The 103,081-nt window shown below is 65.4% G+C and carries 74 protein-coding genes and 1 pseudogene (1 of these 75 only partly in view); 48 read left to right on the plus strand and 27 right to left on the minus strand.

Annotated elements, in window-relative coordinates; all coding sequences use genetic code 11:
- Positions 1 to 890, minus strand: partial view of a signal recognition particle protein gene (ffh, locus tag IFT60_RS14190; RefSeq protein ID WP_192052631.1) — the 5' portion only. Its footprint begins 481 nt before the window's first position; 890 of the gene's 1,371 nt are visible here — the first part of the coding sequence; the start codon lies at positions 888 to 890; its stop codon lies off the left edge, out of view.
- Positions 891 to 1,126: 236 nt separating this feature from the next.
- Here ffh and IFT60_RS14195 point away from each other — a divergent pair, with 236 nt between their 5' ends.
- From IFT60_RS14195 to IFT60_RS26815, 13 genes are all read left to right on the plus strand, one after another.
- Entirely contained in the window at positions 1,127 to 2,095 is a 969-nt protein-coding gene (locus IFT60_RS14195; protein ID WP_192052632.1) for an ABC transporter substrate-binding protein, read from the plus strand.
- A 42-nt stretch (positions 2,096 to 2,137) separates the two neighbouring features.
- The gene (locus tag IFT60_RS14200; protein WP_192052633.1) at positions 2,138 to 2,983 is read left to right on the plus strand and encodes an ABC transporter permease; all 846 of its coding nucleotides are present in this window, start codon (positions 2,138 to 2,140) and stop codon (positions 2,981 to 2,983) included.
- An 11-nt stretch (positions 2,984 to 2,994) separates the two neighbouring features.
- Positions 2,995 to 3,789 (plus strand): ABC transporter ATP-binding protein, encoded by a 795-nt coding sequence (locus IFT60_RS14205; protein WP_192052634.1) that lies wholly within the window; start codon positions 2,995 to 2,997, stop codon positions 3,787 to 3,789.
- Between the two features lie 62 nt (positions 3,790 to 3,851).
- A complete protein-coding gene (locus tag IFT60_RS14210; protein WP_192052635.1) occupies positions 3,852 to 4,661 on the plus strand; it encodes a cytochrome C assembly family protein in 810 nt (269 codons plus the stop codon).
- Positions 4,658 to 4,915, plus strand: coding sequence for a PP0621 family protein (locus IFT60_RS14215; protein ID WP_192052636.1), 258 nt, complete (start codon positions 4,658 to 4,660; stop codon positions 4,913 to 4,915). The genes IFT60_RS14210 and IFT60_RS14215 overlap by 4 nt, the downstream gene beginning before the upstream one ends.
- Positions 4,915 to 6,630, plus strand: coding sequence for a sensor histidine kinase (locus IFT60_RS14220; RefSeq protein WP_192052637.1), 1,716 nt, complete (start codon positions 4,915 to 4,917; stop codon positions 6,628 to 6,630). Before IFT60_RS14215 ends, IFT60_RS14220 begins: the two co-directional genes overlap by 1 nt.
- A complete protein-coding gene (locus tag IFT60_RS14225; protein WP_192052638.1) occupies positions 6,627 to 8,084 on the plus strand; it encodes a sigma-54-dependent transcriptional regulator in 1,458 nt (485 codons plus the stop codon). The genes IFT60_RS14220 and IFT60_RS14225 overlap by 4 nt, the downstream gene beginning before the upstream one ends.
- Positions 8,084 to 8,269 (plus strand): hypothetical protein, encoded by a 186-nt coding sequence (locus IFT60_RS14230; RefSeq protein WP_192052639.1) that lies wholly within the window; start codon positions 8,084 to 8,086, stop codon positions 8,267 to 8,269. Before IFT60_RS14225 ends, IFT60_RS14230 begins: the two co-directional genes overlap by 1 nt.
- Positions 8,270 to 8,766: 497 nt before the next feature.
- Positions 8,767 to 11,685 carry a ribonucleoside-diphosphate reductase subunit alpha gene (locus IFT60_RS14235; protein ID WP_192052640.1) on the plus strand — a complete coding sequence of 973 codons (2,919 nt, stop codon included), beginning with the start codon at positions 8,767 to 8,769 and terminating at the stop codon, positions 11,683 to 11,685.
- A gap of 74 nt (positions 11,686 to 11,759) precedes the next feature.
- Positions 11,760 to 12,872: a ribonucleotide-diphosphate reductase subunit beta gene (locus tag IFT60_RS14240; protein ID WP_192052641.1), complete on the plus strand. Its 1,113-nt coding sequence runs from the start codon at positions 11,760 to 11,762 to the stop codon at positions 12,870 to 12,872.
- Positions 12,873 to 13,419: 547 nt separating this feature from the next.
- Complete coding sequence (locus IFT60_RS14245) at positions 13,420 to 15,111, plus strand: ShlB/FhaC/HecB family hemolysin secretion/activation protein (RefSeq protein ID WP_192052642.1); 1,692 nt, start codon at positions 13,420 to 13,422, stop codon at positions 15,109 to 15,111.
- 29 nt (positions 15,112 to 15,140) lie between these two features.
- Positions 15,141 to 15,863, plus strand: coding sequence for a SapC family protein (locus IFT60_RS14250; protein WP_192052643.1), 723 nt, complete (start codon positions 15,141 to 15,143; stop codon positions 15,861 to 15,863).
- Positions 15,864 to 16,024: 161 nt separating this feature from the next.
- Complete coding sequence (locus IFT60_RS26815) at positions 16,025 to 37,243, plus strand: YDG domain-containing protein (protein WP_192052644.1); 21,219 nt, start codon at positions 16,025 to 16,027, stop codon at positions 37,241 to 37,243.
- Positions 37,244 to 38,015: 772 nt separating this feature from the next.
- Here the strand turns inward: IFT60_RS26815 and IFT60_RS26565 are convergent.
- Positions 38,016 to 39,035, minus strand: a complete 1,020-nt coding sequence (locus IFT60_RS26565) for a hypothetical protein (protein WP_229510873.1) — start codon at positions 39,033 to 39,035, stop codon at positions 38,016 to 38,018.
- 199 nt (positions 39,036 to 39,234) lie between these two features.
- Between IFT60_RS26565 and IFT60_RS26570 the strand changes: the two genes are divergently transcribed.
- Complete coding sequence (locus IFT60_RS26570; protein ID WP_229510874.1) at positions 39,235 to 39,588, plus strand: histone; 354 nt, start codon at positions 39,235 to 39,237, stop codon at positions 39,586 to 39,588.
- 81 nt (positions 39,589 to 39,669) lie between these two features.
- Positions 39,670 to 40,194, plus strand: coding sequence for a YggT family protein (locus IFT60_RS14275; protein WP_374001008.1), 525 nt, complete (start codon positions 39,670 to 39,672; stop codon positions 40,192 to 40,194).
- A gap of 159 nt (positions 40,195 to 40,353) precedes the next feature.
- On the opposite strand, the gene IFT60_RS14280 is transcribed toward IFT60_RS14275, so the two are convergent.
- From IFT60_RS14280 to IFT60_RS14315, 8 genes are all read right to left on the minus strand, one after another.
- Positions 40,354 to 41,295, minus strand: coding sequence for a carbohydrate kinase family protein (locus IFT60_RS14280; protein WP_192052646.1), 942 nt, complete (start codon positions 41,293 to 41,295; stop codon positions 40,354 to 40,356).
- Between the two features lie 8 nt (positions 41,296 to 41,303).
- A complete protein-coding gene (locus tag IFT60_RS14285; RefSeq protein WP_192052647.1) occupies positions 41,304 to 42,779 on the minus strand; it encodes a zinc-ribbon and DUF3426 domain-containing protein in 1,476 nt (491 codons plus the stop codon).
- A 10-nt stretch (positions 42,780 to 42,789) separates the two neighbouring features.
- Positions 42,790 to 43,746, minus strand: a complete 957-nt coding sequence (prmA, locus tag IFT60_RS14290; protein WP_192052648.1) for a 50S ribosomal protein L11 methyltransferase — start codon at positions 43,744 to 43,746, stop codon at positions 42,790 to 42,792.
- Positions 43,743 to 45,131, minus strand: a complete 1,389-nt coding sequence (accC, locus tag IFT60_RS14295; RefSeq protein ID WP_192052649.1) for an acetyl-CoA carboxylase biotin carboxylase subunit — start codon at positions 45,129 to 45,131, stop codon at positions 43,743 to 43,745. Before accC ends, prmA begins: the two co-directional genes overlap by 4 nt.
- 91 nt (positions 45,132 to 45,222) lie before the next feature.
- A complete protein-coding gene (gene accB / locus IFT60_RS14300) occupies positions 45,223 to 45,687 on the minus strand; it encodes an acetyl-CoA carboxylase biotin carboxyl carrier protein (protein WP_192052650.1) in 465 nt (154 codons plus the stop codon).
- 99 nt (positions 45,688 to 45,786) lie between these two features.
- Positions 45,787 to 46,218, minus strand: coding sequence for a type II 3-dehydroquinate dehydratase (gene aroQ / locus IFT60_RS14305; RefSeq protein WP_192052651.1), 432 nt, complete (start codon positions 46,216 to 46,218; stop codon positions 45,787 to 45,789).
- A gap of 130 nt (positions 46,219 to 46,348) precedes the next feature.
- Complete coding sequence (locus IFT60_RS14310; protein WP_192052652.1) at positions 46,349 to 46,912, minus strand: TlpA family protein disulfide reductase; 564 nt, start codon at positions 46,910 to 46,912, stop codon at positions 46,349 to 46,351.
- The gene (locus IFT60_RS14315) at positions 46,909 to 47,541 is read right to left on the minus strand and encodes a hypothetical protein (RefSeq protein ID WP_192052653.1); all 633 of its coding nucleotides are present in this window, start codon (positions 47,539 to 47,541) and stop codon (positions 46,909 to 46,911) included. The genes IFT60_RS14310 and IFT60_RS14315 overlap by 4 nt, the downstream gene beginning before the upstream one ends.
- A 76-nt stretch (positions 47,542 to 47,617) precedes the next feature.
- On the opposite strand from IFT60_RS14315, the gene mpl reads away from it, so the two are divergent.
- From mpl to corA, 9 genes are all read left to right on the plus strand, one after another.
- Positions 47,618 to 48,988, plus strand: coding sequence for a UDP-N-acetylmuramate:L-alanyl-gamma-D-glutamyl-meso-diaminopimelate ligase (gene mpl, locus IFT60_RS14320; RefSeq protein ID WP_192052654.1), 1,371 nt, complete (start codon positions 47,618 to 47,620; stop codon positions 48,986 to 48,988).
- The gene (locus IFT60_RS14325) at positions 48,985 to 49,584 is read left to right on the plus strand and encodes a YqiA/YcfP family alpha/beta fold hydrolase (protein ID WP_192052655.1); all 600 of its coding nucleotides are present in this window, start codon (positions 48,985 to 48,987) and stop codon (positions 49,582 to 49,584) included. Before mpl ends, IFT60_RS14325 begins: the two co-directional genes overlap by 4 nt.
- The gene (locus tag IFT60_RS14330) at positions 49,539 to 50,162 is read left to right on the plus strand and encodes a chorismate--pyruvate lyase family protein (protein WP_374001012.1); all 624 of its coding nucleotides are present in this window, start codon (positions 49,539 to 49,541) and stop codon (positions 50,160 to 50,162) included. Before IFT60_RS14325 ends, IFT60_RS14330 begins: the two co-directional genes overlap by 46 nt.
- A gap of 1 nt (position 50,163) precedes the next feature.
- Entirely contained in the window at positions 50,164 to 52,206 is a 2,043-nt protein-coding gene (locus IFT60_RS14335) for a ribonuclease catalytic domain-containing protein (protein ID WP_192052656.1), read from the plus strand.
- 32 nt (positions 52,207 to 52,238) lie between these two features.
- Positions 52,239 to 52,499, plus strand: a complete 261-nt coding sequence (locus IFT60_RS14340; RefSeq protein WP_192052657.1) for a hypothetical protein — start codon at positions 52,239 to 52,241, stop codon at positions 52,497 to 52,499.
- Positions 52,500 to 52,712: 213 nt separating this feature from the next.
- Positions 52,713 to 53,564 carry an energy transducer TonB family protein gene (locus IFT60_RS14345; RefSeq protein WP_192052658.1) on the plus strand — a complete coding sequence of 284 codons (852 nt, stop codon included), beginning with the start codon at positions 52,713 to 52,715 and terminating at the stop codon, positions 53,562 to 53,564.
- Positions 53,561 to 54,370, plus strand: coding sequence for a shikimate dehydrogenase (aroE, locus tag IFT60_RS14350; protein WP_192052659.1), 810 nt, complete (start codon positions 53,561 to 53,563; stop codon positions 54,368 to 54,370). The genes IFT60_RS14345 and aroE overlap by 4 nt, the downstream gene beginning before the upstream one ends.
- A 12-nt stretch (positions 54,371 to 54,382) precedes the next feature.
- Entirely contained in the window at positions 54,383 to 55,111 is a 729-nt protein-coding gene (gene mtgA / locus IFT60_RS14355) for a monofunctional biosynthetic peptidoglycan transglycosylase (protein WP_192052660.1), read from the plus strand.
- A 122-nt stretch (positions 55,112 to 55,233) separates the two neighbouring features.
- A complete protein-coding gene (corA, locus tag IFT60_RS14360) occupies positions 55,234 to 56,208 on the plus strand; it encodes a magnesium/cobalt transporter CorA (RefSeq protein ID WP_192052661.1) in 975 nt (324 codons plus the stop codon).
- 127 nt (positions 56,209 to 56,335) lie between these two features.
- On the opposite strand, the gene IFT60_RS14365 is transcribed toward corA, so the two are convergent.
- From IFT60_RS14365 to thiD, 4 genes are all read right to left on the minus strand, one after another.
- Positions 56,336 to 56,818 (minus strand): hypothetical protein, encoded by a 483-nt coding sequence (locus IFT60_RS14365; RefSeq protein WP_192052662.1) that lies wholly within the window; start codon positions 56,816 to 56,818, stop codon positions 56,336 to 56,338.
- A complete protein-coding gene (locus IFT60_RS14370) occupies positions 56,787 to 57,587 on the minus strand; it encodes a glycoside hydrolase family 19 protein (RefSeq protein ID WP_229510875.1) in 801 nt (266 codons plus the stop codon). Before IFT60_RS14370 ends, IFT60_RS14365 begins: the two co-directional genes overlap by 32 nt.
- A gap of 84 nt (positions 57,588 to 57,671) precedes the next feature.
- Positions 57,672 to 58,982, minus strand: a complete 1,311-nt coding sequence (hemL, locus tag IFT60_RS14375; RefSeq protein ID WP_192052663.1) for a glutamate-1-semialdehyde 2,1-aminomutase — start codon at positions 58,980 to 58,982, stop codon at positions 57,672 to 57,674.
- Positions 58,983 to 58,990: 8 nt separating this feature from the next.
- On the minus strand, positions 58,991 to 59,803 hold the full coding sequence (thiD, locus tag IFT60_RS14380; protein ID WP_374001017.1) for a bifunctional hydroxymethylpyrimidine kinase/phosphomethylpyrimidine kinase: 813 nt from the start codon (positions 59,801 to 59,803) through the stop codon (positions 58,991 to 58,993).
- 134 nt (positions 59,804 to 59,937) lie between these two features.
- Between thiD and IFT60_RS14385 the strand changes: the two genes are divergently transcribed.
- The 6 genes from IFT60_RS14385 to IFT60_RS14410 all read left to right on the plus strand — a co-directional run bounded on the left by IFT60_RS14385 (position 59,938) and on the right by IFT60_RS14410 (position 69,549).
- Positions 59,938 to 60,090: a rubredoxin gene (locus IFT60_RS14385; RefSeq protein WP_192052709.1), complete on the plus strand. Its 153-nt coding sequence runs from the start codon at positions 59,938 to 59,940 to the stop codon at positions 60,088 to 60,090.
- Positions 60,091 to 60,522: 432 nt separating this feature from the next.
- Entirely contained in the window at positions 60,523 to 60,918 is a 396-nt protein-coding gene (locus IFT60_RS14390; RefSeq protein WP_056343748.1) for a response regulator, read from the plus strand.
- Between the two features lie 21 nt (positions 60,919 to 60,939).
- Positions 60,940 to 61,308: a response regulator transcription factor gene (locus tag IFT60_RS14395; protein ID WP_374001019.1), complete on the plus strand. Its 369-nt coding sequence runs from the start codon at positions 60,940 to 60,942 to the stop codon at positions 61,306 to 61,308.
- Positions 61,308 to 61,841: a chemotaxis protein CheW gene (locus IFT60_RS14400; RefSeq protein ID WP_192052665.1), complete on the plus strand. Its 534-nt coding sequence runs from the start codon at positions 61,308 to 61,310 to the stop codon at positions 61,839 to 61,841. The genes IFT60_RS14395 and IFT60_RS14400 overlap by 1 nt, the downstream gene beginning before the upstream one ends.
- A 36-nt stretch (positions 61,842 to 61,877) precedes the next feature.
- A complete protein-coding gene (locus IFT60_RS14405; RefSeq protein WP_192052666.1) occupies positions 61,878 to 64,199 on the plus strand; it encodes a methyl-accepting chemotaxis protein in 2,322 nt (773 codons plus the stop codon).
- 13 nt (positions 64,200 to 64,212) lie between these two features.
- On the plus strand, positions 64,213 to 69,549 hold the full coding sequence (locus IFT60_RS14410) for a hybrid sensor histidine kinase/response regulator (protein WP_192052667.1): 5,337 nt from the start codon (positions 64,213 to 64,215) through the stop codon (positions 69,547 to 69,549).
- A 140-nt stretch (positions 69,550 to 69,689) separates the two neighbouring features.
- On the opposite strand, the gene IFT60_RS14415 is transcribed toward IFT60_RS14410, so the two are convergent.
- A complete protein-coding gene (locus IFT60_RS14415) occupies positions 69,690 to 71,162 on the minus strand; it encodes a cryptochrome/photolyase family protein (protein ID WP_192052668.1) in 1,473 nt (490 codons plus the stop codon).
- A gap of 291 nt (positions 71,163 to 71,453) precedes the next feature.
- Here IFT60_RS14415 and IFT60_RS14420 point away from each other — a divergent pair, with 291 nt between their 5' ends.
- The 6 genes and pseudogenes from IFT60_RS14420 (at position 71,454) to IFT60_RS14445 (ending at position 76,118) form a co-directional block, all read left to right on the plus strand.
- Positions 71,454 to 72,107: a YqgE/AlgH family protein gene (locus IFT60_RS14420; protein WP_192052669.1), complete on the plus strand. Its 654-nt coding sequence runs from the start codon at positions 71,454 to 71,456 to the stop codon at positions 72,105 to 72,107.
- 14 nt (positions 72,108 to 72,121) lie between these two features.
- Complete coding sequence (ruvX, locus tag IFT60_RS14425; RefSeq protein ID WP_192052670.1) at positions 72,122 to 72,514, plus strand: Holliday junction resolvase RuvX; 393 nt, start codon at positions 72,122 to 72,124, stop codon at positions 72,512 to 72,514.
- Positions 72,501 to 73,043 carry a bifunctional pyr operon transcriptional regulator/uracil phosphoribosyltransferase PyrR gene (pyrR, locus tag IFT60_RS14430; protein ID WP_192052671.1) on the plus strand — a complete coding sequence of 181 codons (543 nt, stop codon included), beginning with the start codon at positions 72,501 to 72,503 and terminating at the stop codon, positions 73,041 to 73,043. Before ruvX ends, pyrR begins: the two co-directional genes overlap by 14 nt.
- Positions 73,033 to 74,001 (plus strand): annotated as a pseudogene (locus IFT60_RS14435) (aspartate carbamoyltransferase catalytic subunit); the annotation flags it as partial. The gene pyrR and the pseudogene IFT60_RS14435, both read left to right, overlap by 11 nt.
- An 11-nt stretch (positions 74,002 to 74,012) precedes the next feature.
- Positions 74,013 to 75,293, plus strand: coding sequence for a dihydroorotase (locus IFT60_RS14440; RefSeq protein ID WP_192052673.1), 1,281 nt, complete (start codon positions 74,013 to 74,015; stop codon positions 75,291 to 75,293).
- A 57-nt stretch (positions 75,294 to 75,350) separates the two neighbouring features.
- Positions 75,351 to 76,118, plus strand: a complete 768-nt coding sequence (locus IFT60_RS14445; protein WP_374001027.1) for a lysophospholipid acyltransferase family protein — start codon at positions 75,351 to 75,353, stop codon at positions 76,116 to 76,118.
- Here the strand turns inward: IFT60_RS14445 and IFT60_RS14450 are convergent.
- Positions 76,115 to 76,966, minus strand: a complete 852-nt coding sequence (locus IFT60_RS14450; protein ID WP_192052675.1) for a symmetrical bis(5'-nucleosyl)-tetraphosphatase — start codon at positions 76,964 to 76,966, stop codon at positions 76,115 to 76,117. The genes IFT60_RS14445 and IFT60_RS14450 overlap by 4 nt on opposite strands.
- Positions 76,967 to 77,813: 847 nt before the next feature.
- Between IFT60_RS14450 and IFT60_RS14455 the strand changes: the two genes are divergently transcribed.
- The 6 genes from IFT60_RS14455 to IFT60_RS14480 all read left to right on the plus strand — a co-directional run bounded on the left by IFT60_RS14455 (position 77,814) and on the right by IFT60_RS14480 (position 83,716).
- On the plus strand, positions 77,814 to 78,902 hold the full coding sequence (locus IFT60_RS14455; RefSeq protein ID WP_192052676.1) for a glycosyltransferase family 4 protein: 1,089 nt from the start codon (positions 77,814 to 77,816) through the stop codon (positions 78,900 to 78,902).
- A gap of 88 nt (positions 78,903 to 78,990) precedes the next feature.
- Complete coding sequence (locus IFT60_RS14460) at positions 78,991 to 79,302, plus strand: H-NS histone family protein (protein WP_056343802.1); 312 nt, start codon at positions 78,991 to 78,993, stop codon at positions 79,300 to 79,302.
- Positions 79,303 to 79,486: 184 nt separating this feature from the next.
- A complete protein-coding gene (locus IFT60_RS14465) occupies positions 79,487 to 80,872 on the plus strand; it encodes a phosphomannomutase/phosphoglucomutase (RefSeq protein ID WP_192052677.1) in 1,386 nt (461 codons plus the stop codon).
- Positions 80,873 to 80,884: 12 nt separating this feature from the next.
- Entirely contained in the window at positions 80,885 to 81,865 is a 981-nt protein-coding gene (gene waaC / locus IFT60_RS14470) for a lipopolysaccharide heptosyltransferase I (RefSeq protein ID WP_192052678.1), read from the plus strand.
- A complete protein-coding gene (gene waaA, locus IFT60_RS14475; protein ID WP_229510876.1) occupies positions 81,862 to 83,130 on the plus strand; it encodes a lipid IV(A) 3-deoxy-D-manno-octulosonic acid transferase in 1,269 nt (422 codons plus the stop codon). Before waaC ends, waaA begins: the two co-directional genes overlap by 4 nt.
- Positions 83,131 to 83,176: 46 nt before the next feature.
- Positions 83,177 to 83,716, plus strand: coding sequence for a YcxB family protein (locus IFT60_RS14480; RefSeq protein ID WP_192052679.1), 540 nt, complete (start codon positions 83,177 to 83,179; stop codon positions 83,714 to 83,716).
- A 147-nt stretch (positions 83,717 to 83,863) separates the two neighbouring features.
- Here the strand turns inward: IFT60_RS14480 and IFT60_RS14485 are convergent, their stop codons facing one another.
- From IFT60_RS14485 to IFT60_RS14515, 7 genes are all read right to left on the minus strand, one after another.
- Positions 83,864 to 84,790 (minus strand): YgjP family zinc-dependent metalloprotease, encoded by a 927-nt coding sequence (locus IFT60_RS14485; protein ID WP_192052680.1) that lies wholly within the window; start codon positions 84,788 to 84,790, stop codon positions 83,864 to 83,866.
- A gap of 41 nt (positions 84,791 to 84,831) precedes the next feature.
- Positions 84,832 to 85,524 carry a lysophospholipid acyltransferase family protein gene (locus IFT60_RS14490; protein WP_192052715.1) on the minus strand — a complete coding sequence of 231 codons (693 nt, stop codon included), beginning with the start codon at positions 85,522 to 85,524 and terminating at the stop codon, positions 84,832 to 84,834.
- Between the two features lie 75 nt (positions 85,525 to 85,599).
- Positions 85,600 to 86,151: a D-glycero-beta-D-manno-heptose 1,7-bisphosphate 7-phosphatase gene (gene gmhB, locus IFT60_RS14495; RefSeq protein ID WP_192052681.1), complete on the minus strand. Its 552-nt coding sequence runs from the start codon at positions 86,149 to 86,151 to the stop codon at positions 85,600 to 85,602.
- 7 nt (positions 86,152 to 86,158) lie between these two features.
- On the minus strand, positions 86,159 to 88,255 hold the full coding sequence (glyS, locus tag IFT60_RS14500) for a glycine--tRNA ligase subunit beta (RefSeq protein WP_192052682.1): 2,097 nt from the start codon (positions 88,253 to 88,255) through the stop codon (positions 86,159 to 86,161).
- 27 nt (positions 88,256 to 88,282) lie between these two features.
- Complete coding sequence (gene glyQ, locus IFT60_RS14505) at positions 88,283 to 89,206, minus strand: glycine--tRNA ligase subunit alpha (protein WP_192052683.1); 924 nt, start codon at positions 89,204 to 89,206, stop codon at positions 88,283 to 88,285.
- 99 nt (positions 89,207 to 89,305) lie between these two features.
- Positions 89,306 to 90,880: an apolipoprotein N-acyltransferase gene (lnt, locus tag IFT60_RS14510; protein WP_192052717.1), complete on the minus strand. Its 1,575-nt coding sequence runs from the start codon at positions 90,878 to 90,880 to the stop codon at positions 89,306 to 89,308.
- On the minus strand, positions 90,880 to 91,767 hold the full coding sequence (locus IFT60_RS14515; protein ID WP_192052684.1) for a CorC family transporter: 888 nt from the start codon (positions 91,765 to 91,767) through the stop codon (positions 90,880 to 90,882). The genes lnt and IFT60_RS14515 overlap by 1 nt, the downstream gene beginning before the upstream one ends.
- 148 nt (positions 91,768 to 91,915) lie before the next feature.
- Here IFT60_RS14515 and IFT60_RS14520 point away from each other — a divergent pair, with 148 nt between their 5' ends.
- Both IFT60_RS14520 and IFT60_RS14525 read left to right on the plus strand, forming a co-directional pair.
- A complete protein-coding gene (locus IFT60_RS14520) occupies positions 91,916 to 92,368 on the plus strand; it encodes a (2Fe-2S)-binding protein (protein WP_192052685.1) in 453 nt (150 codons plus the stop codon).
- A 9-nt stretch (positions 92,369 to 92,377) separates the two neighbouring features.
- Complete coding sequence (locus tag IFT60_RS14525) at positions 92,378 to 94,597, plus strand: xanthine dehydrogenase family protein molybdopterin-binding subunit (protein WP_192052686.1); 2,220 nt, start codon at positions 92,378 to 92,380, stop codon at positions 94,595 to 94,597.
- A gap of 67 nt (positions 94,598 to 94,664) precedes the next feature.
- Here IFT60_RS14525 and ybeY read toward each other — a convergent pair whose 3' ends face one another.
- Genes ybeY through miaB form a run of 3 tightly spaced genes read right to left on the minus strand, consistent with a single transcriptional unit; the run spans position 94,665 to position 97,547 of the window.
- Positions 94,665 to 95,135 (minus strand): rRNA maturation RNase YbeY, encoded by a 471-nt coding sequence (gene ybeY, locus IFT60_RS14530; protein WP_192052687.1) that lies wholly within the window; start codon positions 95,133 to 95,135, stop codon positions 94,665 to 94,667.
- Entirely contained in the window at positions 95,110 to 96,189 is a 1,080-nt protein-coding gene (locus IFT60_RS14535) for a PhoH family protein (RefSeq protein WP_192052688.1), read from the minus strand. Before IFT60_RS14535 ends, ybeY begins: the two co-directional genes overlap by 26 nt.
- Positions 96,186 to 97,547, minus strand: coding sequence for a tRNA (N6-isopentenyl adenosine(37)-C2)-methylthiotransferase MiaB (gene miaB, locus IFT60_RS14540; protein WP_192052689.1), 1,362 nt, complete (start codon positions 97,545 to 97,547; stop codon positions 96,186 to 96,188). The genes IFT60_RS14535 and miaB overlap by 4 nt, the downstream gene beginning before the upstream one ends.
- 628 nt (positions 97,548 to 98,175) lie before the next feature.
- Here miaB and IFT60_RS14545 point away from each other — a divergent pair.
- The 3 genes from IFT60_RS14545 to IFT60_RS14555 all read left to right on the plus strand — a co-directional run bounded on the left by IFT60_RS14545 (position 98,176) and on the right by IFT60_RS14555 (position 100,118).
- Entirely contained in the window at positions 98,176 to 98,559 is a 384-nt protein-coding gene (locus IFT60_RS14545) for a hypothetical protein (RefSeq protein ID WP_192052690.1), read from the plus strand.
- A gap of 322 nt (positions 98,560 to 98,881) precedes the next feature.
- Entirely contained in the window at positions 98,882 to 99,487 is a 606-nt protein-coding gene (gstA, locus tag IFT60_RS14550) for a glutathione transferase GstA (protein ID WP_192052691.1), read from the plus strand.
- A gap of 64 nt (positions 99,488 to 99,551) precedes the next feature.
- Entirely contained in the window at positions 99,552 to 100,118 is a 567-nt protein-coding gene (locus IFT60_RS14555; protein WP_192052692.1) for a DUF1697 domain-containing protein, read from the plus strand.
- Between the two features lie 11 nt (positions 100,119 to 100,129).
- On the opposite strand, the gene IFT60_RS14560 is transcribed toward IFT60_RS14555, so the two are convergent.
- Positions 100,130 to 100,405: a PEP-CTERM sorting domain-containing protein gene (locus IFT60_RS14560; protein ID WP_192052693.1), complete on the minus strand. Its 276-nt coding sequence runs from the start codon at positions 100,403 to 100,405 to the stop codon at positions 100,130 to 100,132.
- A 576-nt stretch (positions 100,406 to 100,981) separates the two neighbouring features.
- On the opposite strand from IFT60_RS14560, the gene IFT60_RS14565 reads away from it, so the two are divergent.
- Positions 100,982 to 102,940 carry an AAA family ATPase gene (locus IFT60_RS14565; RefSeq protein ID WP_192052694.1) on the plus strand — a complete coding sequence of 653 codons (1,959 nt, stop codon included), beginning with the start codon at positions 100,982 to 100,984 and terminating at the stop codon, positions 102,938 to 102,940.
- Positions 102,941 to 103,081 lie beyond the last annotated feature (141 nt).

Below are 103,081 nucleotides of genomic sequence, written 5' to 3' on the forward strand. Positions count from 1 at the left end.
CGGCTGGCCATGCGGGTCGGATCGAAGGCTTCCAGGCCATCGAGCTTTTCCGACACGCCGGCAAACTTGATCGGTTTACCGGTCACGTGGCGCACCGACAGGGCGGCGCCGCCGCGCGAATCGCCATCGAGCTTGGTCAGCACGATGCCGGTCAGCGGCAGCGCGTCATTGAAGGCCTTGGCGGTGTTGATCGCATCCTGGCCCAGCATGGCGTCGACCACGAACAGGGTTTCGATCGGTTTCACGGCGCCGTGGACGGCGGCGATTTCCTGCATCATCGCTTCGTCGATACCGAGGCGGCCGGCGGTGTCGATGATCAGGACGTCGTGGTAATGCTTCTTCGCCCAATCGAGCGCGGCCAGCGCGATGTCGACCGGCTTGTCGCTCGACGTCGACGGGAAGAAGTCGGCGCCGACCTGCTTGGTCACCGATTCGAGCTGGGCGATCGCGGCCGGACGGTACACGTCGGCCGACACGGTCAGCACCTTTTTCTTTTTCTGTTCCTTGAGGTACTTGGCCAGCTTGCCGGTGGTGGTCGTCTTGCCGACACCCTGCAGGCCGGCCATCAGGATGATCGCCGGCGGCTGCTGCGCGAACGAGAGTTGCGTCGCTTCGGGACCGAGGTCGGCGCCCATCAGGGCGGCCAGCTCGCGCTGCACCACGCCGACCAGGGCCTGGCCCGGGCTGAGCGAGCCGATGACTTCTTCGCCCAGCGCTTTTTCCTTGACCTTGGCAATGAAGTCGCGCACCGCCGGCAAGGCTACGTCGGCCTCGAGCAGGGCCATGCGCACTTCGCGCAGCATCTCGGAGGTATTCGCTTCGGTCAGACGGGCCTCGCCGCGCATCGTCTTGACGACCTTGGCAAGGCGTTGGGTAAGGTTATCTAGCATGTTCTACCTGACTATATAGAGGGACCGCATTCGGAATCCAGCATTTTACCCTGCGCAAGAAGGCGCCGCCCGGCAATGCGGTTCGGGTGTTGCGAATAATTGCATCCCTCAATGCTTCCCGTCAAAAACGGGGCGCGCTTTCTCCGGCACATTCTGCACTCGCAGATAAAAATTTCCACACGGAATTATTTGACGGTCAAACATTTCGTGTTCAATCGCAGAGCGGAGGAACTGGCATGACGAATCTGGTGGGTAGGACATTGGCGACGGTAGCCCTGGTGCTGGCGGCCAGCGTACAGGCCCAGGAACGGGCCGATGTCGTGCGGCTCGGGAACCTCAAGCTGGCGCATTTCGGCGCGATCTCGTACATCAAGGAGATCGCACCGAAGTGCGGCATCAAGGTCGAGGAAAAAACCTTCGCCAAGGGGCTGGACGTGATGCAGGCCATCATCGCCGGCGAACTCGACGTCGGCGCCACCGCGTCGGAAGCCGCGATTGCCGGCCGCGCCGGCGGCGCACCGATCGTCGTCGTGGCCGGCTTTGCCACGGGCGGCGCGCGCCTGGTGGCGCAGCCGGGATTGAACATTCGGAATGTCGCGCAATTGAAGGGCAAGCGCGTCGGCGTCACCCGCGGCGCGATCCAGGAAGTGCTCCTGATGGCCGAACTGCAGAAACACAAGCTGAGTTCCGGCACCGAGCCGGGCAAGGACGTGCAGCTGGTGTTCCTCTCCTATCCCGACCTGAATGCGGCGCTGGTGGGTAAACAGATCGACGCCATGATGCAGTCCGAACCGCAGGCCTCGCAGGCGCTCAACAAGGGTTTTGGCGCCGAGGTGCTGAAACCCTACGACACCCCGGTGCGCACCATGGTCATGACCGAGCATTTCTACAAGGCGCGCCGCCCGCTGGCGGAAAAGTTCATGCGCTGCTTCGTGCAGGCGACGAAGCGCTTCATCGCCGACCCGGCGCTGGCCTCGAAATACGTGCGCGAGACGGTCTTCAAGGGCCAGATCAGCGCCGAGGATTTCCGCCATGCGACCGGCAACGCGCCGTATTCCTACGACGTCACGGCGGAACACATCCAGGTCACCACCGACACCATGGCGCAGACCGGCGTCGGGCGCATGCGCCGCCCGCCCGTGGCGCGCGACTGGGTGCGCACCGACCTGCTGGCCGCGGCCAAGAAGGATTTGAATGTCAACTGAGGCCTGAGCCCTCACTAAGTCGCGATACGACAAGGAGTGGATATGGAAGAACGCAACTGGCGCAGGCAGTGGCAGCAGTGGGCGGTCGGCATGGTGGTGCCGCTGCTGGCGACCCTGCTCTGGCAGGGCGTGGCCAGCGCCGGCCTGGTCAACCCACAGGTGTTGCCGGCCCCCGTCGACGTGGGGCGCAAATGGGTCGAATACCTGCTGCCGCTGCAGCGCTTCGAAGGGCAGGGCGGCGACTGGTCATGGGCCTGGTGGTCGTGGGCCTTCTCCGGCGAGCTGGTAATCGACACCCTCACCAGCCTGTACCGGGTGGTGGTCGGCTTTGCCATCGGCGCGGCGCTGGCCCTGCCGCTCGGCCTGGCGATGGGCGCGATTCCTGCCGTGTATGCCTGGATGAACCCGCTGGTGCAGATCCTGCGCCCGATCCCGCCGATCGCCTACATTCCGCTGGCGATCCTGTGGTTCGGCCTCGGCAATCCGCCGGCCGTGTTCCTGATCGCGCTGGGCGCCTTTTTCCCGGTGCTGATGAACACTATCGCCGGGGTGCGCCAAGTCGACGGCATTTATTTGCGCGCGGCGCGCAGCCTGGGCGCCAGCCGCGGCACGATCTTCGCCCGCGTGATCCTGCCGGCGGCCGTGCCCTACATCCTGTCCGGGGTGCGGATCGGCATTGGTACCGCCTTCATCGTCGTCATCGTGTCCGAGATGATCGCGGTGAACAACGGCCTGGGCTTCCGGATCCTGGAAGCGCGCGAGTATTTTTGGTCCGACAAGATCATCGCCGGGATGATCACCATCGGCATGCTGGGCCTGGCGATCGACATCGGCATGAACCGCCTGAACAACTACCTGCTGCGCTGGTACCGGGGACTGGAACACTGATGGGAGCACTGATGGAACCGCATATCCGTATTCAGCAAGTCAACAAGGTGTTCATCGGCGGGCGCCGCAGGACGGTGGCGCTGCAGGACATCGATCTCGACATTGCACCCGGCCAGTTCACCTGCCTGCTCGGACCCTCGGGCTGCGGCAAGTCGACCCTGCTCAACGCGGTGGCCGGCTTCGCGCACCCCACCAGCGGCAGCATCACGGTCGACGGCATGCCGGTTGGCGGTCCCGGTCCGGAACGCGGCATGGTCTTTCAGGAGTACGCGCTGTTTCCCTGGATGACGGTCGAGCAGAACATCGCCTTCGGCCTCGAGATCAAGGGGCTGGCCAAGGCGCGCATCGCCGGCACGGTCGAAAAGCTGCTGCACATGCTGTCGCTGTCGGAGTTCAGCACGCGCTATCCGAAGGACCTGTCCGGCGGCATGCGCCAGCGGGTGGCGATCGCGCGCGTGCTGGCGCTCGATTCGCCGATCATGCTGATGGACGAACCGTTTGGTGCGCTCGACGCGCTGACCCGCCGCAACCTGCAGGACGAACTGCTGCGCATCTGGATGGAGACGAAAAAAACCATCCTGTTCGTCACCCACAGCATCGAGGAAGCGATCTATCTCGCCGACCGCATCGTCGTGATGACTTACCGGCCGGGCACGGTCAAGCGCGACATCCTGGTCGACCTGCCGCACCCGCGCGACCCGGCCGCGCCCGCGTTCAACGACCTGAAACGCGAACTCGGCATGCTGGTGATGGAAGAGCAGCAGCGTCACCACCAGGACGAGCGCAGAATGGCGGCGCTCGACTGAACTGACAGCCGGGCAGGGCGGTGGCCTGCCACCGGCGCCTGCCGATGGTGTAGACTCGCACCATGCACAACACCCTGTTTTTTGCCGCGGCTTTCCTGTACGCGGTCTGCGCCCTGCTGCCGTCGCGCCAGGGCGCCGTCATTTCCGGCGTTACCGCACTGGCCTGGGCCGTGCACGGCGCCGCCCTGTGGAGCGACGCGTTCGCGCCGGGCGGCCTGCGCATCGGTTTTGCCATCATGCTCTCGGCGGCATTGTGGGTCTCGGTGGCCGCCTACTGGGTCGAGAACCGCAATTTCGCACTCGATGGCTTGCGCCGCCTGGTCATGCCCTGCGCCTGCGCCGTCGCCTTGCTGCCGATCGTGTTCCCGGGCGCGGTCATGCCGCTGCAAAACCAGTCGAGCGCCTTTGGCTGGCATGTGGCGGTGGCGGTGCTGGCCTACAGCACGCTGACGATTGCCGCCTTCCATGCGGTGCTGATGGCGCTGCAGGAAGCGCGCCTGCATGCGCGCGCGGTGCCGGCCGGCGGTGGCTGGTTCGGCGGCGCGCTCGACCAGCTGCCGGCGCTGCTGACGATGGAAAAGCTGCTGTTTCGCCTGATCTGGATCGGCTTCGTGCTGCTCAGCCTGACCGTGTTGTCGGGCGTGGTGTTCTCGGAACAGCTGTTCGGCCGTGCGCTGCGCTGGGACCACAAGAATGTCTTCGCGCTGCTGTCCTGGCTGCTATTCGCGGCCTTGCTGGCGGGACGCCAGTGGCGCGGCTGGCGCGGCAAGACGGCGCTGCGCTTCACGCTGGCGGGATTTGCCACGCTGGCGCTGGCCTATGTCGGCAGCCGCTTTGTGCTCGAAGTCGTGCTGCACCGGGGGATCGCATGAGCCGCGTCCTGTTCTGGATTTTACTGGCGTTGCTGGTGTATTTCGCGCTGCGCGCCAAGCTGCGCGCCGCCGCCCGCAAGCAAATGCAGCAGCAGACGCACGTGCCGCCGCGCCAGCAGAATGCGCCGCCGCCGGCCGCCATCGAAAACATGACCAGCTGCGCGCACTGCGGCCTGCACTTCCCGGCCTCGGAAGCGCTGCACGCCGACGGGCGCGACTACTGCAGCCCGGCCCATCTGCCGCGCCTGCCTTGATGACCGAGCGGCAGGTGCTGTCCACGCAGGCGCGCGCCACCTTCTGGCGCTCGCTGCAGGCGCTGACCGTCACCCGCATCGTGATCGCGCTGGTGCTGCTGCTGTACCTCGCCTTCGACGTGCGCGAAGGCGGCGTGCGCGCCATGCCGTCCTATGCGCCTACCTGCTTCGCCTACCTCGGCGCCGCCGTCGTCTTCAGCGCGCTGACGGTGTTCTGGCGGCGCCGCTTCACGCTCCAGCTGACCAGCCAGATCGCGCTCGACCTGGCCGTGATCTCGCTGTTGTACCTGGCCGCCGGCGGCGTGCGCAGCGGCCTGGGCATCCTGTACCTGTTCCCGCTGGCCGGGGCCGCGATCCTGGCGCCGCTGGTGCCGGCCCTGTTCTCGGCCGCGCTGGCGACCCTGTTCGTCCTGGTCGACGCTACCTGGCAGCTGTGGACGCGCGACGGCGAGCCGGCCCTGATGCAGGCCGGGATGATCGGCAGCGCCTTCTTTGCCGTGGTCTGGCTGGTGAACCGGCTGGCGGCGCGCCTGATCGACCAGGAAGAACTGGCGGCCCAGCGCGGCATCGACTTGCAGGTACAGCAGGCGATCAACGAGATCGTGGTGGCGGACGTGGGCGACGGCGTGCTGGTGGTCGGCAGCGACGGCCGCATCCACACCGCCAATCCAGCGGCGCGGCGCATGCTCGGCATGGAGACAGTCGCCGGCTTGCAGCTCGACGCCTTGCCGGGACTGGAACCGGTGGCGCATGCGTTCGCCGGCTGGCTGGGCAGCGATGCCGAGGGGCCGGCGACCCTGGCCGCGGTCGAACCAGTGCCAGGCGCAGCCGGGCCGGATACGGCCTATGTCATATTAAAACCCTACCAGGAAGTGGCAGTGGGGGAAACGGGCCTGCGCGCGCGGCGCGACCAGCCGGCGCACATCAAACTGCGCTTTGCGCGGGTGGCGGCCGCCGGCGGGATACTCGGGCGCAGCGTGATCTTCCTGCAAGACGTCAGCGCCATCGAAAACCAGGCGCAGCAACTGAAGCTGGCTTCGATGGGACGCCTGACGGCCAGCATCGCGCACGAGGTAAGGAACCCCCTGTCGGCGATCGGCCACGCCACGGCCCTGCTGGCCGAAGACCTGCACGGCAAGGCCGAGGTGCGGCTGTTGAAGATCATAGGCGACAACGTCGCGCGCGTGAACCGCATGGTGGAAGACATCCTGCAGCTGTCGCGCAAGGCCCAGCCGTATGCCGAGCCGGTGCAGCTGGCGCCGTTCCTGCTCGAGTTGAAAGCCGAGTTCTGCGAAACCCAGGGCCTGCCGGACGAGATGGTGTGGCTGGGCGGCGCCGGTGCGATCGAAGTGCGCTTCGACGCGCTGCACCTGCGCGAAGTGCTGGTCAATTTGCTCGGCAATGCGATCCGCTACGCCAGCCGCCAGCCGTCCAGCATCCGCATCTGGCCGGAACTGGACGCCTTCAGCACGCTGGAGCTGCACGTACAGGACGACGGTCCCGGCATCACGGCCGAAGTGCGCGCGCACCTGTTCGAGCCGTTTTATACCACTTCCAGCAAGGGTACCGGCCTGGGGCTGTACCTGGCGCGCGAGCTGTGCCTGAACAACGGCGCTAAACTCGATTACGAGGCGCGGTTCGACACGGCAGCGCCGGGTGCGCGCCAGACCAGCGGCCGCTTCGTCATCACCTTCGCCCAGGAGAGCAACGTATGAGTTCCCCCCGCAGTTCACCTCGCGTATTGGTCGTCGACGACGAAGCCGACCTGCGCGAACTGCTCGAGATCACGCTGCTGAAAATGGGTCTTGACGTCGACTGCGCGGCCACGCTGCGCGAAGCGCGCCGCTACGTCGCAGACACCAGCTACAACCTGGTGCTGACCGACATGCGCCTGCCCGACGGCCTCGGCCTGGAACTGGTGCGCGAAGTGTCCAGCACCAGCAAAACCCCGATCGCCGTCATCACCGCGTACGGCAGCGCCGACAATGCGGTGGTCGCGTTGAAAGCAGGCGCCTTCGATTATGTGTCCAAGCCGGTGGTGCTCGACGAATTGCGCGTGATGGTGCGGTCGGCATTGAAGCTGTCCGATACCAAGGCGGCCCAGGACGGCACGGCGGGCAGCGGTTCGCGCCTGATCGGCGATTCGCAGGCGATGCAGGCGCTGCGCGCCCAGATCGGGCGCCTGGCGCGCTCGATGGCGCCGATCGCGATTACCGGCGAGTCCGGCGCCGGCAAGGAACTGGCCGCGCGCGAAATCCACGCCCAGAGTTCGCGTGCTGCGAAACCGTTCGTGGCTGTCAACTGCGGCGCGATTCCGGAAAACCTGATGGAGTCGGAATTCTTTGGCCACCGCAAGGGCGCGTTCACCGGGGCAGGGGAGGAGCGCGACGGTTTCTTCCAGGCGGCCAATGGCGGCACCCTGATGCTGGACGAGGTGGCGGACTTGCCGCTGTCGATGCAAGTGAAATTGCTGCGCGCGATCCAGGAGCGGCGCGTGCGCAAGATCGGCGCCACCAACGAGGAGCCGGTCGACGTGCGCATCATCAGCGCCACGCACAAGGATCTGGCGAAATGCGTCGAGACCGGCGTGTTTCGCCAGGATCTGTTTTATCGCCTGAACGTGATCGAACTGGCGCTGCCGCCGCTGCGTGAGCGGCTGGACGACTTGCCAGTGCTGACCGGCGCCATCCTGGCGCGTCTGGCGGGGCCGGGCGGCGCCACGCTCGGGCCGGGCGTGCTGGAGGCGCTGCGCGCGTACTCTTTCCCCGGCAACGTGCGCGAGCTGGAAAACGTACTGGAGCGTGCACTTGCGTTTGCGGACGACGGCGTGATCCAGGTCGACGATCTGTCGCTGAAAGCGGCGCGCCTGGCGGAGGCGGCGCGGCCCGAGGTGGCGCTGGCGGCGCCGGTCGTGGAGACGCCGCCTCCCGCGCTGCCGGTTGCAGAGCAGGCCACCGCGCCGGCCGCGGTTGAACCGGCCGGAGTGGGACCGGCTGCGTTGCCGAGCAACCTGCCTGCCTATCTGGAACAGGTCGAGCGCGACATCATCGGCCGCGCGCTGCAGCAGACCCAGTTCAACCGCACCAAGACCGCCAGCCTGCTCGGCATCAGCGTGCGCCAGTTGCGCTACCAGATGCAGAAACTGGATATCCAGGCGCCGGAGAATTGATGCGCCTTGCCGCACGGATCGCCGTGGCGATTGCCATCCTTGCCGCGGTTCTTGCCATGGTCGATTGTACCGGTCGATTCTTCCGCATCGACAGCTGCCTGGACAGGGGCGGGCGCTGGGATTACGACGAGGATGCGTGCGACCAGGCCCCCACGGTACCCGGGCTTGTGCCGCTTCAACCCTGATCTTGTCAAAAAGCGTTGCCTTTTCGCCAGTGCAAAACGATGCGCGCTGCACTGCGATTGGGCAGCACTGCGGAGCACTGAACAAGCTTTAAGCAGCAGGTTAGTACTCACTTACTGGCGAGCGCCCATTCATCGTCAAACAGCGTGCTGTCAAGAGTCGTTCGCATGAAAAGCGCACAAAACTGGAAATTTAATCTCTTGCGGCTTGCTGCGGCCAAGTACTACAATTAGTCCATTGTCAAACTACGCCACTAGATCTAGTGGTAGCAGACTCAAGCATTAAAGACAATCATTGCAGCACGGCAGCAAAGTCGTCTTTGCTTCAAACCCGGTCAATCCATCGGCAATACCCCTGTCCAGCCTGGAAATCAGCAGTTGGCAGAGGTCCGTTTTGCTTCTTGATTTTTAGTTAATTTACTGACTGCCCGTCCTGCGGGCGCTCGACCAACGTTTCAACCAATTTAGGCGGCAGCCCGACTGCCCTTCCTGGAGGCCCCATGCAGACTTCACAAGACATTTCCATCCACCCGCAAGCGGCACCAGGAGCGGCTGCCGGTACCAATAACGCCGCCGAACTGGCCGCGCGCGCCGACTACCGCATCCTGCGCCGCAACGGCGCGGTGGTGCCGTTCGAGCCGAATAAGATCTCGGTCGCGATGACCAAGGCCTTCCTGGCGGTCGCCGGCGGCCAGGGCGCTGCCTCGGCGCGCATCCGCGAACTGGTGGAAGAGCTGACCAACAACGTGGTCGCCGCCCTGATGCGCCGCCAGCCGACCGGCGGCACCTTCCACATCGAAGATGTGCAGGACCAGGTGGAACTGTCCCTGATGCGCTCGGGCGAACACGACGTCGCGCGCGCTTACGTCCTGTACCGCGCCAAGCAGATGGAAGAGCGCCGCGCCGCCAAAGAGGCTGCGGGTACCTCGGCTCCGCAGGCTCCCCAAATTCATGTGGTCGACAACGGCCAGCGCCTGCCGCTCGACGTCAACGACGTGCACGCGCTGGTGAACGCCGCCTGCGCCGGCCTGGAAAAGCACGTCGACGCCGATGCGATCGTCGCCGAAACCCTGCGCAACCTGTACGACGGCGTGCCGGTCGAAGAACTGCACAAGTCCGCTATCCTGGCCGCGCGCGCGCTGATGGAAACCGACCCGGCCTACAGCCAGGTCACCGCACGCATCCTGCTGCACACGATCCGCAAGGAAGTCTTCGGCAAGGAAGTCCCGCAAGCACGCGCCGCCGCCGAATACGTCACCTATTTCCCGCAATACGTCGCGAAAGGCATCGAGAACGAACTGCTCGACGCCGAACTCGGCAATTATGACCTTGAGCGCCTGGCCAAAGCCATCGTGGCCGACCGCGACCTGCAATTCGGCTACATCGGCCTGCAGACCCTGTACGACCGCTACTTCCTGCACGTGCGCGAAACCCGCATCGAGATGCCGCAGGCCTTCTACATGCGCGTCGCCATGGGCCTGGCCCTGCGCGAAGCGGACCGCGAAGCGCGCGCGATCGAGTTCTACAACCTGCTGTCGTCGTTCGACTTCATGAGCTCGACCCCGACCCTGTTCAACTCGGGCACGCGCCGCTCGCAACTGTCCTCGTGCTACCTCACCACCGTGGGCGACGACCTGGAAGGCATCTACGACGCCATCAAGGAAAACGCGCTGCTGTCGAAGTTCGCCGGCGGCCTCGGTAACGACTGGACCCCGGTGCGTGCGCTCGGTTCGCGCATCAAGGGCACCAACGGCAAGTCGCAAGGCGTGGTGCCGTTCCTGAAAGTGGTCAACGACACGGCCGTGGCCGTGAACCAGGGCGGCAAGCGCAAGGGCGCGGTGTGCGCCTACCTGGAAACCTGGCACATGGACATCGAGGAATTCCTCGACCTGCGCAAGAACACCGGCGACGACCGCCGCCGCACCCACGACATGAACACGGCGAACTGGATTCCCGACCTGTTCATGAAGCGCGTGATGGAAAAAGGCCACTGGACGCTGTTCACCCCGTCGGAAACGCCGGACCTGCACGACCTGGTGGGTAAAGCCTTCGAACAAGCCTACCTGGCGTACGAAGCCAAGGCCGAGCGCGGCGAAATGCTGGTCTTCAAAAAGATCGAAGCGCTCGACCTGTGGCGCAAGATGCTGTCGATGCTGTTCGAAACCGGCCACCCATGGATCACCTTCAAGGATCCATGCAACATCCGTTCGCCGCAGCAGCATATCGGCGTCGTGCACTCGTCGAACCTGTGCACCGAGATCACCCTGAACACCAGCGCCGACGAAATCGCGGTCTGCAACCTGGGTTCGATCAACCTGCCGCAGCACATGAAGGGCGATGGCCTGGACCACGTGAAGCTGCAAAAGACGATCCGCACCGCGATGCGCATGCTGGATAACGTCATCGACATCAACTACTACGCCGTGGACAAGGCGCGCAATTCGAACCTGCGCCACCGTCCAGTCGGCATGGGCATCATGGGTCACCAGGATTGCCTGCACATGATGCGTGTGCCGTTCGCCTCGGAACAGGCAGTGCAGTTCGCCGACCGTTCGATGGAAGCCGTCTGCTACTTCGCCTACCTGGCCTCGACCGAGCTGGCCGAAGAGCGCGGCCGCTACGAGTCGTATGCCGGTTCGCTGTGGGACCGCGGCATCCTGCCGCAGGATTCGATCAAGCTGCTGGCGGAAGAGCGCGGCGGCTACCTCGAGCAGGACACCAGCGAATCGATGGATTGGACCGTGGTGCGCGAGCGCATCAAAGCTTTCGGCATGCGTAACTCGAATTGCGTGGCGATTGCCCCGACCGCGACGATTTCGAACATCATCGGCGTCTCGGCCTGCATCGAACCGACCTTCCAGAACCTGTACGTGAAGTCGAACCTGTCGGGCGAATTCACCGAGATCAACTCGTACCTGGTGCGCGACCTGAAGGCACGCGACCTGTGGGACGAAGTCATGATCGCCGACCTGAAGTATTTCGACGGCTCCCTGTCGAAGATCGACCGCGTGCCGCAAGACCTGCGCGACATCTACGCCACCGCGTTCGAACTCGAGCCGAAGTGGCTGGTCGAGCAGGCATCGCGCCGCCAGAAGTGGATCGACCAGGCGCAGTCGCTGAACATCTACATGGCTGGCGCCTCGGGCAAGAAGCTGGACGAAACCTACAAGCTGGCCTGGCTGCGCGGCCTGAAGACGACCTACTACCTGCGCACCATCGCGGCGACGCACATGGAGAAGTCGACCACCCGTACCGGCGCACTGAACGCGGTGCCGGTCTCGGGCGGCCTGGCGGCGGGTCACGCAGCCCCGGCAGCCCCGGCTGCCGCGCCGGCGGCCAGCGCCCCCGAGGCGGATGGCGCGGCGTGCTACCTGCGTCCGGGCGATGCCGGTTTCGACGAGTGCGAAGCCTGCCAATAAGCTGCCTAGTTAATTAATTTTCGCCCGGCCTGTGTGCCGGGCGCTGCTGTCACAGAATTCAAGAGGAATAAATCATGCTGTCATGGGACGATGAACCAACCAGCGCGCCGGCCGTGAACCCGGCGCTCGCCGCGGGTAACCCGGAAGCTGCACCCGCCGCCGAAGTCGCCAAGCGCGTCAACGCCGACGACAAGCGCATCATCAACGGCAAGACCGACGTCAACCAGCTGGTGCCTTTTAAATACAAGTGGGCCTGGGACAAGTACCTGGCCGGCTGCGCCAACCACTGGATGCCGCAGGAAGTGAACATGCAGCGCGACATCGAGCTGTGGAAGAGCCCGAATGGCCTGTCGGAAGACGAGCGCCGCCTGGTCAAGCGCAACCTCGGCTTCTTCGTCACCGCCGACTCGCTGGCCGCCAACAACATCGTGCTGGGCACCTACCGCCACATCACGGCGCCGGAATGCCGCCAGTACCTGCTGCGCCAGGCCTTCGAAGAGGCGATCCATACCCACGCCTATCAGTACATCGTCGAGTCGCTCGGCCTGGACGAGCGTGAAATCTTCAACGCCTACAACGAGATCCCGTCGATCCACGACAAGGACCAGTTCCTGATCCCGCACATCAACGTCCTGACCGACCCTGACTTCAAGACCGGCACGCTGGAAACCGACCAGACCTTGCTGAAGTCGATTATCGTCTTCGCCTGCCTGATGGAAGGCCTGTTCTTCTACGTCGGCTTCACCCAGATCCTGGCCCTCGGCCGCCAGAACAAGATGACCGGCGCCGCCGAGCAGTACCAGTACATCCTGCGCGACGAGTCGATGCATGTGAACTTCGGCATCGACCTGATCAACACGATCAAGATGGAAAACCCGCTGCTGTGGACGTCGGCCTTCAAGGACGAATTGAAAGCGCTGTTCCTGGAAGCGGTCGAACTTGAATACCGCTACGCCGAAGACACCATGCCACGCGGCGTGCTGGGCCTGAACGCTACCATGTTCAAGGGCTACCTGCGCTTCATCGCCAACCGCCGCGCGGTGCAGATCGGCCTCGATCCGCTGTTCCCGGCCGAAGAAAATCCATTCCCATGGATGAGCGAGATGATCGACCTGAAGAAGGAGCGTAACTTCTTCGAGACGCGCGTGACGGAATACCAGACGGGTGGGGCGTTGAACTGGGATTAAACGCCGCATTACCATGGCGCGTACGCGCACCATTTAACGCAATCAAGCAAAAACGCAATCANCAAATGGCAACTGTTGGTTGCAGACTGTCTCGCTCGCTTCCGCCTCGTTCAAAACTTTGTGGTAGGACAACTCCTACTTCGAAATTCACGCGTTTTGTTTATTCTAAGACAAGAACATAGGCAAAAATTCATGTTGCCACTCCCCAACATGTAAGATGTGTCCTACGGAAAACTTTGTTGCTTCAGGAAGTCGGCTGCTACAATTGCCACCGGGCATCGACGTTCGGTAACTGAAAGTTGACCAAGGCAGGTACAAGCGGAATGCCCGACGCAATAAGCCGGAATATGGAGCACGAACAGGTGCTCCAGGCATGAGCCCCGGCGTCATACTGCCTGCAGCGCGCGAATGGATCGTGCGGGCGGCGAAGAACAAGCCGCGGTGACATGCCGCGTTAGCCACCTAACCCATAGCGATCCTCCTCATGGTTGTTACCAGTGAACGTGCACGTCCGCCCAGCGACGCGCGCCCCCATGCAGTCCTTGTCATGCGCCAGGTCGCCATCGCCGCTATCGCGATCGCTTCGGGCGCCAATGCCGCCTACGCCCAGACCACGCCGCAGCCGGACGCCGGCTCCCTGACCCAGCAGATCGAGCAGGGCAAGGAAATGCGCCTGCCTGCGGTAAAAAAGCCGTCGGCCGTGCCGACCCCGGAAGCCACGCCGGCCGGCGGCCTGCAAGTTACCGTGACGCGCTTTCGCTTCACCGGCACGACCCGCTTGGGCCAGGACATCCTGCAACAGGCCGTCCAGCCCTGGCTGAACCGCCCGGTCGGGTTCGGCGAGCTGCAGAAAGCCGCGGCCGCGGTCGCCGCGGCGTATCGCGACGCCGGCTGGGTGGTGCAGGCCTACCTGCCCAAGCAGGAAATCGATGGTGGCGTCGTTACCATCGAGGTGGTCGAAGCGGTGCTCGGCAAGGTGCAAGTCGAGGCCAATGGCAAGGTGCGCGCCCGCCAGGATGCGGTGCGCGGGATCGCACTGGCGGCGCAGGCCGCCGGGCAGCCGCTGAACGGCGATGCGATCGACCGTTCACTGCTGGTCATCGACGATTTGCCGGGCGTGTCGGCGCAGGGCTTCCTGAAGGCCGGCCAGAACAATGGCGAGACCGACCTGGTCCTGCAACTGGAACCGGAACCCCTGGTCGCCGGCAACCTTGGCGTGGACAACACCGGTTCGCATTCGACCGGCGAGAACCGCGTCACCCTGGCGCTGTACGGCAACAGCCTGCTCGGCATCGGCGACCAGCTGACCGCCAATGCCATCCATACCGAGGGCAGCAACTACGGGCGCCTGGATTTCTCGGCGCCGCTCGGCTACCGCGGCCTGCGCGTCGGCATCAACCATTCGCAGCTGCGCTATCGCGTCACTGCGGACGAGTTCGATACGCTGGGCCTGAAGGGCCGTTCGGCCTCGACCGGCGTCGACGTCAACTATCCGCTGCTGCGCAGCCGCCTGAAGAACCTGTACGCCAGCTTCGACGTCGACCACAAGGCCTATTTCAACCAGTCGAACGGCGTGGCGACCAGCGATTACGACGTCAACGTCGCCAGTGTCGGCCTGTCCGGCAACATGTTCGACGAACTGTGGGGCGGCGGCTCAACCTGGGGCGGCGTGTCGCTGTTCAGCGGCAAGCTGGACCTGGACGGTTCGCCGAACCAGGCATCCGATGCCGCCAGCGTCAATAGTGCCGGCAGCTTCCGGATCCTGCGCTACAACATCCGCCGCCAGCAGGTCATCCTGCCGAAGCTGACCCTGACGGCCGGCTTGACCGGACAGTTTGCCAACCGCAACCTGGATTCGAGCGAAAAGATCTACCTGGGCGGCGTCAGCGACGTGCGTGCCTATCCCGCCAGCGAAGCCGGCGGGTCCGACGGCAACGTCGTCAACCTGGAATTGCGCTACGCCCTGCCGCGCGGCTTTGCCGTGTCGGCGCTGTACGACTGGGGCCGGGTCCGCGTCAATCACGACAACGACATTCCCGGCGCCGCCATCCGCAACGAGCAGGTCATGAAGGGCGCCGGCGTGGCCGCATCGTGGGCCGCCAGGAACGGCGCCAGCGTGCGCCTGACGCTGGCGCACCGCATCGGCGACAACCCGAATGCCAACCCGGCGACCGGCAAGGACCAGGATGGCACGCTCGACCTCAACCGGGTCTGGCTGCAAGCGAACCTGCCTTTTTGATTCATTCATTCAGATAAAGATACCCGTTCATGACTACCCTGCTGTTCTATAAAAACGTCGTTGCCCTCGATCGCGAATTGCACAAGTCGCTCAAGATCAAGCCTGCCCAGCACCTGAAGTTCGCCGCCGACGCCACCGCGCTGCCGATCGTGATGGGCGAGTTCGTCGAAGTGGCGCGCCAGTTCCCGATCGGTTTCCTGCGCGTGGAAGGCGGCGGCATCCTGCCGGTTGCCCTGGTGGGCCTGCCGGACGGGAAGAACCTGTTCCTGACCGAAGACGGTAAATGGGATGCGCCCTACGTCCCGGCCTTCGTGCGCCGCTATCCGTTCGTCTTTGCCGAAACCGGCGACGACCAGCTGACCCTGTGCATCGACCGCGACTACGACGGCTTCGACGAGAACGAAGGCACGCCGCTGTTCGGCGCCGATGGCGAGCCGGATGCCGGCGTCACGGGCGTGATCGAACTGCTGTCCGAGTTCCAGCGCCAGCACACCGCGACCCAGCAATTCGTGCAGCGCCTGGAGCAGGCCGGCGTGCTGATGGAAGCCAACGCCAACGCCACCCTGAACGATGGCCGCAACCTGTCGCTGCAAGGCCTGCTGGTGGTCGACGAGCAGAAGTTCCGCGCGCTGCCGGAAGCGACCGTGAACGAGTGGTTCCGCGCCGGCGATATCGGCCTGGTCTACTCGCACTTGCTGTCGCTTGGCAACCTGCTGGAACTGGTGCGCCGCCAGCCCGCAGCGGCCGAATAAGAACCGACCCCACCCATCCGGCGCGACAGCGCGCGCGCCGGAATACGCCCACGCCCACGCATGCCCCTCTTTTTGCCCGCTGCCGCCGCTGCCTCGACGAGCCAGTATCCGCATTCGCCCCAATTCCCGAACCGAACTGAATTCCTGATGGAGTCCCCGCAATGAACCGACACGCATCCATGAACCGCATCTACCGCCTGGTCTGGAGCGACCGCCTGCAGACCTGGGTCGTCGTCCCCGAATTTGTCCGCGGTCGCGGCAAGTCCAGCGGCGTGGTCGGCGCCGAAATGACCGCCACCGGTCCGGCCGGCGGCAAGCACCATCCGGCGCACGACCCGGGGCCGGGATCGCGCCTCAACTGGCTGGCGCGCCTGGTCGGGGCGACCTTCCTGGCAGCGGCGGGCACCGCATTCGCGGCGCCGGGCGTGAACCAGCTGCCGACTGGCGGCAGCGTGGCGGCGGGGCAGGCGACGATCAGCCAGAACGGCGCGCGCATGGACGTCAACCAGAGCAGCAACCGCGCCGTCGTCAACTGGGACACGTTCAACGTCGGCGCCTCGGCCCAGGTCAACTTCAACCAGCCGTCCGCGTCGTCGGCCACGCTGAACCGCGTGCACGACACCCAGGCGTCGCAGATCCTCGGCCGCGTCACCTCGAACGGCCAGGTGTTCCTGGTCAACCCGAACGGCATCTATTTCGGCAAGACCGCGTCGGTCGACGTCGGCGGCCTGGTCGCGACCACCCATGGCATCGGCGACGCCGACTTCATGGCCGGTAACACCAAGTTCGCGCGCGACGGTTCCACCGGCAGCGTCGTCAACGAAGGCCAGTTGCGCGCCGCCCTCGGCGGCTACATCGCGTTGCTCGCGCCCGAGGTGCGCAACCAGGGCGTGATCGTGGCCAAGCTCGGCACGGTGGCGATGGCCTCCGGCGAAGCCGTGACCCTGCAGTTCGACAGCAACAATACGCTGGCCGGCATCGTGGTCGAGCCGTCGAAGGTCAAGGCGCTGGTCGAAAACAAGGGCGCCGTCGTGGCGCCGGGCGGCGTCATCATCATGTCGGCCAAGGCGCTCGACCGCCTGCAGGGCGGCGTGGTGCGCAACAGCGGCACGCTGGAAGCCCAGGGCATGAGCATGAAGGGCGGCAAGATCGTGCTGGAGGCGTCGGACAGCATCGTCAACACGGGCACGATCAGCGCCAATGCCGGCAGCGACGGCAGCCCGGCGGGTGCAATCACGCTCAGCGCGCCGCACGTCGACAACCAGGGTGTCATTTCGGCCAGCGCGGCGCAGGCCGCGGTCGGCGCAGCGCAGGGCGGCGGCCGCATCGAGATCGCCGCCACCGATGTCGTCCAGTCCGCGCATGCGCGCCTGGACGTGTCCGGCGTCGCCAATGGCGGCGCGGTGACGGTCAAGGCCGCCGACAGCGTCGCGCTGGGCGGCAGCGTGGACGCCAGCGCGGCCGCCGGCAGCGGCGGCGACATCGCCGTCACGGCCGGCAACGACGTCGTCATCGACAGCGGCGTGCTGGACGTCTCGGGCGACACCGGCGGCAAGCTGGTGCTGGCCGCGGGCGAACCGGACGGCCCGGCCCCGGCGCCGGGCGTGCCGCGCGATCCGCCGCTGGTGGCGATCGTGGGCGAATCCTCGCTGCGTTCGCGCGGCCGCCGCGGCAAGGGTGGCGGCGTCACCCTGACCGGCGGCAACGTCGGCCTGTTCGACGACACGAAAATCGACGCGTCCGGCGCCACCGGCGGCGGCACCGTGCTGGTCGGCGGCGACTACCAGGGCAAGAACCCGGACATCGCCAATGCGAGCGCCACCTACGTGGGCGCGAACGTGGCCATCGACGCCGGCGCCAGCGGCAGCGGCGACGGCGGCAAGGTCATCGTCTGGGCCGACGAGACCACCCGCTTCCTCGGCGCAGTCAGCGCCACCGGCGGCAGCGCAGGCGGCGACGGCGGCTTCGTCGAAGTCTCCGGCAAGGGCCAGCTCGACTTCCAAGGCAGCGTCGACACCCGCGCCGCCGCAGGGCAGGCCGGCACGCTGCTGCTCGACCCGTACAACCTGACCATCAGCGCCGGCGCCGATGCCGGCAACACGCCGACCGCCGGTGCCTTCGACGCTTCCGGCAGCGGTTCGGTCCTGAACGTGGGCACGCTGCAGAACGCGCTCGCCTCGGGCAACGTCACGGTCACCACTGGCAGCAGCGGCGCCGAAGCGGGCGACATCACGGTCGCCTCGACCGTCGGCTGGTTCTCGGATTACTCGCTGACCCTGAGCGCGGCCCGCAACATCGCCATCAACAGCGGCGTCAACGTGGTCTCGGCCGGCAACGGCGACATCAACCTGAACGCGGCGGCCGGTTCGATCACCAACGGCGGCACGATCCGCACCTTCACCGGCAACCTGAGCGCGAATGCCGGCACCAGCATCGGCGGCGCCGGCGTCTACAACGTGGCCGGCACGGCGACCATGACCGCCCCGGGCGGCATCACGCTGGCGAACGCGGCCAACACCTTCGCCGGTGCGCTGACCCTGTCCGCCACCAACGGCGCGGTACAGCTCGTCAATAACGTCGCGACCTCCCTGAAGGGCGCGCCCGCCGGCGCCGGCGGCCTCGCCGTCACGTCCAACGGCGGCATCAGCGGCACGGCGTCGCCCAGCGGCATCAGCTCCGGCGGCGCGCTGACGCTGACGACGGCAGCCGGCACCAACGGCTCGATCAACTATGCCGGCGCGGTCGCGGCCGGCGGCGCCATCACGCTGTCGGCGAACGGCACCGGCGCCATTTCGATTGCCGACATCAACGGCAATGCCACCTTCGCCTCGGTCACGGCCGGCGGCGCGGTCACCCTGGGCGACGGCGCGACCGGCGCGCTGACCTTCGATGCGGCCTCGGGCAACGTCATCTCCGGCACCGCCGGCAGCGGCGGCCAGGCCAGCGGCATCGTCACCATCACCGGCGCGTCGATCACGATCAACGATGCGATCCGCACCAAGGGCGGCAACGTCAACCTGACCGCGACCTCGGGCGCGGTCACGGCCAATGCCGGGGCAAGCATCACCACCACCGCCGATAACGACACCGGCACCACCTCGGGCGCGATCACGGTCAATGCGGCCAATGGCGTCACCCTGCAGAACCTGGTGAGCACGGGCGCGTCCAACGCGGTCGGCGTCGGCAGCAACGCGGCGGCGGTCACGCTGAATGCCACCACGGGCGACATCAGCGTGGGCGCGATCGACGCCAGCGGCGGCAACGCCACCGGCACCACGTCCAACCGCAACGGCGGCAATGCCGGCAACATCCTCCTCGGCGCCACCACGGGCACCATGTACCTGGGCGGCGACCTGACCGCGATCGGCGGCAGCCCGGTCGGCTCGGCAACCCAGGGCCTGGGCGGCTACATCGAACTGCAGACCAAGGCAGTGCTGAAGGGCGACCGCCTGGTCTCGAGCGGCAACACCTCGGGCGACGTGATGTTCCTGTCCACCGTCGATTCCGATACCACCGCGCGCAAGCTGACGGTCACCGCCGGCACCGGCGCGGTCACCTTTACCCGCGCGCTGGGCGGCGCGGCGGCGCTGTCCTCGCTGAACGTCACGTCCTCGAGCCTGACCAAGATCCAGGGCAACGTGAGCACCAATGCCGCCGCCGGCGTGGTAGTCACCGCTCTCACCACCCGCCTGGGCGACGACAGCGTCACCAACGGCAGCGGCGCCGTCACGGTCGATACCTTGACCGGCAACGGCATCGTGACCTTCAACACCAGCGGCACCGTTTATCTCGACGATGCGGTGACCTTCAAGCGCGGCAGCGGCGCCATCACCTTCGGCGGCGACCTGTACAGCAAGACGAGCGAGCGCAACGACCTGACCTTCACCGGTACCGGCGGCGGCGCGGTGTCGGTCGCCCGCAGCCTGGGCAACAACGGCATCAATACCAACAGCCTGGGCAACATCCTGTTCGGTTCGGGTACCGATTTCAGCGTCGGCTACTATACGTCGGCCAAGAGCCTGGTCGCGCTGAACAACACCGGCCAGTTCAGGCTCGGCCAGGGCAACTACGCCCAGAACTACGACGGCGCCCTGGGCCTCCAGCTGCGCACCACCGGTGCGGCCAACAACATTCCTGGCGACGAGAACATCACCATCTACGGCAGCGTGACCGTGACCGACCCCGCGGCGCCGATCAGCATCGCGGCGCCGAACGGCAGCATCACGCTCACCAGCGACGTCGGCCTGACGTCCAGCGGCGGCACGATTTCGCTGAGCGGCGTCGGCGTGACCCAGGCCTACACCGAAAACACGCTCAACGCCGGCAGCGGCAAGATCCGCATCGATGGCGGCGGCGCCGCCGTCAGCCTGTACGGCCGCCTGGCCACGACCGACGCCGACAGCGGCGGCAGCGCGGCCATCCTGATCACCAACGCCGGCGGCGGCGGCAACGCGGCAAGGCTGCGTTCCGTGACGGCCACCAGCGGCACGCTGCAGGTCGGCGTCGTGGGCGGCACTGCGGTCGCGGGTTCGCTGTACCAGTACCTGTCCGGATCGGGCAGCGACAGCATCAACATCAAGACGCTGTCGGCCGCGACAACCGGCGCGATCACGCTCACCAGCAGCAGCAACATCATCGACCAGCTCGGCAACTTCGCCGTGGGCAGCAGCCTCGACGTGCGCGCCAAGGGCCGCAGCGCCGGCATGGCGCTGACCGGCGACGTGACGGCCACCGCCGTGACCATCATGACCGGCAACGGCGCGCTGGCGCTGGGCGATCGCAGCATCACCTCGACCAGCGGCAGCGTCCTGCTGCAGGGCACGGGCCTGACCCAGGGCGCGGGCTCCACCATCACGTCCGCCGGCACTACCCAGATCTACGGCAACGACTACCAGGCCGGCACCCGCGGCAACGTGACCATGGCCGGCGCGATCGTGTCGGCAAGCGACGTCAGCATCCTGGCTGCCAACAGCGTCCAGCTGCCGAACATCACCATCGGTTCGGCCGCGTCGCGCGGCATGCTCACGCTGGGCGCGAACTCCACCAACAACTACCCGTACCCGACCTCCAACATCGTCAACGGCGCCATCACCCAGGCCGCGGGCAGCGCGCTCAAGATCGGCACCCTGAGCATGTACCAGCAGGGCGCCGGCAATGTGACGCTGTCGAACGCCGGCAACGAGATCCGCACGCTGAGCGCACTCTACCGTACGGGCGCACTGTCCATCTACGACCAGGACAGCGAAGCCAATGGCCTGGCGGTCAACGGCAGCATCCTCGGCAGCAGCAGCGCCACCACCACCATCGCAACCGAAGGCGCGCTGAGTTTCAGCATGGGCGACTGGCTGAACACCGGCAAGGCGATCCTGTCGGGCAGCGCGATCTCGGGCTCGCTGCTGGTCAATGCCACCGCCAACGCCGACGTGGTCCTGCGCGCCAACGGCGGCAACGTCAGCCTCACCGGCGGCCAGATCCTGACCTCCGGCACCGGCAACATCGTGGTCCAGTCGGCCAACAACGTCGGCCTCGGCGCCTACCTGCAAGGCAACAACACGCTGCAACTCGGCACCGCCGCCAACGGCACCGCCGTGGCGGCCAGCCAGACGGCGTCAGCCGGCAACCTGGCGCTCAACGGCGGCACGGCCACCTTCGGCAGCGGCCAGCGCATCGCCATCGCCAGCAGCGACGCCAATACGGTGTATACGATCACCGGCACCGACGCCTTCGGCCGCGCCCAGAGCGAGACCGTCACCGGAACCGGCAGCGGAACCAGTTACTTCTCGACGGTCACGCGCATTGCGGCCGACCGCGCCGGCGCCACCGTGACGGTGGGCACCGCGGCCGAGACCCTGGCCGGCAACGTGACGCAGTCGAGCTACGTCAACGGCTTCTCGAAGCTGGAGGGCGTGGTCGGCGGCAGCGTCACCCTGACCAACATCAACAACCGATACGCTGCCGTGGGCGACCTTGCCGCGGGCAGCGACATCAGCCTGTACAGCGTCACCAACCCGCTGACGATCAGCGGCGCGGTGGCCTCCAGCGGCGGCAACGTCAACATCAGCAGCGGCTACACCCTGAACGTCGCCGGCACCGGGTCCGTCGCGGCCAACGGCGCGGCCAAGGGCGTGACCCTGACCGCCGGCACCAGCAACGCCTCGAACTACGGCCTCACCGTCCAGGGTGCGATCTCCGCCGGCAGCGGCGGCATCAGCCTGGGCGCCAACCTCGGTACGGTGAGCACGGGCGGCGCCGGCACCTTGAACACGACCGGCAGCGCCACCATCCGTTCGGCCACCGGCTATTCGTCCGGCCAGACCACGGACTACAGCACCACGATCGGCGCCGCCGTCAACGCCAATGCCGGCATCGTCATCGCGTCGGCCGGTTCGTTCAACAACACCGCCACCGGCACCCTGACTTCGTCGGCCGGTTCGGTCGCCATCAAGACCTACTGGGACGGCACCTACGCCCGCAACCTGACCCTGGGCGGCAACGTCACGGCCAGCGCCAACGGCATCCAGCTGACATCGGCCGGTACCATCAACCAGGTCGCCGGCGTCCTGAACACGGCCGGCACCCTGTCCGGCCTGAACCAGACCGGCGGCAGCAACCTGGGCGACAGCAGCCCGTCGGCGCGCGGCGCGATTACCCTGGCCGGCGCCAACCGCATCGGCAGCCTGGGACCGTTCTACGTCTACAACACGACCGCTTCCGCCATCAACATCAACGACGTCGACGGCGGCCTGACCCTGACCGGCTCGATCGAGAGCTCGCACGGCGGCGTGACCCTGGCCACGGCCGGCGGTGCGCTCAACCTGGCGACCTACAACGTCTACGCCGGCGGCCAGGCCACCGGCGGCGCCAACATCAGCCTGACCGGCCAGGGCATCCTGCAGGCGCAGGGCAGCATCAGCGCCACTGGCGGCACCAACGGCAGCGCGCGCACCGGCGCCAGCGGCGGCGGCACGATCACGCTGACCGGCTACGACGGCAGCGCCTACGGCACCATTGCACTGAGCGGCACGCTGGAAACGGCGAGCGCCGACGCCAACGCGGCGATCAAGATCCGCGGCACCAACAACCTGATGCTGCCGAACGTCAACGCACCGAACGGTACGCTGGCGCTGGGCGACGACAGCGGCGCCGCAGGCCTGATCACCGGCAACATCACGCAGGCAGTCAATACCGCGCTGAACGTCAAGACCCTGACCATCGGCACCGCCAACAACGCGGTCGGCGGCTCGGCGGTGCTGGCCAACGCCAACAACAAGATCGCCCAGCTCGGGCTGTCGCGCGTGGGCGACGCCGGCGCCACCCAGTACGACCTGGACATCTTCGATGCCGACGGCGGCCTGAACCTGACCGGCGACCTCGCCAGCGCCGGCGGCCTGCGCATCCGTACCGCCAAGAACGGCGCCACCATCGGCACCCTGGCGCTGGGCAGCAAGAACGTCACCGCCAGCGGCGACATCTTCCTGGGCGGCGACTCCGTGACCCAGACCGTCGGCTCGACCATCAATGCGGATGGCGCCGGCAACAATGCGGTCGGCGGCAGCATCCGCATCGACGGCGGCGGCAGCACCAATTCGATCGACCTCAGCGGTACCGTGACCACCGACAACGCCGGCAGCACGGCGATCGAGATCGTCAACGCCAAGGACGTGACGCTGAACATGGTGTCGGCCATCAAGGGCACGGTGGCGCTGGGCACGCCGGCGCAGGCGTTGACCGGCACGGTCAGCCAGACCACGCCGGGCACCAGCCTGCTGTCGGCCCAGACGCTGGCGATCAAGGCCGGCGTCGTCACCCTGAGCAAGACCACGCTCGACAACCTGGGCACGGTGGCGACCACCGGCGCGCTGACGCTGACCGATACCGGCGGCAGCGCCGGCAGCACCGGCCTGAAGTTCACCGGCAACGCCACGCTCGGCGCGGCGTCGTCGATCACCAGCACCGACGGTGCGCTCGACCTGGGCGGCTACGGCATCGACGCCAGCGGCGTCGACCTGAAGCTGAACGGCACGGGCGTGAAGCAGTCGGCCGGATCGAGCATCAAGTCGACCACCGCGGACATCGCCGGCAACAGCGGCGACATCGACCTGTTCAGCACCCTGAACGACTTCACCGGCCAGGTGACCGTGACCGGTTCCGGGACCTCGGTGCGCCTGCAGGACGCCAACCAGCTCAGCATGAACGTGCTGACCGGCAAACTGGCGAAAACCACCTCGTTCACGGCCTGGGCCGGCACCCAGATCGTGATGACGCCGGAAGACATCACCACCACCAGCGGCAGCATCGAGCTGCGTTCGCTGAACGGCAACCTGCTGACCCCGGGCAAGCTCGCCACCGGCAGCGGCAACATCACGCTGATCGCCTCCGGCACCCTGACCCTGGCCAACAGCCTGCAATCGGACAGCGGCGACATCGCGCTGAGCGGCGCGGCGATCGCCAGCCGTTCCGGCGCGGGTGACTTCATCAAGACCGGCGCCGGCGGCGACATCACCGTCACCGCCACCGCCGGCAACTTCACCCAGGGCCTCGACGTCCTGTACCAGACCGCCAACGGCGACATCACCGTCAACGCCCAGGCCGGCAACGCCAACCTGGCCAACCTGAAGTCCAGCGGCGGCACCGTGCGCATCAACGCCGGCGGCGACATCCTGCAGCAGGGCGGCACCACCATCACCGCCGCCGGCATCGAAGCGGCGACGAAGAAGGACAGCGGCGGCGCGATCAACCTGACCGCGGCCGGCAACCATGCCAACTACGTCACGCTGCGCAGCCTGAAGGCCGACGGCAGCACCACGGTCGCCGGCGCCATCCAGTACCTGGACAACAACAGCGCAGGCTTTGCCGTGCGCCAGATCGACACCACCGGCGCCGCCACCCTGACCGCGTCCGGCGCGATCACCACCGACACCGCCACCGGTCCGGGCACGGTCAAGGCCGGCACGCTGAACGTGAAGACGCTCAACGACAACGGCGCCAGCGTCAGCCTGACGGCGGGCGGCAACGACGTCGGCACCCTCAACGTCAAGGTGCGCAAGGCGGACGATTCGGCCATCGCCGGCAGCACCGCCAACGACGCCACCACCGGCGCCGCCGGCACCGTGCGCTTCACCGACGTCAACGGCTTCGTCGTGGGCGGCATCGAAACCGGCGCCAGCACCATCCTGAACGCCGGCGGCGCGGTCACCCAGACCGGCGCCATCGATTCGGCCAAACTCGGCCTGTCGGGCAGCGGCAGCTTCACCCTGAACGCGGCCGCCAACGGCGTGCCGCTGAACCGCTTCGGCACCATCGCGTCGAATACCACCGGCGCGGTCAACGCGACCTCGCAACTGGCGACCGACATCGGCACCGTGGCCAACATGCCGGCAGGCGTCGCTTCGCAGGGCGCGTCGTTCACCCTGTCCGCAGCCGCGATCAGCGCCAGCGCCGGCATCGACACCCGTAGTGGGTCGGCCGGCACCAGCGGCGGTGCGGTCAACCTGACCACTACCGGCAGCGGCGCGGCCGGTAAGCTGGCGGCCGGCGCCATCAACACCTCCGGCAAGGCGGCGGCGGCGGGCTCCGGCCTGGCCGGCGGCGCGGCCGGCAACGTGACCCTGAGCGCTTCCGGCGACAGCCTGGTCGCGGGCGGCGCCATCGTGGCGCGCGGCGGCGCCGGCGACGGCAGCGGCGCGACCGGCGCCGACGGCACGGCCAAGCTGCTGGCAGCGGCGGGCGCGGTCAGCCAGGCCGCCAACAGCGGCGGCATCGATGCCGGCAAGCTGGACGTGAGCGCGCAGAACGCTTCGGCGCTGCTCGCCACTGGCAACAAATCCAGCCTGCTGGCGGCGCGCATCACGGGCGCCGACCAGGACTTCAGCTACCGCAGCGCGGCCGACTTCACCATCGGCGGCGGCGACGTGGCGATCCCGGGCATCACCACCCAGGGCGGCGACATCATCCTGGACAACAATCAGGTGCGCATCACCGTCAACGAGCCGGTCAGCACCCGCGGCGGCGCCTTCAGCGCCACCAACGTGGGCGGCTTCAACGCGGCCGGCGTCACCATCTCGACCAACGGCGACGTGACCTATGCCGGCGGCGCCTACAAGAACGGCGGCGCGATCCGCATCTCCAGCACCGCGGGCAGCATCGTGACCGGCACCCTGAGCGCCGACGGCGACAGCAACGCCGCCGCGGCGGGCGCAGGCGCGATCACGGTATCGACCGGCGGCACCGCGACGGTGGGCAACATCAGCGCCCGCGGCGTGGGCAGCAGCACCGGCGGCGACGTCGCGCTTACCGGCGCGCTGGTCAACCTGGCCGGCAACATCGACACCAGCGGCGGCGGCGTGGACGCCGGCGCGGCAGCCGGCGGCTTGATCACCGTCACCGGCGCGACGGTCGTGCAGGGCGGGGCGCACAGCCTCAGCACCGGCGCAGGCGCCGGCGACATCCGCTTCACCGGTAGCGTCGACAGCGACGGCACCGCGCGCGACCTGAGCCTGACCGCAGGCACCGGCAACATCGGCTTCGGCGGCACCCTGGGCGGCGTCTCGGCCCTGAACAACGTGCTGCTGGTCTCGGCCAAGGACGTCACTGCCGGCGGCGTCAACGCCGCCGGCCTGACCCAGGTCGCCGGCACCGGCACCACCACGCTGGGCGGCGCCGTGACCCTGGGCGGCAACCTGGCCTTCACCGGCAATCAGCTGGCCGTCAACGCCGCCGTCAACGCGGCCGGCAAGGCAACCATCAGCAACACCGGCCTGTTCTCCACCTCGGCCGCGGGCGACATCGCGGCCGCAGGCGGCTTCATCCAGAACGGCGCCGGCGCCAGCCTGCTGGCGGGCGACATCGCCACCACCGGCACCGGCATCAGCTTCGCCAGCCCGGTTGCATTGAAAGGCAACGTGGTCCTGCGCAGCAACGGCGGCAACATCGCCTTTGCCAACGCGCTGGACAGCGATGGCGCGACGCAGCGCAACCTCGTGCTCGACGCCGGCGCGGGCGACATCGCCCTGGCTGGCAAGGTCGGCGCCAGCGCGGCGCTGGGCGGCTTGACCGTCGCCGCGGCGCACGACGTGAACGCCGCGAACACCGTCAACGCGGCCAGCTTCACCCAGCTGGCGGGCAGCGGCGCCACCACCTTCGCCAAGGCGGTGACCCTGTCCGGCAACCTGGACTTCAGCGGCACGGCCCTGAACGTCAACGATGCCGTCACTACCGGCGGCACCGTCGACATCGGCAACAGCGGCGTGTTCACCCTCGCCGCGGGCGCGTCGATCGCCTCGACCGGCAGCTTCGTGCAGGACGGCACGGGCGCCAGCGCCCTGGCCGGCGGCATCAGCACCGCCGGCGCCGACATCGAGTTCGGCGCGGCCATCGTCCTGACCGGCGATGTGGCCCTGTCGACCGGCAACGCCAGCGGCGCCATCGCCCTGGCGGCGGTCGACGCCGACGGCGTCCAGGCGCGCAAGCTGTCGCTGACCACCGGTACCGGCGGCATCGAACTGGGCGGCAATATCGGCGCGGCCAAGGCCGTCGATACGCTGGTCCTGAAGTCGACCGGCGCCGTCACCCAGGGCGCGGGCAGCGCCGTCAAGGTCGCGAAGCTGGGCATCGAGGCAGCCGCCGACGTGACCCTGAACAATGCCGGCAACGACGTCGGCACGCTCGCGGCCAGCCTGAACGGCAATGCCGGCCTGCAGTATCGCGACGCCAACGGCTTCGTGCTCGGCAGCGTGGGCGGCCTGACCGGCCTGACCGACAACGCGGGCGCTTCGAGCGTCGGCTTCACCGCCGGCGGCCTGGTGGCGCAGGCGCAGGGCGTGGCCATCCTGCTCAACGGTAACCTGAGCATCGATACCAGCACCTACAACGCCGGCAATGTGTCGGTGACCAACACCAACGCCGCCGGCACGGTGCTCGACAACACGCTGATCGGCAACGACTTCACCCTCGACAGCGCCGGTCCGGTCACCCAGAAGGCCAATGCCAACGGCACGGCGCCCAACCAGACCGACGCCTACCTGCGCGTGGGCGGCAACTTCAACACGCCGCATGGCGCGCTGATCGAAGGTACGTCGAGCGACAATTTCTTCCAGGGCGGCGCCGCGTCGGCGTCGGATCCGAACCAGATCCGCCTGAACGGCGTGATCACCCTGAGCCAGAACGGCAACATGCTGTCGGCCTCGTACATCGATGCGAACAGCGTCAGCCATACGGTCAACGTCGATCTGTCCCAGGTCACGGCGCCGCTCAGCATCGTCAGCGATGCGGGCGGCAAGACCATCGTGGCGGTCAACAACACCGACGCGGTGTCGCTGACCGGTGCCAACCGCATTGGCGGCGCGCTGAAGATCACGACTTATGGCGGCTACCAGGACACCGGCATCGCCAACGCGACCGGTATCGTCGCCTCCGGCGCGCTCAATATCGGCAACGACGTGAGCTTCACGGCGCAGCAGAGCAGCGCCAACAGCGCTTCGCTCGTGACCGGGGCCGGTCAAGTCAAACTGTCCGACAGCACCAACGTGTTCGGCGGCACCGTGTCGGCATCGGCGCGCGGTATGGGCATCCAGATCGCCGACAGCACCGACCTGAGCCTGGGCAACGTGCTCGGCAGCCAGCTGTTGCTCGACCTCGGCCAGGGCGCAAGCCAGGCCGGCGGCACCCAGCTCAACGTGTCCAGTCTGGTGATCCGCAGCACCCCGGGCGGCGGCGGCACCGTGACCTTCGACCAGGCCAACCTGATCGACCAGGTGGCGGCCGACGTGAACGGCGCGCTGGCATTGAACATCGCCGGCACCTTCACGCCGGGTAGCACCAGCGTGCAGGTGGCCAGTGCGACGCCGTTCAGCGGCGGCGCAGCGGTCGACGGCATCCATACCGGCAACCACGCACTGATCCTGTCGTCCGCGGTCGACCTCGACATCGTCGCGGCGATCGACAGCGGCAGCGCGGCCACCACCATCAGCGCCAGCGCCAATGGCCAGAACATGGTCCTGGGCGGCGCCGGCAATACCGGCGACCTGGTGCTGGGCACGAGCGACCTGGCCAACATCAACGCCGCCTCGACCAGCTTCACCGTCACCGGCGGCGGCAGCCTGAGCGCCGGCAACGTCGACTTCAATGCGGGCGACGTGACGCTCCAGGCCGATGATATCGCCCTGTCGGGCAGCATCGGCACCGGCGCCGGCGACACCCTGACGGTCGATGGCGCCACCCGCCTGGCGACCGACACCACGGTCGACGGCAACGTGCACTTCGCCGGCACGCTCGACAGCGCGATCGATGCGGCCAACAGCCTGGCCGTGACCGGCAATGCCGTGTTCGGCGCCGCCGTGGGCCAGGATCCGCAGGGCGCCACCACCAAGGGCGCGCTGGGCAGCCTGCGCGTGGACGGCACCACCGTCATCGACGGTGGCGTGGTGATCACCACCGGCACCCAGACCTATGGCGGCGACGTCAAGCTGGGCGCAGGTACGACCCTGACCGGTCCGACCGTCGTCCTGAACGGCGACGTCGACGGCGATGGCCACGACCTGGCCATCGTCGGCAATGCCGTCACCGGCGGCGACGTCACGGATGTTGCCGACCTGAGCGTCACCGGCACGTCCAGCCTCGGCGGCGACGTCAGCACCAGCGGCGACCAGACCTATAGCGGCGCGGTCACGCTGACGGCGGATGCAACGCTGTCCAGCACCGGCGGCGGCGACATCGGCTTCGGCGGCACGCTGGACGGCGCACATGCGCTGACGGTCGCTACCGACGGCACCACCACCTTCGGCGGCGCCGTGGGCGGCACCAGCGCCCTGGCCAGCGTCACCACCAGCGGCAACGGCACCACCGCAATCAACGGCGGCGGCGTCACCACCAGCGGCACCCAGACCTACGGCAACGACGTGGCGCTGGGCGCGGACACCACCCTCACCGGTTCGACCGTCACCCTGGGTGGCGACGTCGACGGCGATGGCCATGACCTGGCCATCGTCGGCAATGCCGTCACCGGCGGCGACGTCAGCGGCGTGGCCGACCTGAGCGTGACCGGCACCACCACCATCGGCGGTGACGTGACCACCAGCGGCGACCAGACCTACACCGGCGCGGCCACCCTGGCGGCGGATGCAACGCTGTCCAGCACCGGCGGCGGCGACATCGGCTTCGGCGGCACGCTGGACGGCGCACATGCGCTGACGGTCGCTACCGACGGCACCACCACCTTCGGCGGCGCCGTGGGCGGCACCAGCGCCCTGGCCAGCGTCACCACCAGCGGCAACGGCACCACCGCAATCAACGGCGGCGGCGTCACCACCAGCGGCACCCAGACCTACGGCAACGACGTGGTGCTGGGCGCGGACACCACCCTTACCGGTTCGACCGTCGTCCTGAACGGCGACGTCGACGGCAACGGCCACGACCTGACCATCGACGGCGCGATCGTGACCAACGGCGACGTCAGGAACGTGGCGGACCTGGGCGTGACCGGCGCCACCACCATCGGCGGCGACATCGTCACCTCCGGCGGCCAGACCTATACCGGTCCGGTGACCGTCGGCGCGGACAGCACGATCACGGCCACCTCGCTCACGACCGGCTCAACCGTCGACGTGGGCGCGCACGGCCTGGACATCCATACCGACACCCTGTCGCTGGGCGGCGACGTGACCGGCAGCGGCACGCTGTCGATCGCGACCCTGACCCAGGGCCGCGCCATCGACATCGCCACCGGCGCCACCGGCACCGGTTCGCTGGTGATCGGCACGGACGACCTGGGCCACATCGGCAAGCAGTTCGCCAACGTCACCTTCGGCGATGCCGACAGCGGCACGATCACCGTCGGCGCCAGCGGCACGCCGCTGTCCCTGGACAATGCCACGACCCTGCATTCGGGCGCCGCTGTCAACATCGAAGGCGACGTCACGATTGCCGACGGCAAGACCGTGACCGTCGATGCCGCCAGCGCCAGCGCCGTGAACGGCAGCCTGGCCGGCGGCGGTGGCCTGGCCACGACCGGTGCGGGCACGCTGACCCTGAATGCCGCCAACACCTACACCGGCGACACCACCATCGGCATGGGCGCGACCCTCGCCGTGGTAGCCGACGATGCGCTCGGCACCACCGGCGCGGTGCGCAACAGCGGCACGCTCGACTTGTCCGGCTCGAACGGCGTGGACACCACGACCGTGACCGGCTCGGGCGACGTCAACCTGGGCGCGCAAACGCTGACCCTGCGCGACGCCGACGGCACGATCTCGGGCACGATCTCGGGCAACGGCGGTGCGCTGGCGATCGAAGGCGGTTCGCTGACGCTGTCCCACGCCAATACCTACACCGGCACGACCGCGATCGGCAACGGCGCAACCCTGACCGTTTCCGACAGCCACGCGCTCGGCACGTCCGGCGGCGGCACCACGGTGGCGGCCGGCGGTACCCTGGTACTGGACAGCGGCAACGGCGGCCTGGACATCGCGGATGCCGTGACCCTGAACGGTACCGGCGCGAACGGCGCCGGCGCACTGGTCAACCTGGCTGGCGACAACACCGTGTCGGGCACCGTCACCCTGGGCAGCGGCACCGTCGGCGTGACCGGCCAGTCCGGCAACCTGACCTTCGGCAACAGCGTGGACGGCCCGGCCGACCTCGTGATCGACAGCCAGGGCACGGTCGGCTTCGGCGGTCCGGTGGGTGGCACCACCGCACTGTCGAGCATCACGACCAATGGCGGCGGCACCACCGCAATCAACGGCGGCAGCGTCACCACCAGCGGCACCCAGACTTACGGCGACGACGTGACGCTGGGCGCGCACACCACGCTCACCGGTTCAACCGTCACCCTGGGTGGCGACGTCGACGGCCATGGCCATGACCTGGCCATCGTCGGCAATGCCGTCACCGGCGGCGACGTCAGCGGCGTGGCCGACCTGAGCGTGACCGGCACCACCACCATCGGCGGTGACGTGACGACCAGCGGCGACCAGACCTACACCGGCGCGGCCACCCTGGCGGCGGATGCAACGCTGTCCAGCACCGGCGGCGGCGACATCGGCTTTGGCGGAACGCTGGACGGCGCGCATGCGCTGACGGTCGCTACCGACGGCACCACCACCTTCGGCGGCGCCGTGGGCGGCACCAGCGCCCTGGCCAGCGTCACCACCAGCGGCAACGGCACCACCGCAATCGACGGCGGCGGCATCACCACCAGCGGCACCCAGACCTACGGCAACGACGTGGCGCTGGGCGCGGACACCACCCTTACCGGTTCGACCGTCACCCTGGGTGGCGACGTCGACGGCGATGGCCACGACCTGGCCATCGTCGGCAATGCCGTCACCGGCGCCGACGTCAGCGGCGTGGCCGACCTGAGCGTGACCGGCACCACCACCATCGGCGGTGACGTGACCACCAGCGGCGACCAGACCTACACCGGCGCGGCCACCCTGGCGGCGGATGCAACGCTGTCCAGCACCGGCGGCGGCGACATCGGCTTCGGCGGCACGCTCGACGGCGCCCATGCGCTGGACATCGACACCACCGGCACCATCCGCTTCGGCGGCGCAGTGGGCGCTGCCACGGCGCTGGACAGCCTGAGCACCGGCACCGGCACCGTCGCGATCGACGGCGGCAGCGTGACCACCACCGGCACCCAGTCCTACCACGGCAACGTGGTCCTGGGCGCGGATACCACCATCGGTAGCGGCAACGGCGCGGTGACCTTCGACGGCACGGTCGACGCGGCCGGCGCCGGCAAGGACTTGACCGTCAATGCCGGCAGCGGCGCGGTCGCCTTCAACGGCGCCGTCGGCGCCGCGGCCAACGGCGCGCTGGGCGATCTGGTCGTCAACAGCAGCACTGCCACCGTGTTCGGCGGCAGCATCAATGCGGCCAGCGTGACCACCGACGCCGGCGGCACGACCAGCCTGAACGGCAATGTGACCACGACCGGCGGCCAGTCCTATGGCGATGCGGTGCAGGTGCAGTCCGACCTCACCTTCAAGTCCGGCGGCGGCAACGTCGCATTCGGCGACGCGCTCGGCCAGCCTGATGGCCAGGGCCGCAACGTGACCGTCGATGCCGGCACGGGCAGCGCGACCTTTACCGGTCCGGTGACGCTCGCTTCGCTCGACATCGCATCGGCTTCCGGTGCGACGCTGGACAACGGCGGCAACGCGATTGGCGCCATCGCCGGCAACCTGGGCCATGGCGGCCTGTCGCTCGACAACACGACCGGTATCACGATCGGCGTCGGCGCCAAGGGCATTTCCAGCGGCGGCGTGGTCACCATCCACGCGCAAAGCGGCGACGTGACGCTCCAGCACGGCATCACCGTGTCGGGCAACGGCAACATCGTGCTCGACGCGGCGGGCGGCAACTTCGTCAACCACGCGGGCACGGCGGCGCTGGCCACCGGCGGCCGTTGGCAGGTCTATTCCACCGATCCGTCCAAGGACGAGCGCGGCGGTTTGACGCCGGACTTCAAGCAGTACAACGCCCGCTTCGGCGACCTGCTGGCATCCGGCGGCAACGGCTTCGTCTACAGCATCGCGCCGGTCATCACCGGCAAGCTGGCCGGCGAAGTACGCAAGGTCTATGACGGCGGCACCACCGCGGTCCTGGCGGCGGGCAATTACGACGCCACCACGGGTGCGATCGACGGCGACGTCGTGACTTTCAACACCCCGGTCTTCGGCAGCTACGACAGCAAGACCGCGGGCAGCGGCAAGACGGTGACCGTGAACGGCGTGCAGATCCTGAACGCCATGGACGGCAACGTCGCGGTGTACGGCTACCAGCTGGCCAGCAGCACGCTGAGCGGCGCGGTGGGCGTAGTCGACAAGGCCATGATCCAGGTCGCCGGCCTGGTCGCCCTGAACAAGGTGTACGACGGTACCGACATGGCTTACCTGAACACCCAGGCGGCCCGGGCCACCGGCGTGATGGCGGGCGACCAGATCAGCCTGGTCGGCGCGACCGGCCACTACGTCGACGGCAAGAATGCCGGCGCAGGCAAGGCGATCATCGCCGACAACATCCAGCTGGCGGGTGCCGACAAGGACAACTACCAGATGGTGCCGAGCACCGGCTTGGCGTCCGACATCACGGCGCGCGCGCTGGCCGTCACCGCCAGCGGCGGCAGCAAGACCTACGACGTGACCACGGTCACGACGGTGGCGCTGGCCGACAACCGCGTGGCAGGCGACGTGCTGGACATCGGCTACCAGGCCAACTACCTGGACAAGAACGCCGGCACCGGCAAGTACATCAGGGTGTCCGATATCGCCATCTCGGGCCAGGATGCGCAGAACTACACGGTGAACTCGACGGCGGCGTCGTTCGGCGACATCGCCAGGGCCGACCTGACGGTCCATGCCACCGGCGTGAGCCGGGTCTACGACGGCACCACCAACGCCAGCGTGGTCCTGTCCGACGACCGTACGGTCGCGGCGATGCAGGGCGACCAGCTGACCCTGTCCTACGAGGCGGCGATGTTCGCATCCAAGGGCGCAGGGCTGGGCAAGACGATCAAGGTCTACGGCGTCAGCGTCGGCGGCGCCGATGCGGGCAACTACAAGGTCAACGTGGCGCCGGCCGGCAGCGCGAGCGCGGACATCAGCGGCATCCACCTGACGCTGAGCGGCGTGCAGGCGCTCGACAAGGTGTATGACGGCTCCACCGGCGCTGTCCTCAACCTGGCCAACGCCTCGCTGAACGGCGTGGTGGCTGGAGACAGCGTGTCCCTCCTCGGCGCGCTGGGCAGCGGCGTGTTCGCCAGCAAGGATGCCGGCGCCAGCCCGATCGCGGTCAGCGTGACGGGTGGCGGCATCCAGCTTGCCGGCAAGGACGCCGACGGCTACTTGATCGACATGCCAACCAGCCTGATCGCCAGCATCACGCCGAAGGCGCTGACGGCCGCCATCACGGCGCCGGGCAAGGTCTATGACGGCAATACGGCGGCGGCGCCGACGGTAACCATCACCGGCGGCCTGGTCGGCAACGAGCGGCTGGGCGCGAGCGGCACCGCGAGCTTCGACTCGAAGAACGTGGGCGCCCGTGTGGTCACGCTCGATAGCGTCGCGCTGCAAGGCGATGCGGCCAGCGGCGGCCTGGCCAGCAACTACGTGCTGGTGGCCGGCCAGACCACCGTGGCCGACATCACCCGCCTGGCTTCCGTCACCTGGACCGGCAATGCGCATGGCGGCAACTGGTTCGACCCGAACAACTGGGAAGGCGGCGCAGTGCCGGACTTCGCCAACGTCAAGGACGTCCTGATTCCGGGCGGTGTCGTTATCGACTTCAACCCGGCGCCGAACGGCGCGCCGGTGTACGTCGACAGCATCGTCGGTAACGGCGGTAACGGCGGTAACGGTGGTAACGGTGGCACCCTGAACATCAGCGGCGGCACCTTGAACACCGGCAGCGGCGGCGTCAAGCTGGGCGGCTTCACGCAGTCGGGCGGCACGCTGACGAGCGGCGGCGACGTGTCGGTCAACGTCTTCGTCCAGACCGGCGGCACCACCGTCGTCGAGGGCGACTTCACGGCGCACGGCGGCTTCAACCAGGGCGGCAGCGGCACCCTGAGCGTCGGCGGCACGACCACCATCGTCTCCGACGGCGACGTGGTGATCGGCAACCTGACGTCGGAAGGCGACCTGGACGTGACCAGCACGGGCGGCCCGATCACGCAGTCCGAGGGCACGACGATCGTGATCGAAGGCGACACCACGCTGACCGCCGGCGCGAACGGCAAGCCGGCGGACATCGTCCTGAATGGCGCGGGCAACGACTTCGGCGGTCCGGTGACGGTCAGCGGCAAGGACGTTCACCTGAGCGACAAGAACGACCTGAGCGTCGGCGGCAAGACCAGCGGCGGGCTGAGCACGCAAGCGGGCGGCGGCACCACCCTGGGCGAGACCACGGTGGGCGGCAAGCTCGACGTGACCGGCAAGGGGCCTGTGAGCCAGACCAGCGGCGCTACGCTGACGGTTGGCGGCGCCACCACGCTGAAGTCCGAGGGCGACATCAACTTGGGCAACGGCGGCAACGACTTCGGCGGTCCGGTGACGGTCAGCGGCAAGGACGTTCACCTGAGCGACAAGAACGACCTGAGCGTCGGCGGCAAGAGCAGCGGCGGGCTGAGCACGCAAGCGGGCGGCGGCACCACCCTGAGCGAGACCACGGTGGGCGGCAAGCTCGACGTGACCGGCAAGGGTCCGGTGAGCCAGACCAGCGGCGCTACGCTGACGGTCGGCGGCGCCACCACGCTGAAGTCCGAGGGCGACATCAACCTGGGCAACGGCGGCAATGACTTCGGCGGTCCGGTGACGGTCAGCGGCAAAGACGTGCGCCTGGGCGACAAGAACGACCTGAGCGTCGGCGGCAAGACTAGCGGCGGGCTGAGCACGCAAGCGGGCGGCAGCACCACCCTGAGCGAGACCACGGTGGGCGGCAAGCTCGACGTGACCGGCAAGGGTCCGGTGAGCCAGACCAGCGGCGCTACGCTGACGGTTGGCGGCACCACCACGCTGAAGTCCGAGGGCGACGTGACCCTGGTCAACGCAGGCAACGACTTCGGCGGTGCGGTGTCGGCGAATGGCCGCAACGTGGCCCTGGCCGACGGTACGGGCGGTCTGACGCTGGGCAAGGTCGATGCCGCGGGCACCTTGTCGGTCAAGGCAAGTGGCGCCATCACGCAAGCGCCGGGGCAGTATCTCGACGTTGCGGGCCTGGCGACCTTCACTTCGGCAACGAATGAGGTCAAGCTTGCCCCGACCGGCAACAACCTGCGCGGCAATCCGAAATCGGATGCGGTGACGGTCCTGACCCCGATCGTGCAGGTGGCCACGGTGCCGGCGCTCGGCACCGGCCCGCAGGTGCAGACGGTCAACCCGGTCGGCGCAGCCGGCACGGGCGGCATCGTCAACCCGGTCGGCTCGGTCAACGCGAGCGGCATGGTCAACGCGAGCGGCATGGTCACCGCGGCTGGCGATGTGAAGAGCGCAAGCAGCGCGAGCGCGTCGAATGCCGCGGGCGGCACGGTCGCACCGGCTTCCGGACCGCTTGCGTCGGGCATCACGGTGCAGACGGTGCAGACCGCCAGCGCCTCGCAGAACGGCCTGATCTCCGTAGGTGTGCCCAAGGCTGTCGGCGCTTTTGCCTTCAACGTGCCGGCGGAAGCCTTCGCGGACCAGGGGCAGGGCGGCATCGTGGTCAGCAGCGTATCGCTGGAAAACGGCGCATCGTTGCCGTCCTGGCTGCAGTTCAACGTCAATGACTTGAGCTTCACCGCGACGAGCGTTCCTGCCAATGGATTGCCGCTGCGGGTTGTCGTGAGCACCGCTGGCAAGCGGGTCGTGGTCGTCATCTCGGAACAGGAGACCAGCAACAAATAAATGATGGATTAATCAGCCCCGCGGGCACGCGGCGACGGAAGTTGCCGCGTGCCCGCTGTCGTTTCGCCGGGCGCGTCGGCTTCATGCCGCGGCAGGTCGGGGCATACGAACGCGTGGTCCGCGATCGCGCCTTGCGGCAAACCATGGGCGAAAACGCGCAACGTGCCGGCGAGGTGCGCGCACGCTTCGACCGGCAACGGCACGTGACGGGATTGCGCAGTCTTGCAATGGCTGTGCAAATGGACCTCGTCCACCATGCGTGAGGAGCCCGATTTTTTGCGCAATTTCGTGATCAAAGCAGGAGAGAGCAGCGTTATGCGTTCACGCAGGCGCCGCACACTATGAATTTAATGTGTGCGGGTTGCGGACTGACAAGGTTTTCGTGTACTTTACGTGATTGAATTTGTCAAAACATGAACACTGAAGTTTGCATGTTTTGGGGCAAACAAAACCGATCGAATTAATGGGACGCCGACTTAATCAGTATGCACATAAAGCGTAATGAAAAGAACAAGCCGCACTGCCTGATCTTTTTCAGGCAAGGCGGCTTTTTCTTTTCGTGCCCGTGAGGGTAGCGATGTGGAAGCGCAACTGAAGCAGTAAGCGGCGTGCCCGACGTCGTTGGCTGAAGCGCTGCAATCGTGAGGAGTTGCAGCAGTTCAGCTGGTGCCGGATTCATTGGCAGTAACCAAACGGTTTATGCCGATGAATAACCCGCCTGTCCATCCGGACGGACGGGTTTCAACCTTGTAGCGTATTTTCTCATCGCAGATTAGGAGAACGAAATGGCAACAGCCGCTAAGAAATCAGCAGTCAAACCGGCAGCCAAGGCTGCCACCAAACCGGCAACCAAGGCTGGCGCAGCAGAGAAACCAGCCGCCAAGTCGGCCACGAAGACGGCGGCCAAGGCGACGCCTGCAAAGACGTCCACCAAGGCCGCCGCCAAGCCGGCCGCGAAACCTGCAGCCAAGACCGCTGCAAAACCGGCAGCGAAGCCAGCTGCAAAACCGGCTGCCAAGGCTGTAGCGAAGTCGCCGGCAAAGGCTGCTGCGAAACCGGCTGCCAAAGCTGCGGCCAAGCCAGCGGCCAAAGCTGCTGCTAAACCGGCGGCGAAGCCGGCTGCCAAAGCCGCTGCAAAACCAGCCGCAAAACCAGCTGCAAAGAAGGCTGCTGCCAAACCAGCCGCCAAGCCAGCAGCGAAAGCCACCGCAACCAAGCCGGCAGCCAAGCCAGCGGCCAAAAAAGCCGCAGCAAAGGCGCCTGCAAAGAGCGCAGCCAAAGCCGCTGCCAAGCCAGCCGCCAAGCAGGCTGCTACGAAAGCTGCAGCCAAGCCGGTAGCGAAAGCGGCCGCCACCAAATCACCAGCCAAGCCAGCGGCAAAGAAAACCGCAGCCGCCAAACCGGCCGCCAAGCCAACGGCAAAGAAGACGGCAAAGAAGACGGCAGCCGCCAAGCCATCCGCTAAATCGGCTGCTAAAGCAGCAGCGAAGCCAGCCGCCAAGAGTGCAGCCAAGTCGGCCGCCAAGCCGGTAGCAAAAGCTGCGGCAACCAAGTCGTCGGCCAAGTCGGCAGCGAAAACCGCAACCAAGTCGCCGGCCAAGTCGGCAGCGAAAACCGCAACCAAGACGCCTGCCAAGTCGGCAGCGAAGGGCGCGGCACAAACGCCGGCAAAGACCGCAGCCAAGGGGGCGTCTGCAAAGACGCCCGCCAAGACTGCAGCCAAGGCACCGGCCAAAGCCGCTGCCAAGAGTGCCACGCCGGCGCCGGCCAAGTCAGCCGCCAAGACTGCCACCCCAGCTCCAGCCAAGGCTGCTGCTACCAAGACCGCCGCCAAGGCGCAAGCCAAGCCGGCAGCGACCAAGAGCACCGCTGCCAAGTCGGCGGCACCTGCCGCAACCAAGGGTACGGCTGCAAAGACGTCCGCTACCAAGGGGACGTCCGCGAAGTCGTCCGCCAAGCCAGCCGCCAAAGCCGAAGCCCAGCCAGAGGCCATGAAAGCCGAAGCCCAGCTGGAAGCGGCGAAGGCGGAAGCGCAGCCGGAAGCCAAGGCTGAGGCCCAGCCGGAAGCGAAGACCGAAGCCCAGCCTGAGGCGCAGCCGGAAGCCGCGGCGGCAAAAGCGGAAGCCCAGCCGGAGGCGCAAGCCAAGCCGGCAGCCAAGTCGGCCAAGCCTGCAGCGAAGAAGGCTGCGGCGAAGAAGCCGGCCGCCAAGGCGGAAGCCAAGGGCGAAGCCCAGGCAGCAGCAGACGCCAAGGCGGAAGCCAAGCCGGCAGCACCCGCACCGGCCGCCAAGACCGTGCTGGCACCGGCGGCCGCATGGCCGTTCCCGACCAGCAGCCGTCCGTAACGCCAGGCCAGGCCCGCTTAGGGCAAAATACCGCTGTGTGAAGCTGTCACACAGCGGTTTTTTTTATCTCAAGGAGTTGTCGTGCCCATTCTTCAGTTGATCGTCGATACCATCGCCACTTTGCTGGGGGCCGCGCTCCTGCTGCGTTTCTGGATGCAGGCCATCCGCGTGCGTCCTCCCGCTTCGGTGGCGCAGTTCACCTTCACGATGAGCGACTGGCTGGTGAAGCCGCTGCGCCGCCTGGTGCCGGGTGCGGGCGGCTACGACTGGGCAAGCCTGATCGGCGCCTTCCTGGTGGTGCTGCTGGCGACCTCGATCCTGTTCATCGTCGGGGCGAGCGCCGAGCAGGTGTTCCTGCTGGCGCTGGGGCGTTTCCTGAAGTGGATCATCTACGGTTTTATCGCGCTGCTGATCATCGAGGCGATCTTCAGCTGGGTCAATCCGCACGCGCCGCTGGCGCCGTTCGTGCATGCTTTGAACGATCCGCTGCTGCGGCCGATCCGCAAGGTGGTGCCGCCGATCGGCGGGCTGGATCTGTCGGTGCTGGTGGCGGTGGTGCTGCTGCAGATTGCGCTGTATTTGTTGAGGATGGTGGTGCCGATCTAGTGTGATCGGAATGGATGTGAAAATGGGCAGCCAGCGGGCTGCCCATTTTGTTTTATGGCTCACGGTGAGGGTGGGAGCGACGTTCTTGAGCCGCCGGCCAGGCTCAACGTGCGTAACGCGTGGGCGGAGCCCACCCTACGGTGCGCGGCTGGCGCGGGTTTACTTAAAACGGTAGCCGAAGGCGGATTCGAACTTGTCGGCGATCTCGGCTGGCGTGAAGCTGTGGTTCTGGCCGCCCTGGTGGGCGATCTTGATCGAGCCGAGCAGGCTGGCGAGGCGGCCGGTAGTCGGCCAGTCGTAGCCCTGGGCGATGCCGTACAGGAGGCCGGCGCGGTAGGCGTCGCCGCAGCCGGTGGGGTCGACGACCGCGGCGGCCGGGACCGGCGGGATGTCGAAGCGTTCGCCGCCGGCGTAGATTTCGGAACCCTTTTCGCCGCGCGTGACGATCAGGGCGTCCAGGCGCGCCGCGATCTGTTCCAGCGACAGGCCGGTGCGGTCCATGACCATTTCGAATTCGTAGTCGTTCGCAGCCAGGTAGGTGGCTTCTTCGATGAAGTTCAGCAGTTCTTCGCCGCTGAACATCGGCAGTTGCTGGCCCGGGTCGAACATGAAGGGCACGCCTCCCGCGGCGCAGTCGCGCGCGTGCTGGAGCATGCCGTCGCGTCCGTCCGGGGCAATGATCGCCACCCGCAGCGGGCCCTGGTCGGCGACCTTGTTCTCGTGCGAGAACTGCATCGCGCCCGGGTGGAAGGCATTGATCTGGTTATTGTCCTGGTCGGCCGTGACGAAGCACTGCGCGGTGTAGGCGTCGCCGATGGTCTTGATGGCGCGCGTCTTGATGCCGAAGTTGCGCAGGCGCTCGAGGTAGTCGGCGCCATCCTGGCCCAGGGTCGCCATGATCAGCGGGTCGCCGCCGAGCAATTTGAGGTTGTAGGCGATGTTCGCCGCGCAGCCGCCGTATTCGGTGCGCAGGGTCGGCACCAGGAACGAGACGTTCACGCGGTGCAGCTGGTCGGCCAGCAGGGTGTCGGCGAAGCGGCCGTGGTACTGCATGATCTTGTCGAAGGCGAGCGATCCGCAGATCAGGGTCGGTTGGGTCATGGGAGGATTCAAGGATAAAAAACGGCGATGTGGTAGCCGGAGGGTTTCAGGTCGTCCACCCGGAAGTGGAGCTTGATCGGTTGTTCGGCGCGCGGGGCGATGCCGTTGGCAGTTGCAGTGGTCGCAGCGGCGGCGAGATAGTCCCTGGGTGCGAATACGCGCCGCACCAGCGGCTTGTCGTCGGCGTCGGTGAGCGCCAGTTCCAGGCTGGGCCAGGCCTGGGCGGTGGCGCCGGTGTTGCGCAGTTCGGTAGTGAACGAATAGGCGCCGCCGCCGAGCGTGGTCAATTCTCCGGTTTCGATGGCGAGGTTATCGGCCTGCATCGGCAGCTCGACGCGGCAGCCGAACACCGCGCAGCCCGACACCAGCGCCGGTTTCGCGGCCGGGAAGCGTGCGGCGAGCGCATTGCGGAAGGTGAAGGCGCCTTGCGCGAACAGCAGCACCAGCATGACGACGGCACCGCCCAGCAGCGCGACCTTGCGCGTGCGGCCGGTCTGCTCTTGCTGGCGGCCGCGCTTGACGAAATCGGGCTCGTCGATCTCGGCCGCGCGCAGCTTCGGCTGCGATTCGATGCGGGTCGGGGTGAGCTTCGAGCGGCGCGCAGCGGCCTTGTCGGCACGCTTGGCACCGGGTGTGCGTGCCACCGGCGGGATGTGCGCCGCGGGCGGGTGGCTGACCGTGCTGGCGGTCGCTTCGCGCATCGGCATCGGCGGCGCGTCGGCGGCAGTGTGCATACGTGCCGCGGCAGGGGCCGTGAACTCGTCCGGCTCATGATCGGGCAGCGGCGCGGCGACCAGTTCCTCGTCGACCGGCAGGCCGAAGGTCGGTTCGATGCGGCCGACGCCTGGCGACGTCAATGGCGCGGCAGGTGCGGGTGCGTCCGCAGGAGGCTCGTCCTCCGCCTGGAGCGCGGCGGGCGCCGGCTCCGGCAGCGGCGCGGCGGCGACAGGCGCGTCGGATGGAATGGGCGCTTCCTGCGGCGTATCGACCTTCGGCAAAATCCCGAACGGATCGAAGGTATGGTCGAAGTCGAGCGTATAGACCGGCTGGTCGTCGAAATTCGGCAGCGCGACTGCCACGTCGAGCGGCGCCAGCGGTTCGTCTTCGGGTACGGTGGGAGCGGGTGGTTCGACCGACGCCTGCGCCACAGGCGCAGGTTCGGAGAAAGAGGCAAGTTCGGGTGCAGGTGCGGGTTCAGCGACCGCTTCAGCGACGACAGGCTCAGGCTCTGGAGCAGGCGCAATCTCCGGAACAAACGCAGGCGCAGACTCTGCAACAGGCGCAGGCGCCGATTCCGCAGGCGCCTCGGCCTTGTCCGCCGCCGGCGCTTTGGCCGGCAGCGCATCGAGGTCGACCAGCGTCGCGCTGCCGTCGAAAATCTCCTGGCAGGAGCCGCAACGCACGATGCCCCCACGCAGCTTGAGTTGGTCCGAGGCGACCCGGAACATCGTGCCGCAATGGGGGCATTGTGTGGCAAGCGCCATGCCGGGCTCCTTAAACGTTCGTTGCGGAGCGCGCGGCCGGTACGGTATCCTGGCCAAGCGTCCCGTGAAGGGCAACCCAGCCGTCCTGCTCGGCCCAGACGCCCAGCTTGATGAAAGGTGCATACGCCGCGGCCACTTCCTCGGCCTGGCGCGCCAGCACGCCCGACAGCACCAGCGAACCGCCCGGCGCCACGCGGCCCGACAGCATCGGCGCCATCAGCTTCAATGGGCTCGACAGGATGTTGGCGACGACGATGTCGAACTTGCCGCTCTTGTGGCGCTCGTTGCCCGAGACAGCCAGTTCGTCCGGCACGTAGAAGGTAATGTCGCAACCGTTGCGCTCGGCGTTGGCGCGTGCCGATTCGATCGCCTGCGGATCGATGTCGACACCGGTGACGTCGGCAGCGTCGAGCTTCTTGGCGACCATCGCCAGGATGCCCGAACCGCAGCCGTAATCCAGTACCGATTTGCCGGGCGCCGGATGGGCCTCTAACCACTCCATGCACAGGCGCGTGGTCGGATGGCTGCCGGTGCCAAAGGCCAGGCCGGGATCGAGTTCGAGAATCAACCCGTTCGGGTCCGGCGCTTCGTGCCAGCTCGGCACGACCCAGATGTTGGTGCCGATGTGGATCGGTTCGAACTGCGATTGCGTCAGGCGTACCCAGTCGGCGTCGGCGACGTCGCGCGTGGTAAACGCCGGGGCCTCGGCCAGGCCGATGGCGGCCGCCGCTTCGGCGATGATCGCGGCCTGGTCGGCATCGACGTCGGTCAGGGCCACGACGCGGCTGTGGTCCCAGGCCGCTTCGGTCGGCTCCATGCCAGGTTCGCCGAACAGCGGCTTTTCCTGGTCGGTACCTTCGTCGGCATCTTCCACCGACACCGACAGCGCACCCGCTTCCATCAAGGCGTCCGATAACGCCTCGGCGTGCTCGCGTGCGATTTCGATGATGACTTCGGTCCAGCTCATGCGTCAGCCTTGTTCTCGGGAGCCACGACCACTTTGGTGTCGGGGCGGTTGGCCAGCTTCTGTTCCAGGTAATGGATGTTGGTGCCGCCTTCGATGAAGCGGGCGTCGACCATCAGTTCGCGGTGCAGCTGGATGTTGGTCAAGATACCCTCGACCACCATTTCCGACAACGCGATTTGCATGCGGCGGATGGCTTGCTCACGCGTAGCACCGTAGGAAATTACCTTGCCGATCATCGAGTCGTAATGAGGTGGCACATAGTAGCCCGCATACGAGTGCGAATCGACACGGATGCCGGGACCGCCCGGCGGATGCCAGCCAGTGATGCGGCCCGGCGACGGCGTAAATTTGAACGGGTCTTCGGCATTGATGCGGCATTCGATCGCGTGGCCGGCCAGCATGATGTCGCGCTGGCGGAAACGCAGTTTCTCGCCGCAGGCGATGCGGATCTGTTCCTGCACGATGTCGATGCCGGTGATCATTTCGGTGACCGGGTGTTCGACCTGCACGCGGGTGTTCATTTCGATGAAATAGAACTCGCCGTTTTCGTACAGGAATTCGAAGGTGCCGGCGCCGCGGTAGCCGATCTTGCGGCACGCTTCGGCGCAACGATCGCCGATCTTTTCGATCAGTTTACGCGGGATGCCCGGTGCCGGCGCTTCCTCGATCACCTTCTGGTGGCGGCGCTGCATCGAGCAGTCGCGCTCGCCCAGCCAGACGGCATTCTTGTGTTCGTCGGCGAGGATCTGGATTTCCACGTGGCGCGGATTTTCCAGGTACTTCTCCATGTACACTTCCGGATTGCCGAAGGCGGTACCGGCTTCGGTCTTGGTCATCGCCACGGCATTGAGCAGCGCCGCTTCGGTGTGGACCACGCGCATGCCGCGCCCGCCGCCGCCGCCGGCCGCCTTGATGATGACCGGATAGCCGACCTTGCGGGCGGTCTGGATGATCTCTTTCGGGTCGTCCGACAGCGCGCCATCCGAACCCGGCACGCAAGGCACGCCGGCGCGGATCATCGCCTGCTTGGCCGACACCTTGTCGCCCATCAAACGGATCGAATCGGAACGCGGGCCGATGAAGACGAAGCCCGATTTTTCCACGCGTTCGGCAAAGTCGGCGTTTTCCGACAGGAAGCCGTAGCCGGGGTGGATCGCTTCGGCGTCGGTCACTTCGGCGGCGCTGATGATGGCCGGCATGTTCAGGTAGCTCAGCGACGATTGCGCCGGGCCGATGCAGACCGATTCGTCGGCCAGCTTGACGTACTTGGCGTCCTTGTCGGCTTCCGAGTGAACGACCACCGTCTTGATGCCCATTTCGCGGCATGCACGCTGGATACGCAGCGCGATTTCACCACGGTTGGCGATAAGAATTTTTTCAAACATGGTTAGCTTGGTCAGGTGAGAGTGCCGGCGTCGTGCGCCGGCCTGGATTCGGGATGGTGCGGCCGGGAAGAGATCACGGCCGGAAGGACAATTAACCGATCACGAACAGTGGCTGGCCGAATTCGACCGGCTGGCCATTTTCCACAAGGATCTTGGTCACCACGCCGGACGCATCGGCGTCGATTTCGTTCAGGAGTTTCATTGCCTCGATGATGCAGAGGGTATCGCCTTCCTTGATGTTGGTGCCGACTTCGACGAAGGCCGCAGCGCCAGGCGCCGACGAGCGATAGAAGGTACCGACCATCGGCGACTTGACGACGTGGCCGGTTTCGGCGGCGGGAACCGGTGCTGCAGGCGCGGCCGGGGCAGGTGCGGCGACAGGGGCGGGCGCCGAATACTGCTGCATGCCGGCAGGCGGCATCATCATCATCTGGCCTTGGGGCGTGGCGGACGACTTGACGATGCGAACCTTGCTCTCGCCTTCGGTCACTTCGAGTTCAGCGATGTCCGATTCGGCGACGAGGTCGATCAAAGTCTTGAGTTTACGTAAATCCATGTGAAACCCCTTGGAATTATTGTGGTATTAGAAGAGTAAAACAGCGCGCAAAAAGACGGCGCAGCCGAGGATGATGCATGAAGTTGTCGTAGATTAACGCTATTTAAGCGCAAAGTCGATGGCAAACCGATACCCGTCGACGCCGAGTCCGCAGATGGTGCCGCGGGCCAGGGCCGACAAATAGGAATGGTGACGGAATTCTTCGCGCTGATAAATATTTGAGATATGGACCTCGATGAACGGAATCGCCACCGCGGCCAGCGCATCGCGCAATGCCACGCTCGTGTGGGTCAGTCCGCCGGGATTGATGACGATCGCGTCGACGCCTTCCTCGCGGGCGGCATGGATGCGGTCGATCAGCGCACCTTCATGGTTGCTCTGAAAGCAGGAAAGCGACCCGCCCGCAGCTTCGGCTTGCGCCTGTGCCGCGCTTTCGATGTCGGCCAGCGTTGCCGCGCCATACACCGCAGGCTCGCGGGTGCCCAATAAATTCAGGTTGGGACCGTTGAGCAGCAGTAGCTTTTTCGCCATTGTATTCTAGAGTCTATGCTCGAAAGTGTCGCATTTTGCCGCTAACGTCAGCTATTGGCAAGCGATAAAATTCTTGGTGGATAGAGGGGGCTGGCGCGCAGATCAGAAACGAACGACCGTGCGCGATGTTTCAGAGTTCCGCCAAGTCGGCCTTCAACACATCGAATTTCAGTTTGCCGAGATAGGTCTTGCGCACTTGCCCGTTGGCGCCGATCAGGACCGTGAAAGGCAGGCCGCCATTGGCGTTGCCGAAATCGCGCGCAATATCGGTGCCGCCCATGCCGCCCACCAGCAGTGGATACTTGATGTTGTGCTTGGCGGCGAATTCGCGCATGGCCGTCGGCGAGTCGATGCCGACACCGATCACGTTGAAGCGCTTGCCATTTTCTTCATTGGCGATGGCCGACAGTTCCGGCATTTCCTGCACGCAGGGAGCGCACCAGGTGGCCCAGAAATTCACCAGCAGCGGTTTGCCCTGCCACTGGCTGAAGGCTTGCTGCTTGCCGTCGAGGTCTTCCAGGGTGCGCGCATAGAGATTGGCAGGGGCGCCGGCCGCAGCCGCCGTCGCTGCCGGCGCGTTGGTGGCGACCGGGGCCGCTGCCGGCACTGGCCTGGTCTTGTTGCCGAACACGACACCCAGGCCCAAAAAAATCGCGGACAAGGCCGCGATGACCGCAAATTTTTTATTCTTCATTCGTCCTGTTCCAGGGATTGGTCGTTGCTCATCAGGGCGCGCAGGCCGGCGGCGTCGACCCGCTGCAGGCGGCCATCGGCGCGCGGTTTCAAGGCCCCGCGTAAATCATGAAAATCGTACAACTCGGCATGCACCGCCTCCTTATGCCACAGGAAGCTCACCGTTTCAACAGGATCGTACCTGGCGCCCTTGAAATGCGGGGTTTCCGAGATATCTATATTGACGTTGCGGTTCAGGAGGAAAATCTCGACCTCTTTCGCGCTGTCGGCAAACAGCTGCAAATGGATGTCGTCGTGTTCGCCCGCGGTGCCATTCAATACCGCACCGGTCAGATAGGGACGAAACTCGGCCAGCGCATCCATCACCTCGAGCGCCTTTTCGCGCAGCAGCTGCAAGCGCTCGGCATGGGCGGCGCCACCAAACAGGGCCTGGTAGCGCCGCACTTCGTCTTCGATCTCGCCATTGTCGGGCATCAGGTTCGGTCGCGGCTGGTCCACGCCGAGCACCTGGCGGGCCGCTTTCGTGCGCGCCGTGGCATAGTCGGCGCCATCTTGCGCGATCATGCGCGCGGCGGTTGCGGCGATCTGCGCGCGCAACTGTTGGAGGTCATTATTCTGGGTTGGCATCATGCCCCAGATCATACTCTTGAACGAAAAATGGCATCGCGTCGGGTAGAATCGCGTATTCGCTTCTTTCCTCACGATCATGCATATTCACATCCTCGGCATTTGCGGCACCTTCATGGGCGGCCTGGCGGTTTTGGCGAAAGAGGCCGGCCACCGCGTTACCGGTTGCGACGCCAACGTCTACCCTCCGATGAGTACCCAGCTCGAGGCACAGGGCATCGAATTGATCCAGGGTTATGGCCCGGAGCAAGTGTCGCTGAATCCCGATCTGTATGTGGTCGGGAATGTGATGACGCGCGGGAATCCGCTGATCGAGGAAATCCTGAACCGCGGCTTGCCCTATGTGTCGGGTCCGCAGTGGATTGGCGAACATATTTTGCGCGAAAAATGGGTATTGGCCGTCGCTGGTACCCACGGTAAAACCACGACCTCGTCGATGCTGGCCTGGATCCTGGAAGACGCCGGCTATGCGCCCGGCTTCCTGATCGGCGGCGTGCCGATGAATTTCGGTATTTCCGCGCGCCTGCAGGGGGAGAGCGAATCGGACTTTTTCGTCATCGAAGCCGACGAATACGATACCGCCTTCTTCGACAAGCGCAGCAAGTTCGTGCACTACCACGCCAAGACGGCGGTATTGAACAACCTCGAATTCGACCACGCCGATATCTTCCCGGACATCGGCGCCATCGAGACCCAGTTCCATCACCTGGTGCGTACCGTGCCGGGCGTGGGGCGCCTGATCGTGAATGGCGACGAAACCTCGCTGGCACGCGTCATCAAACGCGGCTGCTGGAGCGAGAAGGAAACCTTTGGCGTGTCCGATGGCGTCGACTGGGCGATGGTCGAGCATCCGGGCGGGTCCAGCTTCGATGTCATCTTCAATGGCGAGCACCAGGGCACTGTCCACTGGGGCCTGACCGGCAAGCACAACCGCTCGAACGCGCTGGCCGCGATCGCGGCGGCGCGCCACGTCGGCGTGCCGGTGGCGCAGGCGGTCGATTCGCTCTCTCGCTTCCAGAGCGTCAAGCGACGCATGGAAGTGCGCGGCGTGGTCAACAACATCACCGTGTACGACGACTTCGCCCACCACCCGACGGCGATTGCTACCACTGTGGGCGGCCTGCACCAGAAAATCGGCGCCAGGGGCCGCATCCTGGCCGTGCTGGAACCGCGTTCGAACACGATGAAGCTGGGCGCCATGAAGGATGCATTGCCGGGCAGTTTGAAGGATGCGGACCTGGTGTTCGGTTTCGGCAGCCAGCAGGCGCTGGGCTGGTCGCTGGCCGATGCATTGAAACCGCTGGGGACGATCGCGCACAGTTTCGACCAGATCGACTACATGGTGCAAGCCATCGTGCAGGCGGCCCAGCCGGGCGACCATATCCTCGTGATGAGCAATGGCGGCTTCGGCGGCGTGCACCAGAAACTGCTCGAGGCGCTGGCGAAATGATTTTATATCTGCACGGCTTTCGCTCCTCGCCGCGCTCTTTCAAAGCGCGCGTACTGCAGGAGCGGATGGCCGCCGCCGGGCGTGCCGGCGACCTGATCTGTCCGCAACTGCCGGCCTCGCCCAAGGCGGCGATGGAACTTGCGCTGCTGCTGGCCGGGCGCCATGCGCCGCACAACCTGTCCATCGTCGGCTCCTCGCTGGGCGGCTTTTATGCCACCTGGCTGGCCGAGCGCCTCGACGTGCCGGCGGTATTGCTCAATCCCGCGGTCGATCCGCTGAAAAATCTCGAAAGCCACGTCGGCGTCACCACCAACTGGCATTCGGATGAACCCTTCGAATTCCGACGCGACTACATCGACGAATTGGCCGAACTGAAAGTCGCGCGTATTACCCGGCCCGAGCGCTATTTCCTGATTGCCGCCACCGGCGACGAAGTACTGGATTACCGCGACATGGTGGCCCATTATGAAGGTGCGCGCCAGCATGTGATCGAGGGCAGCGACCACGCGATTTCTGAATTTCCGCAGTACGTCGATGACGTGCTGGCGTTTTGCCAGCCGCACGCCGACTGGTCGCAAGGGAAGGCGGCATCGTAGGCGCGCGCCTGCGCCTGGCGACGTGGCACGCCAAGGTGGGCGGCGTCGGTGCCGATGCCGGGATGCGCGACTGGCTGACAACACCGGGTTCACTGACGGCGCGCCTGGTGGAGAGCAGCGCCACGTTCCGCGTGCGCCGCTTGCACCAGAAGAGCGCGACCTGTGCCTTCGAAGAAACGGCGCCGCTGGGCCTGGCGCGGCGCGCGCGGGTCTGGGAGCGCGAGGTTTTGCTCTGCTGCGACGGCGTGCCCGTGGTCTTCGGCCACACCGTCGTGCCGATGGCGGCCACGGCAAGCGACTGGCCATTGTTTTCGGCGCTGGGCGAACGGTCGCTCGGCACCACCCTGTTTTATGACCCGAAAGTGAAGCGCGGGCCGCTCGAATTTGCCCGCCTGCGCACTGGCCACCCGCTGCTGGCAAGCGTACGCGCCGCCTTGGGCGGGGAGCTCGACGGGCACGAATTCCACGCGCGGCGCTGTGTCTATCGCCGCCATCGAGGCTTGCTGATGGTCACCGAGATATTTTTGCCGGCGGTACTCAACCTGACGGCAACCGCAACAATAAAGATAGCGAAATAACATGAACGTATTTTTTGAAGAATCAGGCGACTTCAAGGTTGGCTCGGTGTTGTCGACCGCCGGCGAAGCCTATCAAGTGGAATTGGCCAGCGGAAAACGCAGCAAGGTCAAGATCAAGGATGTCTTGCTGCAATACGAAAAGCCGGCGCCGGAAGTGCTGCTCGACGAAGCGAAAGGCATCGCCGCCGAAGTCGACCTCGACTTCCTGTGGGAAGTGGCCGGCCAGGAAGAGTTCGGCTTTGCCGAGCTGGGCGCCGAGTATTTCGGCCACGCGCCGCTGCCCGCCGAGGCCGCCGGCCTGGTGCTGGCGCTGCACAATGCCCCGATCTATTTCTACAAGAAGGGACGCGGACGCTACAAGGCCGCCCCCGAGCAATCGCTGCGCGCAGCCCAGGCCGGCATCGAAAAGAAAAAACAGCAGGCACTGATCCAGGCCGGCTATGTCGACGAGCTGAAAGCGGGCACCCTGCCGGCGGCGATGCAGCCGATCGTCGCCCAATTGCTGTTCAAGCCGGACAAGAACACGATCGAATACAAGGCGCTGGAAGCGGCGGCCAACGAGTTGCAGACGACCATGCCACGCCTGATGCTGGCGACGGAGGGCGTCGCCTCGCCCAAAGAGCTGCACATGGGGCGTTTCCTGTTCGAGAACTTCCCGCGCGGCGCCGGTTTCCAGCCGGTTGCGGTGCCGAGCGCGCCGACGGCGCTGCCGCTGGCGAATGTCGCCGCCTTCTCGATCGACGACGTCACCACCACCGAGATCGACGATGCTTTCTCGGTCGAGCAACTGGCAGACGGCAACGTGCGCGTCGGCATCCACATCGCTGCGCCGGGGCTCGCCATCAAGCCGGACGACGAGATCGACAAGATCGCGCGCAGCCGCATGTCGACCGTGTATATGCCGGGCGACAAGATCACCATGCTGCCGGATGAAGTGGTGAACGCTTTTACGCTGGCCGAAGGGAATACCTGCCCGGCACTGTCGCTGTACGCGACCCTGAACCCGGCGGATTGGTCGACGATTTCGACCACGACGCGCGCCGAGCTGGTGCCGATCCAGAGCAACCTGCGCCACAACGACCTCGACGAACTGGTCAACGAGGAAACGCTGGAAAACGGAGAAGGCGAGTATCCGCACAAGGCCGAGCTGGGGCTGCTGTGGAAATGGGCCTTGAAGCTGGAAGCCGGGCGCATGGTCAAGCGCGAAGCGTTCGGCCTGAAGCCGGAACAGGGCAACCGCGTCGATTTTAACTTTTATGTCGAGGACGACGTGGTCTCGATCGTGCGCCGCAAGCGTGGCGCGCCGCTGGATAAAATCGTTGCCGAGCTGATGATTTTCGCCAACAGTACCTGGGGCAAGCTGCTGCACGACTCGGGCGTGCCGGGCATCTACCGTTCGCAAGGCGCCGGCAGCGGCGCCGGCTGGGCGGCAAAAATGCAGGTGCGCATGGTCACGCACGCGGCGCCGCACCAGGGTCTCGGTGTCGATCAATATGCCTGGAGCACCTCACCGCTGCGCCGCTACACCGACCTGGTCAACCAGTGGCAGATCATCGCCTGCGCCGAGCACGGCGTGACGGCGCCGCTGGTGGCCCCGTTCAAGCCGCGCGACGCGACGCTGTTCTCGATCGTCTCGGCCTTCGACGCCGCCTATGCCGCCTATAACGACTTCCAGCAGACGATGGAACGCTATTGGTGCCTGCGCTGGCTGGGGCAGGAACAGGTCAAGCAGGCCGATGCCGTCGTCCTGAAAGACGACGTGCTGCGCCTGGCGGACGTGCCGCTGGTGATCCGCCTGGCCGGCATGCCGCAGGTCGCGCGCGGCACGCCGGTGCGCCTGGACATCGTGCGCTGGGACGAGGTCGACCTGTCGCTCGAAGCGCGCCTGCTCGAAGTCGTCGCGGCGCCGGGCGAGGCGTTGGCGCTGGAAGAGGAGGAGGGAGACGCTACGGACACCGGCGAGGCGGCAGTCGAGGAAGTGGTCGAGGCGGAAGGCGCGGTGGCGGCGGTCAGCACGGACGACGCGACCCCGGCCGGCGCCTGACCATGAACCCTGCCGCGCCATCGGCCCGCAAAATGCACCGCTCCATCCGCACCGCCGTGCTTGCCGCAGCCCTGCTGATCCTGGGCTACTGGGCGATCTTCGCCTGGATGGTGTACCGTTCGCCGCTGCCCTACGAGGCGATCGATCTCGACCATGACGGATCGGTCAGTTTCAGCGAGGCCGATTACGTGTCTTCGTTCGGCATGCGCACGATTTACCGGCAGGGCGAACAGTGCGTCGAGTATTTTTCGCAGAAGGATGGGCACGCGCTGAAACTCGTCTGCCCGCATTAAGACCGTTAGCTGTCGTGCACCGTAGGGTGGACTCGGGAGTCCACCCTACGGTGCTACGATTTTCCAGCGCCAACGATCTCACCCGTTGCCGCAGCACCACCAAGGTCCGCAGACATCCCACAGCGCCTTCCGGCACGGTAGAATGCTTGAATTCCCAGATTCAACAGCCGTCCGGCCGCCCGCGTGAAGTATTCCCGAGAAAACCGTCCCCTCATGATTGCCCTGGCCGCTTCGGTGGCGGCGCATGCGGTCCTGCTCGCCATCCGTTTCGTGGCGCCCGATGCCTTGCGCTTCGAGCCGGCCGATCCGGGGCTGGAAGTCATCCTCGTCAACGCCAAGCACGCCAAGGCGCCGGTGAAAGCCGAGGCGCTGGCGCAGGCCAACCTCGAAGGCGGCGGCATGGCCGAGGCCGGCCGCTCCAAATCGCCCTTGCCCGACCTGCGCAAGAACGAGAATGGCGACAGCATCAAGGCGCTGCAAAAGCGCATCGTTGAACTTGAGCAATTGCAGCAGAACGTGCTCTCGCGCGTGCAGAAATCCAGTTTTAAAACTGCGCCCGTCACCGACAACGACAAGCCCGATCCGACCCGCACCGGCGCCGACGAAGTCGACACCACGCGCCAGATCGCGCGCATGACGGCCGAGATCACGCAGACGATCGAAGACCAGAACAAGCGTCCGAAGCGCACCCACATTTCGCCGAGCACGCGCCAGGTCGGCTATGCGCTGTACTACAAGGCGATGCAAAAGCAGGTGGAAGAAGTCGGCACGCTGAATTTCCCTCAGCAAAACGGCAAGAAACTCTACGGCGAACTGGTCATCTCGATCCCGGTGTTCCAGGACGGCAGCCTGTACCAGAAAGAGGGCGGGCCGCGCGTCGAGCGTTCGTCCGGCAATCCGGCGCTGGACAAGGCGGCGCTCGAGATCGTACGCCGCGCCGCGCCCTTCGGCGCCTTTCCGCAAAACATGCGCACGGCCGGCAAGGACGATTTATGGATCGTGATCACCCGGTTTACGTTTACCCGAGAAGAAAAAGTGAAGGCCGAACTCCAGGAGCAGGCATGACGGACCAGTATTGCGTGATCGGTAACCCGATCGCCCACAGTAAATCGCCCGAGATCCACCCGGTGTTCGCCGCCCAGACCGGGCAAGACCTCGCCTACGGACGCTGCCTGGCGCCGCTCGACGGTTTCGCCGCCACGGTGCGCGACCTGGTGGCGCAGGGGTACAAGGGCGCGAACGTTACGGTGCCGTTCAAGATCGAGGCGGTCGCCGTGGCGACGCAGCTGACGGAGCGTGCGCGCGCCGCCGGCGCCGTGAATACCCTGAGTTTCAGGGATGGCGAGATCATCGGCGACAACACCGACGGCCCCGGCCTGGTGGCCGACATCCTGCGCAATGCCGGCGTGACGTTGGCCGACAAGCGGATTTTGCTGCTCGGCGCGGGCGGTGCGGCGCGTGGGATCATGCTGCCGTTTATCGAGCAGGGACCGCGTTCGATCCTGGTGGCGAACCGCACCCGCGCCACGGCGGAGAGCCTCGTTGCCAGGTTCAGCGGCCACGACGTCGAACTGGCGGTCGGCGGCTATGACGACATTGCGGGACCCTACGATATCGTCGTCAACGCCACCTCGAGCAGCCTGGCGGCCGAGATGCCGCCGGTGCCGGCTTCGGCTTTTGCCGAAGGAACACTGGCTTTGGATATCATGTACGGCAGCGCGCCATCGCCGTTCATGGTGTTTGCCAGCGCGCAGGGCGCCGGGACGCGCGACGGGCTGGGCATGCTGGTCGAGCAGGCGGCCGAGGCCTTCCTGGTCTGGCGCGGCGTGCGGCCGGAGACGCGTGCTGTTTTTACCAAACTACGACCATAATTAAAAGAACAAATGGCTAAACGAGGCAATGCGGCAGGGGCGGTTAAACAAGGCGGCCGGCGCTGGATCAAATGGATTTTCCTGGGGCCGATCCTGGCCGTATTCCTGCTCCAGCTGTATTTCTTCGTGCAAGTCTGCTGGTTCGTGTATTTCAACCCGAGTTCGACCAGCTTCATGCGCCAGCAATTGTCCGAACTGCGCGACAAGAACCCGAATGCGCAGCTCAAGCACGAATGGGTACCGTACGAACGCATTTCTAACAATCTCAAGCGCGCGGTGGTTGCCTCGGAAGACGCGAATTTCGCCGATCACCCGGGCGTCGACTTCGAAGCGCTCGAAAAGGCCTACGACCGCAACAACCGCAAGCACAAGGTCGTCGGCGGCGGCTCGACCATCACCCAGCAGCTGGCCAAGAACCTGTTCCTGTCGGGCTCGCGCAGCTACCTGCGCAAGGGGCAGGAGATGATCATCGCTTTCATGCTGGAAACGGTGATGAGCAAGCGGCGCATTTTGGAGGTCTATCTCAACGTGGTCGAGTTCGGACGCGGCGTGTTCGGCGCCGAAGCAGCCGCGCGCTATTACTTCCGCGTGCCGGCCGCCAAGCTGGCGCCGGCCCAGGCCGCGCGCCTGGCCGTGATGCTGCCGAATCCGCGCTACTACGACCGCAACCGCAGCACGAATTACCTGGTCAAGCGCACCAGCCTGATCCAGCGGCGCATGGGCTCGGCCGAGCTGCCCTGAGCGCCCATCTCGCAATTCGCTGAAAAACAGCGTAATGCCCCGCGAAACTGTTGTTTCGGGGTGGCCGCGCACGGGGCTAACGGGTACACTTGCGACAGTTTTGATTCCGGCCGAGAAAGCGCATGATCAACGTATTTGTCCTACAAAATGGCCGGCTGAACCAGGTCCCCATCGCTTCCCGCGCCGACCTGGAGAATGCCACGCCTGTCTGGGTCGATCTGACCGATCCGGATGACGACGAACGCGCGTGGGTCAAGACGATTTATGGGGTGACACTGCCGGGCGAAGACGAGGTGTCGGACATCGAAGCTTCGGCCCGCTACTACGAAGCCGAAAACGGCGACCTGCACCTGCGCACCGACTTCCTGCTCGAAGAAGAGGATGGCCCGTCGCGCGTGGTGACGGTTGCCTTCATCCTGTCGGGCAAGATGCTGTTCTCGATGCACAACGACGACTTGCCGGTGTTCCGCCTGGTGCGCATGCGCGCCCGTTCGCGGCCCGGTTCGATCGCCGACTACATGGACGTGCTGCTCGACCTGTACGCGACCGATGCCGAATACTCGGCGGACGCGTTGGAGGGCATCTACGAAAGCCTGGAAGAAGTCAGCACGCGCGTGCTGCAAAAGGAATTCACCGACCAGGACGCGGCCGCCGCGCTGAATGCGATCGCGCACGAGGAAGACTTGAATGGCCGCATCCGCCGCAACATGATGGACACCCGGCGCGCCGTCAGCTTCCTGATGCGCGGACGCCTGCTGAATTCGGAACAGTTCGACGACGCGCGCCAGATCTTGCGCGACATCGAATCGCTGGACGGCCATACGTCCTTCCTGTTCGACAAGGTTAACTTCCTGATGGATGCGACCGTCGGTTTTATTAACATCAACCAGAACAAGATCATCAAGATCTTCTCGGTGGCCTCGGTCGCCTTCCTGCCGCCGACGCTGATCGCCAGCATCTACGGCATGAACTTCCACAAATGGTTCCCGGAGCTGGACTGGACCTTCGGTTATCCGTTCGCATTGGGGCTGATGGTGGCGAGCGCGATTGCGCCGCTGTGGTATTTCAGGAAGCGGGGCTGGTTGAAGCTGGCGTGATCATGGGTACCGTAGGGTGGGCGCCCCGAGCCCACGCGGACGTGCGCGTCATGCAAGCGTAACGCGTGGGCACAGGGGCGCCCACCCTACTGAAACAAAATTTCATCGCATTGGCTTGAATGAAATTTTATTTCACCACCACTGCGGTCATCGGTTCCCGAAACCCTTCACCGCCATCCTCGCAGCGCATCTTGCTGAGCACCTTGCCGCGCCGCGCGACGATGACGCCGTCTTCGAATTCCGGCGCGCCGCCATCTTCCGAGCGCGCCACCTTGCTGTAGACCGTATAGGTATAAACACCGCGCTTGAATGCGACCGTGGTTTCGCCGCCGCCGATCAGCGGCACCGATTTCACGGTGAACGCCGCGCTCGCCTGGCGGCCGGGTTCAGGGTAGCTGAGTTCGAGTTTGCCGGGGCCGCCGAAACGGTAGCTCAGCATGCCGCGGTCGCCGGCGGGGCGGCACAGCGAGACCATCTTGCCGCCGACATGGCAGGCGAACACGACGGGTTCATTTGGCGCGCACAGCGACGCGGCCTGCACCGGCGCGGCCGCGCAGCAAGCTGCCAGCAGGGCCAATCTAGATCCCCAGGACTTTCTTGATTCTTGCAAGGCGTTCTCCACGGTCTTCCAGTCCATTCAAGCCACCATTGATGGCGCGCGTTACTTGCTCGAGATCGTCCTGGTCGGCAAGCGCGTTGACTGTACGCGCATCCCAGTAATAGAAAGCCGATTCGATGGCGTATTTGAGTTCGCTCATGAGCAGTTCGGGTTCGGCTAGAAAATCGCGCACGTCCGCCGGGCTGCGCGCATTGTGCACTTCCGTAAACGCAGCGTAATTGCTTTTGCCGGTCAGCTGGATCAGGCCGCGTCCGCGGTAGCGGTAGCCGTCGCCCGAGGCTTCGTCGCCGTTGCCCAAGCGGTTCGCGTACACATACGACAGCAGGCGTTCGGGGTTGCCGGCGTAATTGTCCGCTTCCAGCCAGAGTTTCGGGCGCAGGCGCGCCGGCTGGCCATCGGAGCCGAGGCGGCAATCGTCGCCCGCGCGGTCGTACTGTGCGCGGCCGCCGCGGCAGCCGAAAATCTCGCGCATGCGCGGCGCCGAATAATTGCCATTTTCCTCAGCCGCCCGCAAGCCGCTCTCGTGCCCGATCTGCGCCAGAAAATGGGCCAGCCGCAGCGGCGTGCCGACCGCGTAGCGGCGCGCGTAATCGTTCAGGGCGTCGACGATGCCGGCGTAATACGCATCGGGATTGGATGGGTCGGCCGCGCGCAGCAGCGCGACCGTGACCGCCGCCGGCCCCGATTGGGGCAGCGGCTGCTGCGAGCGCGGCACCCGCGAACGGGGCGCGCCGGGAGGGGAGCGTCGGAGTCGTGCCATGGTCGGATCCAGCCGGAGTTGGATCCATGATGGCACAGGGTGCAAGCCGCGCCGCGTGCTCCGGCGCGCGTCGTTTGCTCTGCCTTAAGCGATGCGGGCGAAGACTTTCCGGGCAGCCGCGATCGTTTCCGCGATGACCGCATCGTCGTGCGCAGCGGACACGAAACCCGCTTCGAACATGGCCGGTGCGAAATACACGCCTTCATCGAGCATGCCGTGGAAGAAGGCGTTGAAGCGGTTCTTGTCGCCTGCCATCATCTGGCCATAGGTCGACGGCACCTTCTCGCTGAAATAAAAGCCGAACATGCCGCCGACCGAATCGCCGCAGAAGGCGATGCCGGCTTCCTGCGCCGCTTCCGTCAAGCCCTTAATCAGCTTCTGGCCGGTCGCGGTCAGCTGCTCGTAAAAGCCCGGCTGCTGCACCAGTTTCAGGGTCGTCATGCCGGCCGCCACCGCCACCGGGTTGCCCGACAGGGTGCCGGCCTGGTAGACCGGGCCGATCGGCGCCATCTTTTGCATGAGTTCAGTCTTGCCGCCGAATGCCGCCACCGGCAAGCCGCCGCCGATGACTTTGCCGAGCGCGGTCAGGTCCGGCGTGATGCCGTACATTTCCTGGGCGCCGCCGAGGCCGACGCGGAAGCCGCACATCACTTCGTCGAAAATCAGCACGGCGCCGTGCTCGGTACAGAGTTCGCGCATGCGGCCCAGGAATTCCGGGGTGGCGCGGATCAGGTTCATATTGCCGGCGACCGGCTCGACGATGACGCAGGCGATGGTGTCGCCCATCGAAGCAAACGCCTCTTCCAGCTGGACTACGTTGTTGTAGTCGAGCACCAGCGTGTGCTTCACGAAGTCTTCCGGCACGCCGGCCGAGGTCGGGTTGCCGAAGGTCAGCAGGCCGGAGCCGGCTTTCACCAGCAGCGAATCGGCGTGGCCGTGGTAGCAGCCTTCGAATTTCACGATCTTGTCGCGGCCAGTGGCGCCGCGCGCCAGGCGCAGCGCGCTCATGGTCGCTTCGGTGCCGGACGACACCAGGCGCACCTGTTCGATCGACGGTACCAGTTTGCAGATTTCCTCGGCGATCTCGATTTCGCCTTCGGTCGGCGCGCCGAACGACAGGCCGTTGGCGGCGGCATCCTGCACTGCCTTGATCACTTGCGGGTGCGCATGGCCGACGATCGCCGGACCCCAGGAGCCGATGTAGTCGATGTAGCGCTTGCCGTCGGCATCCCAGAAGTACGGTCCTTCGGCGCGGGTGATGAAACGCGGCGTGCCGCCCACCGAGCGGAAGGCGCGCACCGGGGAGTTGACGCCGCCGGGGGTGCTTTGCTGGGCGCGGGCGAACAGGGTGTCGTTGCGACTGTTGTTACCGGACGCGGATTGTTCAGTGCTCATTTCATTGTTCATGTGATCGATGCTTTCTTGGCGCCGGGCTGCGGCAGGATGCGGTAGAAACGGTTGGGAACGAGTTTGCCCATGCCGAAGCGCTGGGCGTGCAGGAGGGCGCCGTAGGTGTAGTCCTGGGCGGCGCGCAAGGCCTCGATGGCGTCCATTCCCTGCGCCATGCAGGCGGCGATCGCGCCCGAGAGCGTGGTGCCGGCGCCGACGAAGTGGCCCGGCAAGTGCTGCCAGTCGATCGTGGTGACGCCATCGTCGCGGTCGAACAGGGTATTGGCGCGCTTGTGGCCCCGTTTATGTCCGTGTTCGGAGGTCCCGGTCACGAGCACGTACTGGCAGCCGCGCGCGGTCAGTTCGGCGACGTCGGAGGCCAGCGAGCCGTCGGCGCCCGCTTCCCGCCAGAGCTCGGCCATGCGCCCGAGTTCCGATTGCGACAGCTGCAGCACGGTTGCCTGCGGCGCCAGGATTTGCCGGATCGAGGCGACGATGTCTTCGTCGGACATGCCGGAGTCGGGCAGGGCGGACAGAAAAGGGTCGACGATCAAGGGCACTTCGGCATAGTCCGAGACGATCTCGGCCAGCGCGGCGGCCTGCTCGATGCTGGCGATCGCGCCGATCTTGACGGCGGCGATCGGCATGTCTTCGAGCACCTTGCGCGCCTGGTCGGCCATCACGCCGGTATCGACTTCATGCCATTCCTCGACGCGTGCGCTGTCCGACACCAGCAGCGCGGTGGTGATCGACAGGGCGTGGCAGCCATGGGCGGCAAAAGTGGCAATGTCTGCCTGGACGCCGAGTGCCCCGACCGGGTCGGACACCCCAAATGTGAGAATCAGTGGAGACGGTTGGTTTTGCACGACGGGTAGATTAAGATACCTGATTCCCCATTTTACTAGATCGAAGGAACGACAACGTGAGTAACGAGACGACCGCAACCGCCTACCAAACCTGGATGTGCCTGATTTGCGGGTGGGTCTACGATGAAGAAGCGGGCGCACCGGAAGACAATATCGCGCCGGGTACGCGCTGGGCCGATGTGCCGATGAACTGGACCTGTCCGGAATGCGGCGCGCGCAAAGATGATTTTGAGATGACCGCGATCTAAATTTCTGGAATCGCGGTGCATGATCCGCCGCGATAAAATTTTCTGGAATCGCGGTGCATGATCTGTCGCGATATGTAGGGTGGGCCGGGCCACGAATGGCTCCGCCCACGCGTCATGGTACCGATGCGTACCACTGAGGGCATTCCACGCTGCGGCTGTGCCGATGGTCCAACGCGTGGACGGAGTCCACCCTACAAATGCGGCCTGCCAGCGTCAACCACCGAGTTGTTTTCCACCCCGCACAAAAATGGCATTTTCGGTGCCGACTTTGTAATCAAGTTATCAATCCCACCCCACCCGATAACGTAATTTCTACACCTTCCGACAAGCTTTTCCCTCTTCCGTTTGCGTGTAGTTGACGCTGTGCAACACTTCGCGCACAAGCCGATCCCGCTATGCTATGGTGGCGTTCCATGCTGAAGTGAAACGAAAATGACGACATCGCAAGGAGCAAGCGGCCTCACCGTCATGGTGGTCGACGACAGCAACACGATCCGCCGTTCGGCCGAGATTTTCCTGACCCAGGCCGGCTACCAGGTCGTGCTGGCCGAGGACGGTTTCGACGCGCTGGCCAAGATCAACGACCATCATCCGGCGCTGGTGTTCTGCGACATCCTGATGCCGCGCCTGGACGGTTACCAGACCTGCGCCCTGATCAAGAAGAGCGCGCGCTTTCATGCGACGCCGGTGGTCATGCTGTCCTCGAAGGATGGCCTGTTCGACCGTGCGCGCGGCGCGATGGTCGGTTCGAGCGCCTATCTCACCAAGCCGTTTTCCAAAGATACCCTGCTCGCGGCGGTCCGCGAGCACACGGCCGCCAAGGCCTGAATTACCCATTGCGGAGCCCACGTGGCCATTCATAAAATCCTGATCGTCGACGACTCGCCGACCGAGCGTTACTACCTGACCGACATCCTGGTCAAGAACGGCTTCTCCGTTTCCACCGCCGACAACGGCGAAGACGCGCTGCTGAAAATGCGCGCCGACCGGCCCGAGCTGATCCTGATGGACGTCGTCATGCCCGGCGCGAACGGCTTCCAGGTGACGCGCTCGATCGCGCGCGATCCCGAGCTGGCCGCCGTGCCGGTCATCATTTGCAGCAGCAAGAACCAGGAAACCGACCGCATCTGGGGCATGCGCCAGGGCGCCAAGGACTATTTCGTGAAGCCGGTCGACCCCAGCCAGCTGCTGGCGCGCATCGCCGCGCTGGGCGCCTGATGCACGCCGGCGTCGACAGCGCTGCGCCGCCACCGCAATCACAGCGGCGCACCCGCCTGCGCGACTACCAGGCGCAGCTGATCGAGCGCATGCAGGCCGCGCAGAGCGGCGCCGTCCAGGCCCACCATCAACTGGGCGTAGCGATCGGCGAGCGGCGCTACCTGCTCGAACTGACCGAAGCTGGAGAAATCGTGCCCTGCGCGGCACTGGCCGGCGTGCCGCTCACGCAAACCTGGTACCTGGGCCTGGCCAACGTGCGCGGCAGCCTGCTCGGCGTGATCGACCTGGCGCGCTATCTCGACAGCGGCGCCGGTGCCGCCGGGCCGGAGGCGCGCCTGGTCTCGCTGGCGCCGCGCCTGGGTTTCAATTGCGCGCTGCTGGTCACGCGTGTCTATGGCTTGCGCCGCCCGGGCGCGATGCAGGCCGACGGAGCGCTGCTGCGCGACGCCGACGGCCACGCCTGGACGCCGCTGTCGCTGGCGGCGCTGGTGCGGGAAGAGCGCTTCCTGCACGTCGCACACGGATCGCTCTGATCCCCTTCAATCAATAAAACCGCAGCAGGAGCCGCAATGGGCATCGCGTCAAAGATGAGTTTGAATTTCTTCCCGAAGGGGAAGGGCGGCAGCGACACCGTGCTCGCCTCGCCGGACACGCGCTTCGGCGCCGACGTGCTGGCCGACGCAGCGGGTCACGCCGCCACTGCAGCCCCTGCGCCGCCGGCGGGTGGTTCGGCCGAGGAAGCCATGCTGCGCCTCGGGAACGTGATGCGCCGCCGCGCGCCGGCCGCGGCCGACGAGGGCGACGACGAGGATAATCTCAGCCTGCCGCTGATCGGCCATCTGTCGCTGCCGCGCCAGCTGCGCCTGCTCCTGGTCGCCTTTGCCGGCGGCATCCTGCTGACCATTCTCGGGATGTGGCAGAACGCCGACGGCAACGCCAAGGTGGCGGCGCAGATCCAGGTCGCCGGCGATATCCTGATGCACACCCAGCGTGCCGGCAAGGCGGCGCCGAATGCGCTCGCCGGCCGCGCCGATTCGTTCGCCCAGCTCGACGAAAGCCGCGCCGAAGTCGAGCGCAGCATGCGCCTGCTGGCCAAGGGCGGAGAATTGGGCGGCGTCAGCATCCCCGGCGCCGGCGGCCGCGAAGCCGCCCAGCTGCAGCGCGTGCGCGCCACCTGGAGCGCTTCCGAGCAGGGCGCGCTCAACATCATCAAGATGAAGCCGGCGCTGGTCGCTTTCGATAGGAGCGTGCGCCAGCTCGATGGCCTGGCCTCGGAGATGCTGGTCCTGACCGAAGACCTGATGGCGCAAAACGTCGAGCGCGGCGCCAGTGCGCGCGAACTGGCGGCGATCGGCCGCATGATGATGCTGACCCAGCGCCTGGCGCGCGGCGCCAACGGCTTCTTCGCCATCGGCGTGCCGGGCGACGACGCCGCGCTGCGCATCGGCGCCGACAGCGCCGCGTTCGACCAGGCGCTCGACACGCTGCTGGGCGGCGCCGCGGCCCAGCGCAATCCGGATTTGCGCGACAAGCTGGTGCAGGTGCAGACCCGCTTCGACGCCTTCCGCAAGGACTTCAGCCCCTTCCTCGACAATCCGGCCGCCTATTCGCAGGCACGCGCCGCCGCGCGCACCATCCACCGCGACAACGAAGAGGTCAAGAAGGAAGTCGCCGCGCTGCAGGGCGACTATCGCGCGCAGCAATCCTCGCAGAACGGCTGGTTCTGGCTGATGGTGGTGGCGTCGATTTTTACCTTGGCCACGGCCGGCTCGATCAGCCGCGTCATGCTGCAGGACTCGCGCAACCGCACCCGTGGCGCCGACGCGCGCCGCCGCGAAGCCGAGGCGCTGCGCCAACTGGCGCAGACCCAGGAAGAAGAAGCCCGCGCCACCAACAACCAGAACCAGGCCGCGATTTTGCGCCTGATGAACGAGCTGCAGGAAGTCGCCGACGGCGACCTGACCGTCCACGCCACCGTCTCGGAAGACATCACCGGCGCGATTGCCGATTCGGTCAACTACACGGTCGAGGAATTGCGCGCCCTGGTGCAGCGCGTGACCACCACCGCCGAACAGGTGACGCTGGCCTCGAACGCGGCGCAGGACATCTCGACCGGCCTGCTTGGCGCCAGCGCGCAGCAGTCGCGCGAAATCGAGGACGCTTCCTCGACCGTGCTGCGCATGGCGGGCGACATCACCGACGTCTCGAAATCGGCCAACGAATCGGCCGACGTGGCGCGCCAGTCGGTGCTCGCGGCCGAGCAGGGTTCGGCCGCCGTGCAGAACGCGATCCTCGGCATGCACGAGATCCGCGAACAGATCCAGGAAACCTCCAAACGCATCAAGCGCCTGGGCGAATCGTCGCAGGAGATCGGCGAAATCACCGAACTGATTTCCGACATTACCGAGCAGACCAACGTGCTGGCGCTGAACGCGGCGATCCAGGCGGCGTCGGCCGGCGAAGCGGGGCGCGGCTTCTCGGTCGTGGCCGAAGAGGTGCAGCGCCTGGCCGAACGCTCGGGCGACGCGGCCAAGCAGATCGGCGCGCTGGTGCGCACGATTCAGACCGATACGCACGACGCGGCGGCGGCGATGGAAAAATCGACCCAGGGCGTGGTCGAGGGCGCGCGCCTGTCGGATGCGGCCGGCGCCGCGCTGGCGGACATCTCGCGCGTCTCGAACCGCCTCGCGGAACTGATCCAGGGGATCTCGTTCGCAACAAGCTTGCAGGCGACGTCGGCCAACGGCGTGGCGCACAATATGCAGCACATCCTGGCGGTGACCGAGCATACGCAAGCCGGCACCGAACAGACCGCGCAATCGATCCGCCAGCTGGCCGTACTGGCGCAGGAACTGAAAAACTCGGTGTCGCGCTTCCGCGTCGCCGCTTGAGCCGAGATTAACCATGAATGTACCTTCGCCTGCACCCGCCTTTGACACCGGACCCCTGTCGTGGGTGATCGGCGAGATCCGCGGCGCGCTCGAGCGCTCCGGCAGCGCCCTGCTGGATGCCGCGACGCGCTCGAACGAAGCCCAACCGACCCTGCTGCTGCATGCGAAGACGCACCTGCACCAGGCGCACGGCGCGCTGCAGATGGTCGACGTCGAGGGTGTCGGCTTGCTCACCGCCGCCGCCGAGCGCGCACTCGACCGGTTCAAGGAGCGCACGCTCGACTGCACGCCGGAGAATGCCCAGGTCGTGCGCGCGGCCTTTGGCGCGATCGGCGAATACCTCGATGAACTGGTGGCCGGCAGCGCGCCGCAGCCACTGCGCCTGTTCGCCTACTATCGCGCGCTGCAGGAGCTGCTGGGCGCGGAGCGCATTCACCCGTCCGACCTGCTGAACGTCGACAGCGCGCGCACGATCGACCTGGCGGACGCGGTCGACGCCGCCCCCGACTATGCGGCCTGCCGCGCCCAGTTCGAAAAGTCCTTGCTGCCTTACCTGAAAAGTCCGGATGCCGCCGCCCAGCGCCAGCATGCCGGCGCGCTGGCCGCGGCGATCGCGCCGCTGGCGGTCAATGGTCCGGATGCGCAGGCGCGCACCGCCTGGCGCGCGCTGCATGCGGTCGCCACCCTGGTCGCCGACGGCATGCTGGCCGGCGACCTGTACGTCAAACAGCTGTTTGGCCAGATCAACCTGCAGTTACGCCGCCTGGCGCAGGGACAGGCCGGCTTGCCCGAATCGATGCTGCGCGATGCGCTGTTCTTCATCGCGTGTGCGCGCGAAGCCGATGGCGACGCCGCACAGCTGCGCCGCGCCTTTGGACTCGATGGCGCCGTGCCGCCGGACTATGCCGAACGCCGCTACGGCAAGGTCGATCCGGGCGCACTGAAACAGGCGAAGGAAGCGCTGGCGCGCGCACAAGCGGGCTGGGACCAGCTGGCCTCCCATGCCGACGCGCAGGGCGAAGCCGACTTCAAGGCGGCGCTGGCCACGCTGGCCGGCACCGGCGAACAGCTCGGCGCGCCGGCGCTGGCCCAACTGCTGCATCAGCTGGAGTGGGCGGCCCTGGAGTCGCTGGCCGCCGGCCGCGGCGAGCAGCTCGGTCTCGAGATGGCGGCTGCGCTGCTGTTCGTCGAACACGGCCTGGAACAGGTACGCCGGCTGCCGGACGATTTCATCCGGCAGGCCGAACTGATGGGGCAGCGCCTGCTGGCGCTCGCCGCCGGCGAGACACTGCCCGCGGCGCCGGACTGGCAAAACGCGCTGGCCCGGCGCATCGGGCAGGGCCAGACGGTGGCGGTGCTGGCGGGCGAAATAAAATCCGGCCTGCGCCAGGTCGAAAAGCTGCTCGACGAATATTACGACGACCCGCAGCACAAGCGCGGCGCGCTGGTCGCGGCAGATCCGGTGCTGCACCAGATCCAGGGCGCGCTCAGTATCCTCGACCAGGAAGCGGCGTCGCGCACCGCGCATCATGTGCGCGACGCGGTGGCAGATCTGGCGGACGGCGACGGCGACCTCGAGGCCCAGGCCGGCGCCCTGCACAACATCGCCCGCAACATCGGCGCGCTCGGCTTCTTCACCGACATGCTGGCGCAAAACAGCGACAGCGCGCAGAGCCGTTTCATCTTCGACGATGAAGCGGGCCTGCTGCGCGAACTGAGCTTCGAGCAGATGAGCGCTGCGCAGGAAGCCGTCGTGGTCCCCGAAGTTGCTGAATCTAAATCGGCCGAAAGCGAGCCTGCCGGCATCGATGCCGAGCTGCTCGAGATCTTCGTCGCAGAAGCCGGCGAAGTGCTGGACACCATCGCCGCCACCGTGCCGGCGCTGCGTCACACGCCGCAGGCGCAGGACGCGCTGACCATCGTGCGGCGCGCCTTCCACACGCTCAAGGGCAGTGCGCGCATGGTCAGCCTGGACGCATTCGCGGCCGCGGGGGCGGCGCTCGAACGCGTGATGAACGTCTGGCTGGCCGATGGCCGCGCCGCCACGGCGGATTTGCTCGACCTGGTCGACCACGCGCATGCCGCCTTGACGCCCTGGGTGGCGGAACTGGCGGCGCACGGCGCTTCGGAACGCACCGGTGCGGAGCTGGTCGCGGCGGCCGAACGGGTGGCGGCGGGCGCCGCGTTTGCCGAGGTGCCTGCTGAGTCCATGGTTGAACCCGAGGCGTTTGAACAGCACGAAGCGGCCAGCAACGTGTTTGCCCTGCCCACCGCCACGCGCCCGGGGCCGGCGGCCGACGAGAACATGCACCGCGTCGGCGCGCTCGAGATTCCGCTGGCCCTGTACAACATCTATGTCGCCGAGACCGACGAACTGCTGCGCCTGCTCGAGCGCGATTTCGGCGAGTGGCGCCACGAAGCGGGCCGCCCGGCCAGTAGCGAGGCCCTGACGGCGGCGCACACGCTGGCCGGCAGCTCGGGCGCGGTCGGCTTCCTGGCCCTGCGCGACCTGGCGCAGGCGCTGGAGACGGCACTCGAGATGCTGGCTGTACCTTTGCCCAACCCGGCGCCGGTGCTGAGTCCGGCCCAGCACGACGTGTTGGATGCCGCGCTGGCGCGCGTGCGCCAGATGCTGCAAGCCTTCGGCCGCGACGAACTGGCCGAGGCCCAGCCCGAGATGCTGGCGCAGCTGGACGCCCTGTGCCAGGCCCTGGCGCAGCAGCAGGCCGCCGCCGCATACGGCGACGCCGGCGCCGACTTGACACGCCAGCTCGACGCATTGTTCGCGCAAGCCTACGAGAGCCTGTTGGCCGACCCGCCCGTTATCGAGAAAGCCGGGCAGCCGGTCGAGGCGACGCCGGCGACGAATGCAGCGGTCGACGACGACCTGTTCGGCCTCGATTTCGACGCCCTGTTCGACAGTCCGCAAGCGCACATGCCGGCACCGCTGGAAGAGGGCGCCGAGGAGCCGCCATTCGATGTTGTCTCCGACGACGTCGCGTTCGCTGTGGCGCAAGACGAGCAGGCACAGGACGAACACGCGCCGGAAGCGCAACCGGAACTGGCAGTGGAATCTACGCCGCAGCCGGAAGCGATCGCGCGCAGCCTCGCCCTGCCGGCCGACAGCGGCGCGCCGGCGGCCGAACCCGTGCTGCACGACGAGCTCGATCCCGACCTGCTGCCGGTGTTCCTGGAAGAGGCGGCCGACCTGCTGCCCCAGATCGGCAACGGCCTGCGCCAGTGGCAGCACAATCCGCACGACCCGGCGCCGGCGCAAGGTTTATTACGCACGCTGCACACCGTGAAAGGCAGCGCGCGCATGGCCGGCGCGATGCGCATCGGCCAGCACACCCATGAGCTGGAAACGCAAGTCGAGAACATGGTGCATGCGGGGACGACGCTGCCTGCAGCGTTCGACGAGCTGATGGCCAACTACGACACCGCGCTGGCGCTGTTCGAACAGCTGGTGCAGCCGGCCCAGGCCCCCGAACCCGAGGTGCCCGCGGACGAGGCGCCGTTGGCGCTCGAGCCCGCGGCGGAAGTGCGCACGCCGCTGGTGCGCGTGCGCGCCGACATCCTCGACCGCCTGGTGACCCAGGCCGGCGAAGTCTCGATCACGCGCTCGAAACTGGAAAACCAGATGGGCGTGCTGAAAGGCGCTTTAAGCGATTTCTCGGACAACCTGGGGCGCCTGCGGCGCCAGTTGCGCGAAGTCGAAATGCAGGCCGAATCGCAGATCGCCTCGCGCATGTCGATCGCCGGCGAACGCGAATTCGATCCGCTCGAATTCGACCGCTTTACGCGCCTGCAGGAACTCACGCGCATGATGGCCGAGAGCGTGAACGACGTCGCTTCCTTCCACGAGTCGCTTTCGCGCACGGTCGACGGCGCCGGCGAAGAACTGGCTGCCCAGTCGCGCATGACGCGCGACCTGCAGCGCGACCTGATGCGGGTGCGCATGGTGCCCTTCGCCAGCCTGTCCGAGCGCCTGTTTCGGGTCGCGCGCCAGACCGCCAAGGAAACCGACAAGCGCGTTAACCTCGATATCCGCGGCGGCGCCGTCGAGATCGACCGCAGCGTGCTGGAACAGATGGCCGCCCCCTTCGAACACCTGCTGCGCAACGCCATCGTCCACGGCATCGAAGCGCGTGACGAACGTGCGACCGCGGGCAAGCCCGAAACCGGCGAACTGCTGGTGCAGGTCAGCCAGCAGGGCAACGAGGTCGTGCTGCAGTTCGGCGACGATGGCGCCGGTCTCGACCTGGAACGCATCCGCGCCAAGGCAAAAACATCAGGCCTGGTCGCGCAGGATGCGGCGCTGCCAGACAACGAGGCGGCGGAACTGATTTTCGCGCCCGGCTTTTCGACCGCCGATACGCTGACCGAACTGGCCGGACGCGGCGTCGGCATGGACGTGGTGCGCTCGGAGGCGCAAGCGCTGGGGGGCAGGGTGACGATCGACACCAACGCTGGCCAGGGCACGCGCTTCACGATCCGCCTGCCGCTGACGCTGGCGGTAACGCAGGTGGTGCTGGTATCGAGTGCCGGCAAAACCTATGCGCTGCCCTCGACCCTGGTCGAGCAGGTGGTGCAGGTGCGCGAGCCGGAGCTGGCCGCCGCTTTTGACGCCGGCACGATCGAGGCGGGCGGGCAGGTGCTGGCGTTTCACTACCTGCCGGCGCTGCTGGGCGAGGGTGACCGCTTCGAGCCGGGCCTGCGTTCGCGTCCGCTGCTGGTGCTGCACAGCGCCGGCGAGCGCATCGCGCTGCAGGTCGACGAGGTGCTCGGCAACCGCGAGGTCGTCATCAAGAACCTCGGACCGCAGCTGGCGCGGGTGCCGGGCATTGCCGGCGCCACCGTGCTCGGTAGCGGAGACATCGTCCTGATCCTCAATCCGCTGGCGCTGGGCCGCAACGCCGGCGCGGCCGCGGTCGCGCCGGCGCCGGCCAGCCAGCCGGTCCCTGTGCAGCGCCCGACGGTAATGGTGGTCGACGATTCGCTCACCGTGCGCCGCGTGACCCAGCGCCTGCTCGAGCGCGAGGGGTATCGCGTGGCGCTGGCCAAGGATGGCGTCGACGCGCTGGCGCAGCTGCCGCAAGTGCGGCCGGACTTGATGCTGGTCGATATCGAAATGCCGCGCATGGACGGCTTCGACCTGGTGCGCCACGTGCGCGGCGACGCCGCCACCACCACGCTGCCGATCATCATGATCACCTCGCGCACGGCCGATAAGCATCGCAACGTCGCACTCGGGCTGGGCGTGAATGCTTATTTCGGCAAGCCGTTCCAGGAGCCGGTGTTGTTGGGGGCGATTGCGGGCTTGTTGAATGGTGAGATGCCGGAACCGTGAATGTCGAAACAGGTGATCCACACCCGTAAGGTGGGCGGGTCTCCCGCCCACGCGTTCAACCAACGCAAGATCTGCAGGTGCGCCTACTCAAACTTCACCTATCACCGCGTGGGCGGGAGACCCGCCCACCTTACGTCCTGCTAATCGCTGTCCGGCTGTGCTGCCTTCACCACTGCAAACCGTTCCAGCGTCCGCTGCCTTGCCTCCGCATGATCGACAATCGGCGCCGGATAATCCCGCCCCAACACAACCCCGCACGCTGCCAGTTCATCCGCCGGCACCAGCCATGGCGCATGAATGTCGCGCGCATCGAGCCTGGCCAATTGCGGCAAGTACTGCCGGATGAATGCCCCCTGCCGGTCGAACTTCTGCGACTGCGTGGTCGGATTGAAAATCCGGAACCATGGCTGCGCATCGCACCCGGTCGACGCCGCCCACTGCCAGCCGCCGACGTTCGAGGCCAGGTCGTAATCGTTCAGCTGGCGCGCGAAATAACGTTCGCCCCAGCGCCAGTCCATCCCGAGATCTTTTACTAAAAAGCTGGCCGTTACCATGCGCAGGCGGTTGTGCATGAAACCGGTGCTGTTCAGTTGCGTCATGGCCGCGTCCACCAGCGGATAGCCGGTACGGCCTGCGCACCAGGCCGCGAACAGCGCCGCGGCATGCTCGCCCGCTTCCCAGGCGACAGCGTCAAAAGCCGGCTTGAACGCCTGCTGCGCGATGTGCGGATGGTGGAACAGGATCATCGCGTAGAAATCGCGCCAGACCAGTTCCGACAGCCATACCGGCGCACCCGCGCCGCCGGCGCCGTTGGCCATCATCTGGCGCAAGGTGCGCACCAGGTGGCGCACCGAGGTCGTGCCGAAGCGCAGGTGGATCGACAGGCGCGAGGTCGCATCCTGCATCGGAAAATCGCGTGCCGTGCCGTAGTCGGCCAGGCGCGGCAGGAAGTCTTCGAACAGCCGGGTCGCGCCATCCATGCCCGGCGGGGCGGGCAGGGGGCCGTCGTCGAAACCGAGGTCGGCGAGACTGGGCAATGGCGATTCTGGAACCGCTGCGAAGCCGGCCGCATACGGTTCGATCATCCACGGCGCGGCCGCCTGCGGCTGCGCGTTCAGGCGCTTGAGCCAGGCATTCTTATAAGGGGTAAAGACACCGTAAATGCCACCGGCCAGCGTCAGCACCTCGCTTTTTTCGAAGATGACCTGGTCCTTGAAGCGGAGCAGGGTGCGCCCGTCGCGCCCGAGCGCCTCGGCCACCGCCGCGTCGCGCGCGATCGCGTCCGGCTCGTAGTCGTCGTTGACGTAGACGGCGCCGGCGCCGAGTTCGGCCGCCAGGCGCGGGATGCATGCGCGCGCCGCGCCGTGGCGCACGAGCAGGCCGCCGCCGAGCTTGCGCAACTCCGCATCCAGTTCACCCAGGCTGGCGTGGATGAAACGCACCCGGCGGTCATCCCGCGGCAGGCCGGCCAGGATGTCGCTATCGAACACGAAGACACAATAGACGGCGCCACCCTGTTGCACCGCGTCCGCCAGCGCATGATGCAGCGCTGCATGGTCGAAAGCGCGCAGGTCGCGGCGTAACCAGACGAGGGACTTGCTTATCGGAATCATCGTGTTTTCAGTCAACAGGGCGGGCTATTTTACGGGCTAGGATCGAACCGTTGCGCCAGGTAAGCGAGTCGTTTGCGGGACTGCCGTATCTCGCCTGTTACCACGCGCGCAACGACGCTTCCGATGGCCGGTCGCGCGTTTCAGTGTAAACTATCGAAAAGCCTAATGTTGTTGTCTGGATACTAGTAGTCAAACACGGGGCTTCGGGAAACCGCGGCGGGTGGACGATCCAACGCGCGGCCGGTCGATCGAGGTTCTCCCAGAGAGCGAGCCAAAACTGAGAGTCAGCGTATGAAGAAAAGCAAAATCGGCACAACTGCGCCCATGGCCGGCCTGCCGCAGGGGAGCGAAACCCTCGGCAATATCGGTCCGGCACCATCTGGGTTGAACTTGGCCAATCATTTCCTCATCGCCATGCCTTCCATGGAAGACCCGATCTTCGGCGGTGCTGTGGTGTACGTCTGCGAGCACAACGAAAAAGGCGTGCTTGGCGTCGTCATCAACAAACCCACCGACATGACGATGGAAGTGCTGTTCGACCGCATCGACCTGAAAGTGGCCGAGGGTTTACGTTCGCATGTGGTCGACGAGCCGATCATGTTCGGCGGCCCGGTCCAGGACGACCGCGGCTTCGTGCTGCACAGCCCGAGCGGACGCTATTCGTCGTCGCTGAACGTGACCAGCGAGGTCGCGTTCACCACCTCGATCGACGTGCTCGAGGCGGTGGCCAGCGGCGCCGGTCCCAAGCGCATGCTGGTGTCGATCGGCTATGCCGGCTGGAGCCCCGGCCAGCTCGAGGAAGAACTCTCGCGCAATGGCTGGCTCACGGTCGGCGCCGATGCCCACGTGCTGTTCGACCTGCCGATCGAGGAGCGCTACAACGCCGCCATCAAACTGCTGGGCATCGACCCGATGATGCTCGCCACCGAGGCCGGCCATGCGTAACGTGGCCGATATCGATGGTTGATATCGTTCTCGGGTTCGACTTCGGCATCAAGCGTATCGGCATCGCGATGGGCAATACGCTCACCGGGCAGGCCCAGCCCCTTACCGTCATCAAGGCCATCGACAACGCCACCCGTTTCGACACCATCGGCAAGCTGATCGACGAATGGCGCCCGGCGCGCCTCGTCGTCGGCGAGCCGCGCCATCCCGACGGCGCCGAGCACGACATGACCCTGCGCGCGCGCCGCTTCGCCAACCAGCTGCACGGACGTTTCAATCTCCCGGTCGCGCTGGTCGACGAGCGCTACTCGTCGGTCGTGATCCCCGCCAAGCGCGGCGAGATCATCGACGCCAAGGCCGCCGCCATTATTTTGCAACAGTACTTTGACGACCATGCCAACAACTAATCAAGACTTCGATGCCGAAGCGCTGTACCGCGCGCTGCTCGAACAGGTGCGTGCCGGCCTTGCCAGCGTGCCCGAATTTCGCGACAACGCCGCCATCGTCGGCATCCATTCGGGCGGCGCCTGGCTGGCCGAGCGACTCGCGGCCGACCTCGACCTCAAAGCGCGCCTCGGCTTCATCGACGTCTCGTTCTACCGCGACGACTATGCCAGGAAGGGCCTGCATCCGGACGTGAAGCCGACCCATATCGGCTTCAACGTCGACGGCGCCACCATCCTGCTGGTCGACGACGTGCTGTATACCGGCCGCACCACGCGCGCCGCGATCAACGTGCTGTTCGACTATGGCCGTCCGGCCTGCATCAAGCTGGCGGCGCTGGCCGACCGCGGCGGCCGCGAATTGCCGGTGGCGCCCGACTTCGTCGGCGTGACCACCACGCTGGCCAACAACCAGCTGCTGTCGCTGGCGCGCGACGCGGCCGGTCAACTCTCGCTCACGATCGAAGAAGACAATGCCGATTCTGCACAATAATCCGCAACTGACCAGGAACGGCGAGCTGCAGCACCTGCTCACCATCGAAGGCCTGCCCAAGGCGATCATCAACCACATCCTCGACACCGCGCAGAGTTTCGTCGGCATCTCCGACCGCGAAGTGAAAAAGGTGCCGCTGATGCGCGGTAAAAGCGTGTTCAACCTGTTCTTCGAGAACAGCACGCGCACCCGCACCACCTTCGAGATCGCCTCCAAGCGCCTGTCGGCCGACGTCATCAACCTCAACATCCAGGCGTCGTCGACGACCAAGGGCGAATCGCTGCTCGACACCATCGATAACCTGGCAGCCATGCATGCCGACATGTTCGTGGTGCGCCACGCGCAGTCGGGTGCGCCCTACCTGATCGCCAAGCACCTGAACGACAGCGGCCGCAAGGAGATCCACGTCGTGAATGCCGGCGACGGGCGCCACGCGCACCCGACCCAGGGCCTGCTCGACATGTACACGATCCGCCACTACAAGCAGGATTTCACCAACCTGCGCGTGGCCATCGTCGGCGACATCCTGCACAGCCGGGTGGCGCGCTCGGACATCCACGCCTTGACCACGCTGGGCGTGCCGGAAGTGCGCGCCATCGGCCCGCAGACGCTGCTGCCGAGCGGCCTGGAACACATGGGTGTGCGCGTGTTCAACAACATGGACGAAGGCCTCAAGGATGTCGACGTCATCATCATGCTGCGCCTGCAGAACGAACGCATGTCGGGCGCGCTGCTGCCTTCGGCCCAGGAATACTTCAAGAGCTATGGCCTGACGCCCGAGCGCCTGGCGTTGGCCAAGCCCGATGCGATCGTGATGCACCCGGGGCCGATGAACCGCGGCGTCGAGATCGATTCGGCGGTGGCCGATGGCAAGCAGGCCGTGATCCTGCCGCAGGTGACCTTCGGCATCGCGGTGCGCATGGCAGTGATGAGTATTTTGGCGGGAGGCCGGGTTTGAACTTCGCACGCATGCAACTCCATATCAAGAACGGGCGCCTGGTCGACCCGGCAAACGGCATCGACCGCGTCACCGACCTGTTCGTCGTCGACGGCAAGATCGCTGCGCTCGGCGCCGCCCCAAGCGGTTTCAGCGCCGACGACACCATCGACGCGACCGGCCTCGTGGTCGCCCCCGGCCTGGTCGACCTGTCGGCGCGCCTGCGCGAGCCGGGCTACGAATACAAGGCGACGCTGGAGTCGGAAATGCGCGCCGCGGTGCAGGGTGGCGTGACGACCCTGATCTGCCCGCCCGACACCGACCCGGTGCTGGACGAACCCGGCCTGGTCGAAATGCTCAAGCACCGCGCGCGCAACCTCGATCTGGCCCATGTGCACCCACTGGGCGCGCTGACCATGGGCCTGAAAGGCGAGGCGCTGACCGAGATGGCCGAACTGACCGAGGCCGGCTGCATCGGCTTTGCCCAGGCCGAAGTGCCGATCCTCGACACCAACGTCCTGCTGCGCGCGCTGCAGTACGCGAAAACCTTCGGTTACACCGTCTGGCTGCGCCCGCAGGATCCGCACATCGGCCGCGGCGGCGTCGCCCACAGCGGGCCGCTGGCCTCGCGCCTGGGCCTGTCCGGCGTGCCGGTGATGGCCGAAACCATTGCCCTGAACACGATCTTCGAGCTGGTGCGCTCGACCGGCGCGCGCGTCCACCTGTGCCGCATCTCGTCCGCCGCCGGCCTGGCGCTGGTGCGCGCGGCGAAAAAGGAAGGCTTGCCGGTCTCCTGCGACGTCGGCGTGCACCACCTGCACATGACCGACGCCGACATCGGCTTCTTCGATTCGAATGCGCGCCTGACCCCGCCGCTCAGGAGTGGCCGCGACCGCGATGCGATCACCGCCGGCCTGCTCGACGGCACGGTTGACGCGGTCTGCTCGGACCACACCCCGGTCGACGACGACGAAAAGCTGCTGCCCTTCGCCGAAGCTTCGCCTGGCGCCACCGGCCTGGAATTGCTGCTGTCCCTGATGCTGAAATGGGCCGAAGAACAGCATGGCGCGGATGCCTTGCCGCAGGCGCTGGCGAAGATCACGCTGGACGCGGCGCGCATCGCCGGCCTGCCGGCCGGCCAGCTCGGCGTCGGCGCGCAGGCGGACATCGTGCTGTTCGATCCGGCGACGCGCTGGAAGGTGGAAGGCGCGGCGCTGGCCAGCCAGGGCAAGCACACACCCTTCCTCGGCTTCGAGCTGCCGGGGCAGGTGAAGGCGACCGTCGTCGACGGGCGCATCGCCTACCGGCGCTAATGTGCGCTCATTGGCGCTAAACGGTGCGCGGGGCGTCGGCCCCGCTTCCTCACTATGATTCGACTTCGCCTCGCCTGGCGCTTCGCGCGCGTGACCGTTCACCTGCTTGCGGGCCTGGCGACCTGCGCGTTCGTCTTTCCCTGGGCCGGCCGGCGCCTGCGCGATGCGGCCACGCGGCGTTGGTCGCGCCAGCTGCTGGCCATTTGCAACGTCAGCGTGGAAGCGGCGTCCGGCGCGCCGGCGCTCGAACATGCGCTGCTGGTGGCGAACCACATCTCCTGGCTCGACATCTTCGTCATCAATTCGCTGGCTCCCTGCCGTTTCGTGGCGAAAGCCGAGATCCGCTCCTGGCCGGTGCTGGGCTGGCTGGCGGCCGGGGCCGGCACCGTGTTCATCGCGCGCGGCAACCGGCGCGAACTGCGCCACATTTTCAAAGGGATCGTCGAGGTGCTGCAACGCGGCGAGCGGGTTGGCCTGTTCCCGGAAGGGACCGTGGCCGGGCAGGGCAGCGTACTGCCGTTTCACGCCAACCTGTTCGAGGCCGCGGTCGATGCGCGCGTGGCCGTCCAGCCTTGCGCGCTGGCTTACCTCGACGCGGCCGGCCACTGGCATCGCGGCGTCGATTACACGGGCGACGTGAGTTTTGTCGACAGCCTCGTCACCATCCTGAAGGGCACACCGGTACGGGCGCGCTTGGCCTGCCTGGCGCCGTTGGAAGGCGCCGGCGCCCACCGCAGGGAGCTGGCGCAAGCCGCCCACGACGCGATCCAGGCGGCGCTGGTACAGCCCGCTACGGACGCACAAGCGGACAAGGTAGCCTCCTAGACCTTGCCGGCGTGTGGCCGGTATTCCGGACAGTCGATCTGCAGCAAGCCGCGGTCGTCCAGGCACACGGCGGTGAGTTTGCCACCCCAGACGCAGCCGCTGTCCAGGCCCACCAGGTTCGGACGCAGGATCAGGCCCAGCGCCGACCAGTGGCCGAAGACCACCGTCACGTCCATCGTGCGCCGTCCCGGCAGGTCGAACCAGGGCAGCAGGCCGGAGCCGATCGGGCCGCTCTCGCTTTCCTTGTGTGCGAAATCCATCGTCCCGTCGGGCAGGCACAGGCGCATGCGCGTGAGGGCGTTGACGATGCAGCGCAGGCGGTCCATGCCAGTGAGATTGTCGTCCCAGCGGTCGGGGTGGTTGCCGTACATGTTGGCCAAAAAATCGATCCAGCCCTCGCCGCGCAGCACGTCCTCGACTTCGCCCGCCAGCGCCATCGTTTGCGCCGCATCCCATTGCGGCGCCACGCCGGCATGGACCAGTAGATGGGCGTCGACGAACATCGCCAGTGGCCGCCCGCGCAGCCAGGCCATCAGCGCGTCGCGGTCGGGTGCGGCCAGGATCTCGTCGAGGGTATCGGACTTGCCGGCCGCCTGCGCGCCGGCGGCCACCGCCAGCAGGTGCAGGTCGTGGTTGCCGAGCAGGGCTTCCACACGGCCGGCGCTGCGTTCGGCCAGCGCCTTCATGCGCCGCAGCGCCAGCAGCGATTCCGGCCCACGGTTGATCAGGTCGCCGACGAAAAGAATGCGCGCGTGCGTGTCGGCGCCGGCGTCCTGGGCAATCTTCTCGAGCAGGGCCTCGGCCTCGTGGGCGCAACCCTGCAGGTCGCCTATGACATAGGTTTTCATGGTTGTGTTCCAGTTACCGTCCAATGGGCGACAAATGGCAAATGAATGCCACCGGGGCGCGCTGTGGACGGAGTGTTTGCTTTGGAGGGCATACTAAATGATTTTGCCGGGGTACGTTGCCCGATGGGCAGGCGCCTGGACCGCGCGCGGCGGGCAACAGCTTGCCTGCGCAAGCTGCGCCGGTGGCGGCGTGGCGATAAACCGGCGATCGATTATCGGCCGTTTGCCGCTGCGGACGAATATGCGTGGCCCGGTTTTGGCGCCAACGGACTGCATAAGCCCGGCATGCGGCTATTGCCAGGCGCGGGCCGGGCAATGGAAATGGTATGCCATTGAAGGCGCCGCATCGCAGCCAGGCCTGGCCTGGTCCATCGAAGAAAGGCATGCTCCGAAAACCCTTATGTGTCGACGGGGCTGTATTTCATGATGGCGCACCGGCAGCGCCATTAGCCGGCCTTAACTGTAAGAGGACCATATCGATGCCGCCATAACGGCAAAGCCCGATCCGATCGCTGCGAAGCCGGATAGGCGATATCTGTTTCTATTGCTGCTGGAGCATCACTAAAAGGCGCGCCCCGGATTGAGGCGGCTTGCGGGCTGCGCCGATGACAGGTGTATGAATAGTCGTACCAAGTACACGGATTGCGATAGCCGAATCACCACGCGATCTGGCGCAATTTCCAGCATTGTAGGTAAGGTAAACTGGCGTGTCCGTGTTGCGGGCGCGTGTTGTATGTATTGTTGTATGTATATACACGGCTAAATGTATCGAGCGCGCCTGACAAAAGAATGCTGCAGCATTGCGCCTGGGCAGCCGCCCGCCGAGCCATGAAACCGCGGAACCTCCATGTTTTCATTTTTTGTCAGCTTCGTCTGCTCGGCCCTGCTGACCCTGCTCGTCATCAAGCAGGCGAAATTGCATGGACCGGCCCTCGACAGCGATTTCACGAGCGTACAGCGTGCGCATACGCACCTGGTAGCCAGAATCGGCGGATTGCCGATCTATCTGTCGGTGGTGCTGGCTGCCGCGATCTCGATGTGGCGCGAGCCAATACCATTGCAACTGCTGCCTTGGCTGCTGCTGTGCGCCTTCGTCGCCTTTATCGGCGGCGTGCTCGAGGACTATACGGGGGCGGTGCGGCCGTCGCGCCGGCTGTTGTTGACGATGGCGGGCGCGACGCTGGCCTATTTTCTGCTCGATGCGAAAATCCAGCGCATCGACCTGCCATTCGGCCTGGTCATCCTGGCCTCGGGTGCGATCGCACTGCCCCTGACGGTGCTGGCGGTGGCCGGGATTGCGAACGCCGTGAATATCATCGACGGCTTCAATGGCCTGGCAAGCATGGTCACGATCTGCATGCTGGTGTCGCTGGCCTATGTAGCCTTGCAGGTGGACGACATGTTCATCCTGATTACGGCTTTGATGGTGGCCGGTGCGACGGCGGGCTTCCTGGTCTGGAATTATCCGGTGGGCCTGATTTTCCTCGGCGATGGCGGCGCTTATTTCATCGGTTTCATGCTCGGCGAGCTGGCCCTGATGCTGGTAATGCGCAACCCGGAAGTGTCGACCTGGTACGCGGCTTTGCTGCTCATTTATCCCGCATTCGAAACGATTTTTTCTGCTTATCGCCGTATGTTTGTACGCGGAAAATCGCCTGCGGTACCCGACGGTATTCACTTGCATAGCCTTATTTTCAGGCGTATTGTCAGATGGACCGTCGGTAAAAAGGAAGCACGTGCGCTGCTCCAGCGAAATGCGCGCACTTCCCCTTATCTGTGGTTGTTTTCACTCATGGCAGTCATCCCTGCTACATTGTTCTGGCAAAATACCATCGTCTTGATAGTATTCTCTTTATTGTTCGTGATCAGTTATCTATGGCTGTATGCGCGTATTGTTCGATTCAGGTCCCCTAGATGGCTGATTTGGCGCAAGTAGGGCTGGCAATTAATTGCCAATGTAGTATATTGCGACATTTGGTGAGTTTTCACCTGAATTGGATTAACCCAACTTTCGAGGAACGATGATGGATCTGTCAAATATGTCGGTTGGCGATTTGCGCAACCTGCAAGAGCAAATCAAGCAGGAAATGAAACAGCGTGAGCATCAGGAGGTGCAGCAGGCACGCGAGCAGATCCTGGCTATCGCTCAAAAGGTTGGCGTACCGCTGAAAGACCTGATCAATACGCCGGCACGCGGCACTAAAACCGGTTCGGTCGCAGTGCGTTACCGCCACCCGGACAATTCGTCGCAACAATGGACCGGCCGCGGTCGTCAGCCAAAGTGGGTGAAGGAATGGGTCGAAGGCGGTAAATCGTTGGATAAACTGCGCGTTTAAGTTTTACCTTCGCTTGCCGGCGCTCGCCGGTAACGCACTTCAGCCGGCCATCAGGATTACCCGATGGCCGCGCTTGCCGCTACAATACCCTCTGTTTTGTCATCCTCTCATCATTTGGCGTTGGCGCCCTCCGTTCTTGCGGACCGGTCGTGCTCGACGGCGCCCGACTCATTCAAGGTAGAACATGGTTGCTCTCTCAAAAACGATCTTCAAAGCGTATGACATTCGTGGCGTTATCGACAGCACGCTCGATGCCGGCGTGGCACGCAGCATTGGCCAGGCCTTTGGCCAGGCTGCCCTGGCCAAGGGAGAGCGCAAGGTCGTGATCGGCCGTGATGGCCGCCTGTCGGGTCCGTCGCTGGCAGCGGCACTAGCCGAAGGCTTGCAAGCCGCCGGCGTCGACGTCATCGACCTCGGCATGGTCGCCACGCCGATGGTCTATTTCGCCACCAATGTATTGGAAGGCACGCGCTCGGGCATCATGGTCACCGGCAGCCACAACCCGCCGGACTACAACGGCTTCAAGATGGTGCTGGCCGGCGAAGCGATCTACGGCGACGCGATCACCGCCCTGTACGAGAGCATCGAAGCGCACGACGGCAGCAGGGCGGCAACGCAAGGTGGCTACAGCACCCACGATATCCGCGCGGCCTACCTCGAGCGCATCATCGGCGACGTCAAGGTGGCGCGCCCGATCAAGATCGCGGTCGACTGCGGCAACGGGGTGGCCGGCGCCTTCGCGGGCGACCTGTACCGCGGCATGGGCTGCGAAGTCATGGAGCTGTTCTGCGAAGTCGACGGCCACTTTCCGAACCACCACCCGGACCCGGCGCACCCGGAAAACCTGCAGGACCTGATCCGCGCGCTGCAGACCAGCGACGCCGAGATCGGCCTCGCCTTCGATGGCGACGGCGACCGCCTCGGGATCGTCACCAAGGATGGCCACATCATCTATCCGGACCGCCAGATGATGCTGTTCGCGGCGGACGTGTTGTCGCGCAACCCAGGCGCCGAGATCCTGTACGACGTCAAGTGCACGCGCCACCTGGCGCCGTACATCGAACAGCACGGCGGCCGTCCGCTGATGTACAAGACCGGCCACTCGCTGGTGAAGGCCAAGCTGCGCGAAACCGGTGCCCCGCTGGGCGGCGAAATGAGCGGCCACATTTTCTTCAAGGACCGCTGGTACGGCTTCGACGACGGCCTGTATTCGGGCGCGCGCATGCTCGAGCTGCTGACGAAAACGGACGACCCGTCGGCGCTCTTGAATGCGCTGCCGATGGCGATCAGCACGCCGGAACTGCACCTGCAGCTGCAGGAAGGCGAGAACGTCGCCCTGATCGACAAGCTGCGTACCGACGCGACCTTCCCGACCTCGGAAAAGATCAACGACATCGACGGCCTGCGTGTCGAATACGCGGACGGTTTCGGCCTGGCCCGCTCGTCGAACACGACCCCGGTCGTGGTGCTGCGTTTCGAAGGCGAGAGCCCGGAAGCGCTGGCGCGCATCCAGGACGAGTTCCGCAGCGTGATCCTGGCCGCCAAGCCGGACGCCACACTGCCGTTCTGAAGCGGGCCTGGCGTGAAGATTTTATTGGTGCGGGTGTCGTCCTTGGGCGACGTCCTGCATAACCTGCCGATGGTGGCCGACATCCTGCGCCACCATCCGCAAGCGACGATCGACTGGGTGGTCGAAGAGGGCTATGTCAGCCTGGTACGCCTGAACCCCCACGTGCGGCGCATCATCCCATTCGCCCTGCGGCGCTGGCGCAAGGGTTTACGCAACCCGTCCGTGCGCGCCGAGATCAAGGCCTTCTTCGCCACCCTGCGCGCGGAAGAATACGATGTCGTGTTCGACACCCAGGGACTATTGAAAACCGGCGTCGTCATGGGCGCCGCGCGCGTTACCCGCGGTGGGCGCAAGGTGGGGCTGGCCAACGGCAGCGAAGGCTCGGGTTACGAGGGCATCTCGCGCCTGTTCCATACCCAGAGCATTCCGCTCGACCCGCGCACGCACGCGGTGGCGCGCGGACGCCTGGTTGCCGGCGCCGCGCTCGGCTACGCGGTCGACACGCCGCCGGACTTTGGCCTGCCGCCGCCCACGGCTGCCGGTCGCCCCGACTGGCTGCCGCGCGAGGATTACGCCGTCTTCTTCCACGGCACCGCGCGCGACGCCAAGAAGTGGGCGCCCGCCAACTGGATCGCCACCGGCCAGGCGCTGTCGCCGATGCCGGTGCTGCTGCCCTGGGGTTCCGAGGGCGAGAATCGCGAAGCCGAGGCGCTGGCTGCGCAACTGCCGAACGCGCGCGTGCTGCCCAAGTTGTCGATGATGGACGCTGTGGTCGTGGCGCAGCAGGCGGCGCTGGCGATCGGCGTCGACACCGGCCTGACCCACATCGCCGCCGCCTTTTACCGGCCGACGGTGGAGATCTATGCCGACTCGCCCAAGTGGAAGACCGAGGGCAACTGGTCGCTACGTATCGTCAACCTGGGCGACAAGGGCGCACCGCCGTCCGCCGAAGCCGTGATCGCCGCCGCGCGCGGCCTCCTGGAGACGCGTTGAACCGGTCCCTGTATTCCTTCCTGTGGTGGCTGGCGCTGCCGCTGGTGCTGGCGCGCCTGTGGTGGCGCGGGCGCAAGGAGCCGGGTTATCGCGCGCACCTGGGCGAACGCCTGGGCTTCTACGGCACGCCCCTGGCGCCGCGCCCGACCTTCATGGTGCACGCGGTTTCGGTGGGCGAGACGCGCGCCGCCGAGCCGCTGGTGGAAGCCTTGCTCGCGGGCTGGCCCGACAGCCGCGTGCTCCTGACCCACATGACGCCAACCGGGCGCGCCACCGGCCGCGCCCTGTTCGCGCGCCACGGCGAACGCGTGATCCAGTCTTATCTGCCCTACGACACCGGCTTCATGGTGCGCCGCTTCCTGCGCCACTTCGCGCCGCGCATCTGCATCCTGATGGAGACCGAAGTCTGGCCGAACTTGATCGCCGGCTGCGCCGCGCAACAGGTGCCGGTGGCGCTGGTGAACGCGCGCCTGTCCGAGCGCTCGCTGCGTCGTGGCCAGAAGTTCGGCGGCTTGATGGGAGAAGCGGCGCGCGCCATCACGACGGTCGCCGCGCAGACCGAGGCCGATGCCGCGCGCATCCGCTCGCTCGGCGCGCCGCGCGTCGCCGTCACCGGCAGCATCAAGTTCGACGTAGTGCCGCCACAGGCCGCACTCGACCTCGGCGCCTGGCTGCGCACGCATTTTGCAAGCCGCCCGGTACTGCTGTGCGCCAGCACGCGCGAAGGCGAAGAGGAGCTGATCCTCGACGCCTATGCCCGTTTGAAAGGTCGTCCGGCCGGCATGCTGCTGGCGATCGTGCCGCGCCACCCGCAGCGCTTCGACGAGGTCGAACAACTGGTGCGGGGGCGTGGCCTCTCCGTCCAGCGGCGTTCGGCGATGACGGGCGCGCCGCTCGACGCCGACGTCCTGCTGGGCGACTCGATGGGTGAAATGTTCGCCTACTACGCCGCCTGCGACTGCGCCTATATCGGCGGCAGCCTGCTGCCGCTGGGCGGGCAGAACCTGATCGAGGCCTGCGCGCTCGGCAAGCCGGTACTCGTTGGCGAGCACACCTTCAACTTCCTGGACGCGACTGAACAAGCGGTCGCGGCCGGCGCAGCGCTGCGTGTGCCCGATGCGGACAGGCTGCTGCAACAGGCCGTTCGCCTCTTATGCGACCCGTATGCGCGCACGCAAATGGGCACCAATGCGGCCGGATTTGCAAGCATGCACCGTGGCGCGACCCTGCGCACTGTTGAACTCCTGCAACGGGAATTCGAGTAGGTTTTGATACCATTGCTCTTTGAGTTCGGTAGAAAAGGGGGCGCGCATGTCGTCGTTAAATTACCCGGGGCCACACGGCAGCGGCAAGCCGATGGCCATGATGGCGCAGGGCGCAGCCGACGGCGCCGATGACGGTTTCTATGGTTCCACGGGCGCGCCTGCCTTGCCGACGGTCGTCACCAAGCTGGGTGAGCTGCATTTCTTCGTGCGCTATTCGCTGCGCGAATACACCGCTTTCATGTGGCAGCACGGCGGCTTCCTGATCCGCCGCCGCCGCATCCGCTGGCCGGCCAGCCTCTACCTGCGCATCAAGAGCACCGCCAGCGCGGCCCTGAATTTCGTACTGCTCGGGCGCGGCCGCCGCACTTACGAATTCACCATCGACGAACACGGCATCGTGCGCACCAGCGGCGGCGTGACCCTGATTAACTGGGCCGACGTGATGGCCGTGCGCACCTATTCGCGCGGCTTCATGATGGTGCTGAAACGCGGGACGCTGCCGATTCCGTATCGCTGCCTGAACGAGGCGCAGCGTGGGGCGATGCGTGGGCTGGTGGAGGCGCGGCGGGATCATTATTTGAATTAGTGTGCGGCGTGCACGTGTGCGTTGAACGCGTGGGCGGCAAAGCCGCCCACCTTACGTCCCTTCGTTACAGTGTATCTATGATCCGTAAGGTGGGCGGGTCTCCCGCCCACGCGTTCAACCAACCATCGTTTAATCGCACAGAACGAATCAATCGGTGAACAACACCGGCATCTCATGCGACCTGCGCCGCAACTCCAGCCGCGCCCCATCATAATCCGCATATACAGAACCAACGACCGCCCAGAAGCGCGGACTGTGGTTCATCTCGCGCAGGTGCGCCAGTTCGTGCACGACGACGTAATCGAGCAGCGGCAGCGCGTAATGCACCAGGCGCCAGTTCAGGCGAATGCTGCCGCCGATGGTGCACGAACCCCAGCGCGTGCCGGCCGACGATAAGGTCAGCGCGCTGTAGCGCACGTCCAGCTGTGGCGCATAGAAATCGAGGCGTTCGGTAAACAGGCGTTTCGCTTCGGCCTGGAACCAGATCTTGATGCGCTCCTTGAGCTGCCACTCCGACAGCCCCGGCGTGACGCCGACCTGCAATTCACGCGTCTCGGCATCGAACACGCAATGGCTGCGCCGCGCCGGCTGCAGGCGCAGCGTGATCTCGCCACCGAGATAGGGCAGGCGCGCGCCGTCTTCCCACACCAGCGGCGCGCGTTCGGCGCGTTTCGCGCGGCGCTCGCCGCGTTCGTGCAGCTTGGTCAGGATCCAGCGCTGCTTGGCGCGGATCGCGTTGTCGATCTCGGGCAGGATGGCGCGCCGCGGCGCCGTCACGTGCAGGCCGTCGTCGTCGATCATGAAGCCGATCGAGCGCCGCGCCGAACGTTTCAGTTCATAGTCCACGGCGTAGTGACCGAGCACGATGCGCCGTAGCGGCGGGTCGTCGGCGGTGCGTGGCGGGGAGGGCAAGGTAATGCGGGGCGGGCTGGGCGGGGCCTTGAACAGCGGCTGCGGCGGCACCGGCTTTGTGGCCGGCGCCGGCGGCGCCAGCACGCGCTGGAAGGGTTCCGGCATGCTGGCCGCTTGTGCGAACAAATCGAGTTGGGGCCCGGCGATCTTGGGGGAAGTCATGTCATGCGCTGGAGGTGCTTTGATCAGGGCGCCAACTTCGTTCAGCCATCGGTGTAGACGTGGGGCGAAATGGCGCGCATTTCTGATTCTATCCAATTTTCGACCTCTTGCATCAGGCTGTCGGGAGTATGGTTTTCCGGCGAGATCGGTTTGCCGATCGAGACCGTCACGAGGCCGGGCCGTTTGATGAACGAATTCTTCGGCCAGCACTCACCTGAATTATGCGCGATCGGCACGACCACGGCTTGGGTTTCTACAGCCAGCCGGGCACCGCCGCTCTTGTACTTTCCCTTTTTTCCAACAGGGATGCGCGTCCCCTCCGGGAACATGATGATCCACTGGCCATCGGCCAGGCGCCGCTTGCCGTGGCGGACCACGTGGGCGAAGGCGTTCTTGCCTTCGCTGCGGTCGATCGGGATCATGCGCAGCAGCGCCATCGCCCAGCCGAAGAAGGGGATGTACAGGATCTCCTTCTTGAAGACGAAGACCAGCGGGCGAATCAGGTTCGGCAGCAGGAAGATCGTCTCCCAGGCCGACTGGTGTTTCGACAGCACGATGGCCGGCGCGTCCGGCAGGTTCTCGTAACCCTTGAACTGGTAGCGGATGCCGCAAATGACCTTCGCGCACCAGATGATGAAGACGTTCCAGCGCGAGGTCACCCAGAAGCGCTTGTTGTAGGGGAGCGGCGCGGCGAGAAAACAGACGCAGGCCCAGACCACGGTGGCAATCACCATCACGATGGTAAACAACAGGGAACGCAGGAAAGGGACGACGGTACGCAAGGGATTCTCTTCGGTGTTGGTTGAAACTTAGTTGGGACGCGGCGCCGCCTTGAGCAGCGCCGTGACCATGGCGGCCAGGTCGGGAAAGACCTGGGTGCCGGGCGGCAGGCCGCCAGTCTGGTTGGTTTTCTCGCCCTTGCCGGTCAGGACCAGGTAGGGCACGCAGCCTTTGACAAAGCCGGCCTGCAGGTCGCGCAGCGAGTCGCCGACCGTCGGCACGCCTTTCAGGCTGACCTTGAAGCGCTGGCTGATCTCCTCGAACATACCCGCCTTGGGCTTGCGGCAATCGCAGTTGTCGGCGGCCGCATGCGGGCAAAAGAACACCGCGTCGATGTCGGCGCCGACCTGCTGCGCCGCATTGTGCATCTTCTGGTGGATCGCGTTCAGGGTCGGCATGTCGAACAGTTCGCGCGCGATGCCCGACTGGTTGGAGGCGATGATGACGCGGTAACCGGCCTGGTTCAGGCGTGCGATCGCTTCCAGCGAGCCGGGGATCGGCACCCACTCGGCCGGACTTTTGATGAAATCCGGCGAGTCGTGGTTGATGACGCCGTCGCGGTCGAGGATGATCAGCTTCATGATGCCTTTACGCCGCCAGCTTGGAGATGTCGGCGACGCGGTTCATCATGCCGTGCAAGGAGGATAGCAGCGCCAGGCGGTTGTTGCGCAGCGCCTCGTCCTCGGCCATCACCATCACGTCGTTGAAGAAGGCGTCCACTTCGTCCTTCATCAGCGCCAGCGTTTTCAAGGCGCCGGTGAAGTCGCCACTTGCAAACGCGCTGGCGACATCTGATTCAAGCAGCTTCATTTTCGTCGCCAACGCGGCCTCGGCCGGTTCCACCAGCAGTTCGGCATTGATCGATGCATCCTGCGGCAAGGCGCCTTCGTTCTTTTTCAGGATGTTCGTAATACGCTTGTTGGCCGCGGCCAGCGAGACGCTCTCCGGCAGCGCGGCGAATGCCTGCACCGCTTCCAGGCGCCCGACGACGTCGTCGACGCGGTCCGGATTCTGGGCCAGCACCGCTTCGACTTCGTTCGGCGTGAAACCGCGCTCGCGCAGCATGCCGCGCAGGCGATCGAGCATGAAGGCTTTCACTTCAGTGGACGGATCCTTGAATGCTGCCTGGCCAGCGAACACGCCGACGGCATCCGCCAGCAGCTCGGACAGCGACAACGGCAGACGCTTCTCGACCAGCATGCGCATCACGCCCAATGCATGGCGGCGCAGCGCGAACGGATCTTTTTCACCGGTCGGTTGCAGGCCGATGGCCCAGATGCCGACCAGGGTTTCCAGCTTGTCGGCCAGCGCGACCACCAGGCCCGTGTTCGTCGACGGCAGCTTGTCGCCGGCAAAGCGCGGTTGATAATGCTCGGAGGCGGCCAGCGCGACTTCATCGTGCTCGCCATCGTGGCGCGCGTAATACGTGCCCATGATGCCTTGCAGCTCGGGGAACTCGCCGACCATGTCGGTCAAGAGGTCGGCTTTCGCCAGGCGCGCGCCGCGTTCGGCCAGAGATACGTCGTAACCGAGGCGTTTGGCGATGGCGCCGGCCAGCTGCGTCACGCGTTCGGTGCGTTCCGCTTGCGTGCCGAGCCTGTTGTGGTAGACGACATTCGCCAGTTGCGGCAGGCGCGATTCCAGCGTCTTCTTCTTGTCCTGCTCGAAGAAGAACTTGGCGTCCGACAGGCGTGGGCGCACCACGCGCTCGTTGCCGCCGACGATGTGCTGCGGATCGCTTGTTTCGATGTTCGAGACGATCAGGAAGCGCGAACGCAGCTTGCTTTCGCTATCAGTCAGCGCGAAATACTTCTGGTTCGTCTGCATGGTGAGGATCAGGCATTCCTGCGGCACCGACAGGAAGGTCTCCTCGAAACGGCATTCGTACACCACTGGCCATTCGACCAGGGCCGCGACTTCGTCGAGCAGCGATTCCGGCATCAAGACCTGGTCGGCGCCGGCTTTTTCGAGCAGCTGGGCGCGGATGCTTTCCTTGCGCGCTTCGGCAGAGGACAGCACCTTGCCTTCGTTTTCCAGCACGCTTGCATACTGGTCGGCGTGCGCCACGGTGATCGCGCCGCCATGGGACAGGAAGCGGTGGCCCACGGTCTCGCGGCCGGCTTGCAGGCCAAGCAGCGACAGCGGCAGCACGGCGTCGCCATGCAGCGCCAGCAGCAGGTGCACCGGGCGCACGAATTGCACGGTGGCGCCGTCCGGGCGCTGGTAGCTCATGACCTTCGGGATCGGCAGCTTGGCGACGGTCTCGCCCAGCACGTCCTGCAGGCCGCCGGCCAGCGCACTGCCGGGGGCGGTGTAAGTGTAGAAGAAGCTTTCCGCCTTGCCGTCCTGGGCGCGTTCGAGGTCGGCGATGTTCAGGTCGGGGAAACCGAGGGCGGCCAGCTTTTTGGCGAGCGGCGCGCTCGGCTTGCCTTCCTTGTCCAGCGCGACCGAGACCGGCAGCACCTTTTCGCGGATCGATTTATCGGGCGAGGTGGCGCGCACATTGGTGATCGACACCGCCAGGCGGCGCGGCGTGGCGTAGGGCGTGACGACGCTATCAAGCTCCAGGAAGTCGCGCGCCTTGAGTCCATTGGCGATGCCGGCGGCAAAGGCCGCGCCCAGTTTGACCAGTGCTTTCGGTGGCAGTTCTTCGGTCTGCAGTTCGACGAGTAGTGTTTGATTCATGGGTTCTGTTCTTGTCTGTTCCGGGGCTCAGGCAGCGGCTTGGGCAGCTTGGGCTGCATTCGGCGCCATCGGGAAGCCGAGCTTCTCGCGCGAGTCGTAATAGGCCTGGGCCACCAGGCGCGAGAGCGTGCGCACGCGGCCGATGTAGGCGGCGCGCTCGGTCACGGAAATGGCGCCACGCGCATCGAGCATGTTGAAGCTGTGCGATGCCTTCATGATCTGCTCGTAGGCCGGCAGCGTCAGTTCCAGTTCGATCAGGCGCTTGGCTTCCGACTCGTGGTTGGCGAAGGCCTGGAACAGCAATTCCGTATTGGCGTGCTCGAAGTTGTAGGTCGACTGCTCGACTTCGTTCTGGTGGAACACGTCGCCATACGACAGCTTCTTCGTTTGGCCGTTTTCTTCCCACTCGGTCCAGACCAGGTCGTAGACGTTTTCCACGCCCTGCAGGTACATCGCCAGGCGCTCGATACCGTAGGTGATCTCGCCCAGCACCGGCTTGCAATCGAGGCCGCCGACTTGCTGGAAATAGGTGAACTGGGTGACTTCCATGCCGTTCAGCCAGACTTCCCAACCGAGGCCCCAGGCGCCCAGGGTCGGGCTTTCCCAGTCGTCTTCCACAAAACGCACGTCGTTCTTCTTGAGGTCGAGTCCCAGCGCTTCGAGCGAGCCGAGGTACAAATCGAGGATGTTTTCCGGCGCCGGTTTCAATACCACCTGATACTGGTAATAATGCTGCAGGCGGTTCGGATTCTCGCCATAGCGGCCATCCTTCGGGCGGCGCGAGGGCTGCACATAGGCGGCGCGCCACGGCTCCGGGCCGATCGCGCGCAAGAAGGTGCCGGTGTGGAAGGTGCCGGCGCCCACTTCCATGTCATAAGGCTGGAGCAGGGCGCAGCCTTGCTTGTCCCAGTAGGTTTGCAAGGTCAGGATGATTTGTTGGAATGTGAGCATCTTTGAATGGCGCCACGCACAGGGCGCGAACACGGTATGTTTGCTAAATGACCAATTCTAGCGGGTTTTAGCGCCCCTCTGGGAGCGGATTGAACCCGGCTATTCGAGATTAGACTTTTTCTTACGGTAATTGCGTCCCGAGAACCATGCGCCCAGCAATGCCAGCGCGCCCAGCAGCAGGAAGGCGTAGCTGCCAAAGCGAATGAAAGGCGTCATACCGGTCGTGCCGCGCACGGTCGCGCTCAGCACACCTTCGGTATAGAAGGGCAGTGCCTGTTGCACGCGGCCGCGGTGGTCGATGATGGCGGTGGCGCCGTCGTTGGTCGAGCGCAGCATCGGGCGCCCGGTTTCCAGCGTGCGCATGCGCGAAATCTGCAAGTGCTGCGGGATCGCATACGACTGGCCGTACCAGGACAGATTCGACATGTTCAGCAGCAGCGTCGCCGGGCGCGGCGCATTGCGCAGTTGATACGCGATCTCTTCGCCGAACACGTCTTCGTAGCAGATGTTCGGCAATACCAGCTGATCCTTGACGGCGAACGGCAGCTGCAGCGCCTTGCCGCGCGTGGCGTCGTTCAGCGGAATATTCAGCATGTCGGTAAACCAGCGGAAACCGGGCGGGATGAATTCGCCGAAGGGCACCAGGTGCGCCTTGTCGTAACGGTAGGGCGCCGGTTGCGGCAACAGTGCAATCACGCTGTTGGCGTACTGGCGCGGGCCATCGAGTAGCGGGATGCCGACCGCGAGCGTGCTGCCGCTGCTGCTGGCAAAGCGCTGCAAGCTGTCCAGGTAACCCGGCGGTAATTGCTGCGGGAAGCTCGGGATGGCGGTTTCCGGCGTGGCGATCAGGTCGGCCGGGGCCGTCGTGATCATCGCGTGGTAACGCTGCAGGATACTGGTCAGGAAAGCCTGGTCGAACTTGTGGTCTTGCGGAACGTTCCCCTGTAACAGGCGCACCGTGATCGGCGCACCGGTCTCATGCGTCCATTCGATGTGGCGCAATGTATAGCCGGACACCAGCACGGCCCCCAGCAAGCCGATCGCCCACGGCCGGGCACGCTGGGTCAGCAGCACCAGGCAGCCGCCGCACAGCGCCACCAGCATGCCGATGCCGTACACGCCGACCAGCGGCGCAAAGCCGGCGAGGGGCGCGGTATCGTGGGCATAACCCGAGACCGACCACGGGAAACCCGTAAACACCCAGCCGCGCATCCATTCCGACACGCCCCAGGTCACCGGCAATACCAGCAGTACGAACGCGGCGATCGGCAGCGACCAGCGCCGCCGCAGCCAGGCGGCGACGCCGGTGGCGATGGCGCCGAACAGGCCCATGTACAGGCCGAGCAGGACGATGCCGAGCGCGCCCAGGATCGCCGGCAAGTGGGCGAAGCGGGTCATCAGGATGTACAGCCAGTGCATGGCGCCGACCGACCAGCCGAAGCCGAAGGCCCAGCCGAGCAGGGTGGCGCGTTTGACGGAGTTGCCGAGCCCGACCCGGTAGAAGATGTACGCCAGCAGGAGGAATTGCAGCGGCCACCAGCCGAAGGGTTCGAACGAGAGGACGGAAGCGCCGCCGGCCAGGGCGGCCAGCACGAGTTCGCGAAGGGAAGGACGCGCGCCCCGCACAGTTGGCGCAACGGGCACAGGCGCGCTGGCGGGACGGCGGCGCAGCATCACGCGTCGTCGTCGCGGGCGTGCTGCGCGTGGGGCAGCTTTTCGACCAGCAAAACGTGAATCTGGCGCGCGTCGGCGCGCAGCACTTCGAAGCGCAGATTACGCAGGGTAAATTCCTCACCCTTGTGCGGCATGCGGCCGAGGTGGCCGGCAACGAAGCCGCCGATGGTGTCGGCCTCGTCTTCGGACAGATCGACGCCGATTTCTTCGTTGAACTGGTCGATTTCTGTCAGCGCCTTGACGCGCCAGCGCGGGCCGAGTTGGCCTTCCTTGACCGACAGGACATTGTCTTCTTCCTCGTCGAAATCGTATTCGTCCTCGATGTCGCCGACGATCTGTTCCAGCACGTCTTCGATCGTGATCAGGCCGGCCACGCCGCTGTACTCGTCGACGACGATCGCCATGTGATTGTGGTTGGCGCGGAAATCGCGCAGCAGCACGTTCAGGCGTTTTGATTCCGGAATGAAGATCGCCGGGCGCAGCATGGCGCGCACGTCGAAGGTTTTCTCGGTGTAATAACGCAATAAATCCTTGGCCAGCAAGATGCCGACCACCTTGTCGCGCTCGCCTTCAATGGCGGGGAAGCGCGAGTGCTGGGTTTGCAGCACGATCGGCAGCCATTCCTCGATCGGATCAGTGATGTCGATCACGTCCATCTGGGAACGGGGCACCATGATGTCGCGCGCCGACAGGTCGGAGACCTGGAACACACCCTCGATCATCGACAGGGCGTCGGCGTCGATCAGGTTGCGCTCGTGTGCTTCGTGCAGCACTTCGAGCAGCTCGGTGCGGTTTTCTGGCTCAGGGGAGATGAGTGCGGTCAGTCGTTCGAAGAGCGACCGGTGGGGTTTGGCGTCCGATCGGACGTCACTGGGATACTCGGGCATAGTTGGCGTGAAGCCGTTGTTGCAATGGACGTAGCATACACCAAAAGCGGACCCGCCAGAGCGCGGGAGGTGCCGCGGTCCTGCCATGAGCAAGCCCGGCAAGCTTGATTTATCATGTTTCAATTGGTCAAATAACAAAGGAAACAGCATGCCCGCGCTCACCATCAACGGCAGTACCACGAACCTCGACGTGCCCGACGACATGCCCCTGTTATGGGTGCTGCGCGACGTCGCCGGCCTGACCGGCACCAAGTTCGGCTGTGGCCAGGCCCTGTGTGGGGCCTGCACCGTCCACCTCGACGGCCAGCCGATCCGTTCGTGCGTGACGCCGGTATCCAGCGCGGTGGGCAAGAAAATCGTCACCATCGAAGCCATCGGCCAGGACCCGGTCGGCGCCAAGGTGCAGGACGCCTGGCGCCAGATCGACGTCGTGCAGTGCGGCTATTGCCAGTCCGGCCAGATCATGTCGGCGACCGCCTTGCTGCAAACTACGCCGAAGCCGAGCGATACCGACATCGACAATGCGATGTCCGGCAACATCTGCCGCTGCGGCACTTATGGACGCATCCGCCAGGCGATCAAGATCGCCGCCAGCAAATAAGGTTCCCACATGAGCCAACATAAAGTACCCAATTCCCGACGCCGATTCATGCAACTCGGGGCGACCGCCGGCGGCGGCCTGCTGTTCGGTTTCTCGCTGTTCGGCTGCAGCAAGGACGGCGACCGCAAGGAGGCGCCGCCCGAAAAGGCGGTCGGCCAGGCCTCGACCGAGCATTCCGATACCCCGCCGGGCCTGGCGCGCGACGCCTTTATCCGCATCGACCGCGCCGGCATCGTCACCCTGGTCATCCACAAGGTGGAGATGGGGCAGGGCACGTTCACCTCGATGCCGATGCTGCTGGCCGAGGAACTGGGCGCCGATCTATCTAAAGTGAAACTGGAGCAGGCGCCGGCCAATAACGAACTGTATGCCGATCCGCTGCTCGGCGGCCAGGTGACCGGCGGCTCGACCTCGGTGCGCGGCGCCTGGAAGCCGCTGCGCGAAGCGGGCGCCATGGTGCGCAGCGTGCTGGTGCAGGCCGCCGCGAAAAACTGGAATGTCGATACCAACGAGCTGCAAGTGGTGGCCGGTTCAGTGCGCCACCAGGCTTCCGGCCGCTCCGCCCATTTCGGCGAGCTGGTCGACGCGGCCTCGAAGATGGAATTGCCGAAGAACGTCAAGTTGAAAACGCCGGATCAGTATGTGCTGATCGGCAAATCGATGCGGCGCCTCGATTCGGCCTCTAAAACCAATGGCGAAGCGCTGTTCGGCATCGATGCGCGCCTGCCGAACATGGGCATCGCCGCCGTCGCCGCTTCGCCGGTCACCGGCGGCAAGCTGGCCGGTGTGGACGAAGCGAAAGCGATGGCTGTCAAAGGCGTGCGCCAGGTGCTGCGCCTGGAGGGCGCGGTGGCGGTCGTGGCCGACCATTTCTGGGCCGCCAAGCAGGGCCTGGCGGCAGCTGCGCCACGCTGGGACGATGGCGCCAACGGTAACGTGTCGCTGGCCGGCATCGTCGGCGACATGATGAAAGTGTCGGAAGGCACGGGTGCGGTGACAAAGAACGCCGGCGACGCCGTCAAGGCGCTGGACCAGGCGGGTGGCCGCAAGATCGAGGCCGTCTATGAAATGCCCTTCCTTGCCCACGCGACCATGGAACCGATGAATTGCACGGTCGATTTACGCGCCGACGGCTGCGACCTCTGGGTCGGCACCCAGGTGCCGGCGCTGGTGCAGGGTGCGGCGGCCAAGGTGGCCGGCATCCCGGTCGAGAAGGTCAAGGTCCACAATTACTATATTGGCGGCGGGTTCGGGCGGCGTCTCGAAGTCGATTACGTGATCCAGGCGGTGGCCTTTGCGAAACTGACCAAGGGACCGGTGAAGTTCATCTGGACCCGCGAAGAAGATATCCAGCACGACATGTTCCGTCCGTATTACGTCGACCGCCTGGCGGCGCGCCTGGACGACAAGGGCCGGGTCGCAGCCTGGTTCCACCGCGTGACGGGCTCGTCCATCATGGCGCGCTTCGCACCGCCGGCGGTCAAGAATGGCGTCGACCCGGATGCGGTCGAGGGCGCGGCCGATTTGCAGTACACGATTCCCGACATGCGCGTCGAATACGTGCGCCATGAACCGGCAGGCGTGCCGACGGCTTTCTGGCGCGGCGTTGGCCCGACCCATAACGTATTCGTGGTGGAAAGTTTTATCGACGAGCTGGCGCAAGCCGCGAAACAGGACCCGGTCGCATTCCGCCGCGCCTTACTGGATAAATCGCCGCGCACGCTGGGTGTACTGAACCTGGCGGCGCAAAAGGCGGGCTGGGGCAAGCCGCTGGCGCCGATCGCCGGGCGCAAGGTCGGCCGTGGTGTCTCGACCCAGTTTGCCTTCGGCAGCTACATGGCGCAGGTGGCGGAAGTCTCGGTCGGGCCGGACGGCGACGTGCGCGTGCACCGCGTCGTCTGCGCGGTCGATTGTGGCCAGGCCATCAATCCCGACACCATCGTCGCCCAGATGGAAGGCGGCATCGTGTTCGGCGCCACGGCGGCGCTGTGGAACGAAATCACCCTGGAGAAGGGGCGGGTGCAGCAAACCAACTTTGGTGATTACCGCATGATGCGCATCAACGAGGCGCCCAGGGTCGAAGTGCACATCGTCACCAGCAAGGATGAGCCGGGCGGCATCGGTGAGCCGGGCACGGCCGGCATTGCGCCGGCGCTGACGAATGCCGTGTTTGCGGCGACCGGCAAGCGGATTCGCAGGTTGCCGATTGGCGAGCAATTAAAGACGTAAACGAAAACGCCGGCGCGGTGATCAACCACCTGCGCCGGCGCACCATTCGTGCATCGAGACCGTCGGGTTATTCCGTTGCGTACGGATCCGGATAGCCGAGCACTTCCATGATGTCGCGCTCGAACTGCTCCATCTCCTCCGCTTCCTCGTCATGCTCATGGTCATACCCCTGGGCATGCAGCACGCCATGCACCACCAGGTGCGCCGCGTGTTCCTCGACCGTCTTCTTCTGTTCGTCGGCTTCGCGCTGCAGCACGTCCGTGCACAGGATGATGTCGGCCTGGGTCGGCTCATCCTCCGCCAGCTCTTCGCCTTCGTTATAGGCAAAAGTCAGCACGTTGGTCGCATAGTCCTTGCCGCGATAATCGCGGTTCAGGACTTGCCCCTCGGTACTGTCAACGAAGCGGACGGTCAGCTCGGCCGGGCCGAGCAGGGTGGCGCGCACCCAGCGCTCGACCAGTTCCGGAGTGATCGAGGCTTCGAGGCGGGCGTCCGGGTACTGGACGTCGAGGTCAAGCGGATGGTTTTTTTCTTGCATTGCGAACTGGGGTTGGTTTTGGCAAGGCGCCCATTTCCTGGACGGCGTTCGATTTTTCGTAAGCATCGACGATGCGGCCCACCAGCGGATGGCGTACCACGTCGGCGCTCGAAAATTGCGTAAAGGCGATACCGCGCACGTCTTTCAGCACGTGCATGGCGTCGACCAGGCCGCTGCGCTGGGTTTTATGCAGGTCGACCTGGGTGACGTCGCCCGTCACCACGGCCTTGCTGCCGAAACCGATACGCGTCAGGAACATTTTCATTTGTTCGACGGTCGTGTTCTGGGCTTCGTCGAGGATCACGAACGCGTGGTTCAGCGTGCGGCCGCGCATGTAGGCCAGCGGCGCAATCTCGATCACCTGCTTCTCGAACAGTTTTTGCGTGCGGTCAAAGCCGAGCAGGTCGTACAGCGCGTCGTACAGCGGACGCAGGTAGGGGTCGACCTTCTGGCTCATGTCGCCCGGCAAGAAGCCAAGGCGTTCGCCCGCTTCCACGGCCGGACGCGTCAGGATGATGCGTTTCACGGCATCGCGTTCGAGCGCATCCACCGCGCAAGCCACGGCCAGGTAGGTTTTACCGGTACCGGCAGGGCCGATGCCGAAGCTGATGTCGTGCTCGAGCACCGCTTTCAGATACTGGATCTGGTGCGGGGTACGCCCGCGCAGGTCGCTGCGGCGGGTTTTGAGCATCGGACTGACGAGTTCGGATTCGTCGGCGCCTTCCTCGGGCGCATCGGGTGCAGGCTCGGCTTTCGGCTCGGCCCCTTCAATGGTCGGGCGCAGGCCGGCGCGCTGCTCGACCAGGGCCAGCTGCACTTCTTCGATCGGCACGACCTTGTTGGCCACCGCATAGAAGCGTTCCAGCAATTCGACGGCGCGTTCGGCATTGGCGCCGGTGACGATGAATTTCTCGCCGCGGCGGAAAATGGTCACGTCGAGCGCCGCACCGATCTGGCGCAGGTTTTCGTCGAGCGGACCGCACAGGTGGGCAAGCCGCGTGTTATCGAGCGGCTCAGGAATGAAATAAGACGGCAATGATGGTTGTGTTTTCAACTGGCTATGGCAATCGTATCGAGATTGGCGACGAGTTCGCCGCGCAATGAATAATCCAGGCTTTCGGTAACGCGTACATCGACCAGCTGGCCGACCAGTGCATTGCCCGCGGCGCCTGGAGCGAAAATGACCACCCGGTTGCTCTCGGTGCGGCCTTGCAATTCAGACGGATCCTTCTTCGACGGCCCCTCCACCAGCACACGCTGGACCGTGCCGACCATTGCCGCGCTGTACTTGCGCGTGTTGGCATCGATCAGGGCTTGCAGGCGTTGCAGGCGCGCCAGCTTGACCTCGTGCGGGGTATCGTCTTCCAGGTTCGCGGCCGGCGTGCCGGGGCGCTTGCTGAAAATAAAACTGAAACTGTTATCGAAGCCGACGTCCTGCACCAGCTTCATCATGGCCTCGAAATCGGCATCGGTTTCGCCAGGGAAACCCACGATGAAGTCCGACGAGATCGCGATGTCGGGCCGTACCGCACGAATGCGGCGAATGATCGATTTGTACTCCAGACCCGTATACCCGCGCTTCATGGCGCCGAGGATGCGGTCGGAGCCGTGCTGCACCGGCAAATACAGGTGGTTCACCAGTTGCGGGATCTTGGCGTAAGCGTCGATCAGGCGCTGGGTAAATTCTTTCGGATGGCTGGTAACGAAACGCAGGCGCTCGATGCCGGGAATATCGGCAATGTATTCGAGCAGCAAGGCAAAGTCGGCAACGTCTCCGTTTTCCATCTGGCCACGGAAGGCGTTCACGTTCTGGCCGAGCAGCATGATTTCCTTCACGCCCTGGGCCGCCAGGCCAGCCACTTCCGTCAGCACGTCTTCGAAACGGCGCGATACTTCCTCGCCGCGGGTGTATGGCACCACGCAGTAACTGCAATACTTGCTGCAGCCTTCCATGATCGAGACATAGGCCACCGGGCCGTCGATCTTGGCTGGCGGTAAATGATCGAACTTCTCGATTTCCGGGAAGCTGATGTCGACCTGCGCGGTACCCGTATGGCGGCGCTCGCGGATCATCTGCGGCAGGCGGTGCAGGGTTTGCGGCCCGAATACCATGTCGACATGTGGCGCGCGCTTGACGATCGCTTCGCCTTCTTGCGAAGCGACGCATCCACCTACACCAATAATGAGGTCGGGACGCTCGCGTTTCAAGGCGCGCAGGCGGCCGAGGTCGGAAAATACTTTTTCCTGTGCCTTCTCGCGCACCGAACACGTGTTAAAGAGAATGACGTCGGCATCGTCGGGCGTGTCGGTACGCACGAGTCCATCGGAAGCGCCGAGGACGTCTGCCATCTTGTCCGAGTCGTACTCGTTCATCTGGCAACCAAAGGTTTTGATAAATACTTTTTTCTGCATGAGTGCTGGTGGGAAAGGAAGGGCGGAGACCGTGACAAGGCGACAAGCCAGTTTACCGTAATTCGGGGCTGCTTACCCAAAAACGGCTTATGCATGTGCCATATTCAGTGCATCGAGGAATCAAACGTTGCTTGCTTTGAATCGATTGTCATTATATTCAGATTGTTAAATTGCGTTTAGGAATCAAATCGCCGCAAGCACGGCACAGGCTGGGTTTGCTCAATATATTTCCTGTTGTAAATCAAGACCTTCGCCTCAAATTCTTTTACACAAATTACTAAAAAAAATCTCTTGCGTGCGCCACAAATTATCTCCATGTGTTGAAATGCTTATGTGACAAGCTTTCCACACGATAGCTTGATTTCGAACAATGAGTCATGTGCTCAGGACGCACACATTGGGTTCGTAAGAGTCTGATAATTTGTTTGAAAGACAAGTGCGTTTGGGGAGTGTTAAGCAGGACGCATGTACGCCGGCATTGTTTTTAAGCCAGGACTCAGACTTGTTCTGCAGACTTTGTTCGGAATCACGGCTGAAAAGCATGTCCGGGAACTTATGTTGACGAAAGCACGTCGTTTTCAAAAGTTCGTAACGGAACTATTTTATTCACTTTACGAGGTAAACCATCATGGCACACCATGCTTTGTCATCACAGGAAAGCTACAACCCGAACCACCTGCTCGACATCTTGCTGGGCAAGATGCAGCTGAAAAATGACGCGGCCCTGTCGCGCATGCTCGAGGTGGCGCCACCTGTCATCAGCAAGATCCGCCACCACCGCCTGCCGGTCGGCGCCTCGCTGTTGATCCGCATGCACGAAGTCACCGGCATGAGCATTCGCGACCTGCGCGACCTGATGGGCGATCGCCGTACCAAATACCGCCTGTCCGATGCCCAGGGCCGTCCGAAGCCAGAAGAGAAGGCAGCAGCGGCCGCCGCGGCAGCAGCCCAGCAGCAGCCAGCGCAGAACAACGAGGCCACCCCTTCGTCGTCCGGCAACTATGCGCACTAATGCCGGCGGCGTGGCAGGTTTCACTGCCATGCCCCCGGTAATGCCAGGCAGCGGCCCGGCGTCCTGAGCGACGCTGCGCACGCTGCCTTTTTCGTTTGCGCGTCCGCTGGCGTTTGGCCTGCCGGATGCGTTGTCGTTTCCGTCCGCTGTCCTCTTTCCTCTTCGCTTCCGTCCCTGATCCCACCGGTTATGCGGCAGTCTGCCAGGCCCGCTTGCGCCCGTCCGGAGCAATCCGGCGCCGGGTATTGTATGCTCGCCGTGCTTCGCCGGACATGTCAGTTGTGCATGCCTGGCGTATTTTCTAATCAGATCAAGGACACCCATGAAACTGTATTTCAGCCCCGGCGCCTGCTCGCTTTCTCCCCACATCGTCCTGCTCGAAGCGGGGCTGGATTTCAGCGCCGAGCGCGTCGACCTGCGCGCAAAGCTGACGGCAGGCGGTGCGGATTTCCGCGCCATCAATCCGAAAGGCTATGTGCCGGCGCTGGCGCTGGACGACGGCAGCGTGCTGACCGAAGGCCCGGCCATCGTCCAGTTCCTGGCCGACCTGGCGCCAGGTGCGGGCTTGTTACCGCCGGTAGGGGATGCCGCTCGCTATAAAATCATTTCGTGGTTGAGCTTTATCTCGTCGGAACTGCACAAGAATTTCAACGCCTTCTTCAACCCGGCGGCAAGCGACGACATGAAAGCCCATGCGCGCAAGATCCTGGCCGTGCGCCTGGAATACGTGGCGGCGCAGCTGGGTAACGGTGACTACCTGGAAGGCGGCTTCAGCGTCGCCGACGCCTATCTGTTCACGGCGCTTGGCTGGGCCGATGTCGTCAAGCTGGACCTGGCCGCCTGGCCGGTGCTGGGCGCGTACCGCGCCCGCATCGGGGCGCGTCCGGCCGTGCAGCAGGCACTGCGCGCCGAAGGCTTGATCAAGTAAGCATCGAAATAAGCATTCAAGTAAGCATTTGCTCCTCGGCTCACCCAAGGGGTAACATGGCCGCATGACAAGCCAACGCTACATTGCCCTGATCCGCGGGATCAACGTCGGCCGCGCCAAGCGCGTGGCCATGGCCGATTTGCGCAAGCTACTCGTCGAGCTCGGCTATCGCGACGTCCGTAGCGTCCTCAACAGTGGCAACCTCGTGTTCGCGGCCGACGGCATCGAGCCTGGTGCCGCCGCAGCCGCGATCGAAGAGCAGATGGTGCTGAAGCTGGGCGTGGCGGCGCGCGTCATGGTGCTCAGCGGCGAGGAGCTAGCTGCCGTGCTGGCCGAAAACACCTTGCTGGCGCAGGCGACCGACCATGCGCGCCTGCTGGTGTTCATCCTGGGCGATGCCGCCATGCGCACGGGTGTGGCCCCGCTGTGCGAACGCAGCTGGGGCAGCGAGGCGCTGGCGCTCGGCCAGCGCGCCGCCTATGTCTGGTGCCCGGAAGGCGTGCTGGCCAGCGCCGCCGCCGGCGCCCTCGGCAAGCAATTGGGCGACAACACCACTGCGCGCAACTGGAATACCTTGTGCAAGCTGTATGCGCTCTGCAGCGAGCCCGCGTCGGTGCCGCCCGGCGCGTGAGCGCCAGCGGCTTACTTGAACTTCTCGCGGCTGTCGCGCCGCGCCCGGTAGCCCAGCAAGACCAGGCCAACCAGCATCATGGCGAAGACTTCCGGCTCCGGTAATTCGGAGATGCCCGACGGTAGCGAGAACGCGTCGGGCGCCGGCGCCGCTGCAGCCTGCGCATGTACTGGCAAGATGCCCGGCTGGGTGCCCGGCACAGCCTGAGGGACCAGCTCGATGACCTTCGCCTGGGCGATGCCGCTCAGCCCAATGGCGAGCGCTGCTGCGAGTGCGAATCTGTTCACGATGCTTCCTTCCTTGCAAGCCTACCGGTCGGAGAAACGGAAGAGGGCGCCGCAGGCGTCGCTGTTACATGCGACGCAATGCGCAAAGCATAGCAAAGCGCTGAAATACCACGCCGTTCGATTCGGGTAGAAAACGGCCTTGCGGCAAGCGCCGGGTGACGTGTGAAAGAAAAGCGACAGCGCGCCAACCTGGCCTTATCAGAACGCCAATCCTTTGATGCCCTTCTCTTGAAACAGTACTAACTGTTTTTCATAAATGCCAAGCTTACAGCCACCTTTTTTGCCAAGCCTGCAACGAATAGCATTGTCAGGTTTTCCAGCTATGACAGAGATCAAGAAATTTTAAGCGTGGCGTATACATCTGCGTTTTCTTTACGGGTATAGTCTCCCTATCCCTATTGCCTAACGGCATCAAAACGATGATGAACACATATGTTTTGCGCATGTGTTCCCGTATTCGTTCCTGATCACCAACCGGCCCTCAAGAGCCGCCGCCTTTCCGCCAGCGTCATCCGGAACGGCACCGCTGTCTGCACTGTCTCATCTGCGCATTCACCTATTTGTAAAGTTTCGAACATGCCCAACTTTGCCCGACTTCAGATTGCCTTTAAGAATGTTTATGTGCGCATCGCCGCCGCCGTCCTGCTGGGCGCGCTCACCGGCCTGGCCATTTACTCGGCTGACGCACCGCAAGACCCGAGCCCGGTCATTCATTCGCAAGACATTTCTGAAATCACCCGCCTGGCAGGCCAGAAGGACAAGCTTGATTACCTGATGGTGGCCAAGCCGCTGTCGGAGTCGCCACGCTACGTCTTCAAGTTCAAGAACGCGCCCGAACTGCACGTGGTCAAGGTGCCGAGCACCTCGCACCTGTCGCTCGAGCGCGAAGTGCTGCTCAAGAACGCGATCCCGTATTCGATCGCCAAGGACGAGTTCCTGGCGTCGCATGAAGCCGTGCTCGACGAAGGCGGCTCGATGGGTGCGCATGCCGGCGATTTCCTCAAGCGCCATGCCTTCGAAATCGTCTTGCTGCTGTTGATCCTGTACTGCCTGAAGTTCGGCATCCCGGGCATGGGTGCGAGTTCGACCATGATCATGCCGGACAAGCTCAAGGGCAGCATGGACGACCTGATCGGCATGGACGACATCAAGCAGGAAGTGCTGCACCTGGAAGACATGATCCGCAACCGCGACGAATACGCATCGCACAACATCGACAAGCCGTTCAACGTGATGCTGACCGGGCCTGCCGGTACCGGTAAAACCAAGCTGGTGGGCTACCTGGCCAAGCGCCTGAACCTGCCGCTGATCTCGGCCTCGGGTTCGGCACTGGAATCGGGTTATGTCGGCGGCGGCTCGAAAGCCCTGAACGCGCTGTACCGCAAGGCGTGCGCCAAAGGCAAATGCATCATCTTCCTCGACGAAGGCCAGAGCCTGTTCATGCCGCGCGGCCGCAGCGAAAAGAAGTGGGAAGACGATACCGCCAACACCCTGCTCGGCCTGCTCGATGGCGTCAAAAGCGACAAGGGATCGGGCGTGATCTGGGTCATCGCCTCGAACTTCGACGATGCCTCGACCGAGATGGACGAAGCGATGCTGCGCCGCTTCTCGGTGAAAATCAACTTCCGCCTGCCGAACAAGGGCGAGCGGCGCGAACTGCTGCGTAGTTTCCTGTCGCGCAAAAAGGAAGGCCTGGTCGACTACAACGACCTCGACCTCGACCAGGTGGCCGAGATCACCCAGAACCTGAGCCCGGCGCTGCTGGAAACCGTGGTCGAACGCGCCTCGATGCTGTCGATCCAGGAAAAGACGATCATCAATACCGACCTGCTGTTCCGCGCCTACGAGCGCGCCACCATCGGCCTGACCGACCGTGCCACCACCGCCGAAAAGCACAAGCAGCGCGAGCGCATCGCCCTGCACGAACTGGGCCACTTCTTCATGCAGATCGATCCGCACCTGCGCGCCGGCCTGTCGCTGGAAGAGGTCAAGGAAAAGTCGCACCTGCTCAAAATTTCGACCGAAGCGGTGTCGAAGATCGGCGCTCTCGGCTACGTGCTGCAATCGGGTGACGACATGTCGCTGCGCACGCTGGAAGAACTCGAACGCGACGTCGTCGGCCTGTACGGCGGCATGGCGGCCGAAGAGCTGTTCTACGGCGCCCGCGGCATTTCGGTCGGCGCCCAGAACGACATCGAAAAAGTCACCAAGATGCTCAACCTGATGGTCAACCGCCTGTCGATGTATTCGCGCTCGAAAATCGACTACAGCCAGCTGCAGAACGACGCCAGCGGCGAGCACACACTGCGCCAGATGGAAGCGAAGGCCGATGAACTCTACAGCTACACGCTGGGCGCGATGCGCGACTACCGCGCGCTGATCGAGTCGATCAAGGACACGCTGCTCGACCAGTACGTGCTGTCGAAAGACGCCGTGTTCGCGCTGCTGGAAGAGCGCAAGGAGCTGCTGCACTTCGCACCCAAGCATGCGAACCTGAAGCTGTGCTCGGAAACTGGCGAGATGGTCGCGGCCTGAGCTTGAGGCATTAATAAAAAGCCCGCTCGGAGCAATCCGCAGCGGGCTTTTTTGCACGATCGGATCAGACCCGTAACGTGAAAGAACCCACTATCGAGACGTGCGCAGTCCTGGCCAGCCAAGGCCATTATTTTTGATGAC

This window comes from Massilia sp. CFBP 13721 (genome assembly GCF_014842025.1).
Lineage (GTDB): Bacteria > Pseudomonadota > Gammaproteobacteria > Burkholderiales > Burkholderiaceae_D > Telluria.

What these genes read in the sequence shown, in the direction of transcription:
- IFT60_RS14490 (WP_192052715.1), bottom strand. Translation starts at nt 85,524, where the DNA reads ATGGTGATTGCCACCGTGGTCTGGGCCTGCGTCTGTTTTCTCGCCGCG.
- IFT60_RS14240 (WP_192052641.1), top strand. Translation starts at nt 11,760, where the DNA reads ATGCTGTCATGGGACGATGAACCAACCAGCGCGCCGGCCGTGAACCCG.
- corA (WP_192052661.1), top strand. Translation starts at nt 55,234, where the DNA reads ATGATCAACGTATTTGTCCTACAAAATGGCCGGCTGAACCAGGTCCCC.
- IFT60_RS14410 (WP_192052667.1), top strand. Translation starts at nt 64,213, where the DNA reads ATGAATGTACCTTCGCCTGCACCCGCCTTTGACACCGGACCCCTGTCG.
- aroE (WP_192052659.1), top strand. Translation starts at nt 53,561, where the DNA reads ATGACGGACCAGTATTGCGTGATCGGTAACCCGATCGCCCACAGTAAA.
- IFT60_RS14515 (WP_192052684.1), bottom strand. Translation starts at nt 91,767, where the DNA reads ATGCCCGAGTATCCCAGTGACGTCCGATCGGACGCCAAACCCCACCGG.
- IFT60_RS14405 (WP_192052666.1), top strand. Translation starts at nt 61,878, where the DNA reads ATGGGCATCGCGTCAAAGATGAGTTTGAATTTCTTCCCGAAGGGGAAG.
- IFT60_RS14440 (WP_192052673.1), top strand. Translation starts at nt 74,013, where the DNA reads ATGCAACTCCATATCAAGAACGGGCGCCTGGTCGACCCGGCAAACGGC.
- IFT60_RS14555 (WP_192052692.1), top strand. Translation starts at nt 99,552, where the DNA reads ATGACAAGCCAACGCTACATTGCCCTGATCCGCGGGATCAACGTCGGC.
- IFT60_RS14325 (WP_192052655.1), top strand. Translation starts at nt 48,985, where the DNA reads ATGATTTTATATCTGCACGGCTTTCGCTCCTCGCCGCGCTCTTTCAAA.
- IFT60_RS14420 (WP_192052669.1), top strand. Translation starts at nt 71,454, where the DNA reads ATGAAGAAAAGCAAAATCGGCACAACTGCGCCCATGGCCGGCCTGCCG.
- IFT60_RS14450 (WP_192052675.1), bottom strand. Translation starts at nt 76,966, where the DNA reads ATGAAAACCTATGTCATAGGCGACCTGCAGGGTTGCGCCCACGAGGCC.
- glyS (WP_192052682.1), bottom strand. Translation starts at nt 88,255, where the DNA reads ATGAATCAAACACTACTCGTCGAACTGCAGACCGAAGAACTGCCACCG.
- IFT60_RS14485 (WP_192052680.1), bottom strand. Translation starts at nt 84,790, where the DNA reads ATGACTTCCCCCAAGATCGCCGGGCCCCAACTCGATTTGTTCGCACAA.
- mpl (WP_192052654.1), top strand. Translation starts at nt 47,618, where the DNA reads ATGCATATTCACATCCTCGGCATTTGCGGCACCTTCATGGGCGGCCTG.
- IFT60_RS26570 (WP_229510874.1), top strand. Translation starts at nt 39,235, where the DNA reads ATGAAAGCCGAAGCCCAGCTGGAAGCGGCGAAGGCGGAAGCGCAGCCG.
- prmA (WP_192052648.1), bottom strand. Translation starts at nt 43,746, where the DNA reads ATGAGCTGGACCGAAGTCATCATCGAAATCGCACGCGAGCACGCCGAG.
- IFT60_RS14335 (WP_192052656.1), top strand. Translation starts at nt 50,164, where the DNA reads ATGAACGTATTTTTTGAAGAATCAGGCGACTTCAAGGTTGGCTCGGTG.
- IFT60_RS14215 (WP_192052636.1), top strand. Translation starts at nt 4,658, where the DNA reads ATGAGCCGCGTCCTGTTCTGGATTTTACTGGCGTTGCTGGTGTATTTC.
- IFT60_RS14225 (WP_192052638.1), top strand. Translation starts at nt 6,627, where the DNA reads ATGAGTTCCCCCCGCAGTTCACCTCGCGTATTGGTCGTCGACGACGAA.
- IFT60_RS14545 (WP_192052690.1), top strand. Translation starts at nt 98,176, where the DNA reads ATGGCACACCATGCTTTGTCATCACAGGAAAGCTACAACCCGAACCAC.
- IFT60_RS14520 (WP_192052685.1), top strand. Translation starts at nt 91,916, where the DNA reads ATGCCCGCGCTCACCATCAACGGCAGTACCACGAACCTCGACGTGCCC.
- IFT60_RS14250 (WP_192052643.1), top strand. Translation starts at nt 15,141, where the DNA reads ATGACTACCCTGCTGTTCTATAAAAACGTCGTTGCCCTCGATCGCGAA.
- IFT60_RS14400 (WP_192052665.1), top strand. Translation starts at nt 61,308, where the DNA reads ATGCACGCCGGCGTCGACAGCGCTGCGCCGCCACCGCAATCACAGCGG.
- IFT60_RS14200 (WP_192052633.1), top strand. Translation starts at nt 2,138, where the DNA reads ATGGAAGAACGCAACTGGCGCAGGCAGTGGCAGCAGTGGGCGGTCGGC.
- IFT60_RS14465 (WP_192052677.1), top strand. Translation starts at nt 79,487, where the DNA reads ATGGTTGCTCTCTCAAAAACGATCTTCAAAGCGTATGACATTCGTGGC.
- gmhB (WP_192052681.1), bottom strand. Translation starts at nt 86,151, where the DNA reads ATGAAGCTGATCATCCTCGACCGCGACGGCGTCATCAACCACGACTCG.
- IFT60_RS14460 (WP_056343802.1), top strand. Translation starts at nt 78,991, where the DNA reads ATGGATCTGTCAAATATGTCGGTTGGCGATTTGCGCAACCTGCAAGAG.
- accC (WP_192052649.1), bottom strand. Translation starts at nt 45,131, where the DNA reads ATGTTTGAAAAAATTCTTATCGCCAACCGTGGTGAAATCGCGCTGCGT.
- IFT60_RS14340 (WP_192052657.1), top strand. Translation starts at nt 52,239, where the DNA reads ATGCACCGCTCCATCCGCACCGCCGTGCTTGCCGCAGCCCTGCTGATC.
- ybeY (WP_192052687.1), bottom strand. Translation starts at nt 95,135, where the DNA reads ATGCAAGAAAAAAACCATCCGCTTGACCTCGACGTCCAGTACCCGGAC.
- IFT60_RS14480 (WP_192052679.1), top strand. Translation starts at nt 83,177, where the DNA reads ATGTCGTCGTTAAATTACCCGGGGCCACACGGCAGCGGCAAGCCGATG.
- IFT60_RS14370 (WP_229510875.1), bottom strand. Translation starts at nt 57,587, where the DNA reads ATGGCACGACTCCGACGCTCCCCTCCCGGCGCGCCCCGTTCGCGGGTG.
- miaB (WP_192052689.1), bottom strand. Translation starts at nt 97,547, where the DNA reads ATGCAGAAAAAAGTATTTATCAAAACCTTTGGTTGCCAGATGAACGAG.
- IFT60_RS14210 (WP_192052635.1), top strand. Translation starts at nt 3,852, where the DNA reads ATGCACAACACCCTGTTTTTTGCCGCGGCTTTCCTGTACGCGGTCTGC.
- IFT60_RS14315 (WP_192052653.1), bottom strand. Translation starts at nt 47,541, where the DNA reads ATGATGCCAACCCAGAATAATGACCTCCAACAGTTGCGCGCGCAGATC.
- IFT60_RS14525 (WP_192052686.1), top strand. Translation starts at nt 92,378, where the DNA reads ATGAGCCAACATAAAGTACCCAATTCCCGACGCCGATTCATGCAACTC.
- IFT60_RS14390 (WP_056343748.1), top strand. Translation starts at nt 60,523, where the DNA reads ATGACGACATCGCAAGGAGCAAGCGGCCTCACCGTCATGGTGGTCGAC.
- mtgA (WP_192052660.1), top strand. Translation starts at nt 54,383, where the DNA reads ATGGCTAAACGAGGCAATGCGGCAGGGGCGGTTAAACAAGGCGGCCGG.
- IFT60_RS14385 (WP_192052709.1), top strand. Translation starts at nt 59,938, where the DNA reads ATGTGCCTGATTTGCGGGTGGGTCTACGATGAAGAAGCGGGCGCACCG.
- IFT60_RS14345 (WP_192052658.1), top strand. Translation starts at nt 52,713, where the DNA reads ATGATTGCCCTGGCCGCTTCGGTGGCGGCGCATGCGGTCCTGCTCGCC.
- IFT60_RS14205 (WP_192052634.1), top strand. Translation starts at nt 2,995, where the DNA reads ATGGAACCGCATATCCGTATTCAGCAAGTCAACAAGGTGTTCATCGGC.
- IFT60_RS14455 (WP_192052676.1), top strand. Translation starts at nt 77,814, where the DNA reads ATGTTTTCATTTTTTGTCAGCTTCGTCTGCTCGGCCCTGCTGACCCTG.
- gstA (WP_192052691.1), top strand. Translation starts at nt 98,882, where the DNA reads ATGAAACTGTATTTCAGCCCCGGCGCCTGCTCGCTTTCTCCCCACATC.
- pyrR (WP_192052671.1), top strand. Translation starts at nt 72,501, where the DNA reads ATGCCAACAACTAATCAAGACTTCGATGCCGAAGCGCTGTACCGCGCG.
- ruvX (WP_192052670.1), top strand. Translation starts at nt 72,122, where the DNA reads ATGGTTGATATCGTTCTCGGGTTCGACTTCGGCATCAAGCGTATCGGC.
- IFT60_RS14310 (WP_192052652.1), bottom strand. Translation starts at nt 46,912, where the DNA reads ATGAAGAATAAAAAATTTGCGGTCATCGCGGCCTTGTCCGCGATTTTT.
- IFT60_RS14415 (WP_192052668.1), bottom strand. Translation starts at nt 71,162, where the DNA reads ATGATTCCGATAAGCAAGTCCCTCGTCTGGTTACGCCGCGACCTGCGC.
- IFT60_RS14235 (WP_192052640.1), top strand. Translation starts at nt 8,767, where the DNA reads ATGCAGACTTCACAAGACATTTCCATCCACCCGCAAGCGGCACCAGGA.
- IFT60_RS14195 (WP_192052632.1), top strand. Translation starts at nt 1,127, where the DNA reads ATGACGAATCTGGTGGGTAGGACATTGGCGACGGTAGCCCTGGTGCTG.
- IFT60_RS14220 (WP_192052637.1), top strand. Translation starts at nt 4,915, where the DNA reads ATGACCGAGCGGCAGGTGCTGTCCACGCAGGCGCGCGCCACCTTCTGG.
- IFT60_RS14280 (WP_192052646.1), bottom strand. Translation starts at nt 41,295, where the DNA reads ATGACCCAACCGACCCTGATCTGCGGATCGCTCGCCTTCGACAAGATC.
- hemL (WP_192052663.1), bottom strand. Translation starts at nt 58,982, where the DNA reads ATGAGCACTGAACAATCCGCGTCCGGTAACAACAGTCGCAACGACACC.
- accB (WP_192052650.1), bottom strand. Translation starts at nt 45,687, where the DNA reads ATGGATTTACGTAAACTCAAGACTTTGATCGACCTCGTCGCCGAATCG.
- IFT60_RS14245 (WP_192052642.1), top strand. Translation starts at nt 13,420, where the DNA reads ATGCGCCAGGTCGCCATCGCCGCTATCGCGATCGCTTCGGGCGCCAAT.
- glyQ (WP_192052683.1), bottom strand. Translation starts at nt 89,206, where the DNA reads ATGCTCACATTCCAACAAATCATCCTGACCTTGCAAACCTACTGGGAC.
- IFT60_RS14565 (WP_192052694.1), top strand. Translation starts at nt 100,982, where the DNA reads ATGCCCAACTTTGCCCGACTTCAGATTGCCTTTAAGAATGTTTATGTG.
- IFT60_RS26815 (WP_192052644.1), top strand. Translation starts at nt 16,025, where the DNA reads ATGAACCGACACGCATCCATGAACCGCATCTACCGCCTGGTCTGGAGC.
- IFT60_RS14285 (WP_192052647.1), bottom strand. Translation starts at nt 42,779, where the DNA reads ATGGCGCTTGCCACACAATGCCCCCATTGCGGCACGATGTTCCGGGTC.
- lnt (WP_192052717.1), bottom strand. Translation starts at nt 90,880, where the DNA reads ATGCTGCGCCGCCGTCCCGCCAGCGCGCCTGTGCCCGTTGCGCCAACT.
- IFT60_RS14230 (WP_192052639.1), top strand. Translation starts at nt 8,084, where the DNA reads ATGCGCCTTGCCGCACGGATCGCCGTGGCGATTGCCATCCTTGCCGCG.
- aroQ (WP_192052651.1), bottom strand. Translation starts at nt 46,218, where the DNA reads ATGGCGAAAAAGCTACTGCTGCTCAACGGTCCCAACCTGAATTTATTG.